The following is a 115,343-nucleotide window of genomic DNA, read 5'->3' on the forward strand; positions in this document are numbered from 1 at the left end:
AGAACTTCACTACTGGTCGAGTTCTACACCTACGAGAGCCCCATGCCCTGGCTTCTGGACATGGACTACCGAATGGTGCGCACCAGGAGCCACAAGTACATCCGCTGGACGCACCATCCGGAGCTCGACGAGATGTACGACCTGACCGCCGATCCCTATGAGTTGGACAACATCGTCGACGATCCCTCCTCGGCCGGCATCCGCGAGAACCTCAAGGCGGAGCTTCGCCGTCTGAGCCTGGAGGCATTGGGACTGAGCTACTGACCGAGGCCCTGATCAGCGACACCGCAGACCGTTGGGGCGTTGCGTGCACAGAATGTCGTCTACCCTCGTGCCCGTTGCGCCGTCATCGTCGGTCACGATCAAGGTGACGAAGTAGTTTCCGGGCGCCAAGAAGGTGTGCTGTGGGTTCTGCAGGCTCGACGCCGTTCCGTCGCCGAAGTCCCAGCTCCACGCCACCACCGTGCCGTCGGGGTCGCTACTCCGATCACTGAACGTGCAGTCGCTCAGTCCGCACTGACGATTGAAGCGAGCGGTCGGCGCCTGGTTGGGCGCCGTCGGGCTCACCGACTGGACCACCGCGTGGGTGGCACCGTCGTCGTCGGTGACCGTGAGGCTCACCGAGTAGGTGCCGGCGCCGGCGTAGGTGTGCGTTGGGTTCTGAGCCGTCGAGGTGCCCCCATCCCCGAAGTCCCACGCCCAGACCACCACGGTGCCATCCACGTCCGTGCTTCCGTCCGTGAACGTGCAATCGAGATCGGTACACGCCGAGGTGAACGCAGCGGTCGGTGCCTGGTTGGGCGCCGTCGGGCTGACCGACTGCACCACCGCGTGCGTGGCGCCGTCGTCGTCAGTGACTGTGAGGCTCACCGAGTAGGTGCCGGCCACGGCGTAGGTGTGCGCCGGGTTCTGGGCCGTCGAGGTGCCCCCATCTCCGAAGTCCCACGCCCAGATCACCACTGCGCCATCCACGTCGACGCTCCCGTCCGTGAACGTGCAGTCCAGAGCCGTGCACCCGAACGTGAACGCAGCGGTCGGCGCCTGGTTCGGCGGCGTCGGGCTGACCGACTGCACCACCGCGTGGCTGGCCCCGTCATCGTCGGTCACCATCAGCGTCACCGAGTAGGTGCCGGCAGCGCCGTACGTGTGGGTCGGACTCTGGGTAGCCGAGGTGCCGCCATCTCCAAAGTCCCAGCTCCACGCGACCACTGTGCCGTCGACGTCCGTGCTGCCGTCCGTGAACGTGCAGTCGAGGTCCGTACAGGCGGACGTGAACGCAGCCGTCGGCGCCTGGTTGGTGGGCGTCGGGCTGACCGACTGCACCACCGCGTGCGTGGCGCCGTCGTCGTCAGTGACTGTGAGGCTCACCGAGTAGGTGCCCGCCGCGGCGTAGGTGTGGCTCGGGTTTTGGACCGTGGCGGTGGCCCCGTCTCCGAACGCCCAGCTCCACGCCACTACGGTGCCGTCCACGTCCGTGCTGCCGTCCGTGAACGTGCAGTCGAGATCGGTACACGCCGAGGTGAACGCGGCTGTCGGCGCTTGGTTGGGTGCCGTCGAGCTGACCGACTGCACCACCGCGTGGGTGGCCCCACCGTCGTCGGTGACCATGAGGCTCACCGAGTAGGTGCCCGCCGCGGCATAGGTGTGGCTCGGGTTTTGGACCGTGGCGGTGGCCCCGTCTCCGAACGCCCAGCTCCACGCCACTACGGTGCCGTCCACGTCCGTGCTTCCGTCCGTGAACGTGCAGTCGAGTGCCGTGCACCCGAACGTGAACGCAGCCGTCGGCGCCTGGTTGGGCGCCGTCGGGCTCACCGACTGGACCACCGCGTGGCTGGCACCGTCGTCGTCGGTGACCGTGAGGCTCACCGAGTAGGTGCCCGCCGCGGCATAGGTGTGGCTGGGGTTTTGGACCGTGGCGGTGGCCCCGTCTCCGAACGCCCAGCTCCACGCCACTACGGTGCCGTCCACATCTGTGCTGCCGTCCGCAAACGTGCAGTCGAGTGCCGTGCACCCGAACGTGAACGCAGCCGTCGGCGCCTGGTTGGGCGCCGTCGGGCTGGCCGACTGGACCACCGTGTGGGTGGCACCGTCGTCGTCGGTGACCGTGAGGCTCACCGAGTAGGTACCCGCCGCGGCGTAGGTGTGGCTCGGGTTTTGGACCGTGGCGGTGGCCCCGTCTCCGAACGCCCAGCTCCACGCCACCACGGTGCCATCCGCGTCCGTGCTTCCGTCCGTGAACGTGCAATCGAGATCGGTACACGCCGAGGTGAACGCAGCGGTCGGCGCCTGGTTCGGCGGCGTCGGGCTGACCGACTGCACCACCGCGTGGGTGGCCCCACCGTCGTCGGTGACCATGAGGCTCACCGAGTAGGTGCCGGCCACGGCGTAGGTGTGCGCCGGGTTCTGGGCCGTCGACGTGCCCCCATCCCCGAAGTCCCACGCCCAGCTCACCACTGCGCCGTCCACGTCCGTGCTGCCGTCCGTGAACGTGCAATCGAGATCGGTGCACGCCGAGGCGAATGCGGCTGTCGGCGCTTGGTTGGGTGCCGTCGGCGTGACCGATTGGACCACCGCGTGGGTGGCCCCGTCATCGTCGGTCACCATCAGCGTCACCGAGTAGGTGCCGGCAGCGCTGTACGTGTGGGTCGGACTCTGGGCGGTGGACGTGCCGCCGTCTCCAAACGTCCAGCTCCACGCGACCACGGTGCCGTCCACATCCGTGCTGCCGTCCGTGAACGTACAGTCGAGGTCCGTACAGGAGGACGTGAACGCCGCCGTCGGCGCCTGGTTCGCGGGCGTCGGGCTGACCGTCTGCACCAGGGTGTGGGTGGCGCCGTCGTCGTCGGTGACTGTGAGGCTCACCGAGTAGGTGCCGGCGGCGGCATACGTGTAGGTCGGGCTCTGGGCGGTCGACGTGCCGCCGTCTCCGAACGCCCAAATCCACGCGACCACGGTGCCGTCCACATCCGTGCTGCCGTCCGTGAACGTGCAGTCGAGGTCCGTACATGCGGATGTGAACGCCGCTGTCGGTGCCTGGTTCGCGGGCGTCGGGCTGACCGTCTGCACCACCGCGTGCGTAGCCCCGTCGTCGTCGGTCACCAGCAGGGTCACGGAGTAGGTGCCTGCTGCGCCATAAGTGTGACTCGGGTTTTGGATCGTGGCGGTGGCCCCGTCTCCGAACGCCCAGCTCCACGCCACCACGGTGCCGTCGACGTCCGTGCTGCCGTCCGTGAACGTGCAGTTGAGCGCCGTGCAGCCGAATGTGAACGCAGCCGTCGGGGCTTGGTTGGGTGCCGTCGGCGTGACCGACTGGACCACCGCGTGCGTGGCCCCGTCATCATCGGTGACTGTGAGGCTCACCGAGTAGGTGCCCGCCGCAGCGTAGATATGCGCCGGGTTCTGGGCGGTCGAGGTGCCCCCATCCCCGAAGTCCCACGCCCACATCACCACTGCGCCATCCACGTCGACGCTCCCGTCCGTGAACGTGCAGTCCAGAGCCGTACAGGCGGATGTGAACGCCGCTGTCGGGGCCTGGTTGGGTGCCGTCGGGCTGACCGATTGTACAACCGCGTGGGTGGCGCCGTCATCGTCGGTCACGGTCAAGGTGACGGAGTAGGTACCGGCCACGGCGTAGGTGTGCGCCGGGTTCTGGGCCGTCGATGTGCCCCCATCCCCGAAGTCCCACGCCCAGCTCACCACTGCGCCGTCCACGTCCGTGCTGCCGTCCGTGAACGTGCAATCGAGATCGGTGCACGCCGAGGTGAACGCAGCGGTCGGCGCTTGGTTGGGTGCCGTCGGCGTGACCGATTGGACCACCGCGTGGGTGGCCCCGTCATCGTCGGTCACCATCAGCGTCACCGAGTAGGCGCCAGCCCCGGGGTAGGTGTGCGTTGGGTTCTGGGCTGTGGCAGTGGCCCCGTCTCCGAACGCCCAGTCCCAGCTCACCACCGTGCCATCCACGTCCGTGCTGCCGTCCGTGAACGTACAGTCCAGGTCCGTACACGCGGATGTGAACGCCGCCGTCGGCGCCTGGTTCGCGGGCGTCGGGCTGACCGTCTGCACCACCGCGTGGGTTGCACCGTCATCGTCGGTCACGGTCAAGGTGACGGAGTAGGTACCGGCGGCCGGGTACGTGTGCGTCGGGTTCTGGGCTGCGGACGTGCCGCCGTCTCCGAACGCCCAGCTCCACGCGACCACGGTGCCGTCGACGTCCGTGCTGCCGTCCGTGAACGTGCAGTCGAGGTCCGTACAGGCGGACGTGAACGCCGCCGTCGGGGCCTGGTTCGCGGGCGTCGGGCTGACCGTCTGCACCACCGCGTGGCTGGCCCCGTCATCGTCGGTGGCCATCAGCGTCACCGAGTAGGTCCCGGCAGCGCCGTACGTGTGGGTCGGACTCTGGGCAGCCGAGGTGCCGCCATCTCCAAAGTCCCAGCTCCACGCGACCACGGTACCGTCGACATCCGTGCTTCCGTCCGTGAACGTACAGTCGAGGTCCGTACAGGCGGATGTGAACGCCGCTGTCGGTGCCTGGTTGGCGGGCGTCGGGCTGACCGACTGCGTCACCGCGTGGGTGGCGCCGTCATCGTCGGTGACCGTGAGGCTCACCGAGTAGGTGCCAGCCCCGGCGTAGGTGTGCGTTGGGTTCTGGGCTGTTGAGGTCCCTCCATCCCCGAACGCCCAGTCCCAGCTCACCACTGTGCCGTCGACGTCCGTGCTGCCGTCCGTGAACGTACAGTCGAGGTCCGTACAGGCGGACGTGAACGCCGCCGTCGGCGCCTGGTTCGCGGGCGTCGGGCTGACCGTCTGCACCACCGCGTCGGTTGCACCGTCGTCGTCGGTGACTGTCAGCGTCACGGAGTAGGTGCCGGCTGCGGCGTAGATATGCGCCGGGCTCTGGGCCGTCGAGGTACCCCCATCGCCGAAGTCCCACGCCCAGCCCACCACCGTGCCGTCCACATCGGTGCTGCCGTCCGCAAAGGCGCAGTCCAGGTCGGTGCAGCCAGAGGTGAAGGATGCGGTTGGCGGTTGGTTGCCGGGCCCCGGAACCACGGTCTTCGTCCACAGACCCACATAGCGCGAATTCAGGTCCTCGTAGTACGCGTACCGACCCGGAGTGTAGACCGTGGGACCCGGGTTCTTGTGTGAAAGCCTCAACCCGAAGTGGGGCGCTTCCAGGAGGGCCTGTGTCCATCCTGTGGACGCGAAGCCACCCTGCCAATCCTGATCGAGGGGCGCGCTCGCGGACCGCAAACGGATGAAGTCAACCTGAACGGTGCTCCCCAGACCCATGATCCGCACGTGGAAGGGACCGTTCCCCACCGGATCGACGAGGTTCTCCCTGCCCACGAGGACCAGGCCGGTGGACCCCACGTCCGCCTGGAACTGGAATACCGGACCGGCCTTCTCATTGGTGATGCTCCACGCGATCAGGTCACGGCCGGGCGGGGGGGACGCCCCCACGTCCGTGCGCAGGGCTGCCGCAAACCCCGAGTAGGGGTGGGCGTTGTTGAGATACTGGTCGTCCTCGTCGGTGTCCGTTCCGAGGATCAGATGTAGCTCGTCCCACCACAGACCAAGACTTCGTGTCTCTTCGTTCAGCCGGACGGTGCCTCGACCATCGGCCCCGTAGCGGTGCAGCTTGAGCACGCCATTCTCGACGACCACATCGCCGACGGCGGTCGATCCGGTCGGATACCCGCTGTTGAAGTCCCAACTGGGATTGCGCCCTCCCACCCAGTACCAGTCGGCCCCGTGACTGCCGCCATAGGTCAGGGGCGAGCCGCCGACCACGTCGGCGACCGTCGACCCGGCCCCTTCGTCGTACGGCCAGTAGTGGTCCACGCCGGCACCGTTGGGATCCAGCCCGGACACCGCCGCCCCCCCCGATGGAAGCGGCCCCCGTGAGCCGTCCCCGAGCGCCACCGTCTGGATGCGCGCCAGCGCAGGAAGGGTGGCCAGCCCCAGGCCCACGTCGTCGCCCACATCCGCCGATACCGTGACCACAGCAGTCGACAGAGGCCCAGCATCGCTGCCCGCTCGGGGCTCCACGACGCTCGCGAGCGTCGCACCGCTGTGGAAATGCGTCAAGCCGAGCCAGGCCGCGGACAGGTTGATGCCCGCATCCAGCACATACCAGTCGCCTGCGACGAAGCTCGCCGCCGCGATGGGCGATGGCGCCACCGTACGATAGCCGCCGCCCAGATCCAGGTAGACGAGCTCGAGCCTCACGTCTCCAGCCCCATCCAACGCGATCTGCAGCGCCGCCTTCGTCGAGGCTCCGTCGGAGGCGACCGCGAGGGTCGAGCGTGCCCCAGGACCCGCCGCAACCACGCTCCGAATGGCCTCGCCATCGAACAGCACGAGCCAGTCCCACTCGGATCGCGCAGCCCAGACGGGGAGTGGGGCCGAAACCGCGTGCCCAGTACCCGTGCGTGAGCGAACCACCTTGGTGCTGTAGGTGCCGGGGATGTGCCGATGCGCCTCCGTCCGAACCAGGAGGGGATCCCGATCGAGACCGGTGGGGCTGACCCACGGGTCGCAGGCCGTCAACGCGGCGGCCAGCGCCACGGCGTACACCCGACGCATGATATTCCTCTTGTCCAACTTGGGGGGAGGCAGTCGACAAGCAGACTGCCAGGGCACCAGATGTTTAGTGCCGCTCAGCTGCGCGCCCTAGATGCTTATAGACTGCGGACGCCTTAGGCGCAACTAGCAGGATCCCGTTGGACAGGAAACAGATGGCGCAACACTCGCAGCTGACCCGCTGATGGTAGGCGCAGGATGTCCGCAGAACCCTATCGCGGCACCCGCGTCAGCGGATCGAGAAACTCCGTCGAGAGACACGGATCGGTCGCGTTGATCCGGAAGATCGCGACGCCGGCAGGTTCGCGGGTCACTTCCAGGAATTGGAGCGCGTCCGGACACGTCCGCTGCACCAGGGCAGCGTCGCGGTTGATCTCGAAGTTCGGATTCCAGAGGAGAAGGAGCGTGACGCCGTCCTCCGCGATCCGGTGCGCAAGGAAGGCGCCGGGCACGTCGAAGTCGGAAGGGCCCACGTCGGGCTCGGCCGGCGTAGCGTTCACGCCCGGAACACCCGTGTAGAGCCAAATCCCTGCCGGCAGCGGTGCCAGGAGTACGTCCTCCGTACCCGCGCGCTCCGCGACCCAGCGGGAGGCAGCTACCAGGTACCGCGTGTTGTCGACGAGGAACTGGGCCGGGTGGAAGTAGAGCTCGCCCTCCGCGCGTTCGCCGAACCGCATCGAGCGAATCTCCATCTGCCGGACACCCACAAGTAGGATCAGGACCGCAGCCAGCCCGTATCCCCAACGCCCACGGTGCACCGTGGGCTGGGCCCACCGCTGCACCGCCGCGGCGGCCAGCAGGCCGAACACCGGCAGCAGGATCAATACGAACCGGTCCTGGGAAAACGGCCAGAGCGCGATGACGACGCTGAGCGCCGCTCCACTCAAGACTACATCCGGATCGCTGCGGAGCCGCCGGGCACCTCCGACGACCGCCAGGAGAACCAAGGCTGCCAGGATTGCTCCACCCAGCACCGGCGGCTCGGCGAAATGGCTCGGAAGAGCCACTACGTAGCGGGTCACCTGCGAACGCAGCACGTCGAGGGTGGTGTGGAGCAGTTCGGAACCGCCGCCCGCGCCCAGCCAGTCGGAATAGGCCTCCTCGTCCGGCTGGGTACTGACGGGCCCGGCAGCGACGCTCAGGCGGTGCCAGAGGCTCCAGCATACCAGCGGCAGCAGCGCGGAGAGCGAAAAAAGCGCGACCGGGCGGCTGCCCGCCCGAACGATCAGCAGCGCCACCAGCAGGGCCGGGACCAACACGACGCCCTGAGTCCGGATGAGGGTCGCAGCGGCCACGGTCAATCCGAGCCCGAGCGCCCATCCCATTCGCGACCGGGGGGTCCCCGCCCGATGGAGGCGACCGAACAGCACCAGCGCGATCACCCAACTCAGGAGGAAGGGGGCTTCGCTGGTAGCGAGGTTCAGGTACTGGACCAGCCCTTCGAGGAAGAAGGGGGACAGCACGAAGAGCCCCGTGCTCAGGCGCGTGAGACCGAAGCGCGCCCGGGCCAGCCACCACAGCAGGCCGGCCGCCACCGCGCTCGCCAGCAGGCTCGCCCCCAACGCCAGCGCATGGACCGTGTCGAGCCCCCTGCCCATCCACCACAGGAGCGCATAGAACGCGGGCAGACCGGGAGGATACTTGAGATGGACGGGTGCTCCCGCCGTGTAGATGGAGTGGTACCCCTCCCCGGAGGCGATCGCCTTGCCTAGCGCCAGGTACACCCCGTCGTCGGAGAACGCACCCGCCGCCAACACGGGGGAGGTGCGCAGCAGCAGGTAGCCGAGCGCGACCACAGCCGCAGCGAGCCCCGCCTCCAGGAACAGCGAAACGGACGGCGGAGGGGAGGGAACGCCGGTGTGCACAGCCTCGTCGGACGACCGGGCCCCGTGCCGGTCATGCGCTATGTCGCTGTCGGCCATCTACGCTCGCCTGCTGCTACCACTCCTCGATCGACGGTGCACGACGGTCTGGCAAGGACCGGGCCTGGCGACGGGTGAGCCTCTGCACCCCACTTCTCAAGCCATGGGAAGCTCGACCGGCGGCAACACGGCTTCGATGCGCGACCGGTGGGGCTCCAGCCAGGGCGGCAATACCAAGGTCTCCCCCAGCCTCTCCGGCGCCTCATCCACAGCGAACCCGGGGCCATCCGTCGCAATCTCGAAGATCGTTCCACCCGGCTCCTGGAAGTACACCGACCGGAACCAGAAGCGGTCGATCACCGGCGTCGGCTGCAGACCCGCGCGCGCGAGGGCATCGCGTACCTGCGCCTGAGTCGCATCATCGGGAACGCGCCAGGCGACATGGTGGATGCTGCCCCGCCCGAGACGCGCCGGAGGCGTGTCCGGCGTCTCCAGGACGTCCACCCACGTGCCGGGGCCGCCGCCGGCAGCGGCGAAGCGGGTCCACCCGTCCTCTTGGCCCGCGTCGGCCAACCCGAGCAGCTCGGTGAGCACAGCGCGCGTGGGCCCGAGGTCCCGGACCCGGATCCGGACTGCGTGCAGACCGCGGACCTGCTCGGAGACGCCAACGCCGCCACCCTCCCAAGGCGTGAAGTCGCGCGACGCAGCGCTCTCCACCAGCACCACCGGCAACCCGTCGGGGTCGCTGAACGCCAGGGACCGCTCGCCGAAGCGCGTGGCCTCCGTCACGTCGGAGACCCCGGCGCGCGTCAGGCGGGCGCGCCACTCGGACAAGGAGCCCACGGGCACGGTCAGCGAGACCTCCGCGATCTCAGCCGACCCACGGCGCGGCGGAGCGATGTGCAGCCAGGGGAAGAAGGTGAGATCCGTGCCCGGCGTCCCCGCGCCGTCCGCGTAGAAGAAATGGTAGGTACCGGGATCGTCCTGGTTCACGCTGCGCTTGACCAGGCGCATGCCCAGCGTGCCGACATAGAAGTCGAGGTTCGCCTGCGGGCGAGAGGCCATGGCGGTGACGTGATGGATGCCGGTCACTGCGGACATGTGCTCCCTCTATGCAGGTCTTGCGGGCTACAGGATTCTCGGCCGCGCGCTCTTCGGTCGGACCGTTAAGCTAGCGCGCCTGTCCAGGCACTCCGTCCGCCGAATGTGCAGATCCCGGCCCGAACAGTCCCCCTCCCGACTGCCGCGCGTAGTCGATGAGAAGGATGACGCTCATCCCATAGCTGCGGATCCCGCCGGGGACTCGGTTGGCCCTCAGGTAGCGGTCGTTGACTGCGGACCCGATGCGCGTACCGACCCCTCGGTAGCGTGCCCAGAACGCAGCGGCGTCCCCGAGATCGCGGCGGACCCCCGGGAGCCAGCGGGCCGTCACCATGTCGAAGCGCTCCCGGTCCGCCTGCGCCAGCACGCCGAGCAGTTGGCGGGCTGCGAACACCGCACAGGAATACCGTAGGAGAGGGTCGAGTGACGCGCTGCCGGCCACGAACCCCAGGAAGCTGGCCTCCGCTTCGTTCGCGACGCCACGCTGATGCGCCTGTTCGTGTGCCATGCTGTGGGCTGCGCTCACGGCGGGGAGGCCGCGGATGAGGTTGGCCTCCGCCGTGAAGGGAAAGAACATCCCCGCGATGCCGAAACGTGCCAGGACACCGCTGCTGAGCGGCCTCTTGGGACGACCGTACACACGATCGAACTGGGGCCCCAGATCCAGTCGGTCGGCCGCGACGACCCACCCCTTCTGCAGGGCGGAGCGCAGCCGCTCGTCGGGCTCGGGGAATGGGGTAGGCACGCCCGCATCGTCGCTGCCGTGCAGCGTCCTGTAGGCGGCGTTGGCCGCTTCGAGGGCCTCGATCGCCAGCGCCTCGACCTCATCCACCTCAGCCCCCTGCCACGCGGGCCACGCCAGTCGCTGCGCCAGGGGCGCGCGCGCGTAGTTGAAACCCCACAGCAGATAGAACCCCGCCGCCAGCACTCCGACGTGAACGAGTGCGCGCCGCATCCCCTCACCCAGCGCGGTGACCAGTCGCTGACGACCGGAGAGGACACCGGACACGCCTCGTGCGCCCATCACCATCAACGCACCGACGTAGAGGGCCGTCAGCCATTCGCCCAGAGCGAAGGGGAGCAGGCCGCTGAGGCGCGAGAGGGGCTCGATGAGCACCGGGCCGATCCCACGGGCGTAGACCCGCTCGGTGAAGCCCGGCGCGGCACGCAGCGCCAGCGAGGCCAGGTAGGCGCTTGCGCCCAATGCGGCGGACCACAGCGCGCGGCGCCACCGCTGCAGGAAATCGCGCGTCGACTCGCTCACGGCTCGAAGGGGAGTTGCGACGGTCTCAGCGGAACATCGCGGTCAGGCCGGAGCGGCTTCGGCCGCCTCTTCCGGCAGGGGGAACCAGCGCAGCGCCTCGAAGTCTGCCGTGCGCTCGCCGTGGACGCGGCCCGGACCGGTCCCGGGCTCCGCCTCCGCAAAGATCCGTCGGGCCTCCGTGAGGTAGGCCGGAAGTTGATCTTCGGTCTCGGTCCTTCGGTGCTGCGGGTACAGAAACCCCTCACCGGTCAGACGAAGGTCGTGCAGGCTGAGGGGTGGCTCCACCACGCCCCCAGCGTGACGCCAGAGCCCGGTGCCGATCTCGAAGTCGTAGTGATCGAGCAGGCGCCAGCCGTCGCGCGCCACCTGGTCCACGGCCTCGAGAACGAAGGCGAACGTCTCCTCGGAGATGAAGTAGTTGAAGTTCACTCGCACCCAGCCGGGCTTGATCCCTTCACAGCCACGGCCGATCTCGCGCTCGAACTCGTGCGAGGTGTCGAGGTCGATGCCCAAGAGACGATGCCCGTAAGGGCCGGCGCACGAGCAGCCACCGCGCGACTGGATGCCGAACAGATCGTTGAGCAGTGCCACCACATAGTTGTGGTGGAGATAGCGAGAGCCGTTCTTGATGATGAACGACACGATGGACAACCGCTCCGCTTCGCAGCTTCCCAGAATCTGGATGTCGGGGTTCTGCTTCCAGCGCTCGATGGCTCGCCGGATGAAAGACTCCTCCCGCTCCCGGATCACGTCGACGCCAACAGCCTCCTTGACCAGGAAGACGAGCCCGGCCCGGATGGACCCGATGATGTCCGGCGTTCCGCCCTCTTCGCGGTGCTCCGGATCCTGCAAGTAGTGGTGCTCCTCCGGGTTGACATACCACACCGTGCCTCCACCCGGCACGGCCGGCACCGTGTTGGTAAGCAGCGCCTTGCGGACAACGAGGATGCCCGGCGTACCCGGGCCTCCGATGAGCTTATGTGGCGAGATGAAGACGGCGTCCTTGTATGCCAAGCCGCTCTCGCCCACGTCCGCGGGTGGTACCATGTCGATGCGGACGTACGGTGCAGCTGCCGCGAAGTCCCAGAATGAAAGGGCGCCGTAGCGGTGGAGCAGCGTGGACACGGCGAAGGTGTTCGACACGATGCCTGTCACGTTCGACGCCGCGCTGAAGCTGCCGATCTTGAGGGGTCGGTCCCGGAAGCGCTGGAGTTGTTCCTCCAGGTGGACGAGGTCGATGCCACCTTTCACATCCTCGCGGATCTCGACCACGTCTGCGATCGACTCGCGCCAGGGGAGCTCGTTGGAGTGGTGCTCGTACGGGCCGATGAGCACCACCGGCCGTTCTTCCGGCGGGATCTGCTCCGTCAGGGCGTAGCGCGCATCGAGGTCATGCGGGATCCGTAGGTTCAGGATCCCGATGAGTCGATCGACGGCTCCAGTCGCCCCGGTCCCGCAGAAGATGACGGCATGCTCGTCGGTGGCCCCCACACAACGACGCACGATCGCGCGGGCGTCCTCGCGGAACCGGGTCGTCTGCAAGCCGGTGCCGGAGCTTTCCGTGTGTGTGTTCGCATACAGCGGGAGCACCGCGTCCCGGATCAGGTCCTCGACGAAGCTCAGCGAGCGTCCCGAGGCCGTGTAATCGGCGTAGGTGACGCGCCGCGGTCCGAACGGGCCCAACACGGCTTCGTCCGCTCCGATCACGGAGCAGCGCAGCAGATCCAGGATGGGGTTGGGTTCGGTCATGGGCGGGTCGGGCTGGCTCCCCTCGGTCGCGGTCGGTCAACCATCATACGGCCGCGGGGGCCTGAACGGCAGTCCGTGCGGGTCCGGCACCCCGGGGACCGTGCATCCCCACGCCAAAGCGCACACATTGTCCGCGCCACCCACTCCAGGAAGACCGGCGATGTCGAACCGTCACCGTAGTTCCCTGTTCGCGCTCCTGCTGGCCACCCTCGTGTGTCCTGGCGCGTTCCTTCCCGCCCAGGAAGTCGGCGGCGGTCCCCTACCGGAGGGAACCCTCTCCGAGTTGCGGTGGCGAATGATCGGTCCCTTCCGGGGCGGTCGCACCAAGGCGGCGGCCGGCGTGCCCAGCCAGCCGGGGCTGTTCTACGTGGGGGTGGTGAACGGCGGCGTGTGGAAGACCACCGACTACGGGCGGACCTGGGTTCCCATCTTCGACGATCAACCGACGGGATCCATCGGGGCGATCGCTGTGGCGCCGTCACGGCCGCAGACCCTCTATGTGGGAAGCGGCGAGGGACTGCAGCGGCCCGACCTCTCGACAGGAGACGGCATCTACAAGTCGACGGACGGCGGGGAGACCTGGAATCACCTCGGCCTGCGCGACGGCCAGCAGATCCCGCAGATCATCGTCGATCCGGACAACCCGGACCGCCTGTTCGTGGCGGTGCTGGGGCATCCCTACGGGCCCAACGAGGAACGCGGCATCTTCCGTTCGCTGGATGGAGGCCGCTCGTTCCAGAGGGTCCTGTACAAGGACCAGAACACGGGGGGCGTGGATGTGGCCTTCGATCCCACGGACGCCAACACCCTCTATGCGGTGCTCTGGGAAGCGCGCGAAGGTCCCTGGGAGAATGGGGTGTTCCGGGGCCCCGGCAGCGGCTTGTTCAAGTCGGCCGACGGGGGCGAGACCTGGCGCCCGCTGACCACAGGGTTGCCCTCCTTCGAGCGGGATGGTCTGTCCCGCATCGGCATCACCGTCGCCCCTTCCGATCCTCGCCGGCTCTACGCCACCGTGGAGTCCCAGGAGAACGGAGGCCTCTATCGGTCCGACGACGCCGGCGAGTCCTGGCGTCGCATCAACAACGACCCCCGTGTCACGCAACGCGGCTCCGACTTCGCCGAGGTGAAGGTCCATCCCACCAATCCCGACATCGTCTTCACCGGCAGCATCGTGGTTTGGAAGTCCACCGACGGCGGGCAGACCTTCGAGGCCATTCGCGGCGCTCCCGGCGGCGACGACTACCATCGGATCTGGATCGACCCGACGCACCCGGACGTCATGCTGATCGCCGCGGATCAGGGGGCCATCATCACCGTCAACGGCGGGGAGACCTGGAGCTCCTGGTACAACCAGCCCACCGCGCAGTTCTATCACGTGACCACCGATAACGCCTTCCCCTACCGCGTGTGCGGCGGCCAGCAGGAGAGCGGGTCGGCGTGCGTGCAGAGCCGCGGCGATGACGGTCAGATCACGTTCCGCGAGTGGCACCCGGTTGGGATCGAGGAATACGGGTACGCCGCCCCCGACCCGCTCGACCCCGATATCGTCTATGGCGGGAAGGTCTCGCGATACGACCGCCGTACCGGGCAGGTGCAGAACGTGGGTCCCCGCCCGCTGCGCGACGGCGACTACCGCGTGGTGCGCACCATGCCGATCCTGTTCTCGCCGGTCGATCCGCATACGCTCTACTTCGCGTCCAACGTGCTTTGGAAGACCACGAACGGCGGAGAGAGTTGGACGCAGATCAGCCCCGATCTCTCACGCCCCTCCTGGGATGCGCCGGCCAACGTGGGCACCTATCGGGGCACTCCGGCGGCCCGGTCCTCCCAGCGGGGTGTCATCTACACGATCGCTCCCTCCCACGTGAACGGCAGCGTGATCTGGGTGGGTACCGACGACGGGCTGATCCACCGCACCACGGATGGTGGCGCCATCTGGGCGGACGTCACACCGCCCGGGGTCGGCCCCTGGGCCAAGATCTCGTTGATGGACGCCTCGCACACGAATGCGGACGCGGCGTACGCGGCCGTCAATACGCTACGGCTGGACGACCTGCGCCCGCACATCTACAGGACGCGGGACGGGGGGCGGACGTGGACTCACATCAGCGAAGGGATCCCAGACGGCGAGACCGTGAACGTGGTGCGTGAGGATCCCGTGCGGCCGGGACTGCTGTTCGCGGGTACCGAGCGCACGGTCTACGTGTCTCTTGACGATGGCGATCACTGGCAGTCGCTGCGCAACAACCTGCCCATCACCTCGATTCGTGATCTCGTGATCAAGGATCAGGACCTGGTGATCGGCACGCATGGAAGGGGCTTCTGGATCCTGGACGACATCACGCCGCTGCGTCAGCTCACGCCCCGCATGTTGGACGCGTTCGACGGGGTGCTGTTGGCGCCCGGAGCGGCGTGGCGGTTCCGCTGGAACAAGAACACGGACACGCCCTTGCCCGCGGACGAGCCGGCCGGGGAGAACCCGCCCGACGGAGCGATCCTGCACTACTACCTGGGGCAAGGTGTGCGCGGCCCGGTGACGCTCGAGATCCTGGACCAGGCGGACCGGGTGGTACGGCGCTATTCGAGCGACGACGCCCCCGAGCCTCCGCTGGAAGGACAGAACGTTCCCGCGTACTGGCCGCGGCCTCCGCAAACCCTTTCAGCGCAGCCGGGCCTGCACCGATTCGTGTGGGATCTCCGCTATCCGCGTCCAGCGGCCTTGTCGTTCTCGTACCCCATTTCGGCCATCCCCCACAATACGCCGGCCGAGCCCCGGGGTCCGCTCGTCCTCCCGGGAACGTACCACGTGCGCCTCAGCGCTGGCGGCGAGAGTTGGCTGCAGCCTCTGGTGGTGCACCTGGATCCCCGGGTCCAGACCGCCCACGCGGAGCTGGAGCGTCAGCACCGTATCGAGATGGACCTCCTGGAGATGATCCGACGCGACCGAACCACCCTGGATGAGGTCCGCGACGCCACCGTGGGGCTCAGTGAGGATGGCGCCCGACGCGCACAGGAGCTGGAGGGCACGTTGACGCGCCTCAACCGCGAGCTGGTGTCGCTGCTCGATGTCGTGAGCGAAGCGGATGTGGGGCCGACCTCACAGGTGGTCGACGCCATCGAGCTGAGGCGACGCGCCCTGGAAACGACGATTGGCGCTTGGGAGACCTTGCGGAGCCGCCGGTAGAGCCCCGCTCCGTGGCGACGATCGGACGTCCTTGCGGCCCCGGGGAAGCTCTGCACTAGCGGCGTACCCCGCGCGCCTTCCCTAGGCGAGTACCTCCACGGGGTCACCCACCCGCACGCGTCCCAGCACCCGTGGGACGGCATTCTGCCCAAAGAGCACTCCGCGCGGGCTGTTGCGGAACGTGTTCAACGTCCGCAAAGGTTCGCCGACTGCGTGCCGCGCTCCCGTGTCGGGGTCGACCGTCGTGAGCACACAGCGGGCGCACGGCTTGACCAACTCGACCTCCACCTCACCGATGCGAAGGCGCTGCCAGATGTCCTCCTCGAACGGAGTGGCGCCCTGGATCACCAGGTTGGGCCGGAAGCGAGCCATCGTCACGGGTTCGGGAAGCCGTTCGTTCAGGTGGGCCAACGACTCCATCGAAGTGATCAGCAGTGGGTAACCATCCGCGAAACCGACCTGGTCCCCCGCGCGGGCGTACGTCGGATCCACCGCACGCGGGCTGGTGTCATCCAGGCGCACCAGCCGACAGGAGAACCCGAGCACGGTGCTGAACCACCGGTCCGCCGCGGTGGAGACCGCCCGCGCATCGACCGTGTCGTTCCAGACCTGCACGCCCACGCGCTCGTCGTCGCCGAAGACGAGGGGCACGTGCAACGCTGGCTGTCCCTCCGCCCGAACCTCCAGCACCCCGTCCCCGATCTCGGAGCGGATCTGCGTCAAACGGGGGTGTTCCCGCCCGGTGAGGAAGCTACCATCCGGCGAGACGACCATCCAACTGCGGTCGAAGCGCAGGCCCGTCCCCACCACGTCCGCCTCCTGCAGCGCGATGCGGTGGGTGGACTTGATAGGGTGGATCTCGATCTCGGCCAGGATCACGAGCGGCGTCGGCTCCATGGAGGGCTGTACGAACCGCCGAGGTGGGCGGACCCTGGACACTACCGCTCAGCGCCCCAGGTGTGCCGTGTCCCTACCGGCAGAGTCCCAGTCGCTCCCAATGGCGTTCCAGGAACCGTCCCAGGCGCGCCGCCGCGAACTCGACCTGATAGCTGGGGAGCGAGCGACCGCGTCCCGCGTCGCTGAACCGCAGGTAGACGCTGCCCGCCACGCCACAGCGCAGGGGCAGCGCGCCTCCGTCTTCACCCTCCCCCACGGCGAAGAGCAGCGATTTCAGGTACAGCCCCTCACCCCGGCGCTCATCCTCCTCCGTCAGCGTACCGGTCTTGGCCAACAGGACGCCTGGAACGCCGAGCTCGCGCCAACGTTCGGCGAGGCCGGCCGCAGTTCCCGTCTCCGCCACGCCCTCCAGTCCATCCAGGAGGGCGTCGTACCACGACTGCCCGGTGAGGCCGAGCGACTCGATCGAATCTGCGCCCGCGGCCGGAACGGCGAGGCCGGTACGGACGCGCCGGTCGGTGGCGATGCGCGCGAAGGCCTCCGTGAGATCAAAGAGGTTCCAGCGATTCTCCCAGGCTCCGAACGCGTATCGGTACAGCAGCGACAACTCCGTCTCCTCCGCGTCGGCGGAGGCCAGCAGCACGGGACGGGACGCGTCCGGCTGCACCTCGTACGGGATGCGGACGGGGCTTCCGTCGTCGAAGCGCAGGGACGTCCAGATCCGGTCGCTCCGCCGGCGTGCGTCGACAATCACCGGATCGGTGGACACTTCGAACAGCTGATCCATTCCTTCCGTCACCGCGCTGCGCAGCAGCGCGGCGCGAGGTACGGTGCGATCCAGGGGCCCCCGGGTCACCGGCTCCGATCCAGCCTCCGCGAACGTCACGGGCCCGCCCGTGAGGGCGGCGGTGAGCAGCGTGGCGGCGTACTCGTTGTTGGAGCAGCGCAGGAAGTAGCGGAGATCGATGCGCCCGGTGCGGGGGGCCGGGCAGTGCAGCTCGGTAGTGAACCCCCTGGAGGCCGGCACAGCCGCAGCGCCAGCCACCCGTGTGACGCGTCCGCTGCGGGCCGGGATCTCCAATCGTCCCAGCTCGGGCCGCCGGGAGAGGATGGCAGCCGCCAGGATGGGCTTGATGGCGGACCCGGGCACCAGGCGTTGGAGCAGGCCGCTACGACCGGGCTCGCTGCGCTCGCCCGTCTCGGCGAGCGCCACGACCGCGCCGTCGGGAATGCGGGTCAACACCACGCCGCCGAACTCCACGCCCACCGGCAGCGCGCGCGCGAAAGCTCCCAACTCTTCCGTGAGCTCGGCGGTCAGCTCAGCATCGACGGAGAGCACCAGGTCCGCACCCAATGCCGCGGGGCGTTCCGGGGAAAGGGGACTCCTCCCTACCGCGGCGAGCAGGTCCAAGGGGGCGATCGTCGAACCGCGCCTCCGCGCACGTCCGTTGATCCACTGCGGCACGGACAACACGCCGTCATCCAGAGTGCCAAAGGTGAGTGGCTCCAAGGGCTCGATCCGTAGAATGGCCCCGGCCTGGAGCCGTAGGGAGTCGTCCGGCTCCAAGCGAACACCATCGATGGCAACCGGCGCCCAACCTGCGACCAGTCGGGGTCGCCCACCCTCCAGCGCCACGTCGCGTAGGACCGCCTGCGCCGTGCGGGCCTCCGACAGGCAGTAAACGCGCGCGTCGCGATCCCCGACCTCGAACTCACAGGCGCGGGACCGCCCGCCGCTCTTCACGCGCAACCGGTGCGACTCGTCCAACGGCACGCGCACGGCCGGGTTGGACAGACCCCAGTCCCGGTCCGCCCGCACGGTGCGCACCGCTCCCTCCCATTCATCATCGAACGGAGACTCCACCCGCCGACTCCAGGCCGCGGCGGTGCGCGTGACACCCAGGGACCCGTCCGGTCGTCGCTCGGGCCGGAAGAGCGAGGGGTTGTAGGGCCGGATGCGCTCGAAGGCGGCCGGATCATCTTTGGCCAGGCGAATCCACTCGCGCTGGAATCGGTTGTAGCGCAGCACTTCTCCATGCAGAAAGCCGCCCGAGCCCAGGGATGGTGGGGCCGAGGCTTCGACGACGAGCGTGTCGTAACGGATACGGCGGCCGGCAATGACCGTGTCGACGCCGACGAAGTGGAGGGGAGCCACCGGTCCCGCCTGGACCAACTCGTCGATGGCGTGGAGCAGCGTTGCGTACTCGAGTCCTTGTGACTCGGGGCGGGCCAGGCCTTGGCGTACCACACCGACGCTCACCGCGAGCAACGCCACCCCCGTGGCTCCGAGTCCGGTCAACACACAGACCGCGAGCAGATTGCCCTTGCCCTTCATCGAGCGCCCTCTTCCGAAAGACCCGCCAGCCCCACGAAGACCGCGGTGCCGATTCCACTCACCAGCACCACGTCGGCCCAGGAATTCAGCCCCAGGAAGGGCATGTTCTGACCCGTGAGCGGCACCAACCCGAGGTTGGAAGCCGCGACGTAGGCAGCGGGCAGCGTGAGCCACAGCGCGCTCCCCACCGTGAGCGCCAGCGCAGCCAGCCCGTCCGGCGATTCACCCACCGTGGCACGCACACGCAACACCCAGAGCGCCACCACCGCGATCAGCGCGAGGTAGAGCAGGAGCACGGCGAGACCGCCGAGCGCCCCGTGCTCTGCCAGCACATAGACCGAGAACGCGTTCTCCGCGTACGACACCACCGTCGGGACACCCCGACCCAGGGCCGTCATCCCCGCGAGTCCCGCCCCGGTCCACCCAGCCGTTGCGTACGCTCGTCCACCCCAGACCTGCTCCAGTGATGGCGCCGCAGCCAGGAGCGCCTCAGAGGGTCCCGCGTACGCCAGTGCCTCCTCCACGAGCGCGGGATCGGAGGCAGCCAGCCCTCGCACCGTGGCACGGGTCACCGGTGTGCCCAGACCCACCCGGCGCAGCGCGTCTACGAAGCCGTTGCCGAGGCCGCCGAACGCTCGCGAGTACTCCGCAACGCTGCCCGCCTCACGCAGATCCCCCAGCGACGGGCGGAGCACGGAGATCGCTGCCAGGCTGACCACCAGCAACACCGCCAGAGACGCCGCGACCAGTGAACGGGGCAAGCGATCGATGCGGGTAGCCAGCAGCACGGTGGCCATCATGGGCAGGAAGAACACCAGGCCCAATCCGAAGTCGAAGACCATGAAGACGAGCAAGACGCCCACCGGAATCACCAGCAGCGCGAGCGCACTCAAGGGGGAATCCCCTTCATCGAGCACGCGCCGGCAGGCCAGACCTGCCCGTACTGCGAGCAGAAACAACAGGAAGACCAGGGCGAAGCGCACCACGGGAGGGATCGTCTGGAAGTTGAGGAAGGTGAGGCCCGCCAAGGTCAGCACCACGCCGATCCAGCCGATTCCCGACAACGCGGAGCGACCCACCTCCAGCAGGCTGCGGTACGCGACCAGCACGCGGCGTTCACCGCCCGCCGGCCCGCGGGCCAGCCACCCGCCCAACCCGATCATCGACGCGGCGAGTAGCACCGTCGGTAGCGTCGCGGTTCCCAGCAACAGCCAGGCACCACCCGGAACCACCAGCGCCACCAGTACGAACAGCGCTCCTGCCCGCTTCGTCGGCGAACCGAATCGGTTCCCTCGCTCCAGGGCGAGGGCCAACAGGAACAGCGCCAAGCCTCCCAGCACCGGAAGCAGAGCCACCACGGGCGCCTGGATGGTGAGCGCCAGCACCATGGCCGAGGTCGCTGCCATCCCGAAGGTCCGCAAGGGACGACTGCCCTGTGCATCCGCAGTCAGGACATCAATGGGCCGCGGTGCCTGCCCGGGCAGCGGCCCCGTGCGTCCGAAGAGGCCGAGCCCCACCCAGGCCAGCACGCCCACCACTGCCGCGACCAGTCCCAAGCCAGCCTCGGGCCGCTGCCACACCAGCGCGGCCGCGCAGACAATGAACACCACCCATGCCAGCACAGAGAGCGGTCTGTTCCTTCCCGAGTCCGCGCCAGTGCCGATCGCTCCGGGCAACTCTCGCCGCGTCGCCTCGCTCACGCCCGGCAGGAGCCGTGCCCGGATCGGACGTTCGAGAACGCGGGCGACGCGCCACACCGTCGGCGTCCAGGCACTCCAACGCCCCAGCAACACCAGCAACGTGGCGAATGCGATCCACAGGCCCACCGCCGTGGCGGCGGCCCGGTCATAGAACGGGGCGGCATAGGCTACCCGCAGGCCCAACGCCAGGCGTACGCCCAGGAAGATCAGGAACAGGTTGAGCAGGGACCACGCCGCCGTGGGGGTAGGTGCGTCGGTTCTCAACTGGCGCGCCAGCGAGGGGTTGCCCAAGAGGACCAACAGGGCCGCCGTGAAGAGCAGATACAGACCCAACACGGTCAGCAGCACGGCGCTCTGCCGTGCGCTCGCGGCCCGATGCACCCGGAGCAACAGGCCGGCGTCTGGGGCACGGGCATCGCGCTTCTCCGCTGACAGCGTCCGCACTTCGCCATAGGGCAGCGGCACGATCTCGTCGGCCGCGACCAGTCGCGCCTGGTCGCGTTCAGTCTCCAGGCGCGCCAGCACCGCGTAGCGTGCCGTATCCAGACCAAAGCCCGAAACGTCGAAGTGCGCTTGTGGTGCTGGAAGTGGCCCGGACGAGAGCAAGCCGCACCGGTTCACGGCGGAGCCGCACGCTTCCGCGGAGGGCAGCGCCCAGCCTGTGGGACGCGGTCCCTGAACGAAGCGCACCGCCAACGGCGGTGAAACCCGGGAAAGACCGGGCACTCGGTCCACGGCGAATGCCCAGGAGCGCCCGCGCGAGCTCACCCACACCGTATCGCCGCGAGCCAGCCCCACACCGTCCGGACCCAGATCGGGATCGCGTCGTGAGACGACGCGATAGGTGGGAAGTCGCACATGGAGCCGCCCGAGACTTCGTTCGGGCCGGACCATGGTGAGCACCAGGTCTTCGCCGACGATGCGATCGGGGAGCGCGCCCCACGCGAGTTCGGCCAAGGGAATGCCGGCCCGCAATCGCTGTTCCAGGATCCGGTCGAGAATCGGATCGGGATGCTCCAGCGAGGCCCGTGCGCCACCCCACTCCAGGTAGCCGCGCCGGCCCTGCGCCTCCAGGCGCAGCACGCTGGAGTCGTTGTTCAACACCAGCGTGAGGGGCGACGTGCGTGTGAGGGTATGCCCGAGCACGGAGCGGCGGCCCCGCGAGCGCAGCAGGCCTCCCGGCCCGCGGCGCACACGGATCATCTCCACTCCCCGAGCCTGGTCGATCACGAACGTCGAGTCGGTGGCGGCGGCGAGGCGAAGGCTCCAGCGATCGAGGTCGCGGATGTCGCCCTCGAGACGGACGTCCAGCCCCGTCACTCCGACCCCTACCTGGAGGGGCGCCGCGGACGGCTCGAACCACACCCCCGGGACCTCGAGACGCTCGCTCCGCTGCCGGTGCGATTCGACGTAGAACAGGAAGAGGTTCGCCAGACACACGCCGGTCAGCGTGAAGAGCGTGACGCCGAACCAGGAGAGCGACAGCGAGCGACGCACCCGCGGCAGACTCAGCACGGCCAGTCCGCCGAGCAGCAAGCCCAGCCACAACGACAACCAGGGCCACTGCGGGCGGGCACGCCCCGCCCAGGCGAGCAAGGCCATCGCCGTCGCCAACCCGAACCAGAAGACGGTCCGGGCCCGACCGGCGACCACGGGTGGGGACTCGTGGGCAGGCATGCGACCCCCTCGGATGGAGAAGCGACGTGGGGGCCCTACGAAAGGCTCACTCCGACGGTTTCCGACCTCAGGCGCGGTCCAGCACGTAGGCCAGCGCCGTCCGTCCTTCTGCGAGCAGGGCAGGATCGTCCGACTCGAGGCCGTACCACGTCACTGCAGCGGCGTGGAAGGCAGCGCGTCGGCGTGCGATGGAGAGCCATTCCTCGGGCACCGCGCCGTAGGCGTCGAAGAAGTCCGCCCGCGCGCCGGGAGGGAAGAACCCGAAGGCGACCATCAAATCGGTGGCGGGACTGCCGAGATGGACGTCTCCCCAGTCGATGACGCCGGTCAGCGTCCGGTCGGTGGCGACGATCAGGTGCCGCGCGTAGAGGTCACCGTGGACGACGGTGCCCCCGCCCGGGGAGCCGGTGGGTTCCGCCCCAGCCTCAAGCAACCCCATCCACGGGCTGGGATTGTCGATGACGCCGGCGCGTGCCAGCACAGTCAGTCGCTCCTCCATCGCCGCCAGGCGGTGGGCAAAGCGGTCTCGCTGCAGCTCATCCGGGGGCAACGGCAACCCATCGGACGGGAGCCCGTGCAGGGCCCGCACGAACCGCCCGAGCCCGGGAGCCGTCTGGCGTCGCTCGGACGGCGTCAGGTGCATCCGGCAGGCCGTCTCGCCCTGCAACAACGCGTATCCGGCGAACGGCCACGGAAACGGGTCCTGGGGCTCGGATACCCAAACGGGTGTGGGGATCCGGAGCGGCAGGTGGGGCTCCAACCTGGGCAGCACGGCGCATTCCGTCCGGAGCAGCGCGGCCGCGCTCTCCTTGCGCGGGAAGCGGAACACCCACGAACCGTCCACCAGGAAGGCCGTGTTGTCCCAGCCGCCCCCGAGAGGACGCACCTCCGCCCCCTGAAAGCGCGGGAAGCGTGTGCCGATCAGGCGCGCGGCCAGGGCCGCGTCCACGCTCCACTCCGCAGTCCAGGGACGGCTCATTGCGGACACCGCTCCTCCACGGACGCACACCGATGCTGCGCGTCCGCGGTCTTCGGCGCCAGTCGCACGCGTCTAGGCGCCGGGTTCCACGCGATTGACGTGACCCAACTTCCGGCCGGGTCTCGGTGCCTTTCCGTAGAGGTGTACGTGCGCACCGGCCTCCGCCAGCATCCCTCGTACATCTCCCACCGCACCGATCAGATTCGTCATCACTGTTCGACCGGTCGGGGCCGTCGAGCCGAGCGGCATCCCGGTGATCGCACGCAAGTGATTCTCGAATTGGGACGTGACCGACCCATCCTGCGTCCAGTGCCCCGAGTTGTGCACGCGCGGGGCAACCTCGTTGGCCAGCAGGGTGTCCCCGATCTGGAAGAGCTCGATCGCGATCACACCGACGTAGTCCAGACGCTCCATCAGGTCCAGAGCATACGAACGGGCTCGTTGCTCGAGGGACGGCGTGAGGTCGGGCGCGGGAGCCACGGTCTCGTGCAGGATCCCCTGCTCATGGCGGTTCTGCACCAGCGGATAGTGGGCGAACTCGCCGTCGAGCCCACGCACCGCCACAATGGACAACTCTCGATCGAAGGGCACGAAGCGCTCGGCGATGCAGCTGCGGCCCTGAACCGCCTCCCAGGCCGGACCCGCGTCGTCTGCGGAGCGCAGCACGAACTGACCCTTCCCGTCATAACCCAAGGTCCGGGTCTTCAGCACGAGGGGCAGCCCCAAGGCGTCCAGCGCAGCACGCAGATCCGCGGTCGAGTCCACGGCGCGATACTCGCTCACCGGGATTCCCACCGCGGCCAGACCCCGGCGCTCCGTCAGGCGATCCTGACCGACCGCCAGCGCAGCCGGGCCCGGCCTGACCGGAAGCCGTTCGGCGAGAAAGTGCGTGGACGCCGCCGGCACGTTCTCGAATTCGTAGGTGACCACGGAAAGCCCGTCTGCGAAGCGCTCCAGCGCGGCCGGATCGTCATAGGGAGCCTGCACGATCTCACCGAGCTCGGCCGCGGGAGGGTTCGCAGCAGGCTCCAGGAACCGGAACGTGAGTCCCAGCGGGCGTCCGGCGAGGGCCAGCATCTGTCCGAGCTGGCCACCGCCGAGAATGCCGACCCTCACGGTGCGGGCTGCGTCGGGTCGGGGTCGGCCAGGACCGCTTCGGTGCGGGCGGCGCGGTAGGCACGCACACGCTCGCGGATCGCGGGGCGGTGGGTTCCGAGGATCTGGGCCGCCAGCAGCGCGGCATTCTGCGCACCAGCCTTCCCGATGGCCAGCGTGCCCACCGGAACGCCGCCCGGCATCTGAACGATGGAGAGCAGTGAATCGAGACCATGCAGCGTACGGCTCTCGACAGGCACACCCAGCACGGGCAGCACGGTCTTCGACGCGGTCATGCCGGGGAGGTGCGCGGCGCCCCCGGCTCCGGCGATGATGACCTCGAGCCCGCGGTCCTCCGCCCGGGCAGCGTACTCGAAGAGGAGGTCGGGCGTGCGATGTGCGGACACGACGCGCACCTCATGCGGAATGCCCAGTTCCTCCAGGAGATCCACAGCATGACGTAGGGTCTCCCAGTCGGACCGGGACCCCATGATCACACCCACCAAAGCCGCATCCTGCATGCGCTGCGCTCGCCGCATCGGGGAACGGGAAAACGTTCAGGTTCGCGCGCGCGGCCGGGCAGGTCAAGCAGCGCTGGGCGGCGCTCGCGATCGCCCCGGGCCAGGTGCTGCGCGCGACTGCGGCCCCGGCACGCGATTCGCTACCTTCGAGGGAGCCATCCACCCGGACCGGACACGGAGTCATGACCCCGTCTACGACGACGCGCCGCGAGCGGCCGGAAGACCCGGCTGCGCTGCAGGCGCTGCTCCCCATCCTGTACGTGGCCTGGTCCGACGGCCACCTGGGGCCCGACGAGCTCTTGGCCGTCCGGGACCGGATCCGCGCCGATGACCGCCTGTTCGGCGGAGATACGGCCTGGGCCGAGGCCTGGTTGGACCCCACGCATCCGCCCACGCCCGACGAACTCGCCGAGATTCGCGACCGGATCCGCGCAGCGAGCGCCGACGGGGACCGAGTGGATTCCCTCGCCGAGCTCGGGCTGAAGACGGCCCGCGCGCTCGGGGCTCAGCTCGCGGACTGGAGCGAGCCCGAAGCGCTGGCCGCCCTGCGCGAGTTGGAGGACCTCCTGGGGGTCGCCGGAGGCGAGGCTGCCCGGGCGTTGGTGTCCTCCCCCGCACGTCCGTCGCTGGCCGAGCCGGGACGGGCCGCAGCGTTCGACAGCGCGGCGCTCAACGAGTTCCTGGACCGGGAGCACCGCCAGCTTCGGCGGACGCTGCTTCATCGCCTCGCGACCCCTGAGTTCAGGAACGACCCGGAAACGCCGCGCGCGGAATACCGCGCGCGTGTTCTGCAACAACTCCGCGTCCTGGCGGCCGAAGGGTACGGGTCACTCTCCTACCCCGAGGAGTTCGGGGGCCGAGGGGACCCCGCCGCCGGCGTTGCCGCGTTCGAGACACTGGCGTTCGGCGATTTCAGCCTGCTGGTCAAGTACGGCGTGCAGTTCGGGCTCTTCGGCGGAAGCATTCTCAACCTGGGCACGCGGCGCCACCACGAGACCTTCCTGCGCTCCGTAGGTGCCCTGGATCTGCCCGGCTGCTACGCCATGTCCGAGACCCGCCACGGTTCCAATGTCCGCGATCTCGAGACCACCGCCACCTACGACCGCAAGACGCAGGAGTTCGTGGTCCACACCCCACATCCGCTGGCCCGTAAGGACTGGATCGGAAACGCGGCGCTGCACGGACGACTCGCCACGGTCTTCGCACAGCTCCTGAGTGGGGGTCGCCACTACGGTGTGCACGCCTTTCTGGTCTGGATCCGCGACGAGGCGGGGCGGCCCCTTCCCGGCGTCACAATCGAGGACTGCGGTCACAAGGTCGGGTTGAACGGCGTTGACAACGGGCGCATCGCCTTTGACCAGGTCCGCATCTCCCGGGACAGCCTGCTCGACCGCTTCGCGCAGATGTCTCCGGAAGGGGTCTACAGCAGCCCCATCGCCAGCGAGGGACGCCGCTTTTTCACCATGCTGGGCACCCTGGTGGCCGGGCGAGTCAGCGTGGCCTGCGCGTCCTTGTCCGCGTCCAAGACGGCGCTCGCGATCGCCATCCGCTACGCGGACCAGCGTCGGCAATTCGGGCCGGAAGGCGGGTCGGAACGCCCGATTCTCGACTACCTCACCCTGCAACGTGCGCTCCTACCCAGACTCGCCACCACCTACGCGTTGCATTTCGCACTGCGTGACCTGCAGAAACGGTTCGGGAGCGCTCGCGAAGAAGAGGGTCCGGAGATCGAGGTGCTGGCCGCCGGTCTCAAAGCCATCGCGTCCACACACAACCTCGAGACCGTGCAGGCCTGCCGAGAGGCCTGCGGCGGCAAGGGCTATCTGGCCGAGAACCGCTTCGGCACGCTGCGAAACGATACCGATGTGTTCACGACGTTCGAAGGCGCCAACCCGGTCCTCCTTCAACTTGTAGCCAAGGGGCTCCTTTCGCGCTACAAGCGTGAGATGGGCGACCTGAACGTCTGGGGGATCGTACGCTATCTGGCCGACCGCGCCGGCACGCGTATGGCGGAGCTGAATCCCGTGGTCACGCGCCGCACCGACCGTGCTCACCTGCTCGACCCGTCGTTCCACGACGCCGCGATCCGCTGGCGGGCCGAACACCTGCTCTCCACGGTGGCGGCCCGATTGAAGTCGCGCATCGACGCGGGCACGGACAGCTTCGAAGCCCTCAACGAATGTCAGGATCACGTGGTCGAGCTGGCCCGCGCTCACGTCGACCTGGTGTTGCTCGAGCGCTTCCAGGAAGCGGTGCGGCAAGCTCCCGCGGGGCTGTCCGAGGTGTTGGAGGAGCTCTGCGCACTCTTCGCACTGGCCACCATGGAGCGCCAGCGCGGGTGGTATCTCGAGAGCGGGTACATGGAATCGGTCAAGACCAAGGCCATTCGCGCCGAGGTCAATCGCCTCTGCCGCTCCCAGCGCGACCGTGCGCTCGCGCTGGTCGACGCTTTCGGCATCCCGGATTCCCTACTGAGCGCGCCCGCGGCCTTCGTGCAGGAGTACCCTGCACCGTAGGAGGTCGGATCTCATATTGGTGGTTGTCCGTCGCCGAAACCTCGAGGACCCCATGACCAGCATCCTGCGCCGTCTGCTACGACTCGTCCTGGACTGGCTGAGGCAGCGTATCTGAGTTCCCGCCGCGGAGGCCCGGCTCGAGAAACAGCACCAGCCCGAAGACCACCAGGAGGTTGGTGACGAGGAAGAAGGTCGCTTCCTCCACGGGGAGGTCCAGCGGATTCCAGCCGAGCGTGAAGCGCTCCGAGATCCGCCACACGCCGTCGCGCAGCGCGATCCGATCCGCAACCCAGAACCAGAGCGTGGGCACTGCCACCCCGGGGAGCACGGCGGCTTTCCATCGCCAGATCAGATCCCCGCGGTAGGCCCAGAGCGCCCCCAGAACCGGGACGGCCCAGACCAGGATCAGCCCCAGGTAGGTGCCCTCCTCCCGCTGGAGGAGCGCCAGACCCAGGAGGAGCCAGACGAGGGCCACCAGCACGCCGGCCAGGCGGACGGTCCTCGCCGGGCGCTCCAGCCGGGGGGCGGGCTCCACGGTGAGGAGGCGCCCCAGGAAGCGGAAGAACACCATACCGGTGAGCACGGGCTGGAGGACGAAGAAAGCGATCTCCTCGAACGGAACCCCCCAGAGGGCCCCCAGGACCCGGTCGGGGCCGTAGCTCCAGACTCCACGACCGATCAGATACGCATCCCAGGGGGTCGTGTACACCAACGCGATCATGGGCACGGCCAGAAGGGCCAAACCTGCGCGGCGGCCCAGCACCTGCGCGCTGCGTCCGACCCCCGTGGCCAGCAGCAAAACCGGCGGCAGAACGAAGAGGACGTGGAACTGTGCGTAGGTCATCGGCCGCCGCTCGGCCTGGGCTCCAGGGCCGGGGGCCGCCCCACTTCGCTTGACCCTCGCCGTGCGCGTGGTGTTATTTGGAGCCGGTTCGCGGGCATCCAACTTCCCTCCGAGGTCGATGCGGGAGACCCATCACCGCGTCGTCCGTCTTTGGCGGCGACGCTCCCTGCAGGTCCTGGCTCTCGCTCTGGCGTGGGCTACCCAGCCCCTGGCGGCGCAGATCCGGGACGACGTGTACCGTCTGGACCGCCCTGACGCCCAGGGGCCAGCGGGCCTCACCGGCGAGCACCTCATCCACCGGGGCTCGTTCGAGATGGGGTACCGGTTCACCAATCTGGGGTTCGATCAGCTGCGTGAGGGTCGGGAGGAACGCGCGGCGGAAGATCTGCTGCGAACCTACACGATCGTACCCGCCACCCGCACGGCGCTGACCCACGAGCTGGATCTGCGCTACGGGGTCGCCAGCGGACTCACCCTGCAAGTCCTGGTTCCCTACCACGACATCGAGACCAGCAGCCTGTTCGGAAGCGAACGCTTCGTCACCCGGTCGTCCGGGCTGGGTGATGTCCTGGTTCAGGGCCTCGTGAGCTTGTTCGGAGAGGGAGCGGCGCGCTCGCACCTGAACCTGGGCCTGAGCATCCCTACCGGCGCCATCGACGCCACCGGTCGCACACCCCTGGCGTTGGGTGGCGCCATCCTGCCCTACGGCTCGCAACTGGGCAGTGGCTCCTTCGAGCTGCGGCCGGGCGGTACCGTCCTCGTGCAGAACGATCAGGGCTCGGTCGGCGCGCAACTGCTGGGCACCTTGCACCTGAACGAGAACGACCGGGGCTACCGCGTCGGCGATCGCATCACCGCCACGGTTTGGCTGGCGCCCCGCATCAACGATTTCATGAGCTTCTCGGCCCGGATCATCTACGAGAACTTTGATCGCGTACACGGGGCCGACGCAGGCCTCGATCGTACGCTGGACCCCACGGCCGACCCCGACTTCCAGGGGGGCGAACGTGTGGAGCTGCCCTTCGGGCTCAGCATCTATCTGCCCGACGGGCCGTTCGCCGGTCACCGGCTCAGCGTTGAGTTCTCGTTCGCGGCCCATCAGGACTACGACGGCATCCAGATGGACCGCAACCGCACCTTCTGGGTGGTCTGGCGCAAGGCGCTCTGAGTACCAAGCGCACCGCATTGCAGGCGCGGGTCCTTCGCTGAAGAACCCCTCAGCGTCGCACGCGAACCAGGTGGTGATTCTTCTTGCCCTTGCGTAGCACCAGGAAGCGGCCCTCGATCGTGTCCTGGTGTGTGACGCCGCGCTCGACCGAATCCACCCGCTCGCCGTTCAGGTAGATGCCACCCGCCTCCAGGGAGCGCCGCGCATCGCCCTTGGAGCTGGCGAGCCCGGTGTGGGCCAGCAGATCGACGACATTGAGGCCCTCCCCCCCGAGCTCCGTTCCCGCGACCTCCGAGGACGGCACATCCGAGAATACATCCGCGATCTCGTCGGCGGAGAGCCCGTCCAACGCACCACCGAACAGCACCTGCGTGGCCCTCAGCGCGCGCGAGAGTCCGTCCTCGTCGTGCACGCGGCGCGTGACATCCTCCGCCAGCGCCCGTTGCGCCGCCCGACCCGCGGGGTTCGCCTTCAGGTCTGCGGCCAGCCCCTCGATCTCGGCGCTCGAGAACAGCGTAAACGCCTTGAGCCAGCGGACGGCGTCGCCGTCGTCGGTGTTGAGCCAGAACTGATAGAAGCGGAACGGCGAGGTACGTGCCGGATCCAGCCACACTGCTCCGGCCTCCGTCTTTCCGAACTTCACGCCCGAGCTCGTGGTCATCAGCGGCCACACCACGCCGAACGCCTTGGCCCCTCGGACACGACGGATCAGGTCGATGCCCGCCGTGATGTTGCCCCACTGGTCGCTTCCACCCATCTGGCCGGTACATCCCAGGCGGTCGTGGAGGGCCAGGAAGTCGTAGGCTTGCAACAGGATGTAGCTGAACTCCGTGTACGAGAGCCCGGTTTCCTCGGACTGCACACGGCGACGGATCGACTCCTTGCCCAGCAAGGCGTTGACGGAGAAGTGCTTGCCAGTGTCGCGCAGGAAGTCGAGCAACGGCAGCGACCCCAACCAGTCGAGGTTGTTGACCATGGTGGCAGGGTTGGTGCGCGCCTCGAAGTCCAGAAAACGTTCGAGCTGGGCGTGGATGCCGAGTGCGTTGCGTTCGACATCTTCACGGGACTGGAGCTTGCGCTCCTCCGCTTTCCCACTGGGATCGCCGATCAGGCCCGTGCCGCCGCCCACCAATGCGATGGGTGAGTGACCCGCGCGCTGCGCGTGCACCAGTCCCATCACCGTGAGCAGGTTCCCCACGTGCAGCGACGATGCCGTGGGGTCGAACCCGATGTAGATGCGACGGGGCTCGGAGCGCAGCATCTCGGCCGCCCCCTCGGTGGCGTCTTGAAGCAGGCCGCGCCAGCGGTATTCCTCGATCAGGTCCATGATCCCTCGTTTCAGGAATCTGCAAAGGAAACAGACGCCTCCAGCTCGATCAAGGGTGGAGCGCTCGCCCGGCGAGCTCACGGGCCGCCGCCCGATCGACCTTGCCGCTCCGGTTCCGAGGAAGTTCCGTGCAGGTGACCCAGGCACGCGGCCGCTGGGCCGCGCGCAGTTGAGCTCGAGCCCACGCCTCGAGGCCCTCGCGGTCCTCACGTCCTGCATTCCATTGGACCACGGCAACGACGCGCTCGCCCCACTCGGGATCGGGCATCCCCACCACACACACATCCTGAACGGATGCGCTCCGTCGGAGCACGCCTTCCACCTCCAGGGGATCTACGTTGACGCCGCCGCTGATGACCCGGTCGCTCGCCCGACCCGTCACGAACAGGTGCCCTTCGTGATCGATGCGCCCGAGATCGCCGGTCCGAAACCAGCCCCCCTCGTCGGGGAGCCGGGCGTTCCCGCCGAGCCGTCCCAAGGCGAGCCCCGGCCCCCGTACCTCGATCTCGCCCTCGTCGGAGATGCGCACCTCGGTTCCCTCCAGCGGGGTGCCCACGGTGCCCGGCTTGGCCTCGACCAGCGTCGGTGGCGCAGTGGCCACCTGCGAGCTGGCTTCCGTCATCCCGTAGGTGAGAAAGACAGGCACGCCCGCCGCCCTGGCCCGTTCGACGAGCGGGCGGGGTGCGGCCGCACCGCCCAGCAGGATGCCGCGCAGCGTAGACGCAACCGGTCGCCCCGCACGGGCTGCCAGCAGCCGCTCCAGCATGATGGGCACCAACGACGCGAAGGTGGCGTGTCCCGCCTCGATGGCTCCATCCAATCCCTCCGCATCGAAGGGGCCGGCCACCCACAGACCGTGCCCCACCACCGCCGCCCGCACCAGCGTGGCCAGCCCACCCACATGCGCCGTCGACAAGGTCAGGGCCCACACGTCCCGCGCGGTCAGCCCCAGACGCTGCGCCGAGGCGACCCCCACGTAGGCGAGGCCGTCGTGGCCCAGGATCACCCCTCGGGGCCGGCCCGCCGTCCCCGAGGTCCAGACCACTGCCGCGGCGCCATCGGGCAGTTCTCGGGCGCCGTGGAGGTCCTCCTCCACCAAAGCGCGCTCGCGCTCTGGGAGATCGGGGTGAAGCGGGACGAGCACACCCCCGAGGCGCCACACCGCCAGCGCCTCGACCACCCAGTCGGCGTCCTGGCGGGCCACGGCCACGTGCGCCCCTCCCGGAGCGAGGCTGGCCGCCAGGGCGGACGCCGCCGCCGCGACCCGCGCCTCCAGCTCCGCCGCGTCCCAATAGAAGCCCGGCCCCCGGACCGGGAATGCTCGGTAGCGCATGAGCGGCCTCCTTCTCCGAGCCCGAGGCGTGGGTGAGTCCGGATTCGCGGCGCCCAATATAGACGAAGGGCCCCTGGGCCGGTCTGCCGGGGGCCCGGGACGCCCGCCGCCACGGGGCCGCCCTGCCTTCCGGCGGGTGGACCGGCCCGTCCGTGGAGGCCAGCTTCCGTCCTGGTCAGGGTCGGGCTACGAGGACGTAGGTAGGGCCCGAGGGACCGACATTCCCATACCGGAGGAACCACAGAATGTCCCGACGTTCCAAGCAGGGCGTGATCGCGGCCGCGTTGGCCGCGCTCGTCGCCACGGCGTGCTCCGGCGGCGACGCCGCCAATTCGGCGGAGGCCGCCCCGGCCGGAGACGCCGCCTCGATGGCGGTGGCCGACAACGTCAGCGGCTCCATGAAGGGGCTCTACGGCATGACGACGGCCGTCCTCAAGGCTACCGCCGAGAAGGTGCCCGAGGACCTCTACGGCTTCCAGCCGACCTCCGAGGTTCGCACCATGGGCCAGATCCTCGCCCACGTGGCGGGAGCCCAGTTCCTTTTCTGCTCGGCCGCGGCCGGTGAGCAGAGCCCCAACTCGGAGAACTTCGAGGAAACGCGTACGTCCAAAGCACAGATCATCGAAGCTCTGAGTATGGGCATCGACTACTGCAACCAGGTCTACGACAACATGTCGGACGCCCGGGGGCAGGAGATGATCCAGTTCTTCGGGAGTGATTGGGCCGTCAACGGCGTGCTCGCGTTCAACGCGGCGCACAACTACGAGCACTACGGCAACCTGGTCACGTACATGCGTATCAACGGCATCGTCCCGCCGTCGTCCGCGGGCGGCATGTAGACCGAAGCGTAGACGGAAGGAACCGAGGCGGGTCGATCCTGGTGGTCGGCCCGCCTCGTCGTTTCGGCGCCGCAGCGAGTGGTTCGCTCGCGCGGGGAGGCCTTCGCTCGCTATCCGCCCGCGATCGCGCCCACCACGAGCAGGGGCTCCCGTCCCTCCACTACCTCACGCGGGAGAGGGGCGTCCGGCGAGCCTTGGGACAGGTCCCGCTTGCAGGCGAAGAACCGCACGAAGTCGCGCCGTCGCCCCGTGGCCGGATCGCGCACGGTACCGCGCAGCGCCGGATAGCGCGCCTCCAGGGCATCGAGGACGGCCCGCGTGGTCACGGTCCCCTGCACATCCACCTCCACGGAACCGTCGATGGAGGCCAGCCGGCGGAGCGGTGAAGGGAGCTCGACGCGGATCATGACAGCGTCTGCACCTCGACCGACAAGACGGAGGGTAGATCGCGCACGATCGCCGTCCAGTGGTCGCCACCATCCGCCGAACCGTAGATCTGCCCTCCCGTGGTGCCGAAGTAGATCCCACACGGATCGAGGTGGTCGATCGCCATCGCGTCCCGCAGCACGTTCACATAGCAGTTTTGTTGCGGAAGGCCCTCGGTCAGGGCCTCCCACTCGTGCCCACCCGATCGACTCCGGTAGACCCGGAGCCTGCCTTCGGGGGGATAGTGCTCGGCGTCGCTCTTGATCGGCACCACGTACACGGTGTCCGGCTCGTGCGCGTGCACCTCGATCGGGAAACCGAAGTCGGAAGGGAGGTTCCCGCTGATCTCGTGCCAGGACTCGCCAGCGTCGTCGCTCCGCATCACGTCCCAGTGCTTCTGCATGAAGAGCACGTCCGGCCGCGCGGGGTGCTGGGCGATGCGATGGACGCAGTGCCCGACCTCCGCCGTAGGGTCCGGGATGTACTGCGACACCAGTCCGCGATTGATCGGCTTCCAGCTGGTTCCCCCGTCGTCGCTACGGAACGCTCCCGCGGCCGAGATCGCCACGAACATACGCCCGGAGTGAGCGGGATCCAGCACGATCGTGTGCAGGCACATGCCCCCGGCGCCCGGTTGCCAGTGCGGCCCCGTGCCATGGCTGCGCAGGCCCGACAGCTCCGACCAGGTCTGTCCACCATCCGCCGAGCGAAACAGCGCCGCGTCTTCGACGCCGGCGAAGACCAGGTCCGGGTCGTCGTGCGAGGGTTCCAGGTGCCAGACCCGCTTGAACTCCCAGGGATGGGGCGTGCCATCATACCACTGATGCGTGCCGGGCACGCCGTCGTACGCGAACTCGTTGCCGACCGTCTCCCAGCTGCGGCCCCCATCGTCCGACCGCTGCATGACCTGCCCAAACCAGCCGCTGCTCTGTGACGCGTAGATCCGGTCGGAGTCCGCACGGGAACCCTTGATATGATAGATCTCCCAACCCGCGAAGTGCGGACCGTCAATCTGCCAGCTGCGGCGGGCGCCATCCGACGTCAACACGAACGCGCCCTTCTTCGTCCCGACCAACACGCGCACACCGCTCATCCCACCCTCCTCTCGAATCGTCCCATTGGTCGCAGAGCGCGGAGGAGGTCTTCCAGCGCAAGCCCCCAGATGCGCTCAGGCGCGTGCCTCCGCGATGACCTCGACCAACCGATCGATCTCCGCGGTGGTGTTGTAGAACGCAGTGGACACGCGGATCGCGTTGTGCCCATCGCGCTGGTGTTCATCGATGTGGGTCCCAGCCCGCTCCTCGATGAGCGGAACCGCCGCCAGGGCATCCAGATCACCCTTGACGAAGATCGTCGAGGCCGGAGCGCTCAACTCTCTAGCGCCGCTGACCAGTGTCAGGCCCGGCACCTCGGCCAGGCGCGCCTTCAGGTGATCGGACAGCACGCGACAGCGCTCCTCGATGCGTCCCAGGCCAAGGGTTCGTACGAAGTCCAAAGAGGCGGCGAGGGCAGCGCGCACCGGGAAGTCGGCTGTCCCCGGAGGATCGTAGGCCGGCGCCTCCAACGTGGCATCGTGCGCGAAGGCGGTGCGGATGCGCGAGCGCGCCTCCTCCCGGACGTACAGAAACCCGGTCCCGGCCGGCCCCAACATCCACTTGTGAAGGCTGGCCGAGTAGGCATCGCAACCCAGCTCGGACAGGTCGATGGGGAACTGACCCACCGCCTGGGCGCCGTCCACGAGGCAGAGGAGATCACGCGCGTGCGCCAGTTCCGCCAATTCCCGCACCGGGTAGCGATGACCACCGCGCGTGACGTGGCAAAACGCGATGGCACGCGTGCGCGGGGTGAAGGCCGCCTCCATGCGCTCCAGGACCTCGCCTGTGCTCGGCAAAGGGCTGGGGATGAACACCTCGCGCACCGCCACTCCATCGCGGCTTTGCCGGAAGGCCCAGGGTCGCGATCCGGCGGGGTGCTCCTGGGTGGTGATCAGCACCTCGTCACCCGGCTCGAGCCGGGCGCCGACCGTCTGCAGGTGCAACGCTTCCGAGGCGTTGCGGGTCAGCGAGAGCTCGTGGGCAGCGACGCCCAGCAGCGCGGCCAGCCCCGGCAGCACCACATCGGCGATCTGCTCCTGCAGCGCGTGCTTTCCGTGCAGCGGCTCTCTGGAGATCGCGGCGTAGCCCGAGTGGACGGCCTCGACCACCTGCGCCGGAGGCATGCCCAGACTGGCGTGGTTCATGTACACCACGCCGGGATCGAGCAGGAACTGCGCGCGCACGTCCGCCCAGGCGGCGTCACTCGTGCCGGCGGGCGCGCGTAGCGGGGGTCGATCCGCTGCGGGGTCGTCCACGCCCGCGCCGCAGGCCCCAAAGGGCGACAGTGCCACCCCCGCCGCGGTCGTGCGCAGAAAGCCCCGCCGGGAAAGCGGGATGGATCGGCGATCGGGCACGGCGGGCCTCGCGGTCGGATGCGTGCCGCAGGCTACAGTGCGGCCCCCGCGAACGCCAGCCCGACCAGGATGCCGAACAGACCGGTTGCACGCGCTGTGAGTGGGAGCGCCGGCAACAGCGCACGCGCGTCTTCTTCCAGGAGCACCAGGCGCAGCGGGCGAGCCAGCGCCGCTACGACCGCGAGGCCCACCAGAACCCAGCGGGGCCACCCGTAGAGCCACACACCGATCGGCAGGGCCAACACCCCAGCGCCGACCATGACGAGGTATTCGGCGCGCCCCGCGCTCCGCCCCAGCAGCACCGGCAGCGTGCGCTTGCCCGCCGTGCGATCGGTGGCGAGATCACGCAGGTTGTTGGCGGCCAGGATGGCCGTGGAGAGCGCACCCACCGCCAGCCCCGCCAACAACAGGTCCCCTCTCCACTCGAGGGCCTGCACCCAATAGGTGCCACCCACCGCCACCGGGCCGAAGAAGATCAGAACGAACAGGTCGCCCAGGCCGTTGTAGGCCAGGGGGAACGGCCCGCCCGTATACGCCCATCCTGAGAGCAAGGACAGCACGCCGATCACGAGGATGGGCAAGCCTCCCACGCCGACGAGATAGATCCCTACCAGCAGCGCCGCTCCGAACGTCAGGAAGGCCGCCCGCCGTACGGCCGCCGGCGGAATGAGCCCCGCCTGCGTGACGCGCTGCGGCCCCACCCGCGCCGACGTGTCACCGCCACGCTCGTGGTCGTAGTAGTCGTTCGCCAGGTTGGTGCCGATCTGGATCAGGATGGCACCGACCAGCGCCGCCAACGCCGGCAGGGGCCGGAACTGGCCCTGCCACAGTGCATAGCCGATCCCGATCCAGACGGGCGCCAAGGCTGCGGTCAGGGTCTTGGGACGGGAGGCCTGGATCCACAGCCCGAGCGAGGGCATCGAAGCGGTCTCAGGGAAGCCAGGGATACTGACGGAAGTCGGGCGGCCGCTTCTCCAGGAACGCGTTCTTCCCTTCCCTGCCCTGTTCGGTCATGTAGAAGAGCAAGGTGGCGTTGCCAGCGAGCTCCTGCAGACCCGCCTGCCCATCCACGTCGGCGTTGAAGGCCGCCTTGAGGCAACGAATGGCGAGCGGGCTCTTGTCCAGGATCTCTTGCGCCCACGCATAGCCCTCATCCTCCAGCTGGTCGACGGCGACCACCTTGTTCACGAGGCCCATGTCCAACGCTTCCTGTGCTCCGTACTGGCGACACAGATACCAGATCTCGCGTGCCTTCTTCTGACCCACGATGCGGGCCAGGTAGGAGGAGCCGAACCCGCCGTCGAAGCTGCCCACCTTGGGACCGGTCTGTCCGAAGACGGCGTTGTCGGCGGCGATCGTCAGGTCACAGACCACATGCAGGACGTGCCCGCCTCCGATGGCGTACCCCGCCACCAGGGCGATGACCGGCTTGGGCATGGTACGGATGAAGCGCTGCAACTCGAGCACGTTGAGGCGCGGCACTCCGTCACGACCCACGTAGCCCGCCTCGCCCCGCACCCGCTGATCGCCCCCCGAGCAGAACGAGTACTTGCCGTCCTGGGCCGGGCCATTCCCCGTCAGCAGTACGACCCCGATGCCCGTGTCCTCGTTGGCATCGCGGAATGCCTCCGACAGCTCGAACAACGTCTCGGGCCGGAACGCATTCCGGACCTCGGGTCGATTGAACGCGATGCGTGCGACGCCGTTGCTCTTGTGATAGGTGATGTCTTCGTAGTCCTTGACCTTCTGCCAATCCGGCTTCGTCATCGTCCTCAGGATGGTTGTTGGGACAGTGCGCGTTCGACCGCGGCCTGGACGGCGGCGGCCACGTCCCGCTGTCTGCGGTCGTTGGCATCGCGGTCGCTTCGAACCTGCAGGATACGGACGCCGCCGGCCGCCAGCGCGTCCTGCACCGCGATCCCCATGGCGTCCGCCCTGACCTCGGAAAAGGGAAGATCGTACAGTGCGGCCGCGTGGCGGAAGTCCAGTCCGTGCGGGGTGGCGAAGTAGCGTGTGAACTCCGGTTCGTGCGTGCGGATGGGCAACCGGTGGAAAATGCCGCCCCCGTCGTTGTGCACCACCACCAGCACCAGTTGAAGATCCTGTTCCCGCGCCGCCAGCAGCCCGTTCATGTCGTGGGCGAAGGCAAGATCACCCAGGAGGGCCGCGCAGGGCCCGCCGGCTTCGCGGGCCACACCCAGGGCGGTGGAGACGATGCCGTCGATGCCACTCGCCCCTCGATTGCCCAGGATGCGGAGCGCGCGCGCCTTCGGCGCCACGAACGCGTCGACGTCGCGGATCGGCATGCTGTTGGAGACGAAGAGCGTAGCGCCCTCCGGCAGGGCCTCTGCCAGGTCGTGAGCGATGCGCCCCTCGAAGGGCTCTTCGGCTAGCGCCTGCGCCAGGACCGCCCCGGCGGCCTGATCGGCTCGCCTCCAGCGCTCGTTCCAGCCCGAGTGCCCCCACCCGCCGCCGAGGGCCCCGGCCAACGCGTCCATAGCCTCCAGCGGATCGGCACGCAGCACCTCGGTGGCCACGGCCATGTGGTCCTTCCAACGCGAGCCGGAGTCGATGACGAGATGCGGCACGTCCAACGACTCGAGCCAGTCGAGGAGGGGCTGTGAAGTGGGGCTGGCGCCGATCCTCACGATCAGATCGGGAGAGAGGGCGCTGCGAACGGCCGGGCTGCGCAGAAACAGGTCGTAGCCGCCGATCACGGTGGGCGCGAGCACGGACGCCCGCCGTGCCCCCGACAACGGGTCGGCAAGCAACGGAAAATCGGTGATGGCGGCTGCACGCTCGGCCGCGGCGCGGCTGCGTGCATCGTCACTGGCCGGCCCTGCCACCAGGAGCCCGCGCGAGGATCGACTGACCGCCGTGGCCAGCGCCTTGAGGCTTTCCTGGTCCAACGCCGGCCGGGCCCGTCGCACCCGGGTGTAGGGCGCCCCACCGTCCCGACCCTGCACGGCCAGCGGCCAGCGCTCCTGCACATCGTCCGGCACGTCTCCCGGTACCGGTGTCGGCTCCAGCGGCTTCGAGAACGGCACGTTGAGATGGACCGGCCCCGGCTCGGGCTGCCCCGAGGCGGCCACCGCGCGCGAGGCCACCTGGCGCAGGTGCTTGAGCGTCCGCTCGGAGGCCCGGGGCTCCGGACATTCCCAGAACCAGCGCGCATAGCCTCCGAAGATCCGCACCTGATCGATGGCCTGGTTGGCGTCGGCACCCCGCAGCACCACGGGCCGATCTGCAGTGACCAGGAGCAGCGGCGTTTCGGATTGCGAAGCCTCCACCACGGCAGGGAGCAGATTGGCCACCGCAGTGCCGGAGGTGGTGATGACCACCGCCGCGACACCGCTCGCCTTGGCCAGCCCCAACGCGAAGAAGCCCGCGGAGCGTTCGTCCAGGTGGACGTGGAGGTGCAGGTCACCGCGGGCGGCCGCAGCGAGTACCAGGGGCGTCGAGCGCGAGCCGGGCGCGACGCAGACGTGGCGCACACCCGCACGGGCGAGCTCGTCCACCAGCACCTGGGCCCAGAGCTGGTTGCGATTCGCCCAACTCATGCGCTTCCCGCCAGCGCGCGCCCCGCCGTCTCCAACTTGAGTTGCGTCTCCTCCCACTCGCGCGTGGGGTCGGAGCCCTCCACGATGCCGGCCCCGGCGAAGAGATGACAGCGGCCTCGCTCCAGCAACGCGCAGCGCAGCGCAGGAGCGGTCACGCCGTTGCCGCGCAGGTCGAGCCATCCCACGGGCGCACCATACCACCCTCGATCGAACCCTTCCTGGTTCTCGATGAACTCGAGCGCAGCATCACGGGGCTGCCCGCACACCGCTGGCGTCGGATGCAGGCGCTCGATCAGATCGAGCACGCTCACCCGCTCCGGTAGGCGGGCGCGGATGCGCGTTTCCAGGTGGTGGATGTTGGGGAGAGTCAGGATGTGCGGCTCGCCATCGGCACTCACGTCCGCTCCGAGCGCCTGCAGGCGCTCGATCATGTCGCGCACCACGAACCCGTGTTCTCGCAGGTCCTTGTCGCTCGCGGACAGGCGCGCGCGCGCTTCACGATCGGCGGTGTCGTCAGCCCCCCGTGCGATCGACCCCGCCACGGCGGTCGCGTGGGCCTCGCCATCGTGCACCCGGGCGAGCGTCTCCGGCGATGCGCCGAGCAGGGCACGACCAGGCTCCGGTTCGAACAGGAAAACGCGCGCCTCGGAGCCGGGCGCGTAGAGGCGCCGGGTCGCGGTGAGCGCGTCGACGCCCCTGTAGGGGTCCACGCTGACGGAACGGGCCAGCACCACCTTGCGGAATCGCCCACCCTGGATCGCCTCCAGCGCCATGCGGACGTTGCGGGTCCAGGCGGCGAAGGAGGCTTGGGTTTCGGGCGCCGCGCTCCAGGCGACCGGCGCGGAGGCGCAGGGAGAAGCGGCAGGCTCGTCTGCGAGCGCGGCCTCCAGCGCGGCGAGTTCATCTCTCAGCCCGGCGCGCACGGGCCGCTCGTCCTGGCCGGCGGTCAGCCGCGCTCGCGCGATGAGCCGATAGGCTTCCCCGTCTGTGCGTAGCTCGACCTGCGGCACCTGGAAGCGCGCGGACGGAAACGCCGACCAGCGGGGATCGCTCGCTCCATGGCGGGAGAAGGAGAAGCCGCCGAACAGTCGCAGGTCCTGGTCACCGACCGGATCGTCGGCCCCGAGCGCGCGCAGCGCCGTCCGGAGTCGTCCGACCCGGGACGGCTCCGCGCAGGTCCAATCCCAGGCGAGACCGCCGTGGGCAACCCATCCGCCCCCTCGTCCCCAAAAGCCCCGGGGCCTCCCGCTGAAGCGGCTGAGCAGCGCCCAGGGCGAGGCGCGCACCACTCGTAGCGACTCGGAAACCAGAATGGGAGTCACGGCCTCGGGCTCTTCGCCCGGGGGTGCCGTGACGAGCAGGGAGGGGTCGAGTTCCGACACAGGGCCAGGTTCGGGTTCCGGAAGGGTGACCCGGCAATATCAGCGCGACGCTGCCGGCCTCCAAGTCCCGGCGACGCCCGTGCCGGACCCCCGCCGGAGAGACCTCCCCTACCTCCCTGTCAACAAAGCAGTTAGGGGCGTCACCCCGAGGCAGGCAGCTCGGTGAAGGCCTCAGCCTGGAAGGTGAGCTCCTCGTCCGCCGTGTTGCGTCGGTAGTCGATGACGATGTTCAGCGGAACGCCGAACTCGGCGTCGTAGGTGACGTCCAACTGATCGGCGTCCCGGTCCAACGCGTCCTCGACGACCGCGAAGAGGCCCTCCACGTCCGGGAACAACTCCGGAAGGCCCGCGAAGGAGCCCGGGGCCTCTCCCACCACCGTCCCGTCATCGACGTAGGTGCGGGAGACGACGACCCCGGAGCGGACCGTCACGCGCACCGCGCGCGTGACGTCGTAGCCGCAGAAGCAAAGCCGCCGGACGTCGAGGCGGTAGTCACCCACGCCGCGGTCCTGCCACAACTCACGGGCCTCCTGCAGGCGATCGCGGTCGGAATCGAAGCCCAGGGTCTCGCAGGCCCCCGCGCCCGCCAGCAGTGCCAGGCCGCACGCTCCCGCAGCCAGCGTCGACATCCCGATTCGCAGCGCTCTCACGACCCCTCCTCTCCGGCTCGCTCACCCGCCCTCGGGAAGGAAACGCTCCAGCGACCCGGTCCCGGACAGCTTCCTGCGGGCCGGACTCGCCCAGCCGGTCCACGGGCAGCCGACCGCTAACGAAGCCGTCGTCCGCTCACGTCCCCAGCCATGCCGCCCATGGTCCACGATCCGTCGTAGGTGTCGCCGTCGAAAACGAGGATCATCTCCATCATGTTCCCCATGGCGCTGGCGAACAGGCGCATCTCCTGACCGTTCCGCTCCACCGCGCTGATCGGGAAGGTGCCCATCCCCAGGTCGGCGTCCGGGGCGATGGTACCACCGTACTCCCCTTGGTCCTCCGTGATCGTGACCTCCCCCGCCACGGTCGTGCCCTGGGCCGACGTGATGAAGCTCCACGTCCCCACCGGGGTCCACACCGGCGCCGCCGGCGCGGCGGTTCCGCCGCCCACGCTGGCGCAGGCCGCCAGAGCTCCCACCAACGCCAAACTCCACGCGCGAGTGCGCATTGCGTCGTCTCCTTCCGAGGTTGCGCCGAGCCTCCCCTGGACGCGGCGCTCCGCTCCCTACGCCACCGGCCCCGCGGAGTTTCGCTGGAACCAAGGATCAGGGGGCGAGTACCGCGTGCCCGCGAAACCACCTTCAGCACACCCGCCGGGAGCGCCCTGCGATGACGGTCGAAGCCCTGTTCTCCGGCCCCTTCGGTCCCCTGCTCATCTTCGGCCTTCGCGTGGTGGACGTCTCGATGGCCACCATGCGGACGCTCCTGATCGTGCGCGGCGCGCGCCGGATCGTCCCCGTCATCGGCTTCTTCGAGGCACTGATCTGGGTGCTGGCGGTGGGGTCGGCCATCCGTCACCTGGACAGCGTCTGGCACATCCTGGGCTACGGGGCTGGGTTCGCGACCGGCAACCTGGTGGGTCTCCTGATCGAGGACCGCATCGCCCTGGGCGTATCCGCCATCCAGGCCATCTCCCCCACCCACGGCGGGGCCATTGCGGATGCCCTGCGCGCCGAGGGTCTGGGCGCCACCCAGATCGGCGGATACGGCTTGCATGGGCCCGTCGGTGTGGTCCAGACCGTCGTACAGCGGCGTCAGGTCCGACACGTGCTCGACGTCCTGCGCCGCATCGACCCTGAGGCGTTCGTCACGGTCGAGGAGCCGCGATCGATCCAGCGCGGGTGGATGTTCCCCTATCGGAGGAAGTAGCGCGCCTACCCGCCGACGCGCGTGGGCTGCGCGCGATTTTGGCGCGTGCCGTCTCCCAGCTGGCCTTCGACATTGAAGCCCCAACAGTGCGTGCGACCCCCGGCTTCCGTCCCGCACGTGTGGGCCCCGCTCGCCTGCACCGAGGTGAAGACCAGCCCACCTTGCGCGGGCACGGGAGAACGGCGGTCTTCGGTGGTGCCGTCACCCAACTGGCCGTAGGTGTTGCGGCCCCAGCAGTGCACGGTTCCCTCCGCATCCAACGCGCAGGTGTGCACGCCGCCCGCAGTGACCGATCTCCAGGGCCCTCCGACCACCGGTGTCGGCGAGGAGCGATTCTCCACGTCGCCGAGGCCGAGCTGGCCGTAGTTGTTCTGCCCCCAGCACGCCAGCGTCCCGTCGGACTCGACCGCACAGGTGTGGGCACTCCCCGCCGCGATATGACGAAAACGGCGCTCCCCGCCGATGGCCCGGGGCTCCATCCGGTCCTCGGTCCCCCCGTCGCCCAGCTGCCCGAACGCATTGCGTCCCCAGCAGTATGCGGTTCCTTCGGAGGCCAGGGCGCAGGAGTGCGTCCACCCGGCGGAGACTTCCTGAAGCGGACGAGACAGACGAATGCGCACGGGGGCGAGGCGATCGCTGCGCGTCCCGTCGCCCAACTGCCCGTTGGCGTTGGAGCCCCAACAGTAGCCTTGGCCCGCGCGGCTCACGGCGCACGTATGCGCAGGGCCGGCGGCGATGGAGCGGAAGCGCACCTCGGTCTGAACCGGAGTCGGATCGGTGTGCGCCGCCGCGTCTCCCGTGCCGAGCTGTCCACTGGCGTTGTCGCCCCAACACAGCGCGATCCCCTCGGGAGTCACCCCGCAGGTGTGTGCGAGTCCGGCCGCGATGGCGCTGAACTCGAATCCAGCTGCGGCCCCGACCGGCACCCGACTCCCGGCTCCGGCGCCCGTACCCAGCTGTCCGGTCTGGTTGCTGCCCCAGCAGCGCACCGCACCCGTCCCGGAGAGCTGACACGTGTGGGTACCGCCCGTCACCACGCCCGCCTGCACACCGAGGCGCGGATACACCAGACTGGCAGCGGCCGTGGCGGCGAGGTCGGGCTGATCGCGGAGCCGCGCGCTCAGCGAGGGCGTCTGCGACGCCTCTCCCAGCGTCCAGAACGCGCGCACCACACCGGCGGAATCGGACTCGGCCGCGTCCGGACTCACGCTGCCGTCACCGGACGCGATCCCGAACTCGACGGTCACCCCCGGAACGGGGTTGCCCTGAGCGTCGTGCACCACCACCACGATGGCTGAGTCGAGTTGGAGGTTGGGCGTCCCGGACTGCCGGTCCCCGGCCAGGATGCGGAGCGCCGCTGCCTGGCCCGCAGTGGCCACGGCCTCGAACGCCACGCCCGCTCCGTCTTCGTACCCTTCCACGCGGGCCACCACGTACTGCCGTTCGGCAGCCCGGCCCAGACGCCAGGTGGTGCGGGCGACTCCCAGGGAATCCGTGCGCGCGAGGATGGGAGAGACGTCCCCCCCGCCGATGGTCGCCTCGAAGAACACCCGCACGCCCGAAACCGGAACGCCCCCGGCATCCTCGACCCGGACCTCGATCGGCTCCGGCAGTCGGGTCCCCGCGGGGCCTCGTTGCCCGTCACCGGCCACCAGCTGCATGCGGGCCGGCTTGGTGCCCGGTGCCGCATCCGACCCGGCGGTGTCGTCCGTAAAGGCCACGATCACTGGGGGCGCCGAGGACTCGGGGAGCGGAGCGATGGCTCCTCCCAGGGGGTCGGTTCCACTGCGCACCCGGACTACCAACGCGATCGTCGAAGCAACAAGGATCACGCCCAGGCCGACCAGCACGGCCGCAGGAGGTCCCCTGCGCCCCGCCCCTTCCTTGTCGAAGCGCAGCGGCTGTTGCTGCCAGTCGGAGATGCCACGTGGGATCTGCGCGCTGGACGCGACGAAGGAGTCCTCCGGGAAGGGTCTCGCGGCCGCGGGAGCAGGCGTGGGCGCGGCGGGGTCCGCGGGGGAGCTCTCATACTCGGACGGGGGAACGCGGCGTCCCAGAAGTTCGAGATCCACCGGCGGAGGCGCGGACGGAGCCGGATAGCCCACGCCGGTCATGGAGGGTCCCGTTACGGGCGGCGCCGACCAACGACCCAACTCGGACGGCCGGGAGTCGGCCCCGGGCGCATCCTCCTCGTCGGCGTCTTCAGGAAGCGGGTCCGCCAGCCACGGAGCCCAGGCGGCCGTGCTGGGGGGCGACTCCAGCGAGCGAGCCAACGCCTCCACCTCCCGCTCGGCGTCGCGCCCGTAGCGACCGATGCGCCGGCGCCGGCGGCTCTGGAGGGCCCCGGTAATCAGCCTGCGGGCCGCGGAGATCAGGCCGAGTCCGACGGCGACCGCCGCCGCCCACCCCCACCAGGGAAGCCGCGACGTGGAACAGCCCCGAGCATCCACGACCTCGCCGGGAGCGGAGTCGGGACACCAGTCCGCGTAGACGGGAACGCCATCGCCATCCGCGTCGGGCTCCACCGCGTAGGGGTCGACGCGTCCGGCCGCGGTGGCCGTATCCTGGACGGGGAGCGAATCGATCACCCCGCTCAGGCCGGCAGCGACCGACGAGTCCGGGACCCTCCCGCCCGTCGAATCCAACGCGGCGGTCGAGTCCAACGCGGACAACGAATCCGTCTGGGCCGCGGAATCCGGGCGCGGCAGCGGCTCCTGGCCCGCGGCCCGGGGGACGGGCCCGGCGGCGGCCAGGAGACACGTCAGGACGGCGCTCCTAAAGGCGCGCCGCCGGATCAGGGTGTGAGGACGGAGACGGTGTTGGATACGATACACCACACGGGAGCACAGGCGGCGACGCGGTAGAAATACACCGTGCGCGAACTCACGGTGACGTCCGACCACGTCGTCGTATTCGGCGGCAGCGTCGCCATCGTCTGCCATCCCGAGCCGGTCAGTCGCTGCACTGCGAACTGCGTCTCGTTGGTGCTGTTGTCCACCCACTGCAGATCCACCTGGCTGCTGGTGGCGCCGGTCACGACGAGATTCGAGGGGGGGCTCGGCGGCATGGTGACCGCTACGCCGACCCAACCCGAGCAGCCGCTCGGGTTGCAGGCCCGGACCTGCCACTCGTGCGGCTCCCCGGGCAGGAGCCCGGAGTCCCGATAACTCTGGGTGTTCGGCGTCAGGTTCGCCACCTGGGTCCAGGGGCCCCCGGCCACACGCCGCTCCACCTCGAATCGGGACTCGTTCGTACTCGCATCCGTCCACCGGAGATCCACTTCCGTCGAGGACACGGGCGTCGCGGTCAGACCCGTGGGCGCGTTGGGCACGTTGGCGGGGGCGGGCGTCGTCACCGTCGCGGTGTTGGAGAAGGCGGAGCAGCCCAGCCCGTTGCAGGCACGGACCCGGTAGAGATAGGTGGCCCCCGCGGTCAGCCCGGAGTCGCCGTAGGTCGTTTGATCGAGCGGCAGCGTGGCAACCGTGCTCCAGCTGGCCCCGCCGTCGTCACTGCGCTCGACCTCCTGGCTCGTCTCGTTGTTGGCGTTGTCGGTCCAGCCCAGCTGCACCTCGGTGCCGCTGGTCGCGCTGGCGACGAGCGCAGACGGGGCCGCGGGCGGCGTGCCGGTGGGCGGCTGTACGGTCAAGGTCACCGCCACGAACCGGGGGCTGTTGGCCGCACTGCCCCGTATCTCGACCGAGGCATCGTAGCGACCGGGCGCCAGTGCAGCCGTCGCTGCGGTGAGCGTCAAGGTGGCCGGTGCGGCCGTCGCGGAGAGCGTGGAGGTCAGCCACCCCGTCGGTTGACCGGGTCCGTAGCTCACGGCCGTTCCCAACCCGGTCAATACGCCGTCCCCGCCATTGCGCACGGAGACGGACGTGGAGGGCGCGCTTCCCTGCCCCTGCACAGCGACCAGGGTCACGGCCGCGGGCGTCACCTCGATCGAGGGCGGCAGCGAGTCGACGACGTAGACCACGTCGAGGATGCGGGTGGCGACCCCGGGCCGGGACGACGATACCAAGACCTCGGCCCGGTAGCTCCCGGGCACCAGCGTCCGCCCGTCCGCCACCAACCCGAGCGAGGTCGGCGCGGTGGGGGAGCTGAGATTGGGGGTGAGCCATCCCGAAGGGCTCCCGCTCGGATAGCGGACGCTGGCAGCCAGTCCATCCAGCACACCGGCGCCGGCGTTGCGTACCTGCACGGAGCCCGTGGCCGTGGGTCGGCCACCCAGGGTCAGCGAGTCGGGGTCGACTCGGATGTCGGGACTGGGCGGCGCCACCGTGAGCGTGACGGCGATGTCCTGACTGGAGCCGCTCCGGTCCGAGCGGACCGTCACGCGCGCTCCGTAGGTCCCCACGGTGAGACCCGCCACGCGCGGTGAGAGCGTGAGCACGGTGGGCGCCGTGCTGGACGCGAGCGTTGCGTCCAGCCAAGCGCTGGCACCGCTTTGGTAGATGACATCGACGACCAGGTCGTTCAGCGTGACCCCGCCCCGGTTGTCCACTCCGATCCGCTCATCGGCTGGATCGGCCCCTCCCTCCACCGCGCTGAACTGGACATCCGCGTCCGAGAGTGCGACCTGCGCGGGAAGTCCGATCGATACCGCCGCGGATCCCGCCACTCCGGATCCGGTCGCCGTGACCGCAACGGTCCCCGGCGCCAACCCGGTCACGCGACCGCTGGCATCCACACTGGCGACGGCCGGATCGCTGGAGCTCCAATTCAGGGCCGGTCCGGACACCGCCGACCCGTCTCCCGAATACGCGGTGGCAGTGAGCTGCACCACCTCGCCAACCGCGATCTCGACGGACCGAGGCGCGATCTCGATCGAACTCACCGGAAGGGTGTTGACCGAAACGTCGTCGCACGCGGAGAAGACGGTGGCCGACACGACGCCCAGCCACGCGAACCGGTAGGAAACCCTGCGAAGCAAACCCCGAAACCCTCCTCAAGACCCGACGCACAGGGAATAGGTACTACCGGGGAAATGCGCAACAGGAAACGAGATCCGGCCATGTGACCCCGCTACGGGGCGGCGCGGATCCGCCAAGTGAGGAGTGGATGCGGCGCTGTTGCGTGGGCGCAGCGGCGCGAAGCGCGTCCGCCGTCAGGGAGTGAAGGTGACGAGCACGGTGACGGGCGCGGCCCCCGGTGTCGTGGATGCGATCACGACATTGGCCGTGTAGGTCGTTCCCGCGGCGAGACCCGCGACGTTCGTGTCGACCGTGAGCGAAAGCGTCGACGGGCTCGTGGTGGACGTCAGACTCGTGGAGAGCCAGCCGGTCGCGCCGCCCCCCGTGTAGCTGATGTTCGCCGACAAGCCGGACAACCCGTTGACTCCGCCCGCCCCGGAGTTGGTGATGTCGATGGTCTGCGTGTGTGAACCTGTGCCGACCGCGTCCGTGAACGTCTTGGAGATGTCGCTCACCGCAATCGTCGGCGGCGGTTCGACCACCATCACCACCTGGACGTCCCTGGGCGTGTTGGTGGCCCCGGCCACCTCGATGAACACCGTGGCCGCGTAGCTACCGGGAGCGAGACTGCCAGACGAGACGTTCAGGGTGAGCGTCGAGGGTGCCGACGTGGACGAAAGCACGGGATTCAGCCAGCCACCTCCTGTGACGTACGTGACGCTGGTGGTGATGCCTGGCATGGGATTGCCGTTCAGCTCCGTGATCGACACCTGGTCTGAGCCGCTCTGGCCCTGTTGCACGGTGATCTGCGAGGCGCCCTTGCTGATCACGATCGTAGGCGGCGGCGTCACGGTGAACGCCACGTTGATGGTGCGGGGGCTGTTGGTGACGCCGGTGGCCGTCGACGCGACCTGCACGGTCGCGTTGTACGTACCCGGCGTGAGCCCGCCCACATCGGCCTTCAACGTCACGGTGGCCGGTGCCGTCGTGGGCGAGATCGACGCGGTCAGCCAAGTTGCACCGCCGCTGACGGACAGCCCGTTGAGCGTGCCGGTTCCACCGTTGGTCACGCTCACGGTCTCATCGGCCGGGTTGCTCCCGCCCTGGATGGCCGCGAACGAGACGCTCGTCCGCGACAGCGCGATCGAAGGCGGCGCGGTCACCGTGTACTGCACCGCCACCGTTTGTGGGCTGTTGCTGGCCCCCGGAGCGGTCACCGAGATGGTGGCGTTGTAAGTACCGGGCGGTAGCGCGTCCGTGCTGGGCTGTACCTGCAGGTCCGCGGGTGCGGTGCTGCTCGTGAGCACGGGAGCCTTCAGCCAGCCGCTCCCCTGCTGGTAGGAGACGCTCGCCGCCAACCCGCTGAGCGTCTGGCCACCGGTATTGGTGATCGACACCGTCTTCTGCGCGGGAATGCCCGTGTTCTGCGGCGTGCTGAACGACAGCGAGCCCGTGCTCAGGCCGATGGCCGGCGGCGGCGGCGACACCACGAACGTGACCGCGATGACCTGCGGGCTGTTGGTCACACCGGGCGCCGTGGAGCTGACGGATACCGTGGCGTTGTAGGTTCCCGCGCTGAGCGCCCCGGTGGTGGCCGAGAGCGTGATGGTAGCGGGCGCCGTCGTGGGCGCGACCGGAGCGGACAGCCATCCGGTGGGCTGGCCGGCACCGTAGCTGACCGACGTGCTCAGTCCGGTGAGTTGCCCGCCCCCACCGTTGGTCACCGCGACGGTCTGCGAGGCTGGACTGGCCCCACCCTCCAACGCCTGGAATTCAAGCGGCGTGCTCGTTGACAGTACGATGCTGGGCGGGTTGGCCACCACGTAGCTCACCGATACCGTCTGAGGGCTGTTGGTCGCCGCGGTTGAACTCACGGTGAAGCTAGCCGTGTATGTTCCTGCAGTGAGTCCCGAGGTGTTCGGCTGCACCGTGATGGTGGTGGGCGCCGTCGTCCCGTTCAGGGTGACGTCCAACCACCCGTTGGCGCCCGACCCGTAATTGACCGTCCCCAGCGTCAGCCCGCTGAGCGGGGTGCTGCCCGGCACGGTGTTGGTCACATTCACGGTCTGCGCCGCCGGTTGTCCGCTGTTCTGCGTATGCGAGAACGTCAGAGAGGAAGGCGACAGCCCGATGGCCGGCGGGGGTTGCGTCACCACGAAGGCCACCGCGATCGCCTGCGGCGAATTGGTCACGCCGGCCGCCGTGGATGCGACGTTGATGGTGGCGTTGTAGGTGCCCGCGGGCAGTGAGCCCAGCGCCGCCGTCACGGTCAGCGTCGCGGGCGCAGCGGTGCCGGAGAGCGATGCCGTGAGCCACCCAGAGGTGCTCGCATAGCTGATGCTCGTGCTCAACCCGTCCAGGGTCGAACCACCCGTGTTGGTGATGCTCACGCTCTGGCTGGGCGGATTGGCGCTGCCCTGGGTCCCGTTGAACGTCAGCGCCGGGAGGCTCACGCCGATGGTCGGCGGCGCCGCCAACGTCAACGTCACGGACACCGAACGCGTGAGCGCCACCGGCGACGTGACGGGAACGGTCGCTGTGTAGGTCCCTGCCGCGAGCCCGGCCGTGTTGGGCGTCAGCGTCAGCGTGGCGGGCGCCGTGGTCCCGGACAAGCTCGCCGCCAGCCATCCGGAAGCACCGCTTCCGTACGTGATCGAGCCCACCGCCAGCCCGGTGAGGGGCTGTCCCCCGCCGTTGGTGACGCTCACCGTTTGCGCCGCCGGATTGGCCAGGCCCGCCACGCCGGCGAACGACACGCTGGTGGGGTTCAGCGAGATCGACGGCGCCGGTGTCAACACGATGAAGGTGACGGTCACCGGCTGCGGCGAGTTGTTCGCGCCGGCGGCGGTCACGTTGACCGTCGCCGTGTAGGTCCCCGCGGGCAGCGAGCCCGTGGCAGCGGAGACCGTCACGGTGGTGGGCGCGCTGGTGCCGCTCAGGGACGCGGACAACCATCCGGTGGGCTGCCCCGGCGTGTAGCTGACGGGAACGCTCAGCCCGCTCAGCGTGCCCGTCCCGGCGTTGCTCACCGACACGGTGCGCGCGGTCGGATTGCCGGCCCCCTGGATGGCGCTGAAGCTCAGTGTGTCCGTCGAGAGCGCGATCAGCGGCCCCGACGTGATGGTGAACCGCACCCGCAGGAACTGGGGAGAGTTGGACGCCACGCCCGCGACGACCTCCACGCTGGCTTCGTAGACGCCAGCCCCCAGGGCGCCCGGCACCACGGAAAGCTGCAGCGTGGTCGGCGCCGCCGCCGATGCCAGGGACGCCACCAACCAACCGGTGGGCTGACCCGGTGCGTAGGAGACCGCGGTCTGCAGCCCCGACAGCGTCCCTCCACCCAGGTTGGTGACCGAGACGTTCTGGGGAGACGGTGTCGAGGTCCCGACTGACCAGGCGAAGGTCACGGAGTCGGCCGACAGGCCGATCTGCGGTGCGCCACCGGCGGTCGTCACCGAGAACGTCACGTCGACGGTTTGTGGCGAATTGGCCGCTCCCGCTGCTTCGACCCGCACGGTGGCCCGGTATGTACCGGCCGCCAGTCCCGACTGGTTCGCTGTAAGGGTCAGCGCCGTCGGCGCGGTCGTCGCGCCCAGGCGCGCGCTGAGCCACCCGGACGGACCCGTCCCGAAGTCGATGGAGGTGGTCAGACCACTCAGGGTGCCCGAGCCTCCATTGGTGACCTGCACGGTCTGCGGCACCGGCACCGCCCCGCCACGCACCGCCTGGAATCCCACTGCAGTGCGATCGAGCTGGATCTGCGTTGCGGAGCCACGCACCGAAAGCGTCACGCGCACACCCGTGGGCGCATACCCGGGAGCCGAGATCTCCACGGACGCGCCATAGTCGCCTGGAGGCAGCGATCCGCCGTTCGCGGTCAACGTGAGGAGCGCCGGTGTGGTGGTGGAGGACAACCCTGCTGTCAGCCACCCCGCCGGCTGCCCGGCGTCGTAACCAACGGCCGCCTGCAGTCCGTTCGCCTGCACAGCCCCCGTGGCCGAGATGACGACTGCTTTGGGTCCGCTGGTCGACCCGCCGACCGCAGCGGTGAACGCAACGGAGGAACTGTCCACCTGGAAGCCGGCAGCGCTGCTTACGGTCACCTGAGCGGATCCCGTCACCCCACCGACGCGAGCCTGGATGGTGGCGGCGCCCACCGCGATGCCGCTCACGGTCCCTGACGCCGATACCGCCGCCACGCCGGGCGCGGTGCTGCTCCAGTCGATGGAGCTGGCCGAGAGAGGGCTGCCGTCCTCGTCACGCACCACCGCCTGCAACTGCCGGCTCTCTCCCACCGCCAGCGTGACGGACGCGGGCACCACCTCCACGGACACCACCAGCGGCGCCTGGACGGTCACCGCGTCGCAGCCCAATGCCAGCGCCGTGACGGCCAGGGCACTCCAGCAACGGGCTCGTGAAGCGAGGGAGGGGATCATTGCCGAATCAGTGCTGCAATCGGAAGAGCTCGATGCGCGTTCCCGTGGGTCCGACCGAGACCGCTGGAACCCCCAGCCTCAGCCCCCCTCCCCCTTCGGTATCCACCGACACCAGGGAGCTCACGTCGCCATTGCGCCGCTTCGCGCCGCGGTAGGCCTCGATGGCGGTAATCACGGTCAGCGCCCCGGCGACTCCCAGCGCGGGAGCCAGATAGGGCCGGGTGCTGGTCTGATCGGCGATGTCGCCCGGGGGACACACGTTGTTCACCGGGATCGAGCGGCACTCGATCACGATGTCGTCGGAGAGCACTCCGAAGGCGACCAACCCACCGACGGCCCCCAGGACCACCGCCCCGATCAGCGGCCTTCCGGTATAGAAGTGACCTCCGCCCGGGAACACCCCCGCGGCCAGGGCGGTGCCCGGGCTGAAGCGAGCCACCGGATTGGCCAGCCGCTCCAGGGCGGCGCGTACGGCGGCCGCGTCTTCCGCCTCGGGAGCGAGCGCCAGGTAGCGTTCGAGGTTGCTGGTGGCCAGGGCGGTCTGCCCCAGCTGCGCGTAGACCAGCCCCCGGTTGTAGTAGGCCTCCGGCCATTCGGGAGCCGCTTCGATCGCAGCGGTGAAGGCCACCTCCGCCCCTTGGGCCCGGCCGAACTGGAAGCTGTTGACTCCGAGGCGGAACTGGCGGATGGCGTCCTCGGAGTAGGCGGCCGCCGGGTCGGGAGCGAGCTCCGCTACGCGGGCCTGCACCTCGGCCGACTCCGCCGACTCGGGCGCCAGGCTCAGATAGCGACAGTACTCCTCGAGCGCGCCCTGGCGGTCGGAGACCTCGTCGCTGGCCCGAGCCAGCAGGTAGGCGACATCTGGGTCCAGAGGGTCGAGCCGGGCCGCACGGCGGAGCAGGGAGCGCGCCTGCTGATGATCCCCGATGATGGCCGCCTGGGTGGCCGAAGTGGTCAGGCGCGCGGCTTCCTGGCGGTCGGCCTCCGTCACGAGACCCGGGTCGGGCGCCTCGATGGCGGGGCAGATGCCGATCGTGCGCTCCGGCACCGCGGTCTTGATGGGGAGCTGCTGCGCCGCGAGGGGTGCGGTGACCGCCAAAGCGAGGCAGGCGCCCAGAAGACTTCGACCAGCCGATCTCAAAACACCTCCAGGGCCCGCGCCACGAGCGAAAACCCCGGACGCAGGCCGCGGACGCCCCGAAGCCTGAGGGGGCGCGCCGGGGAACCGTCCCGGGTCCCGACGCGGTACACGTCAAGGGGGTCCAAGCTAGTTACAATAACCGAACAGCGACAAGTAGATCCGGGCAGCCCTGGTCCGGGCGGCCTGGATCGGTGAGCTTGCGCCTTATCCCAGCAGCGCAGCCCAGACCGGAGACCGGACAACGTGGCCAATCGCATCGCCCGCTTCGACACGACCCTCGGGACCTTCCGCATCGAGCTCTTCGAAGATCGGGCTCCCTTGACCACCGGAAACTTCATCAGCTTGGTGGAGAAGGACTTCTACGACGGCGTCATCTTCCACCGGGTGATCGACGGCTTCATGATCCAGGGCGGCGACCCCACGGGTACGGGTCGAGGTGGCCCGGGGCACACCATCAAGGACGAATTCCACAAGGAGCTGCGCCACGACGACGCAGGGATCCTCTCCATGGCCAACGCCGGGCCCAACAGCGGAGGATCCCAGTTCTTCGTCACCCTGGCCGCCACGCCCTGGCTGGACGGCAAGCATGCCGTCTTCGGGCGGGTCGTCGATGGAATGGACGTGGTGCGGAAGATCGGATCCACGCCCACGGGCGCGGGGGATCGGCCGCGCACCGACGTCGTCATGGAGAAGGTCAGCCTGGAAAGCGCCCCCGAGTGATGCGCCCGGGTCGGGTGCGCCTGCGCCCGACGCACTCCCGAACAGCCTACCCGCGGGCCCCGGGACGCTGGGGCCCGCCCCAGCGTCAGCGGTAGTTCCCGAAGGTCAGCTCGACCCCGTAGTCCTTGCCCTTGAGGAACGCGATCACCTCCTGCAGTGAATCGCGGGAGGGGCTCTGCACGCGAAGCTGATCGCCCTGGATCTGCGCCTGCACCTTCTTCAGCTTCAGATCGCGGATGTCCTTGGCGATCTCCTTGGCGGTATCGGAGGGGATGCCCTGCTTGAGTCGGATGACTTGGCGGGCGCGGCCCAGGGAGCCTGCGTCGACGTTCCCTGGATCGAGGTTCCGCACGGGAACCTGGCGACGCACCATGCGCTCCTTGAGCACGCCCAGCAATGCCTCCAGGCGGTACTCGTCGTCGGCCTCGAGCTTGAGCGCGCCTTCCTTGCGATCGAGCTCGATGGTGCACTGGGTGCCCTTGAAGTCGAAGCGCTGGGCGATTTCCTTGAGGGCCTGGTTGACGGCGTTGTCGACCTCCTGCAGGTCGACTCCGGTCGTCACGTCGAAAGAGTAGGTCTCGGCCATCGATCCATCCGTTCAGGGTGCGAGCCGCCCGCTGGCGGGGACGCACGAAGTGGAACACGGACCCCGAGGACCGGTCAACTGGGTGGGCGGGTACCGTTGGAGATGCGCACACGCCCCGCACCACCGTCCACCGACCCGTGTGTTCCGCCCAGGCCGGTGCGGCTGCACCGCACGCGGACCCGGAGCCGGCTCCGCCTGGCGATCGCCACCCTCCTTTCCGGCACCGCCGCCTGCGGGAACCCCTCCGACCCACCGCCCCTGGAGAGCGGACTGGCCTTGGAGGAGGTGGCCAGGGGCCTCGAGGCACCGGTGTTCCTCACCGGCCTCGCCGGCGATCCCCGCCTGTTCGTGGTGGAGCAGCCCGGGCGCGTCCGCATCGTCCGCGATGGGCAGCTCGAGCCCGGGGCCTTCCTCGACATCGCCGCCCGCGTGGGGTCGGGGGGAGAGCGGGGCCTGCTCTCCATCGCCTTCGCGCCCGACTACTCGACCTCGGGCCACGTGTTCGTCTACTACACGAACACGGCCGGCGACACGCGCGTGGCGCGCTTCGAGCGTGCAGCCGACCCCGATCGCCTGGACCCCGCGTCCGAACGCGTGTACCTGCAACTCGACCAACCGTTCAGCAACCACAACGGAGGCCAACTGGCTTTCGGTCCCGACGGATACCTCTACATCGGTCTGGGAGACGGCGGCAGCGGCGGCGATCCCCTGAACTCGGGACAGGATACCAGCACACTCCTGGGCTCCATTCTGCGCATCGATGTCTCCTCCCCACCGCCCTACCATATTCCGCCAGACAACCCCTTGGTAGGCGAGGCAGGTGCGCGCCCCGAGATCTGGGCCTGGGGGCTCCGCAATCCGTGGCGGTTCTCGTTCGATGCTCCGAGCTCGACGCTGTACATCGGTGACGTAGGCCAGAACCAATGGGAGGAGATCGATGCGCGCCCCGTCTCCGAGGGGGGCTTGAACTACGGGTGGCGCATCCGCGAGGGACTCGAGTGCTTCGCAGCCGCGGGCTGCGCCACCCAGGACCTCGTCGATCCGGTGGTCGTCTACTCCCACTCCGAGGGGTGCTCCGTCACGGGAGGCTACGTCTATCGGGGCGCACGCATCCCCTCCCTCCAGGGACGCTATCTCTACGGGGACTACTGTGGCGGCTGGATTCGCAGCTTCCTGTTGTCCGGGGGCGTGGCCACGGAGCAGCGACAGCTCGACCTGCCTGAGGTCCCCAATCTCTCCTCGTTCGGCATCGACGCCGCCGGCGAGGTCTACGCGCTGAGCTTGAGTGGGCTCGTCTACCGTATCGCTCCGGCACCCTAGTGCCGTCTCCGCGACCTCCTTCGAAACTCCAGCCTCACCGCTCCCGTAGTCGATCTGGAACTCCGATATATCGTGAGGGATAGTATTCGATATATCGGCTCAGGCGACGGCGGCCCTTCGAGGAGGGATCAATGCGGTTCTCGGAGTTCTTCGGGTGCGAGTGGGTGGATCTGGGCGGTGGACGGTTCCGGGGCGGGCTCTTCGACCGCGGGGACCTGAAGTTCATGATCCTCAAGGTGATCGCCGGTCGGCCCATGCACGGATACGAGGTGATGCGGGCCTTGGAGGAGGAGTCCCGAGGCTGCTACCGGGCCAGCCCGGGCTCGGTCTACCCCACCCTGCAGATGCTCGAGGACGAGGGGTTCCTCACCTCGGAGAAGCAGGACGGGAAGCGGGTCTACTCGGTCACCCCCGAGGGGGAGGCGTACCTGGCCGAACACGAGGAGAAGGTCAAGAAGATCGATGAGCGCATCCGCGAAGCCACGGAGAAGTTCTTCGGTCAGGACATGAAGAACCTGGTGGACTCGTTCTCCAAGCTGGCCGAAGAGACCTTCGAGGGAGCATTCAAGTGGACCGAGGACGCGGACTTCATGGGCCACGTCAAGGAGATCCTGGACTCCGCCTCGGAGCGCATCGAGGAAGCGCGCGGCGCCGCCCGGGAAGCGCGCCGCGCTGCGCGTGACGCCAGCCGCGCCGCTCGGGAGGCCGCCCGCGAGGCGGCGCGCGGTGCCAAGGAGGCCGCCTGGGAAGCGGCGCGGGAGGCCCAGCAGGCCGCCCAGCGCGCCCGCGACGCGGCCCGGGAGGCTGCCGAGGCACGACGGGCTGCCGCGAGCGAGCAGGGCACTCCCCCCGAGGAGGAAGGCGCGCCGGCCTGACGCCCTGGCCGCAGACGAACGAGGCCTCGGTCGCCTTCGGGCGGCCGGGGCCTCTCACACAGCGACCGAGGGTACCTCGTCGTCGCCTAGACCCCCACCACCACTTCCGGCCCCTCCCTGCGGGTCGGCCCGGCCGAAGCGCGCGGCCCCGGGCGACGCCACAGCACCCTGAGCGCCATCAGTCCGGCGAACACCAGCGCCGCCACCAGCGGCCAGCGGGTATCGGCCTTCACCTGCCACCAGTAGTGGATCACGACGAGCGGAGCAGCCAGGTATACCAACCGGTGCAGCTTCTGCCAGCGACGTCCCAGTCGCCGCGTCCATCCCTGCGTCGAGGTCACGGCCAACGCCGTGAGGATGAGAAAGGCCGCCGTGCCCACGGTGATGTAGGGGCGCTTGGCGACGTCTTCCAGGATGAATCCCCAGTCGAAGGTCTGGTCGAGCCCCAGGTAGGTCAGCATGTGCAGCGTCGCGTAGAAGAACGAAAACAGACCGAGCGGCCGACGCGCCTTGACCAGGGAGTTGCGCCCGCTGATGCGACGCAGTGGGGTGACCAGCAGGGTCACCAGCAGAAGGATCAGGGCCCAGTGGCCGCTGAACTCGATCAGCGTCTCGATGGGGTTGGCGCCCAGCCCCTCACGGCGTACGCGCAACGCGAGCAGCACGAACGGGAACAACCCCAGGGTCCAGACCAGACCTCGGACCAGACGGGCTTCTCGTTTGGCGTTCATGGGCAAGCGAAACCGGGGCGCGGTCGCCTCAGTAGAGGCGCCGCGCATCCATGCCGGCGTAGAGTTGGCCCACCTGCTCGGCGTACCCGTTGAGCATCAACGTGGGCCGGCGGCGGAGCTCGCCGATGCGGCGCTCCCGAGCCTGACTCCAACGGGGATGGTCGACCTCCGGATTCACGTTGGCGAAGAAGCCGTATTCACGGGCGTTTTGCACCTGCCACGTGTTCAGAGGCTGCTCCGCGACGAGGTCCATCTTCACGATCGACTTCACACCCTTGAACCCGTACTTCCATGGCACCACCAGCCGGAGCGGCGCCCCATTCTGGTTGAGCAGGTCCTCTCCGTAGACCCCGGTCACCATCAGCGTCAACGGATGCATGGCTTCGTCGAGACGAAGTCCCTCCACGTAGGGCCAATCCAGGATCGGGCGGCGCTGCCCCACCATCTCCGACGGACGCACCACAGTCTCGAATCGCACATATCGCGCTGCGGGCGTGGGCTCCACCCGCGCGAGGATGTCCTTCAACGGGACCCCCCTCCAGGGGATCACCATCGACCAGGCCTCCACGCAGCGGTGGCGGTAGATCCGGTCTTCCATCCTGGCCGGCTTGAGGAACTCCTCCAGCCCGTAGGAGCCCGGCTTGGCCACCAGGCCACCGACTTCGAGCGTCCAGGGCTTGGGCTGGAAAGGACCCGCGTTCTTGGCGGGATCGCCCTTGCCGGTGCCGAATTCGTAGAAGTTGTTGTAGCTCGTCACGTCGTCGTACGGCGTGAGCGTATCACCCTGCTCGTCCTTGAACCCTGCGAACGCCCCACGCCCGTTTCGCAGAACCGGCTCTTGGCCTTCGCGGAGGAGAGGAACCCCAATACCGGCCGGCACCTGTTGCGCGGCAAGGGTCTCCGGCCCGACCAGATGTTCGAGCGCACCTGCCGCGACCAGCGCGCCCGCGCCGACCTTCAGGAAGTCGCGGCGGTCGACATAGAGGCCACGGGGAGTGATCTCCGACGAAGGGATTCCCTTGGAGGTCCGGATCAGCATGGGTTCCTGTCCTGGGTTCGGGCTGGCCCCGTTCCGGGGTCCATCGTAGAACGCACCCTCGGATCGCAAGGTTCCCTCCAGCCAGCGAGCGCGCAACCAAGCCGTTTTCGCGCGGCCGGGCCGTTCCATGGAACAAGGGGGACGTTCCGTCGCCGAGCCGCTTGCCTGCTCCCTGCATCGATTCTAGCGTTGGCGTTCCCCCTCCACTCCAGCCCATCGGTGCCATGACGCCTGGATCCTCCGCGCGCTGCCCCTCCCCCTGTCTTGCCTTGGTCCTGCTCGCCGGTCTCGCGGGGTGCGCGTCCGGCACGCCCGCCAATACCGGCCCCGCCCAGCCCTCGGCGCCGACCGCGACGCCGGCGGCGGCCCAGCCCGCGGTGACCGGTGCGAATGCCGGGATCTACACGGCCCGTCAAGCCGACCGCGGCCAGGAGCAGTTCGACGTCTCCTGCTCGGAATGTCACGCCACCTCCGAGTTCCGAGGTCGTCAGTTCATGTTCTCCTGGGGTCGGCGGTCGGTGGGCGACCTCTTTCGCCATATCGTCGACAACATGCCCGAGGACAATCCAGGGAGCCTCACCGCGCAGCAGTATGTCGACGTCGTCGCCTACATCCTGGAGCTGAACGACTTCCCCAAGGGTGACGTGGAGCTCCCGCCCGACGAAGACGTCCTGCGCACGCATCGCATGACGTCGACCAACGATCGCTAGCCCGCCGCCACAAGGAGACTCCGACGTGCCCATCGATCGCCGTGGCTTCCTGAAGGCGGCCGGCGCTGGCGCCGGCCTTACGCTCGCGGGCGCCCGCCCGGAGGCGGTGGAGGCAGCCCCCCGCCGCGCACCCCTGGTCCGCAGTGGACAGGCCTCCGACGTGGTGGTGGTGGGCGCCGGCTCCTTCGGAGCCTGGACCTCGCTCCATCTGCAGCGGATGGGTGCTACGGTCACGCTGGTCGACCAGTACGGCCCCGCCAATTCGCGTTCCACCTCGGGCGGCGAGACTCGCGGTGTGCGCTCGAGCTACGGTGATCGCCCGCAAGGGTTGCAGTGGGGTCAGTGGGCGGTCGAGGCCATGCGCCGCTGGAAGGCCTGGGACGAGGAGCACGCGAGAGATCTGCTGCCGCCGCTGTTCTTCACGACCGGTGACGTGATCCTGCGCGCCGAGATGGAGCCCTTCCTGGAGCAGACGGTCGAGAACTGGAAGGTGATGGGGCACGAGCACGAGATCATCGATGCGGACGAAGTACGGCGCCGCTGGCCCGTGATCGCCACGGACGAGATGCAGGTGGCGATCTACGAGCCCTCGGCCGGAGTCGTGCGGGCCCGCCGCGCCATCGAATCGGTGGCCCAGGTGTTCCAGCGCGAGGGTGGGACCATCAAGATCGGCCGAGCCACCCTGGGTGCCAACCAAAACGGGACGCTGTCGGAGATCGTTCTGGACAGCGGCGAGCGCGTGACGGGGGACACCTTCGTCTTCGCTTTGGGGCCTTGGTTCCCCAAGGTCTTCCCCGAACAGATGGGGCGCCGCATCCGGGCCTCCACGTTGGGCCACGTGCTCTACATCGCCACGCCGCCCGGCGACCATTCGTACGAGTGGCCCAATCTACCCAGCTACAACGTGCCCGGGTGCACCGGTTGGCCGGCTCTGCCTCCGGACTTCCGCGGCTTCCGCATCCGGGTAGGCGGTCATTCCGAGGAGGATCCGGACACGAGCAGCCGCTGGGTGCCCCTGGATGCGCAGGAGCGCCCGCGGGAGATCCTGCGAACCTACTTCCCGGCCCTTGCCGAGCTCCCCATCAACGAGACCCGCGCCTGTCACTACGAGGGCAGCGTCAGCCGCAACTTCATCATCGACCGTCAGCCAGGGTCGGAGAACGTCTGGTTCGCCGGAGGCGGGAACGCCGAGGCCTTCAAGCAGGGTCCTGTGTTGGGCGAGTACATCGCGGGACGCGTCATGGGAACCGAGACCGATCCCGAACTCATCGAAGCGTTCAAGTTCCCCGAGGAGGAGTACGACCTCGAGGAGGAGCGCCGGCGAGAAGAGGCGCGGCGCAGGCGCGGCGAGGACTAGCCGGTCCTGGTTCGACAGGGGCGCCGTGGGTCACGCACCGGTCCGGGTTCGGTCGAACAGGACCATGTCGGTGGAGACGCCGGGTTCACCCAGCTGTCGCAACTGGTGCACCACCTGTCCCCGGTGATAGGTCCCGTGGTTGACCACGTGGCGAAGCAGGCGCCACAACGCGGAGCGGAACGGCTCGCCGCGCGTGTTCTGGTAGTCCAGCTCCGCGTGTAGCGCTTCGTCGTCGAGCTGCTGCAGGAAGCGCTCCCGTCGTTCCTCGACCTCGGCGAAGCGGGTTTGGATGTCAGCCAGGCCAGAGAGGTCCCAGCCGGTATCCAGGGACCGCGGAGAACGCCCGGTCCAGCGCTCCAGCCAGATCCACTCGGCAGCCAGCATATGCGCGAGAGTGTCACGGACGCTTCCAAAGCTGCCACCCAGGTCACGACCCAGAGCCGCCTCGTCCAACTGGACGACCGCGGCAAGGATGCGCTCGTTGGCCCAGCGATTGTACGCGTACAACTCACGGATCTCGTCGATCACGGAACCTCCTGAAGCAAGGAAGCGCTCGCCCTGGCCCCCGGGGACCTGCGGAGGCCCGCCCCACTCCACCCGGTGCCGGGCAGAGCGAACGTATGGTCCTGCGCGTCCCCCACAAGTAGTCTGGTGCGCATGGACCCCCGACGTTGGGCTCACATCCAGGACGTCTTCCACGCCGCTCTGGAGCTACCGCTGGAGCAACGCGACCGCTTCGTGCGCGAGCGCTGTGCCGGCGCACCCGAGGATGCCGAGCAGGTCCTCGAGCTCCTCGCCGAAGACGTTCGCTCGGGCTCGCTTCTGGACCGGGAGATCGGCGTGGTGGCCGACTCCATACTCGACGGGTCCATACCGAAGATGCCCCAGATCGGACCCTACCGGATCCTCCGGGTTCTGGGACAGGGCGGCATGGGCGTGGTGTACCTGGGAGAGCGGCCCGATCTGGGGGCGCGCGCCGCCATCAAGGTGCTCAGGGACGCCGCGCTCTCGCCCCATCGGCGCGAGCGGTTCTTGAGCGAACAACGCACGCTCGCCCAACTCGAGCACCCGCGCATCGCCCGCATCTTCGATGCGGCCGTGCTCCCGGACGGCACACCGTACTTCGTGATGGAGCACGTCGAGGGTCGGCCCCTGGACCGCTATTGCGCCGAGGTCCCACTCCGGATCGACGAGCGTCTGCACCTGTTCCGCGCCATCTGCGAAGGGGTGCGGTTCGCGCATTCCCGCGCGGTCATCCACCGCGATCTCAAGCCGTCGAACGTGCTCGTCACCGAGGACGGTACGCCAAAGCTCCTGGACTTCGGGATCGCCAAGCAGCTCGACTCCCTCGATGGCGTCGGTGACCGGACACGCACGGGGCTGGCACTCATGACCCCGGCCTATGCGGCCCCGGAGCAGATCCTGGGTCAGCCGCTGGGCGTCTACACCGACGTGTACGCGCTGGGCGGGCTCCTCTACCAGATCCTCAGCGGACGTCCGCCCTTCGATCTGCAGTCCCTGACTCCAGCGCAAGCCGAGCGCGCCATCACGGAGACCGGCGCGCCGCCGCCCTCGCGCGTCGCTGACCCAGCATCGGCCCCCGGTCCCACCCGACCGGAATGGGAAGAGCTGGACATCTTGTGTGGAACCGCCATGCATCGCGACCCGCTGCGACGGTACGCGTCCGTGGAGGCCTTGATGCGGGACGTGGACCACTTCCTGGCCGACGAGCCCCTGGAGGCACGACCCGACTCCGCCCTGTACCGACTCGGCAAATTCGCGCGTCGCAACACTCGGGCCCTGACCGGGGTGGCCACGGCGATGGCGGCGCTCGCAGGCACGGTCGGGTTCTACACGTGGCGGCTCGCGGACGCACGCGACCAGGCCTTGGCGGAGGCACAGCGAACGCAGCGGATCCAGGCCTTTACGCAGAGCCTGTTCACGGGTGGCCAGGAGGAGATCGGGCCCTCCGATACTCTGAGAGTGCTGACCCTCCTCGATCGCGGCGTGCAACAGGCGCGTTTGCTGGATGCGGACCCCGCCCAGCAAGCGGACATGTACGTGACGTTGGGCAGCATCTTCACCCAGCTCGGACGGTATGCGAGCGCGGATTCGCTGCTGGGGCTCGCGGTGGCCCTGCGCCAGGCCTTGACGCCGGCCGATCCGCACGCGGTGGCCGAAGCGCTGGTCGCTGAAGGCGAGTTGCGGCTGCAGCAAGGAGAATACGAGGAGGCCGAGGGGATCTTCCAGCGCGCCCTCGAGCTGCAGCGCGCCGAGGGCCCCCCCACCGACCCACGGATCGCCAGCAGTCTCACGGGCCTCGGAAGCGCGCTGGAGGGGAGGGGCGAGTACGAGCGGGCCATCACCCTCCTCGGCGAGGCCGTGCGTGCGCTGGAAGCCCAGCCCGGCCGGGAGGAGGATCTGACCAGTGCCCTGGCAGCGCTGGCCAACACGCAGTTCTATGCGGGGGATCTCGACGCCTCCGACTCGCTGAACCTCCGTGCCCTGGCCATCTACCGGCGACTGCACGGTGAGCGCCATCCCGATGTCGCGGACGGACTGATCAATCTCGCCGTGAACGAGAACCAGCGGGGGCGCTACGACGCCGCTGAGCCGCTACTCCGCCAGGCGCTGTCCATTTTCGAGGGCTACCACGGACCCGAGCACCCCGAGGTGGCCTCCGCCCTGCGCATGCTGGGCAACAACTTGATCTACCAGGGGCGGCTCGACGACGCCGAACCCCTGCTGCGACGCTCGTTGTCGGTCGGCGAGCGCGTGCTGGGACCCAACCACCCCCGACAGGCCAACACCCTGGGGGATCTCGCCTATGTCGAGCTGCAGAAGGGACGCTTCGACGAGGCGATCGAGGCGTACCGGCGGATCGTCACCATCTACGAGGAGGCGAACGGACCTCGGCACTACTTCGTGGGCATCGGCCTTTCCAACCTTGCCAACGCCTACATGGAGGCCGGACGGCTGACGGAATCCGAAGCCATCTTCCGCGACGTCATCGAGCGTTTTGCAGAGGCACGCGGTGCCGAGCACGTAGACACGGGGATCGCCCACATCAAGCTCGGGCGCGTGCTCCTACGCCAGGAGCGCGCCTCCGCGGCCGAGCGAGAGCTCCTCGCCGGATACGACATCGTACGCCCCCAGATGGAGCCGACGGTCAGTTGGCTCAGGGCGGCTCGTACCGACCTGGCGTCCGCCTACGATGCGTTGGGCCGACCGCAGGACGCGGAGCGCTTCCGGCGCGAGCAGGCCGGGGTGGACTCGCTGGCCGCCGCTGAACGCTAGGTCACAACGAACGCGGATCGTCAGGAAGTGACCGATACCGGAAGTCCGCACATCTGCCCGACGTAGCTGTAGGTGGAGCTGGCTGCACCCCCCACCACCGTCGTGGCCGACATCATCTGCACCGAGACCGTGCACTGGCCCGACCGACTTCCGTTCGTCCAGGAGAACGCTCCCGCCCACAGCCCGTCCCAGCTGACCGAGGACGTGGACAGCGTGGCGCCGGTCAGGAGCCGCGCAAGATCGATGTCTCCTGACAAGTCGATCCCGAACGTGAGCCCGGGCGTGGCGTCGAACGTCCAGACGTTGCCCTGGGAGTCGCGCGTGGCACAGCCCTGGTAGCGGGTCTCCACCTCGGTCCGTCCACCCCAGCTGGAGTTGGTGGCGAAGAGCGTGTCGGGATGCGGGTTCAACCGCGTGTCCGTCACGACCCGGATGGAATCCGCGTTCAGGACCAGTACGGCGCCTCCCGCCGGGCAGGCCGCGCTGTTCTGGGTGGTGTCGGCGATGAGGGTGACGGTGGGCACCCGGGCACTCCCATTTCCTCCGGCCTGAACGGGGCTGGGCGTCGAAGGCGACGGCGTGTAGACCGAGAGCAGCATCGACATCACCACCGCTGCCTCCGCCTGGGACAGCGCGTTGTCCGGGCCGGCCCCCTCCGAATCGCCGCCGCAGGCCGCCAAGGTGCTCGCGGCCAGCACACCTGCGAGCCACGTCGTCCACGTGCGTCGTTGGATGTTCCTCCCTCCCCCCTGCTTCATCGCGCCTCCCGCGCTGGGCCGTCTCATCGCCGTCAGGGCCGCCCGGTGATGGGCCCCACCCGCAATACGCGATGTCGGGCTCAGAACCGTCAGGGAGTTCTGGCTGTCGCCGGGGTTGGGGATCGGTCCCGCCTGAGGACGAGGACGCCCGCCGCATCCGTGGTCAGGAGTACCGTCTCACGGCGCTGGACAACGACCGCTGTGTCGAGCTCCAGCGTGCGGGATGGATCGCCATCGACGGTGAAGATCACGTGCAGGTCATGCGGACCCGGATGGAGCGCGATCTCCTCGAACACGTAGATGGGGCTGTCTCCCCGCGCGCCCGAGCCTTCCAGCGTCCGACTCAAGGCCCGCCCCCCGTCCAGTCGCACCTCGAGGTCGTGGGCGGAGGCGCGCGTCTCGCAGATCCGTTGCGGCCGCATATGGGCGGGAAGTCCGGCGACCTCGTCTTCGGTGGGAGGCCGACAGACTTCCGCTGCGGACGACACCACCCTCCAGGAGAGCCGCAGACGACCCTGGTCGTTTCCCCCCGCCCAGGGGATCCGGGAGACGCCGGCGGTGAAGACTCCCGCCACGATCACCAACAATCCCGCAAGCGCGGGCCGGGCGCCGCTCATCGGGGCTCACCGCTCGTGACGGGCGGCTCGCAGCTCTGATCCAACTCCACCGCCTCCTCGGTCACCGGGCGCGCGAGGTCGGCCAGATCACTCTCGAACGCCGCCCGTGCTCGGGCCACGCGGGAGCCCTCGGCAGCGGACGCATACACGACGCGCACGCGTCTACGGTCGACGCGAGCTTTCAGCTCCGCCTCCCGGTCGTGGTAGATGCGCTGATCGAGCCAGCCCGGGCCTTCCCGACTCCAGCAATCGCGCGGCGGACAGGAGACGATCAGAACCCCGGGGACTCCCGATCGCACCAGGATCTCGATGATCGATGTGTGCAGGTTTCCCAGGCAGGAGACCAGCAACCGGTCCCCTGCCGGACTCCGGGGCCCACCGGCGCCGCTGTTGGCGCACCCGATGACCACGGGCCCGCGTTCATCTGGCCCGCGCCTCGCCAGGAAGGCCCGGGCATCGACGAGTTGATCTCGGCCGTCCCGCCCTGGAGGGCCCACCCCCATGGGCGCGCAGGAGCCCGCGCAGATGCCACAGCTCACGCAACGCGCCGGATCGACGCGGGCCACGAGCGTGGCGCGGCCGTCGCCCCGCTCGACCATGGAGATGGCTTCGAAGGGACAATCCACGAAACACTGCTCACAGCCCGTGCAGAAGCGCTCTTCCACCACGCTCGCTGGCAACGCAGCGGACGCCCGTGGCCGCGAAGCCAAGGGAACCAGCAGAACTCCCAGGGGCAGGCCCACCAGGAGCAGCCAACCGGACCAGGGACCAAGCCGCAACTGAATGGGGACCCAGAATCCGTAGAGCAGATCCAACGACAGCGACTCGGGGCGCTGGAATGGATTGGCTGGGCCTTCCAGGGGCGCAGGCCACACGACCGCAAGCACCAAAAGCACCCCAACCACGGTCAGCCACAGGCGCCGGGGAGGCAGCAGCACGGGACGCGATACCCGGGAGACGTGCAGCCACAGCATGCCCGCCATCCCCACCGGGATGGCGATGTGCGCGAAGAGGTTGAGGAAGAAGAACGCCCCCGGGATCGGCTGTTCCCCCACGAAGACGCGAACGAGGGGCTCCGAGAACAGAGGGAGGGCGTCCAGGAGGCGAGCGCCTTCCGTGGCCAGCAACTGGGCCTGTGGATCCCAGACCATGACGTAGCCCGTCCAGCCACAGAGGTACAGCAGTCCGACCAGGAGAACTCCCGAGGTCCACGCCAGGACCCTGGGCCCCCAGCTCCTTCCCTGCAGGAACAGTCGGACGGCGTGCGCCACCGCCGCCAGCACGGCCAGATCGGCGGCATAGCGGTGCAACGCCCGCATCCAGCGGCCCGCCCAGATCTGCGTGGAGATCCGCTCCACCGACGGGTACGGTCCGCCGATCCGGTAGAACAACAGCAGATACAACCCCGTCAGCAGCATGGTCGCGAGTGCCACCACAACCAGCGCCCCGGACTGGTAGAGCGGATTGTAGCGCCAGGTGTACAACCGGTTGACCTGCGCATCCACCACCGCGAGGATCCGCCGCGCAGCACGTGTCAAAGGACCTGCCACCGATGGAATCTCCTCGTACCGATCCGCCCTCGGACGCCGGTACCCTCCGGGGCCGTCGTCACCTGCCCTTGCGAAGTCGCCAATACATCACAATATCATGAAAAATTCAAGAGTCCCCTGCCACCCGAGGGGACGCCCATGAAGCTCTCGCGGACGGCCGAGTATGCGTTGCGGGCAGCCTTGCACATCGCCGAGAACGCCGCCGAGCGGGCCACGTCTGTGGACGTCCTCGCGGACGAGCTGGACGTGCCCCGGAACTACCTGTCCAAGATCCTGCACCGCCTCACCCAAGCCGGAGTCCTCGCCTCCAGCCGGGGACCCAAGGGTGGCTTCCGCTTGGCCCGCCCAGCGGACCAGATCACGCTGGGCGAGGTCGTCGACCCGGTCGATCCGATCGCCACGGACCGTACCTGCCTATTGGGTCGACCGCAGTGCTCCGACACGCATCCCTGCCCCGCCCACGGCCGCTGGCGCGCGCTGGCCGAGGAGCTGCGGGTGTTCTTCCACGAGACGACGCTCGCAACCCTCCTCGCTTCAGAGGCGCCGCCCCCCGCTCGCTGACCGACTCTCCCGACCCGCATCTCCACGCCGGGAGCCGCGCCGAGTGCGCGGCCCCGGCGTTTCTTATTTCCCCGGTTTCCCGACGGAGACACCATGAGCGAACCCGAGGTTGACGCCACGCATCCGCACGAAGACTCCAAGATCCCGCTGGGGCAGCGCCTCTTCGATCGCCCCTTCGTCCTGCTCCTGATCGGTGTGGTGGTGATGTTCGTGTTCTACACCGGATGGGGACTGCTCGAGATCCTCTCGCTCACACCTGCCCCGCTGCCCTGAGAAGGAGGCACGCATGTACCACAGTGGCCTGGACGCCCCCCAAGGCGTCTGGTGGACCAAGGTGCACGGATCGGAAAAGATCTGGGTGAGCATCGCCTTCGTCTGGTGCCTGATCCTCTTCGCGATGATGCCGCTCTGGCACCTGCGTGGTGGCCAGAACCCCTCCGGTATCCGCCACACCGTGGACGCTCCCGCGTTCCAGGAACGCGTCGACCAGTTCATTCGCGACTACCAGGTCGGCAGCGACGGAAACATCCCGGTGGTGGCGCCGCCTCCGGGCAGCGACATCTATCTGCAGGCGTCGATGTGGTCATGGCGACCTGTGCTCCAGCTGCAACAGGGAGCGGAATACACCCTGCACCTGTCGTCCACCGACGTGAACCACGGGTTCAGTCTCTACCCGCTCAACATCAACTTCCAGGTGGTTCCGGGCTTCGACTACGGGCTACGCGTCACGCCGACGATCACCGGTGAGTTTCACATCGTCTGCAACGAGTTCTGTGGAGTCGGCCATCACCTGATGGTGGGCAAGGTGATCGTGGTGCCCACCCAGACCGCCGCTGCACCGGCTCCCTCCTCTGCGAATCCAGGAGGTGGGCGATGAGCGCGACCTTCCGCACCTGCCCAAGCACAGGCCTGAAGGTGCACTCCCAGGCGGACGCCTTGATCAAGGCCAACGCCGTGGTCGCCACGGTCGCGCTGCTGGTGGGCGGCATCGCCGCACTGCTGGTGCTCCTGACGCGCTGGCAGGCCGTGCACCTGCTCGATGCATCCTTGTTCTACCGGATGCTCACCGTGCACGGGATGAACATGCTCATCTTCTTCATCTTGTTCTTCGAGATGGCGGTCCTGTACTTCGCTTCCGCAGTCCTGCTGAACAGCAGGGTGCCGATGCCCTCCTTGGGCTGGGTGGCGTTCGGTCTCATGGTACTCGGCACGCTTCTGGTCGAATGGACCATGTGGACCGGTCGGGCCGACGTCCTCTTCACGTCGTATGTACCGCTGCGCGCCCACCCCGCCTTCTATCTGGGGGTGATCCTCTTCGCCGTGGGCGCCATCCTGGTCGTGAGTCTTTTCTTCGCGACCCTGGTGGTGGCCCGGCGGGAGAAGACGCATACGGGCTCGGTCCCACTCGTGACGTTCGGCGCGCTGACGGCGGCGATCATCGCTGCGATCACCCTCCTGCACGGTGCCATCATCTACATCCCCACGTTCCTGTGGTCGATGGGACTGATGGACATCAATCCACAGATGTACCGGCTGGTATGGTGGGGGCTCGGCCACTCGTCCCAACAGATCAACGTCGCCGCCATGGTCTCGATCTGGTATCTGCTGGGCGCGCTGACGGTGGGTGGCGTGGTGCTGAACGAAAAGGTGAGCCGGTCCGCGTTCGTACTCTACGTCCTGTTCATCTCCATGGCCTCGGCCCACCACCTGCTGGTCGACCCGGGGATGGGACCCTCGTGGAAGGTGTGGAACACGTCCTACTTCATGTACATGGCGGTGCTGGCCAGCATGATCCACGGCTTCACGGTACCGGCCGGCATCGAGATCGGGCAGCGCCTGCGCGGTGTTACGCAGGGGCTCTTCGGATGGTTGAGCCGTGCGCCCTGGGGGGACCCGGGGTTCAGCTCCTTGATGTTCTCTCTCGTGATCTTCGGCTTCGTGGGAGGAATCACCGGAGTGACCTTCGGGACCGAGCAGATCAACATCATCGCTCACAACACGCTGCGGATTCCGGGTCATTTCCACGCGACGGTGGTCTCCGGGACGGCGATGGCCTTCATGGGCGTCACCTACTACGTGATTCCCCTGATCTTCCGCCGGGAGGTGGCGTTCTTCGGCATGGCCCGTCTGCAGCCCTACTTCTTCGCTCTGGGGATGCTGATCTTCTCGATGGCCATGACCTTCGCGGGAACGTTCGGCGTCCCCCGCCGCCACGCGGACATCACGTTCCTGGGCGCTCCGTTCCGGCCCGAGTTCTCGCCCGCGGTGGACCTGGTACTCGGGGTCATGGCATTGGGCGGCATCATCGCCATCGTCGGTGGCGCGATGTACATCGTGATCACCGTGTGGTCGGTGTTTTTCGGCCGGAAGCTGGCGCCGGACGAGGCAGGCCTCGGGAGCGGACGCAGGGGGTTGCCGCCGGGACTGGTCCGTCCTCCCCGTCCCCTGGTCGAAGCGGATGCCGCCAACCTCCAGCCACGTGGCTGGTTGGGTGTGGCACCCGGCACCATGATCCTGGTGCTCGTCTTCCTGCTCGCCTTCGTCACGTACTACTTCGTGAACTGGAAGCTGCTGTCCTTCGTCTGGAAGGTCGGATGACCGAGGCCGATCGGGTCCGGGGGCGCCTCGGCGTCCTCGGACTCGCCCTGTGGTCGGTCATCACGGTGGCGTGGTGGGCGCTGGCGCTTTGGCCCACCGGACCCACACCGGCCGATTGGTTGGTGCGCGCGCGCGCCGTGTGCTTCAACGCAGCGCCGAGCGGACTGCCGTCGGCGTCGGGCTGGCTCCTGTTGATCGGCCAGCCCATCGGCATGCTCGCCGCGCTGATGGTGATCTGGGGAGACTCCGTCCGCCTGGGCTTGCGCGCGCTCGGGAGCCAGCGGATGGGACGCGGTGCGCTGGCACTGCTGGCGCTGCTTCTGCTGGCCGGCATGACAAGCGCAGCCCTGCGGGTGCGGCAGGCGTCCGCCGTGGTCGCCGTCGAGATCGCCGGCGACCTTCCTCCGGCGACCTACCCCCGACTGAACCGCCCCCTTCCCGAGTTCCGGCTCGTCGATCAGGCGGGCGAATCCGTCGACGCGCGGACTCTGGCCGGCCGACCGATGCTGCTGACCTTCGCCTTCGGCCATTGTGAATCCGTGTGCCCAGCCGTCGTCCACCAAGCGGGCGAGGCGGTGCGCGTCCTGAAGGAGCGGCAAGGCGAGCAGGCGCCCACACTGTGGGTAGTCAGCCTGGATCCCTGGCGCGACACGCCCTCGCGGCTGCCGCAGCTTCACGCGCAGTGGATGCTTCCCGAGGGTGCGCGCGCTCTCTCCGGGGATCCGGCGGACGTCAACGCCTTTCTCGACGCGTTGGGTGTCCCCCGCGAGCGCGATCTCACCAGCGGAGACATCGTGCATCCCACCCTGCTGTTCTTGATCGACCGAGCGGGCAGGATCGCCTTCGCTTCGACGGGCAGCATGGCCCAGGTGCTCGCGCTCTCCGAACGGCTGTAGCCGGCCGGCACAACAGGGTCCCCGCCTGCGGTCCTGCCGCGCTGGCCCCGCACGGCGGGAGTCCCTACTCTGCTCAGCGACTGACCGCCGCGCTCGCAGCCCTTCTGGAAGGACGTCCATGTCCCGTTCGCCCCGGCTTCCGCTCGCCTTGCCCCGCCGCAGTTCGCTTCCCTTCCTCGTTCTCGCCGCAGGCCTCGTGGTCCCAGGCTCCGCCCTCGCACAACGGGGGCAGACACGAGCCGCACCTTCTCCCGCGGTCGATCCGGTCTTTCTCGGTGCCTTGACCTATCGAAACGTGGGACCCGCCCGGGGTGGTCGGGTCACTGCCGTAGCCGGCGTCGCGGACGAGCCGTTCACCTTCTACATGGGCAACACCGGAGGGGGCGTCTGGAAGACAGATGACGCCGGTGAGAGCTGGCGCAACATCTCCGATGCCCAGTTCGACGTGGGCGGCGTCGGCGCCATCGCGGTGGCCCCGTCCGATGCGAACGTGATCTACGTTGGCACGGGCTCCGCGGAGCCCCGAGGGAACGTCTCCCCGGGACGGGGACTGTACCGCTCCACCGACGCGGGCAAGACCTGGACGCACATCGGGCTGCGAGCCGCCGGCCAGATCGGACGCATCCAGGTCCACCCCAGCGACCCCGACCGCCTTTGGGTCGCTGCGTTGGGAAGCGTCTTCGGCAACAACGAGGAACGCGGCGTCTACCGCTCGCACGATGGCGGGTCCACCTGGGACAAGGTGCTGTTCGTCAACGACTCGACGGGTTTCGTCGACCTGGCGGTCAGCCCTGCCAACCCGCGCATCCTGTTCGCCACCGCCTGGCGCGCGCTGCGCACCCCCTGGACCATGATCTCCGGGTCGAGCGAAGGGGGGCTCTACCGCAGCAAGGACGGCGGGGAAACCTGGGAGAGATTGTCGCGCGGCCTTCCCAGCGGCTTGTTCGGCAAGGCAGGCGTCACGGTCTCTCCATCCAACCCCAACCGTGTGTGGGCGGTCGTCGAGGCGGGCGACGAGCAGGGCGGCGTGTATCGCTCCGACGACGGCGGCGACTCCTGGCGACGCCTGACGGCCGAGAAACAGCTCTACCATCGGCCCTGGTACTACATGCGCATCACGGCCGACCCGCAGGACGAGAACACGGTCTGGATCAACAACGTGTTGTTGTACAAGTCGGTCGATGGCGGGCGCACCTTCGTGCCGACGCCCAGCGTGCCGCACGGGGACAGCCACGCGCTCTGGATCAACCCCCACAACACCAACATCATGATCGAAGGGGACGACGGCGGCGCCACCGTCACACTGAACGGTGGGCGTACCTGGAGCACACAGCGCAATCAGCCGACGGCCGAGCTCTACCGCGTCGCGGTTGACGATCAGTTCCCCTACCGGATCTATGGTGCGCAGCAGGACAACAGCACCGTGTCGGTTCCCAGCCGGGTGTCGCCTGTGATAATCAGCGACTTCGAGCAGGAGTATCAGGTCGGTGGCTGCGAGAGCGGTCACGTGGCTGTGGATCCACGCGACCCCGACATCGTCTACGCCGGTTGCTTCGGAGGGAGCATCACGCGCTTCGACCGGAAGACGGGTCAACAGCGTGAGATCCTCGCCTACCCGCAGCTGCAGATGGCACAGGAGATCGAGACCCTCAGGTACCGCTTCCAGTGGAATGCACCGATCCGGATCTCGCCCAACGACCCCAACGTGCTCTATCACGCCTCACAACATGTCCATCGCAGCACCAACGGCGGGCAATCCTGGGAGGTCATCAGTCCCGACCTGACCACCGACAATCCCGAGCACCAGGGCTTCGCCGGCGGTCCGATCACATCGGACGGCACGGGCGTGGAAGTGTTCGGCACCATCTTCGCCCTGGAGGAGAGCCCCAGCGAGCGTGGTGTGCTCTGGGCGGGCAGCGACGACGGGCGAGTCCACGTCACGCGGGACAACGGCGCTACCTGGGCGGACGTCACGCCACCGGGCCTGCCCGCCAACGCCACGATCAACGCCATCGACATCTCGGCGCACGCGCCCGGACGCGTGCACGTGGCCGCCTACCGCTACCGGATCGACTCCGACAACCGTCCCTTCCTGTACCAGACGAACGACTACGGGCAGAGCTGGCGGTTGCTGACCGACGGCACCAACGGCATCCCCGCCGATCACTTCACGCGGGTGGTACGCGAGGATCCGGACCGCCGCGGACTGCTCTACGCAGGCACCGAGTTCGGGCTCTATGTTTCGTTCGACGACGGCGCCCGCTGGCAGTCGTTCCAGCGGAACCTGCCCGTCACTCCGGTCACGGACATCCAGATCCACGAGCAGGACATGGTGCTGTCCACGCAGGGTCGCTCGTTCTGGGTGATGGACGACCTCACGCCGCTGCACAGTCTGAGCGCGTCTGTGACGGCCGAGTCGGCACACCTGTACCCAGTCCGCCCCGCGGTCCGCGCCTTCTTCGGCGGCGGCGCACCCGGTGCCGGACCCACGGGCCGGAGGGCCCAGAATCCACCGGACGGCGCCTTCATCCACTACTCGCTGGCCGGGGACGTGGAGGGACCCATCACGATCACGATCACCGATGCCAGCGGCGATACGGCGAAGACCTTCTCCAGCGAGCAATCGCAGGGCCCCGACCTGGGCGCGTTCGCAGCCCTGGCCGAGCTCTTCGGGTTCTCGGGTGGCGGGGACCTCCTCCCCAAGACCCGCGGACTGCACCGAATCGCCTGGAACCTGCAGTATCCACAGCCGCGGCTGCCGGAGGGCACGGTGCTGTTCGGGAGCATCGCCCAGCCCTATGCCCCCCCCGGTCAATACACGGTGACGCTGGCGATGGGTGACCAGATCCAACGGCAAACGCTGACGGTGTTGCCGGATCCGCGGGGCGCGGTCGCGCAGGCCGACTTCGTCGCCCAACACGAGTTCCTGCGGGACGTGGGCGCCATGATCGAGCGCATGGCGGACCGCATGGACGACCTCCGTTCCGTGCGCGAACAGGTCACGGCCTTGAACGCGCTCACCACCGAGGCGGGTCTGGCCGAGGCCGACCGCCAGCGTGTCCAGGACGTGGCGGACAGCCTGAACGCAAAGCTGGGGGTGGTCGAGAGTGACATGCAGCAGACGCGGTCCCGGTCCTTCTACGATCCACTGGACTACCCAGGGAAGCTCACCGCGCAACTGGCCTACCTGTACAACACCGTGTCCGGAGCCTTCGGCGCGGTGGATGCCCGCCCCACCGATCAGGCCGTGGAGCGACGCGACGAGCTGCGCACCGAGGTGGACGGGCTGCTCGCGCGACTCCAGTCCATCTTCGAGCAAGATCTGGCGGCCTTCAACGAGCTGATCCGCTCCCTGGGGATGGATCCCGTGGTCGTGGAGGGCGCGCGCCGGCGCGTGATCAGTTGAGTATGTCAGGGGGGTCGGCGTTCGCCCCGCCGACCCCCCGACCGGCGCAGTCGCGTCGGTGCCAGCGACCGGATGACCGCGCCCCCCGCGGAGGTCAGCCATGCTGAAGTGGACGCTGCTCTTGCTTCCCCTCGTGGGTGCCGGTTTGGCGTTTCGTGGCCAACGGCGTTTCTACGTGACGCAGTACTTGTTCTTCATCCGCTTCCAGATCCTGGAGGCGCTGGCGCTGGCCGCCTTCCCCTTGGTGGCTCCCCGGGCGGCCCCGGAGATGCTCGCCAACCTGTTCGTGGTCGAGCCGATCGGCATGGTGGTGGCCACCATGGTGGGAACGCTCTGCGCCTGGTCCATCGTCTACACGGCGCGCCTCACCTGGCGCTCGACCCCGTTCCGGGCGGGGCTGCCCTTCCGTCGCGTGGGCAGCGAGGATGCGAATGAGCACGCTCCCCGTCCGTCTGCTCGCGAGCAAGGCGAGCGCGAGTTCGCCGATGCGCGCTGGAGCCCGGAGCGCTGGGGGTGGCTCCTGGCTTCGCTGCTCTTGGTGCTTCCGTTGTTCGTACAGTTGATCCGGGAGAGCGACGCTGGAGTCGGGGCGCTCACGGTGGCGGGGCTCGGCGGAGTCCTCCTCGCGGCACTCATCCGGCAGCTCTCGCTGCGCCGATCCGACCGCCCCGCCCGCATGCTTCGTTGGCTGGGCGCGCACCTGGAGCGTCTACCCCTGCTGGGGCGCCTCATCCACGTCGTGGCAGCCGCGTACCGGGACGCACCAGCCGCGCACGCGGAGACCTATCGCTCCCTTCACGAGCGCGCGTTTCTCTTCGGCGCCACCGCCGGGGCCACGTACGTGGGAATCGGACTCACCAGCCTCGGGATCGGTACCGACTGGGTCCCCGCCCTCGTCTATGTGCTGGCGTGGTTCCTGGTGGTCGTGTGGATCCTGGGCTTCCTGGCCTTCCAGTTCGACAAGACGCGCATTCCTGGCGTACCCCTGGCCGCTGCCGGCGTCCTTATCTGGCAAGGATTGATTCCGTCGCACTACGAATATCGCGTGCTGGAGCAGCCGCTCCCCGACGTCGACGCCACCGAGGCGCTGCATGCCCGGCAACATGCGTCGGGCTCCATGGTCCTGTTCGCCGCCCACGGAGGCGGGATCAAGGCCTCGCTCTGGACGGCACAGGTGGCGCAGGGTCTTGAGTCGGAGATTCCGGGCTTCAGTGACCGGGTGGGGCTGGTCAGCGGCGTCTCAGGTGGTGCGGTCGGAGCCACGTACTACGTCGATGCCTTCGAGCCGGGTGCGATCGACTCGGTGCGCCTGGCGGGCGTTCGCGACGCCGCGGCCACCTCGAGCCTGGCCGCCACCACCTGGGGCCTCGTCTATCTCGACTTCCTGCGATTGGCGGTGGGAAGCGGCCTGAACCCTCGCGATCGGGGATGGGCGCTCGAGCGCCGCTGGGCTGAGCATCTCCAGTCGGGTGAGCGCACCCTGGGGGAATGGACCGAGGGGGTGCGCGCGGGATGGCGCCCGGTGATGATCTACAACGTGACGCTCCAGGAAACCGGTAGCCGTCTACTGCTGGCGCCCGTGCGTGTCTCGCCCGACCTGCGGGGTACCCGCCGCGATCTGTTCCAATATCTCCCGGGCCGTGATCTGCGAGTGGTGACCGCGGCCCGGCTCTCGGCCACGTTCCCTTGGGTATCGCCACAAAGCCGCCCAGCCTTGGGGGCGGACACGCTGATCCCCCGCCTCCACAGCGCCGACGGAGGCTACTTCGACAACTCCGGCGTGCTCAGCGCCCTGGAGGTGGCCGGTCGCTGGCTGGCCACCGACACCGCGCGCGGCGTCACCCGGGTGGCCCTCGTGGAGGCGCAAGCCAGCGGGGCGCGGGTGGCCGTCGAACAGGCCACCGCAGACCGCGGTGATCTGGTCAACGCCCTGATCGGACCCATCCGTACCTTGTACAACGTTCGCACCACCTCGCAGTTGGCGCGGCGGGAATCCGATGCGGGTCTGGTTGCGCGTCTGTGGCAGGACGCGTACGGGGTGGAGCTCTGTCGTTTCGTATTCGCGCTGACCGAAGGACTGCCCCTCTCCTGGCATCTGACGGCGCAGGAACGCCGTCGCATCGAGGCCCACTGGCCAGCGTCTGCGGATACGCTCGCGCCCACGGACACCTCCACCGCTCGCGTTCGAGCGGAGAACCGTGCCCAGATCGAAGCGTTGCGATCGTACCTGACGGGGGAGCCCTGTCCCGCCAGCGACACGACCGGGGACGGAGGAGGTTGAGCCTCGCAAACGCTTGGCGCGACGGGAGATCTTCCCGCCCCCCGCGGCCCGGCCCGCAGCTTCAGCGCAGCGCGCGGTACACGCGGTAGCGCCCATCGTCGGCCAGGACCTCATGAGCGCCGAAGGCAACATCCAGGAGTCGGGGTACCGGCAGGAACCGGTTGCAGACGAGATTGAGGCTTCCTCCTGGAGGTAGGCGCCGGGCCGCCCCATCGATCAACGTCTCGGTCACGCGATGGTCGGTCTCGACCCCGTGATGGAACGGAGGATTGGAAACGAGCGTCCGGAAGTCGCCCTTCTCCGGCAGCACATCCGCGGCCCCTACATCCCCGTCGATCCCGTTGAGCGTGAGCGTGCGGCGGCCCGCCTCGACCGCGAGTGCGTCGGCGTCCACCAGGTGCACCGGGATCCCCTGACGAGTCCCGTACCAGGCACCGATGACTCCCGCTCCACACCCCACGTCGAGGAGGGGCGGGTCCACGCTACGCACGGTGTCGAGCAGCAGTGCGGTGCCGTCGTCCAGCCGCCGGTGACTGAACACTCCGGGGAACGTGGCGATGCGCAGCGCCTGGCCTCCGTGCTGCAGCGCCCACTCCTCCTCGAACTCGTCGAGGCACGCGGTGACGCCGGGGCGGACGCGCGCCATCCAGAGCCGGGCGTGACGTCCAGACTGCCCATGCAGCGCTTCCGCCACGACGTCGAGGTCGGGCGCGGCCGAGTCGATGCCGGCACGGCGCGCTCCGACCAACCAAAGGGGCGCACCGGGCGGAAGGGCAGACGCAACCATGGTCAGCATCATGCGCGTGCGCTCGCGCGCCTTCGACAGGAAGACCAGGCCGGCCCCCGCACCCTGCCCTTCGGTCCAGGGGCCGAACGACGCGGAATGACCTCGCTCCTGCAGGGCGCGAAAGGTAGGCCAGTGGGTGCAGAACCAGTGCAGGGGCCCGACCCGCCCGGCGGTCAGCCGTTCCGCCTCGTCCGCACCCGGCACGTCCACCACCAATAGTGGCGCATCGCCCAGCTCATTCAGCCGACGCGCGCACAGCGCCACCGGATCAGCCTTGGGCGGCGGCACCGACAACCTCCCGGACCTCTGCCTCGCGTTCCGGGCACGGGAGCCCCCAACCTGCGTAGGCGTCTGCGACTTCCCGCTCGCTCAGGCGCCGCACGGGAAGCCCCTGCAGGTCTTCCAGGGTGAACCCGGCGAACCCGGTGCGCCGCAGCGCGGAGACCCGACCGCCCAGCGCGGCGAAGATCCGCTTGACCTCGTGGTACTTCCCCTCGGTCAGCGTGAGCGTCCACTGCTCTGGCCCCAGCCGCTCCAGCGCCAGCACGGGAGGCCGATGCCCGTCCTTCAACTCGAGCGCACCCTCGCGCAGCAGGGCTAGACGCTCCGGGTCGGGCTCCCCGACGACGGTGACCACATAGGTTCGGGGCACGGCCCGCTTGGGGTGGCCCAGGTGTTGGATGAGCCCACCGTCTCCCACGAAGATCAGCAGACCGGTGGTGTCCCGATCCAGGCGGCCCACCGGCTCGACGCGCGCTTGCAGGGCCGGGTCGAGTGCGTCGAAGACGCGCGCTCCACTGCCCTCTCGCGCTCGGGACGTCACAACCCCTGGCGCCTTGTCCATGAGCACGACCGGAGGGAAGGCCGCCCTGGCCTCGATGGCGCACCCCTGCAGACGAAACCAGCGCCAGGTTCCGTCCAACCTGACCCGCTCTCCGAGGGGAATCGACCCGCCGTGCGTCTCGACGCGACCCTGCAGGCGCCGGAGCTCGCGGCGCGACCAGCGTCCGGGGTGGGTGAAGAGGTCGCGCGCCTCCACGCCAACGGTCGCGTTCGGCTCCCCGGTCGTCGGTCCGGCACCCTCAGACACGCTGTGCCACCGCGCCCTTGCCGCTGTCGGTCGCGGATGGCAGGTCCATATCCCTCCTCAGATGCGGGGCTCCGAGCCCGGGCCCCTCATGCCGCCTCTGCGAGCCTGGGGTCCCATCTCGCGAGTCTAGTGGAAGCGGCGGTTCGCCTTCAAGCGTCAGCGGACGTTGCCGGGTCCAGGTCTCCCCGACATAGTGGGGCGCGCGCCGGACACGCCGTCCGTCGCCGCACCAGCCCAGGACGCGACCATGAAGGCTCTACTGCTCGCCACTCTGCTCGCCCTCCCCCAGGATACGCTGCCCGTACCGCACGCCTATCTCGACGCGTTGGCGGCGGGCACCCGCGACCGGTCCGGCGCCCCCGGCCCCCGCTATTGGACCAACTCGCTGGACTACGTGATCGAGACGGGAATCGACCCGACGGAGGCGCGTGTGTGGGGGCGGGAGCAGATCACGGTGCACAACCGCTCGCCCCACACGCTGGAAGCGGTGGCGCTCAACCTCAATCAGAATGTCTTCGCTCCAGGGAATCCCCGGAACCGCAGCGTTCCAGTCACCGGCGGCTTCCAGCTGGGTCGTGTCGTCGTGCAAGGCACTCCGGTGACGCACATGCCCTACGGCGCCTCCATCGGCACCACCAACGTGCTGCTGCCCTTGAGCGAGTCGGTGCCGCCGGGAGCGTCGTTCGCCGTGGAGGTCGATTGGAGCTTCGAGGTGCCAGAGGGGACGTTTCGTATGGGACGCGAGGGCACGGACGTCTTCTACCTGGCCCAGTGGTACCCGCAGGTGGCCGTCTTCGACGACCTGAACGGGTGGAAGCGAGACCCCTACCTGGGAGATGGCGAGTTCTACGTGGATTACGGCAACTACGACGTGCGGATCTCGGCTCCCCAGGGATGGCTGGTGAGTGCCAGCGGCGTCTTGCAGAACTCCGCCGACGTGCTCACGGAGACCGCCCACCAACGCCTGGCCGCTCTGGAACCGCAACGTGTGACCGCCGTGGTCAGCCGAGAGGACCGGGATGCCGGACGGATGACCGCCACCAGTGCCTCTGGCGTCCTGACCTGGCATTTCGTCGCGGAGAACGTCCGTGACTTCGCATGGGGCACGTCCAAGGGCTACGTCTGGGATGCCACGGTGGCCGCTTACCCCGATGGAAGCGGCGGAGAGCGGACTGCGCTCATCCACTCCTTCTACCGGCCGGAGCAGCCCAATTGGAGCGAGTCGGCTCGCTACGCCAAGCACGCCATCGAGAACCACTCTGTGTGGTATCCGTATCCGTATCCGCAGATGACCGTCAACGAAGGCGTCATCGGCGGCGGCATGGAATACCCGATGATCACGATCATCGGGGGTGGTCGCACGCCGGAAGCTCTCTACGGTGTCATCGCGCACGAGCTCGGCCACATGTGGTGGCCCATCGTCGTGGGCTCGAACGAAAAGGCGCATGCGTGGATGGACGAGGGTCTCGCCTCCTTCGCCGAGGACCTCACCATGCCCATGCTGTTCCCGAACGAGAACGCGGGTCTCAACACCATGAACGGCTACCTCCGCCTCGCCGGACAGGACGCCGAGACCGAGTCCATGCGTCCGGCCGACCAGTACGGACCGTTCGGCAATCGGGGGCTGGCCAGCTACGGCAAGCCGGCCACGGGACTGCGCATGCTCAGGGCCATCCTGGGCGGGGAGACGTTCGATCGTGCGCTCAAGGAGTACACCCGTCGCTGGGCGTTCAAACACCCCCACGCACTCGACCTGTTCTGGACCTTCGAAGACGTTAGCGGACAGGACCTGGATTGGTTCTTCTACCCGTGGATGTACACGACCCGCGTCATCGACCAGGCGGTGGCCTCCGTCGAGTTGATCGACGGCGGCCGCCGCGCTCGCATCGTGGTGGAGGACCGCGGCGAGATCCGCCTTCCTGTGCACCTGGTCCTCGAGGTGGAGGGGCAGCCTCCCGTGGTCGTCGATGCAGGACGGGAGCAGTGGCAGGGTAGGCGCATGGAGCTGACGGCGTCACTGCCCGGAGCGTTCCGACGCGCGGTGCTCGACCCGGACCAGATGCTGGCCGACGTCGATCGCAGCAACAACGTGGCGACGCGGCGCTGAGGCTCGCCCTCGCCGGTCCCGAGACCGGCGTCGCTCAGGCGCGGCCCAACTCCCGGCGCACCCGCGGCGCGACGCGCGTGCCGAGTAGCTCGATGGCGTGCAAGACCCGCTCGTGCGGCATCGGTCCGACCGTGAGCTGAATCAGGAAGCGGTCGTGTCCGAACAGTCGGTGCTGATAGAGGATCTTCTCCACCACCGTATCAGGGTCTCCCACGAACAACGCACCGGGTAGCGTGCACTCGGCCTCGAAGTGCGAGCGCGTGATGGGCGGCCACCCCCGCTCCCGACCGATCCGGCTCATGGTCTCGGCGAACGGCGGGAACGCCAACGAGCGCGCCTCCTCGGTGCTGTCCGCCAGGAAGCCGTGGGAATTGATGGCCACCGCCAGAGTGGTGGGATCGTGCCCCGCGCGCAGGCCCGCGTCGCGATAGAGCTGGACGAACGGCACGAAGCGCTCTGCCGCGCCTCCAATGATGGCGAGCGCCAGGGGCAGCCCCAGCGTTCCGGCGCGCACCACGGACCGGGGTGTGCCCCCTACCGCGATCCAGACCGGCAGCGGGTTCTGCTGCGGTCGCGGATAGACTGCCCGATCCTCGATGGCCGCGCGATGCTGCCCGTTCCAGCGCACTCTCGTGTGGTCACGCAGCGTCAGGAGCAGATCCAGCTTCTCGCTGAACAGCTCGTCGTAGTCGGCCAGATCCTGACCGAAGAGCGGAAAGGACTCGGTGAAGGACCCCCGCCCCACCATGATCTCGGCCCGGCCTTCGGACAGCAGATCCAGGGTGGCGTAGTCCTGGAACACCCGAACCGGGTCGTCGGAGCTCAGCACGGATACCGCTGGCGTCAACCGGATCCGCCGGGTGCGGGCCGCGGCCGCCGCGAGCACCACGGCCGGAGAAGAAACCGTGTAGTCGGCGCGATGATGTTCCCCGACGCCGAAGACGTCCAATCCGACGCGATCGGCGACTTCGATCTCCTCGACGAGGTGGCGCAACCGCAGTCCGGCATCGCCGGGTTCGCCGGTCTCCGGGCCCAGCGCGACCTCACCGAAGCTGTAGACGCCGATCTCCACCGACTCCCCCTCTTTCCGACGTGCTTCCCAGGAGCGGACCGCGGGGCCTCAGGCTCCCTGGGCCCCCCGCGCCAGCAGTGCGTCGATCTCGGCGCTGGAAACGCCGCCCAACCCCGAGAAGTCGCCCTGCTCGAAGATGGCGCGGGCCGCGTCCCGGATCACGCGCTGCGTCGCGCGGGCCAGGGCCGATCCGAGGCTGATGCGCGCCACCCCCGCGGCGGCGAAGGCCGCCCGGGAGACGGACGTGTAGGGACCGGCCGCCAGCGCGTTGACGGGCTTGGTGGTGGCTCGACACACCGCAGCCACTCCCTCCAGATCCGGCGGCAGCGGCACGTACAGGCAATCCGCCCCGGCCTCATCGAAAGCCCGGACCCGGCGCAGCCCTTCATCCATGCCGTAGGAGCCCGTCAGCACTCCGTCGGCGCGGGCCACCAACACGAAATCGCGATCCAACCCACGGGCCGCACTCGCCGCAGCCCGGATGCGCTCCACCGCCAACTCGAAGGGATAGGCCGTGTCACCCGGGAGCTCCGTGTCTTCGATGGACGCCCCCGCCAGACCGGCCTCAGCCGCCAGGCGAATGGTCTCGGCGACGCCCTCGGGTGCCACGGCGAATCCGTCTTCGAGGTCGGCCGAGACCGGCAGCGCCGTGGCGCGCACCAGTTCGGCGGCGTGGCTCAGCACCTCGTCGCGAGTCAGATGCCCGCCGTCGGGGCGCCCCAACGTGAACGCATGCGCGGCGGACGACGTGCCGATCGCCTGTGCGCCCAGGGCCGCCAGCATGCGGGCGGTGCCGGTGTCCCAGGCGTTGGCGAGCACGAAAGGGTCTCCCGGACGGTGAAGGGCCCGAAAGGCAGGACCTGGGTCGTGGCGCGGCATGGACCAAGGGCGTGGAAGGTGAGGACAACGGAAGCAGCACGATGCCTGCACTCTGCCTGGGGTTCAAGGGGCCGCGCGACGGCACCCACCTGAGGGCCCGCGCTCCGGTCGCTGCCTTTGCACGGCGCCGCCCCGGCCCGTGACCGTCAGGGCGCCTCGATCAGCTCCCGACGACGCCTCGGCCCCTGCAGGGAGGTGGGCTGCGGGTCCGGCTCGCGAATCCGGTCGCGCTCGGCGAGCTCGCGCCTCAGCGCCTGCAGCTCGTGACGAATGGCCTCGAGCTCGCGCTCCTGTTCGTCCTCCCCGGGCGCGATGAGCCAGGACGCGAGGAAGGCCGTGTAGATCCCGAACAGGCCGATGCCCGCCACCATGAGCATCATCGCCAGAATGCGGCCGACATGCGTGATCGGCACGACGTCTCCGTACCCGACCGAGGTTGCCGTCACGATGCTCCACCAGATGGCGTCCGAGGCCGTGCGGATGCTGCCGCCGGCCGCGCGCTCCACGTGGAGCACGCCGACACTGGCCAGCGTCAGCACCAGGATCGCGATGAGGATGGATGCGAGCAGCGCGGTCTCCGCCCGACGGGCGTGCGTGGCGAAGCGCACGACCTTGCGCAGAGAGCGCACTCCCCGCAGCAACCGAAGGACGCGGGCCATGCGCGCCGCGCGACCCCACTGGAGTACGCCCAGCGTGGGCACGCTCGAGATCAGGTCGAGCCACCCCCAGGTGTAGAGGTAGCGCAGCCGGTTGGGCGCCTTCCATACGCTGAGCAGGAAGTCGAGCAGGAAGAACGCACACACGAACAGGTCCACACGCAGGAGGATGGCGTGCTCCTCGGAGGTCAACGGGATCGCATGCTCGACGGCCAACATGAACAGCACCAGGCAGCAGAGCCCCAGCATGAAGACCTGGTAGGGGGTCGCTTCCGGTTGTTCCGCCGGTCCCTCGCGGGGGGGCGCTAGCGCTGAGCGGGCCTGCCGCATGCGTGTCTCACCGAGGTGTCGGGGGATACTCCTCCGCTCCTTGAGAATCGGTCGGCAGGGCTCCGGGATTGAGGCCGGGGTCCCCGGCCTGCGGAGACGGCGTCGGAGCCGCGGACCCGAGGATGCCGGCGAGCTTGTCCGGGTTTCGGACCACGAAGACCTGCTCGATACGGCCCTCTCGGAGGTCCACGGTCAACGCCGACACCACGACACCCTCCTGGAGGAGGAGATAACCGGGCACACCATTGATCTCCTTCTCGAGGACCTGCACGGGAGCGAAACGGCCGGGGCGGTTGAGCCCGAGGAAGAAGCGGGCGATGCGGTCCGGGCCCACGACGGGATTGCGCGCGGCCAACGCCTTGCCGCCGCCGTCACTGAGCAACACGGCGTCCTCCGTGAAGAGGGTGATCAGCTCCTCGAGGCTCTGCGCCGCCAGCGCCTCACGGAACCGCTCCAGCATCTGCTGCTGCGCGCGCGGCGAGACCGTGAAGCGAGGTCGCGTCTCCTGGATCCGGCGCCGAGCCCGCGACGCGATCTGACGGACCGCCGCTTCCGACTTCTCGAGCGCCTCGGCGATCTCACGGTACGGGGCTCCGAACACGTCGTGCAGCAGGAAAGCGGCGCGCTCCTCGACGCCCAACCGCTCCAGCACCAGGAGGAAGGCGAGAGAGAGGTCATCGGCGAGTTCCAATGCGCGCTCGACGGTCGGAGGTGGAGCCTCGGAAACGAGCGGCTCGGGTAGCCAAGGGCCCACATAGTGCTCCCGCGCCACCTTCTCTCGCCGCAAGCGGTCGATCGCCCGCCGGGTGGTGGCGGTCGTCAGCCAGGCCGGGGGCCTCTCGATCTCGGTCACGGGTGCAGCCTGCCACCGGAGCCAGACGTCCTGTACGACATCCTCGGCTGCGGCGCGCGAACCGAGCATGCGGTACGCCAACCCGATCAGCCGTTCACGCTCCGCCTCGAAGATCTCCACTCCGTCCGACTCCATCACCAGACCACCTCCCTCCCTTCGACGCTCTCTCCCCCGACGGTGAGCCGCTCGCAAGCCTGCGCATGACCCAGGACCCGCTTGAGCGAGGGATACACTCGCGCGCCGCTGATCGTGAACGCCAGGGTCACCAGTCCTTCCGGCCCGAAGCGCCGCCGCACCTCGTCTCGCAAGCTGTCAGCTGGCTCTCGCTTCAGACACGCCTCCGCGAAGCGGAGCGCCAGAGCCGCGTCCGGGGGCAATCGCTCGAAGTTCCTGGCGACGATGGCCTGCAGCGTCGCGTCGGGCACGCCCGCGGCGCGCGCCATGTCGATGGTGAGCTGCGCGCAGGGACCGCAGTCCTCCGACCGGGTCGCCGCGATCCGAGCGGCGGCCATCGCCGCGGGCGGCACGCCGGCGTGCTGTCGGTCCATCACGCCGAAGCAGAGGAAGCGGAGCGCCGCCCCCAGCGAGACATCGGTCACCTCGTGCAGGTAGGCGGCATCGTAGCCGAATTCCCGCTCCAGCTTCCCGATCGAACGGTGGATCATGCGCTTGAGCACGCCGCCTCCTGGTGGCCGGCCCCTCGGCGCCCGGTCGGACGACCGCCGCGCCGGGAGGGCTCCCTACCCCACCTGACGCCGCGGGAGCGGCGGCTGTGACTGCCCGGGGGCTGGAATCCCCTTTCATGGCTTTGCTCCGCCGTTCCCTCACCGTCTGTCGGTGCCGCTGGGGAGGCCTCCACCGCTCGGTCGAGGCAGGCATGAGGGTGGCCGCGCCGGAACGGCGCACTCCTGGGTGCGGGACACGACCCTCAGGGAGCTACGACCATGACGACACTGCCTCGGACCCCGAAGACGCGCCTGGGACGGCCCCGGGTGATCGCGCTGGCGCTGGGGGCGTTCGCGCTTTCCGCCTGTGCCGACAGTCTCACCGATCCCCTGCCCGCTCCGGGGGACTCCGGTGTGCAGCCGCCCGCCGACACCACGACTCCCCCTCCCCCACCGCCGCCCACCACGGGCGCGGGTGAAGGCGAAGGGAGCTACACGGCCGGCCAGCTCAAGGCCACGGGCAAGGTCGTCGACACCCCCAATGGCTATACCGTCGACGGAGCGCTCGAGATGGCACTACCTGCGGGCAACTCCGTCACCTTCGAGAAGGCCAACCTGAACGTCGCTGTGAACGCAGCAGGGAAGGTGACGAACATCAGCGGCACGGCTGTCATCCCCTCCCCACACGAGCGCATCGAGTTCGCGGATCCCGTCGAGGCCGATATCGGGTTGTTCTCGGGCAGGTACCTGAACCAGACCCGCGAGTTCGACATCCTTCTCAAAGACGACACCGACTACTTCGTCTTCCACATCAAGACCGCGTTCGAGATGCGGGTCGCCACGGGTGAGACGGGCGCGAACGCGGTCAAGCCCATCAAGATCGCCGCGCCCATCGGCTACGAGATCTTGATGATCATGGACTACACCGATCCGATGTATTTCGTGTACGGATCGCACGATCTGATCGGGGACGCCGGGATCGGCTGGTCCCTGCATGGCCGCATCCCCTTCGTGCCGACGCATCCGGTCGCAGAGGTCGGATCCCGCATCAACTTCGACGGGAAGAACATCCGCACGGGCACCTTCCCGCTCTATGGGGCGGTGAGCGTCCACGGCGTGTTGGTGGACAATCAGGTCAACGAGGCGCATCTGTCGGCGGAAGATCCCTTCGCCAGCTCGCTGACCGTGGGCTACCAGGCCGGAATCAACGGTGAGATGTCGCTGGGGCTGGGACTCAAGCTGAGCAAGAAGCCCAACAGTCCCTTGAACGAGATCTTCGGGTTCGAGATCCCCCTGGCCAGCGCGTCCGCCGGTGTCCTGGCGGAAGCGGGCACCAGGAGCGGCCTGGTCGGGCATGCGTACATCCACGGAGAGACGGCGGGCTACTCCTGGTGGCCCACCTTCATCCCCTTTACGCCGGCCGCCGCCATGGTGGCCGAAGGCGTGATCTCGAGCGACGGCGACTTCCGGATCGAGTTGGCAGGTCAGATGGGGATCGACGTCGTGGGCGAGTTCTACGGCATGACGGCTCAGGTTCAGATGCTGCCGGACGCGCTCACCATCCGCGGGGCGGTCGAGGCCGGTCGCACCACGCCCTTGGCCATCACCGGAACCGTGACCGCCGAGACCACGACCATCGCCTTGAATCCACCGGTCGAGATCTACGACGCCATGTTCGACGCGGTGCAGGCGGAGGTGGGAGCGGCCATCGCAGACGCCCAGAAGGCGTACGACGACGTGGTCCAGGCCACCAAGGACTACGAGTTCGAGTGGAGCCTACGTGGCTTCCGTCAGGCCATTCCCCCGGCCATGGATCAGGCCAAGGTCACGATCGATCAGGTGATCACGAGCCGGCTCAACGCCCACAAGGGGACGGTCTACTACTCGAGCCTCTCGAGCGCCCTGCGCTCCTTCCAGTCCGGCTTGAACCGGCAGCTCGACGCGCTGAAGGCCCAGGCGCTGCAGATCCAGGACAACGACGCCACGCGCCGCCTGCTCGAGCAGTACCTGCGCACCATCGCCAACCTGCGCAACGTGAGCTACACATACCGCTACAAGGTCCTGGGCGTGACGATCAAGACCGTAACGGTCAACGTGACCACCATGAGCGCCACGGCGCAGCAGGCGCTGCTGACCGCCGCCGACAACGTCAAGAACATCAAGGCGACCTCGGACATCAAGATCAAGGCCGAGACGATCTACAATCAGATCCCTTCCAAGGCCCTGTTCGAGAGCCTGAAGGACCAGATCGTCGACGGCGTCATCCCCGTGCCGCGGCTCACCGAGATTGGCCTGATCATGGGGAATCTCACGCCTACCTATGAGGTCTACGCGGTGTTGGACGGCAGCTGGACGTCGCTGGGCAAGATCAACCTCTTCGACATCCCCGCGCTCGCGGCGGACCTGGCTCGAAAGGCGGTCGAAGCGGTGCTGAGCGTGTAGAGGTGCGAGCGGAAGCAGCGAAGCGAGCACCCATGAGGGGGGCGGCCGGGATCCCGCCCCCCTCGCTTCTTGCTCCGGTCCGAGGGACGCGTCGTCGATCCCCGACTTGCCGACGTAGCGCCGGCGCAGTACGCGTTGTGCACCTTTCCCCGGACCGGAGCACCCGATGCCCCACCCGACCCCATGGTTGCGCCCCTCCTGGCCGGCCGTCCTGGCCACGCTGACCGTAGCCGCCCTGGCCGGCTGTGCCCCCGCCGAGAGCGGAACCGCCACCGACGCCACCGTCTTCGAGGGGGCACGCGTCGTCGTGGGGGATGGCAGCGCTCCCATCGATGACGCGGTGTTCGTGGTGCAGGACGGACGATTCACACAGGTGGGCGTCCGCGGCGAGGTGGAGATCCCGGGCCGCGCTACCCACGTGGACCTCACAGGGAAGACCGTGATCCCCGCTCTCGTGAATGCGCACGTGCACCTGAGCGTGGACCGGCCCTCCCGTACGCTCGACCTCCAGCACATGGCCTACTACGGCACCGGCACCGCACTGAGCCTCGGTCTCGACAGCGGCAGCGTCGCCTTCGCGATGCGCGACGAACGCGTTCCGGACGGGTCACGCGCCCTCTCGGCGGGTCGCGGCATCACTTCGCCTGAACCGGGTCGGACGGAGGTCCCCTACTGGGTCACCACCGAAGCGGAAGCGCGAGCGGCTGTGCAGGAGCTGGCGGCGCAGCAGGTGGATTTCGTCAAGATCTGGGTGGACGACCGCGGAGGTCAGTACGAGCGTCTGTCTCCTCCGCTCTACGGAGCGGTGATCGACGAAGCACACCGCCACGGCCTTCCGGTAACGGCCCACATCTTCCGTTTGGAAGACGCCAAGGGCCTGATCCGGGCCGGCGTGGATGCGTTCGCCCACGGCGTGCGGGACCAGGAGATCGACGACGAGCTCGTCACGCTCTGGCAAGCCCACCCGAACGTGGTGCTGGTCCCCAACCTACCGGATCCGGGGGTTGCCCAGGATCTCTCGTGGCTGAGCGGTACCGTGCCGCCGGACGAGTTGGCGCGGATGCAGGACGCCTCGGTCGATCGCCCCGCGGCCCAAGCCTCCTTTGCAGTGCAGGCCCGCAACCTGGCGCGCTTGAGTGAATCCGGGATCCGCATCGCGTTCGGCACCGACGGCAACACCCCCTGGGCGGTCCATCAGGAGATGGAGGACATGGTGCGGTCCGGCATGACACCGGCTGCAGTGCTCGCCGCCGCCACCGGGACATCGGCAGCGCTGCTGGGATTGGAGGATGTGGGTACGATCGGGGTGGGAACGTCCGCCGACTTCGTGGTGCTGAACGGGAATCCGCTTACAGACATCACGCGTACGCGCGCCATCGACCGGGTCTACCTGCGTGGTGTCGTCATCGATCGCGCCGCCCTGAGCGCGCGACTCCTGGGGTCGGCGGCACCGTAGCGGGGGGCGCAGGGGCGTCGCAGGGTTGATGCATCGTCTCCCCCGAACGCGGGCAGCCCCTACGCGCGGGGCACCCCACGTGTGCAGGCTTCCCTAGCGGCTCGGAACCCCCACGGCCGCCCCGCTTCCGCGTGGATCGGCGATCCCGATCATGCCTCCGCTATGCGCGTCGTAGCGGATGGCGGATACGTTGGCGACACTCTCGCCCAACCGATTGCGGATCTCGTAGCCGAACGCCTGCAGCTGCGCCTGCAGATCCTGGGGCCAATCGGCTTCCAGGTACAGCACATCGGGCTCCGCCGGCTCAACGTGCAGTCGGGGCGCCGCCATGGCCTCCTCGAAGCCGGTACCGTGGTCGATGGTCCGTGACAGGACCTGGACGATGGCCGAGAGGATGCGCCGCGACCCCGATGCGCCGATGACCATCTCCAACGTTCCCTCCGGCCCCACGACCAGCGAGGGGGACTGTCGGGACGAGGCGCGGTCACCGGGGCCCAGGGCCCGAATCCCCGACGAGGCAGCCGTCCCGGTCAGGTAGCCCATGGTGGCCGAATACGCGAAGCCGAGCCCCGGCGCCGCCACCCGGGAGCCCATGGTGGGCCCGAGCGACTGGGTCAGGGAGACCGCCCGACCTTCGCGGTCCACGACGGACAGGTGGGTGGTGTGACCGTCCGGGAAGACCCCCACCCGTTCCGGTACTCGAGGGGCCGCAGCCGTCTCCCGGGGAACGCGGATGGCCGCCGCCCGCTGGTCGAGTCGGGCAGGATCGAGCAGCCAGGCCAGACGATCGGGGCGAGGGAAGGTTTCGGCGGGCCCCATGTTGGCGAGATCGACGAGCCGGTCCTCGAACCCGAAGAGCAGCGCCTGGGCGACCACCGCCGCCCACGGGAAGCCCTCGGCCAGGGGCTCCGGCGACGCACGCTCCATCATCTGCATCTGCGCCTGCACGTTGGCTCCGCCGGCGGGAAGGTACGTGCCCACCAGGGTGTGGCCACGGTATTCGCTCTGCGCCACCAGCGCGTCGCGCACCGAGTAGGCCTCCAGATCGGCGCGCGTCACGTAGCCACCGTGTGCGGCCATGTCCTCCGCGATCCGGTCCGCGATCCAGCCGCGATAGAAGACGTCCGCGCCCTCCTGCCCGATCGCACGCAGAGTAGCCGCCAGATCGGACTGGACGAAGCGCTCCCCGGCTTGATACGGACGTCCGTCCGGCTTCAGGAAATACTGACGCGATCCTTCGTAGAGCCGCAGGTCCTCCGCGACGCGTGCCAGGGCTTCCGCCTGGTCGCCGCTCAAGGGGAACCCCTGCTCCGCCAGGGTCACCGCCGGTGCGATCACCGTGGCCAGGGGCAGTGAGCCGTGCCGCTCGAGCGCGGCGGTCAAGGCGGCCACCGTCCCGGGAATGCCGATCATGCCGTAGCCGGACGTGAGGTCGGGACCTACGACCGTGTCCGCCGGATAGGCGGCCGGCACCTGGTTGGTCCCATCCAGCGCGGCCACCTGCCCGTCCGGATGGCGGATCAGCACCTGTGTGCGACCACCCAGCCCTGAATTGCCGGGCTCGACCACCGTGAGCGCGAACGCCGTGGCGACCGCCGCGTCGACCGCATTGCCGCCCATCGCCAGGATGTGCGCACCTGCTTGGGCGGCGAAGGGCGCCTGGCTGACCACCATCCCCGCGTTCGAGCGCGCGACCTGGGACGCCGGCGGATCGCCGATCTGGAACGCGGGCATCGCCGCGGAGCCCCCGCTGAAGGTCGCGTCGTCCGAGGCAGGACCGCAGGCGACGGACCAGGCGAGCGCGGCAACGGCAAACGTACGCGTGGCAGACATGGTGCAGACCTCCGAGCTGGGCGGCTCCCGCCTCGTGGCGAGGCCGAGGGCTGACTTCTATTCTGCCCCGGTGTCAACGGCAAGTCGACAAGCCCCCTGGGACGTGCTGGTCGTGGGGGGAGGGAATGCGGCGCTCTGCGCCGCCCTGAGCGCGCGGGCCTCCGGTGCGCGCGTCTTGATGCTGGAAGCCGCCCCCAAGGTCTTCCGGGGTGGGAACAGCCGGCACACACGCAATCTGCGCTACGTGCACGATGCCCCCACCCAGGTGCTCAGCGGACCCTACACCGAGTCCGAGTTCCTCGACGACCTGCTCCGCGTTACCGGCGGCCGGACGGATGAGACGCTGGCGCGTTTGACACTGTCCCGTTCCCGTGACCTCGGAGTTTGGATGGAGCGGCACGGTGCACGCTTCCAGGCGCCGCTCAAGGGGTCGCTCCAGCTTTCCCGGACCAACGCCTTCTTCCTGGGCGGCGGAAAGGCTCTCCTGAACGCGTACTACCACACGGCCACCGCCATGGGCGTGCAGGTCCGCTATGAAGCCGAGGTGACCGGGCTGGAGGTCGAGGACGGACGGTTTCGGGCGGCGCTGACCAGCGGTGCGAACGGGACTGAGCGCATCGAGGCGCACACGCTGGTCGCGGCCTCAGGAGGCTTCCAAGCGAATGAAGAGTGGTTGCGACGCGCTTGGGGACCCGCCGCGGACAACTTCGTGATCCGCGGGAGCCCCTACGACCGGGGCCGGGTGCTCGAAGCCCTGTTGGACCACGGAGCAGCGACCATCGGCGATCCCACGCAGTGCCACGCCGTGGCCGTCGATGCCCGTGCGCCGCGCTTCGACGGCGGCATCGTGACGCGCCTGGACTGCGTACCCTTCGGCATCGCCGTGAACCGCGAGGGCAGACGCTTCTACGACGAAGGCGAGGATGTCTGGCCGAAGCGCTACGCGATCTGGGGGCGCCTGGTCGCACAGCAACCCGACCAGATCGCCTACGGCATCATCGACGACCAGACGCGAGGCCTGACCATGCCTTCCGCGTTCCCCCCGATCGAAGCCGCCACCATCCCCGACCTGGCGGCCGCGCTCGGCCTGCCCGTCGATCGCTTGCAGCAGACGGTGGCGGCGTACAATCGTGCGATCGTGCCCGGTACGTTCGACCCCTCGAAGCTCGACGACTGCCGCACCGAGGCGCTCGACCCGCCCAAGAGCCACTGGGCACTCCCACTGGACCGGCCCCCCTTCCGTGCCTGGCCGCTGCGTCCCGGCATCACCTTCACCTACATGGGGGTCAGGGTGGGCGCGGACGCCCGAGTGATCCTGGAAGACGGGCACGCACTGCCCAACGTCTTCGCTGCGGGAGAGATCATGTCGGGCAACGTGCTGGGTCAGGGCTACCTGGCAGGCTTCGGCATGACCCTGGGAACGGTCTTCGGCCGCATCGCGGGAGAGGAGGCGGCGCGCCATGTCCGAGGCTGAGACGCTGACTGAAGCCCGGCGCGTGATGACGCTCTGCAATGCCTGCCGCTATTGCGAGGGCTTCTGCGCCGTGTTCCCGGCCATGGAGTTGCGCACAGCGTTCACCGACGACGACCTGCGCTATCTGTCCAACCTCTGCCACGACTGCCGCGGCTGCTACTACGCCTGTCAGTACGCACCACCGCACGCGTTCGATGTCAACGTTCCGCGCGTGTTCGCAGAGCTGCGCCTCCACAGCTACACCCGCTTCGCACGCCCCCGCTGGCTGGGACGCTGGCTGCGCCGCCCCGTGGTCGGCGCGTGGCTCGCGGGCGCGCTCGCGTTCGTGGGGATCCTGGCCGTGGTCGGACTGGGCCCCGGTCTCCGTGCGTTGACCGTCCCGCACGTCGGAGCGGGCGCCTTCTACGCAGTGGTGCCCTATTCGGCCCTGGTAGGGAGCGCCGGCCTCCTCCTGCTGGCCGTCGCGATGGCTTGGTTGGCCGCCACCCGGGCCGCGGGATGGCTTTCCCGCTCGGGCGGGTCCGCAGGCCTCCTCCGGGCCGCGATCGACGCGGCCCGGCTCACCTACCTGGGCGGCGGAGGGGAGGGCTGCCCCTATCCGGAAGAGCGGCCCTCCGCGCGGCGTCGCCTCTTCCATCAGCTCGTGGTTTGGGGCTTCCTGCTGGATCTGGCAGCGACTTCGGTGGCTGCGCTCTACCACCACGTCTTGCACCGCGAAGCGCCGTATGCGCTCACCAGCCTTCCGGTGCTTCTGGGCTCGCTGGGCGGGGCCGGCCTGATGGTGGGTTGCTTGGGCCTGCTTGCACTTCGCCGACATGCGGACCGGGACCCTGCCTTCCCCGCGGCCCGCCGGCTCGACGCGCAGCTCCTGTGGCTCCTGCTGCTCACCGTCGCTAGCGGCTTCGGGGTGCTGTTCCTGCGCGAGACCGCGGCCCTGGGCCCGAGCCTGGTCCTCCATCTCACGTGCGTCGGGGCCCTGTTCCTCACCACGCCTTACGGGAAGCTGATCCACGCGCTGCATCGCTTCGCCGCGCTGGCCCGCTGGGCCGGAGAGCGCGCTCGGCACACAGCGCACTGCGACGCCCCCTGACGCCACTGGGACCGTGCGCGTCCCACCCGTGGTCCCCCCCCAAGGGGGCCGCGTTGGTCGCTCTGCGCCCAGAGCGCTGTCGTACAAGCAGTTGCGCACATCGTCCCTGGAGCGGCACGTCGAATGCCCAAGGGAAGCGCAGTCGCTCCGATGGTCGGTCGCGACGCTCTCGCTCTGGTTGGAGTCTGGTCATGCGCACGCGGCTTCCTGCACTGCTCGCTTCCCTCACGCTTGGGCTCGCAGGCGTCGCCTGCGACATCCCCACGGCTCCTGAATCCACGGCAGACCCGGTCGCGGCCACCCCCGGCGATCCCTCGTCGAACGGGGGCACGCCGATCTCCGGCGAGGTCCGCGTCACCCTCAGCGCCGACGCCGCCTTTCCTGCCGCATCTGGAAAGGCGAAGTACAAGAACATCGGCGGGGAGCGTGAGCTGCAGATCGAGCTGGAGAACGGGCCGCGCAACACCAGTGTCTCCTTCCTGGTGGGCGGGACGGTGGTGGCCGACGGGGTGACGGACGGACTCGGAAATGCCTCCATCAACCGCAACTCGGACGTTGGACAGTCCGTGCCCGACGTGACGACCGGGATGACGATCGAGGTACGCATCGGCGGACAGGTGTTGCTCTCCGGGCACTTCTAGCCGGATCGTGCGGGCGCCTGCGGAGGCGCCCCGGGAACGTCACGAGGGGTGGCCGGCGCCGCGCCGTGCCACCCCTCGTGCGTTCGGACAAACCGTCAGCTCGTCAGGCGCCGCCACCGCCCCCCGTACTCGGAGCCACCCCCTCTCCCCCCGGTGCGGCCCGGTGCGCCCGGTAGCGCTCGATCTCCGGTTGCGCGTACTTCAGCGCCCACACCAGGACGGCCACGTCGTCGGCGAGCCCCAACGCACCCAGGTAGCGTTCGGGAAGCAGATCCACCGGGCTTACGAGGTAGGCCAGCGCGCCCACCGCCGCGTACTTGACCTCCTTCTTCATGTCGAAGGTCTCGTCGAAGGCCATCTCGTAGATCGTGCGCACATCCTGCCAGGAGTCCCCCAACCTGTCCTTGACCTTCTCCAGGGCAGGGCCGAATCCCGCGCGGATGCTCTCGAGGGTCTCCTTGCTCTCCACCCGCGCCTTCATCTCGGCGCTCTCGAGCATGTCCTTGATCTGGTCCATCGACGGCAGTGGCACGTCAGCCTCCCATCACGTTGAATTGCCGAGTGAACTTGAGGATCAGCGAACGGCCCAGGGGCCCGCTGAGGTCGTCGATTCCCTGAACGTCGTTGTAGACGATGAAGAGGCCCGTGCCCGCGGTGTTGAGCCAACCGAACCGGACGTTCGTGGACCAGCGGTCGGCCTGGTCGCTGTACTGAAGCAGAGACTGCACGTAGATCCGGGGCGTGAAGAAGTACCCGACATTCATACCGCCCAGGCGTGTCTTGAACCGCCCCTCGGCCAGATCGAGGTCGTTCTCCGCGTACCGGAACGACGTGGTCAGCGCCTCACCCTGCCTCAGGGTCACGGCCATGTTCCAGCCGTGGCGGGTGCCGGAGAGGAATGTGCCCCAGTCGATTCCGGCGTCCAGCACCACTCGCGCGGATCGGTTGGTGTTGAATCGCCAGGCGGCTTCCCATCCCTCGTAGACCCCGGGCTGCACCACCACGCTGTCCGCGATCTGGAAGGGCTCGTAGAGCCCCTCTCGCGACCAGTTCATGGCTGGACTGAACATCATGCCGCTCGCCCACTCGAAGTGGGAGTCGACGTGCAGGCGTGACGTCTCCTCGAAGCCACGTTCGATTCCGTCTTTCCGGCTGCGGTAGGTGAAGTACGAGACGTGCGGGCGCAACTCGCGGAAGATCCGGCGGGGGCGGACGTAGTGCATCGCGAACGCCTGGTAGTAGCGGTGTCCCACGCGGGAGGCGAAACCGACGCCAGGATCGAAGTTCTCGCCGAACTCCTGGGCCTGCAGGCTGCCCGTCCAGCTCCGGCTGCTCCAGCCCGCATTCAGGTTCCAGGCTTGCTCCGCGTCCAGATCCTCCGGCGTGTCGGTGCGCGCCGCCCAACCGCTCAAGGTGAGCGCCTGTCCGATCCCCACCTGCGCGTCCAGCGCGTAGGTGCGGTTGTCGTCTCCGTCGAAGTCGCTGTTGCGATCCGCGAACAGGCCGCCGATCCGAGATCGATTCGGCAGCTCCCGCGCCAGGCGCGCCACCGAATAGGCGGTGGCCGGTTGCACGTCCTCGAGCCCGTCGGTCTGGATGTGCAACAGCCCGACGTTCAGTCCCGCCGTCTTCCCCGACAAACGAGCGCCGCCCAGGATGGGCACGGGCTGTCCGCTGGAGATTCCGATGCGACGGCTGAAGAACAGATCGGCGCCGCCGCCTCCGACGGTGAAGAAGCCGGCATTCTCCAGAAAGAACGGGCGTTTCTCGGGAAACAGGAGCGAGAACCGCGTCAGGTTGACCTGTTGGTCGTCCACCTCGACCTGGGCGAAGTCCGTGTTGGCCGTGAGGTCCAGCGTCAGGCCCTGTGTCACCTGGACCTTGGCTTCACCGCCCCACTCGTACCCGGACCCGAACTCCGTATCGCCGGCTTCGTAGTCCTTCGCGGTGGAGCCCAGCACGTACGGCGTTACGCTGGCCAGGCGGCGGAAGGGAGGCTCCAACCCCTGCAGCTCACCGGCGTAGTTGAGCCGGTACAGGTTGAACTCGCGCGGTACCCGCGTCCAAAAAGCCTCCTCGTTCTTGCGACGGATCCGTCGCATCACGTTGAAGCCCCAGCTCGGTGCCTCGGACCCGTAGCGCAGGGTCGAAAAGGGAATCCGGAACTCCGCATACCACCCCTGTGCGTCCGTGGAGGTGGCCACGGTCCAGCTCCCATCCCAGTTCTTGTTGAACCCGCCTCCCGCTCCGGCCTGGAAGCGGCGCTGGTTGTTGCCCGCGCCACCTCCGAGGAAGAACCCGCCGCCCTGACCTTCGTTGGCGACCTGCCCGTCGTATTCGATCCCGGAGGGCGTGGTCCCAAACACGAAACCGTTGACCTGGTCCCGGAACGTGTCCAGAACCAACACAACGGCATCGCTCTCTTCGAGCTCGTAGTCGCGAATCCGATCCCCGGGCACGATCCCCTCGGGGCGCGAGTCGAACGCCCAGACACCGACGTAGAGCGCCTCGTCGTCGTAGAGGATGCGCACCTCGGTGCGCTCACTCGACGCCTCCCCATCCCGCGGCTCGCGCTGCACGAAATCCGTGAGCGGAAGCGCATCGGCCCAAGGCGCGTCACCCAGTCTGCCGTCGATGACCGGAGCGACCTGGGTGGCGGAGGCCTGGGCCACGAAGCCAGCGCCGGCCGAGCGGCTGGTCGCGGCATTCCCGCCCGTGCTGTTCTGCGCGGCAGCGGCACGCGCCCCGGCGATGGAGAGGGCACCAGCGAGGAAGATCGAGACAAGGCTACGATTCACGGCGGATCCGGTCTGAAGGTGGCGGGAACGGATTCTCAAAGATGCCCCACGGCCCCCCTGCTCCGCCACCTGGGCTCCCGAACCCGCGCCCCCGCCCAGGGGGAACCGTGAAGTCGGGGCAAGGAACAGCGGCGCCGTCTCGCTCCGCTGCTCAGCGAGGGACCGCGCGATAGATGGCCTCGCCTTCCAGGAGGGTGAGCACCACCTGCGCACGGTGGATCTCCTCTGGAGGGGTCTCGAACAAATCGCGATCCAGCACGATCAGATCGGCGAGCTTCCCGACCTCCAGCGACCCACTCCGGTCGTCCTCGAAATTGACGAACGCCGACCCCACCGTGTACGCGTCCAGGATGGTGGCCAGATCGACGCGCTGCTCCGGGTTCCAGACCGCCTCGTCCGGGGCCGCCTCCAGGCTTCGGTGCGTGACAGCCACCTGGATCGCGTCCAGCGGGTTCAACGACGACACAGACCAATCGCTTCCGGCGGCGACCCTGGCGCCGCTCTCCACCACGGAGCGGATGGGATACTGCCAGCGCGAGCGCTCCGGGCCCAGCCGGGGCTCGGTCAACTCCGTCATGTACGAGTCCGCGAACGACCAGAGGGGCTGGAAGTTCGCGACGGCACCCAGCTGGGCGAAGCGGGGAAGGTCCTCGGGCGCGAACAGCTGGATGTGGGCGAGATGGTGGCGGCTGTCGCGCACGCCGTTCACGCGCCGCGCCGACTCCAGCGCGTCCAGCCCCATGCGGATGGCCCGGTCACCGATCGCGTGCATGTGTACCTGCATGCCGGCACCATCCAGGCGCGTGACAATGCTGTCCAGTCGAGCCTGGGAATAGTTGGGGATTCCGCGGCCGTCCGGACCGGAGCGGCCGGGATCTTCTCCTGGGAGGGGGAGGTAGGGATCGAGTAGCGCGCCGGTGGCTCCTTCGATGACCCCGTCCACGAAGATCTTGGCCGAGCCCGCCTCGAGACGCCGGCCCCGGTAGCGTTGCCGACGCTCCAGCATCTCCTCCACCTGCTCGGCACCGCGCGTACGATCCACATGCTGGGCGGCCCGGACGCGCGCGCTGAGCCACCCGTCGCGATCGGCGGTCGCGTACGCCTCGAGCAGGGCCTCGGATGCGCTGGCCTCCTGGAAGGACACGATGCCGAAGCGCGCCATGCGCTCCAGCGCCCGCCGCAAGCCACGCTGGTATTCCTCCTGCGAGGTGGGGGGAAGGTGCCGGGAGACCAGGTCCGACGCGTCCTCCCGCAGCGTGCCCACGGGCTGGCCCGCACGGTCACGCACGATCACGCCCGCCTCGGGATCCGGGGTCTCCGCAGTCACGCCGGCAACCTCCAGTGCAGCCGAGTTGACCCAGGACGTGTGCCCATCCGCGGAGGACAGGAAGGTGGGGACGCTCCCCGTCAACGAGTCGAGGGTCTCACGCCGCGGCGCACCGCCTGGAAACAACCCCAAATCGAACCCCCCGCCCGTGATCCAGCCGGCGGCACCGCTGCGTGTTGCGCAGCCTGCGATGCTGTCGCGCACGGCCTCCAGCGTGGTGAGCTCATTCAGGTCGCACTGACCCAGCTCCACTCCGGCCGTGATTGCGTGCACGTGCGCGTCGCGAAAGGCGGGAAGGGCCATCCGGCCCTCCAGCTCGACGATCTCCGTATGCCCGTCCACCCACGCTTGGGCGCCAGCGGCGCTGCCGACGAATACGATCTTGTCACCACGGATCGCCAGCGCTTCCGCCCGGCTCCGGGTGGCGTCTGCCGTGTAGATGTGCCCCCCGCGCAGGACCAGATCGGCGGAGGGGGGACCACAGGCCGCAGTCAGTAGGACACCGAACACCACAAAGCGCCGGCGCTCCGCGTCCCACGCTTCAGGCCACATAGACGGTCTTGATGTTGACGAACTCCCGGATTCCGAACTCGGACAGCTCGCGGCCGTACCCCGAGGTCTTGATCCCCCCGAAGGGTAGGCGTGGATCGGACTTCACGAAGGCATTGACGAAGCAGGAGCCCGCTTCGAGGCGATGTCGGGCGATGTGCTCCCCACGCTCCAGGTCGCGAGTGAAGACCGCCGCGCCCAACCCGAACTCACTTCGGTTGGCGAGGTCGATGGCCTCGGCCTCGTTCCCGGCGGGAACGATGGCCGCTACCGGCCCGAACAGCTCCTCGTCGAACGCGGGCATCCCCGGGTGCACTCCCGCCAGTACGGTCGGCGGGTAGAACGCTCCCTCGCCGTCCGGGACCCGGCCACCAAGCAGAAGACGTGCGCCCGCCTCGACGCTCCGGAGGACCTGAGCGTGCAATTCGTCGCGCAGATCGGTGCGAGCCAGGGGACCGATGTCCGTTCCAGCGAGCATGGGATCGCCGACAGTGCGCGCCGCCATCTGTTCGACGCACAGGCGCTCGAAGTCCGCGAGCAGTGGTTCGACCACGATGAAGCGCTTGGCGGCGATGCAACTCTGCCCGTTGTTGATCAGTCGACTGGTCACACAGGTCGCCACGGCCTGATCGAGGTCCGCGTCGGCGAGCACCACGTAAGGATCGCTCCCGCCCAGCTCGAGTACGGTCTTCTTGAGCATCTCCCCGGCCTTGGCGGCCACGCTCTTCCCTGCCGGAGTGCTGCCCGTCAGGGTGACCGCGGCCACGCCCGGGTGTTCGATGACCCTTGTCACCGCGCTCCCCGGGATCAGGAGGCTCCGGAACAGGTCCTCCGGGAATCCGGCGTCCCGGAACAGGTCCTCGATCGCGAGCGCACATCCCATCACGTTGGAGGCGTGTTTGAGGATGCCGGCGTTGCCCGCCATCAGGGCAGGGGCCGCGAAGCGGAGCACCTGCCAGAAGGGGAAGTTCCAGGGCATCACCGCCAGGACCACCCCAAGGGGCTCGAACGCCACGAAGCTTCGACGCGCATCGGTCTGAACCGGCTGGGCTGCCAGGAAGCGCTCCCCGTGCTCGGCGTAGTATTCGCAGACCCAGGCGCACTTCTCCAACTCGGAACGCGCGCCCGTGATGGGTTTTCCCATCTCGCGGGTCATCAGCTCCGCCAACTCCTCCTGCCGCTCCCTCAGCAGCTCGGCTACCCGACGCATCGGGGCGGCCCGGCGCTCGAACGAGGTCGCGCGCCAGCCCCGGTGCGCGGCTTGCGCGCGTTCCACGATCGCCGCGACCACTTCGTCCGACATCGTCTCGAAGGCGCGCAGGGTCTTCCCGGTGGCCGGGTCGACGCTGATCAGTGCCATGTGGCTTTCTCCAAATCCCAGGCCCGGATGATCCCCACGACGGTGTGGCTCCCTGGACGCTCCCTTCCCTGAGCCTCTATTGTGGCCCTCGCTGACCCTTCTTGGAAACTCCCACCCCTCCCGTTGCGGCGAGCCGTTCATGGAACCAGTGACCCAGCGTCCCACCGAGGCCCCGGGCGCGCCGCGAGCGCTCCATCATTTCGTGGCGGGAGCGCTCCGAGCGGGGACGTCGGGGCGCACTTCGCCGGTCTACGACCCTGCCCGCGGTGTACAGACCGGTCTGGTTCCGCTGGCCGGTGTCCACGAGGTCGACGAGGCAGTCGCCAATGCTCAGGCCGCCTTCGAAGAGTGGCGGCACGTGAGCATCGCCCGTCGTACGAAGTTGATGTTCCGCTTTCGGGATCTCGTGGAGCGCAACGCCGGCGAGATCGCTCGGCGCCTGACGGCCGAGCACGGCAAGGTACTGGCGGACGCACAGGGCGAGGTGGCGCGCGGACTGGAAAACATCGAGTACGCCTGCGGGCTGGCCGAGCTCCTGAAAGGCACCTACAGCGAACAGGCCTCCACGGGCATCGACGTGTACTCCGTCCGACGCCCCCTGGGAGTCGTTGCCGGCATCACTCCCTTCAACTTTCCGGCGATGGTGCCGCTGTGGATGCTTCCCAACGCCATCGCCTGCGGGAACACCTTCGTTCTGAAGCCGTCCGAGCGCGACCCGTCCGCACCCTCGTTTCTGGCGGAGCTGTTCCATGAGGCCGGCTTCCCGGCAGGCGTCCTCAACGTCGTGCACGGCGACCGTGTGGCGGTCGACCGCCTGCTCGTCCACCCCGACGTGAAGGCCGTGAGCTTCGTGGGCTCCACCCCGGTCGCGCGCCACGTGTACCAGACGGCCACGGCCCACGGCAAGCGCGTCCAGGCTCTGGCCGGAGCCAAGAACCATATGGTCGTGCTCCCCGACGCCGACGTGGATCTCGCGGCCGACTCTGCCGTGTCCGCCGCGTACGGTTCGGCGGGCGAACGCTGCATGGCCATCTCGGTCGTGGTCACGGTGGGGAAGGTCGCCGACCCGCTGGTCACCGCCATCGCGGACCGCCTGCCCCGGCTCCGCGTCGGATCCGGATTCGATCCGGATTCCGAGATGGGTCCACTGATCACGCGGGAGCACCGGGACCGGGTGGCACGCTACCTGGACGAAGGGGCGCGCGACGGTGCCCAGGTCATCGTGGATGGTCGCAAGACGGCCTTCGAAGGCGACGGCTTCTTCCTGGGAGCCTCGCTGCTCGACCGGGTGCGCCCGGGGATGAGCGTGTACGAGGACGAAATCTTCGGACCCGTGCTGTGCGTCCTGCGCGTCGACACCTACCAGGAAGCGGTCGACCTGATCGCAAGGAATCCCTGGGGCAACGGCGCGGCGATCTTCACGCGCGACGGAGGCGCGGCCCGGCGCTTCCAGGAGGATGCCGACGCCGGCATGGTGGGGATCAACGTCCCCATCCCCGTTCCGGTGGGCTACCACTCGTTCGGCGGCTGGAAAGAGTCGGCCTTCGGAGATCACACGATCTACGGTCCGGAGGGCGTGCACTTCTACACGAAGCCCAAGGTCCTCACCGTGCGTTGGCCCGACCCCTCGGGCAGTCGTGTCGACCTGGGCTTTCCCACCAACCGCTGACGCCGCGCGGGGCATCCCACGGGGAACGGCCTTCTCAGGGAACCGTGCCGACGAAGAGCGTCACCGGCACGCCGCCATTCGTGGTGCGCAGCTGCGCCTCCAGGTCCAGCTGCAACCGGCCCACCAGGGATCGGTCGGTGCCGAGCACAGCGACCTGCCACCCTCGGAAATCGCCTCGCAGCACCTGACCGAACCGATCGTACAGATCGCGCAGGTCCTTGCCGCCCCGCACCCGCAGCCCGTAGGGCGGATTGGTGAGGACCAGCCCCACGCCCGGGGGAGCTCTGAGGTCGGAGACCGGGCTCCGTTCCAGGACTACATCCCCGAGAACGCCGGCGCGTTCTGCATTGGCGCGCGCGGCCGCCACTGCACCCTCATCGCGATCCGGGCCGCGGATGGGTGCCGGTGCACGCGGAAGTACGGCAGCGGCCACCTGGCGTCGCACCTGCTCCAGCACGGCGCCGTCCGCCCAGGGCCAACGCTCCAACGCAAAGCCGCGGCCAGCCCCCGGAGCCATCTGGCGGGCGAGAAGCGCGCCTTCGATGGCGACCGTGCCCGAGCCGCAGAACGGATCCACCAGCGGCCGACCGCCGTCCCATCCGCACGCCAGTAGGAGCGCCGCGGCCAGCGTCTCCCGCAGCGGCGCCTTCGCAGTGGCCAGGCGATATCCCCGGCGATGCAGCAGCTCCCCCGAGCTGTCGATGGAGAGGGTGCACTGGTCGCGGTGGATGCGCACGACGACCAACGCCGCGAGGCCGTCGTCGTCGGGAACAGCTCCCTCTGCGCCGAGCACGCCCCGCAACCGCTCCTCCACCGCCCGCTGATGGTAGAGCCGCGACTTGCTGCAGGTCACCCGGAAGCGCACTGCTGAGCCGGGCTCGATCCAGCGCTGCCAGTCGACGACCGTGGCCCCTTTGACGAGCTCGTCGAAATGGGCTGCGCGGAAACGGGCGATCCGGACCAACACGCGACTCGCCGTACGCGAACAGAGGTTGACCCTGCAAAGACCCGCGAGGTCGGTCCGAAACTCCACGCCCTCCGGGGCGACCCGGCCCGCGGCCACGCCCAGGCCCGCCAGCTCGGCCGCGAGCACGGGCGCCAGTCCGGGTGCGGCCACCGCGAACGCATCGAGGTGTTCGGGAGTCCCCATCCGCACAATCTGCCGCCGCGGCTGGCCAGGGCACAGCGGGGGCCGTCGCCCCTTGCCGGGGACCGTTCGCCGGGGAACCTTGGACCCCACCTACCGGAGTCACCCCAGGAGGCCTCATGTCCCTGTCCCGCGTGGCGCTGATGGTCGGCGCCCTTCTCACGACGTTTCCCAACGGCGGCGCCTTCGCTCAGACCCAGAGTGGAGAGGAAGGTTGGACGGCGGCGCTGCAGATGCGCTACCGCAGCGTGTCCGGCACCACGCTATCTCCGGACGGGGCCTGGGTGGCGTACGTCGTGCGAGAACCGCTCATGGAAGGCGAGAAGTCCGAGTACGTCAGCCAGATCTGGCTGGCCTCCACGGACGGCGCCACGGTGCTCCAGTACACCCGCGGAGAGAAGTCCTCGGACGCTCCGGCCTTCAGCCCGGACGGCCGCACACTGGCGTTCACGTCGTCCCGATCCGGCAAGAACCAGGTGTGGTTGATCCCGATCGGCGGCGGCGAGGCGCAGCAGCTGACGGACGCTGAGACCGGTGTGGGGAGCTTTGCCTGGTCGCCGGACGGGTCGCGGATCGCCTTCCTGGCGGCGGACCCCGAGACCGAGGCGGAGAAGGAAGCCAAGCGTGAGAAGCGCGACGTCATCCTCTTCGATCAGGACTTCAAGTACGCACACCTCTATGTGGTCGAGGTCGCGGCCGCCTCCGCCGGGGAGCCGGCGTCGGCCACGCGCCTGACCGAGGGAGCCTTCCACCTCACCTCATTCGACTGGTCGCCCGACGGATCCCGCATCGTCTTCGCGTCACAGCCCGATCCGCGGATCAACACCGGCATGATCGCGGGCGACATCCAGGCGGTCGCTGCCAATGGCGGCGCGCCGACGCCTCTGGTGATGGGGGCGGGCGCCGAGGGATCCCCGCACTGGTCCCCCGATGGCCGCTGGATCGCCTACGTCTCCAGTGGCGACCAGCCAGAACCGATCGGCCTGGGAGACGTCTACGTGGTCTCGGCGGATGGCGGCGCACCCCGACGACTGGCCGAGACCCACGACCGCTCCGCCAACCTCGTAGGCTGGTCGCGCGACGCGCGTTCGGTCTATGTCGCCGAGTCCGTCCGCACCACCACCCAGATCTTCGCGCTTCCGGTCGATGGCTCCGCCCCCCGCCCGCTCACCAACGGCGAGGGCGTGCACGGTGCCCCGGCCTTCTCGGCGGCAGCCGATCGCATGGCGTTCACGTGGCAGACCTCCGACATGCCTCCGGACGTGTATGTCTCGGCGATCGACCGCTACCAACCCCGCAAGCTGACGGACATCCATGCGGGCGTGCCGCGGCCCCCGCTCGGGCGCACCGTGGTGTTGAACTGGACGTCCAAGGACGGTACGCCGGTGGAGGGTCTTCTGACCTATCCCATCGGCTACCAGGAGGGGCGCCGCGTGCCGCTGATCTTGAACGTGCACGGCGGACCCGCAGGCGTGTTCTCGCAGTCGTTCACAGGCAGCCCGGGCATCTACATGCTGCAGACCTTCGCGCAACAGGGCTACGCGATCCTGAGGCCCAACCCGCGCGGAAGCACCGGCTACGGCAAGGACTTCCGGTACGCCAACTTCATGGATTGGGGCTATGGCGACTTCGAGGACTTGATGACGGGCGTGGACCGGGCCATCGAGATGGGCGTGGCCCATGCGGACTCACTGCTGCTCATGGGCTGGAGCTACGGCGGCTACATGACCTCGTTCGCGGTGACCCGCACAGATCGCTTCCGAGCCGCCAGCATGGGGGCGGGGCTCCCCAACCTCATCAGCATGGTGACCACGACGGACATCCAGGACTACCTGGCCGGCCATATGGGTGGTGAGTTCTGGGACGACTACGAGACCTACGAGAAGCACTCCGCCATGTATCGGATCAAAGAGGTGGTGACCCCGACGCAGGTCATCCACGGAGCGGAGGACGAGCGGGTGCCCTTCACACAGGGACAGGAGTTCTACCGCGCCTTGAATCGACGCGGAGTACCCACGGAGTTCATCGTCTACCCGCGCACGCCGCATGGGCCTCGTGAGCCGAAGCTGTTGATGGACGTGACGGGCCGCATCCTGTCGTGGTTCGATGTGCACCTGCGTGGCCCCCGTGCCCGAGCGGATGCTGATGTGAGTCCTTGATCGCCTGGCTCGAGAGGGCCTCGCCGCATGAACACACCCCCGGATGTCACACGGCTCTTGCAGCGCATGTCGGACGGTGACGTGCGTGCCGTCGATCGCCTGCTCCCCGTGGTATACGACGAGCTACGAGAGCTTGCGCGCAAGGAGCTGCGACGGGAGCGCAGCGACCATACGCTGAACGCCACGGCGCTGGTCAACGAAGCCTATCTGCGCCTCGCCCAGCTCGACCGCATCGACTGGCGGGGACGAGCGCATTTCTTCGGCGCGGCCGCCCAATCCATGCGCCGCATCCTCATCGACTACGCCCGCCGCCGCACGGCCGAGAAACGCGGCGAAGGCGCGGAGCACGTCTCCATCGATTCGGTGGTGGTGGCCGCCCGTGAACGGCCCGCCGATCTGCTGGCCCTGGACGAGGCACTGGCGCGACTGGAGGAGCTGGATCCCCGGCAGGCCCGCGTGGTCGAATGCCGGTTCTTCGCCGGCATGGAGGTCAAGGAGACGGCGGAGGCTCTGGGGATCTCACCGGCGACCGTGAAACGCGATTGGGTGCTCGCCCGGGCCTGGCTGAACCGGGAAATGGATTCGTGAGGTCTCCGGAACAAGAACGGTTCCGGAAGGCACAGGACCTCCTCTCCCAGGCGCTCGACCTGCCCGCCGAGGAGCGGCAGGACTTCCTCACGACGCGGACCGGCGACGATCCAGCGCTGCGTGCCGAGGTGCTGTCCCTGCTGGACGCGGTCGGGCGTCCCAGTCTGATGGACGACGCCGTGAGCGAGGACGGTGCCCTCCCGCCGTCGAACGCCCCGGAGGCGAAGCCCCCCACGCTGGATGAGCCCCTGGAGACGATCGGGCCCTACCGTTTGCGCCGCCTTCTGGGGCGGGGAGGCATGGGCGAAGTGTATCTGGCCGATCGGGTGGGCGAGGACTACGAACAACGCGTAGCCCTCAAGCTCATTCGCGCTGGGTATTTCGATCGTCGTCTCGAGGAACGCTTCCGCGAGGAGCGACGCATCCTGGCGCTGCTTCGGCACCCGGGCATCGCCCAGCTTCTGGACGGCGGTCTCACCGGCGAGGGACGGCCCTACTTCGCCCTGGAATACGTCGAGGGCGTCCCGATCCTGGACCACTGCGCCCGTCGTGAACTGTCGCTGGAAGACCGGTTGACTCTCTTTCTGGAGATCTGCGAACCGGTCCGCTACGCCCACAGCCAACTGGTCATCCACCGGGACCTCAAGCCAGCCAACATCCTGGTGACCCGGGATGGCCACGTAAAGCTCCTGGACTTCGGCGTGGCCAAGCTCCTACAGGGTCCGGAGACCGATGGAGCGTTGACGCGGACCTTCCCCTGGTTGACACCGGCCTACGCCGCGCCGGAGCAGATCCGGGGCGAATCGGCGGGGACCGCCGTGGACATCTATGCCCTCGGCGTGATCCTCTACGAGCTGTTGACCGGAGCGCGCCCGTATGCGGTCGACTCCTCGCTGCCGCCCTCCGAGGTGGAGCGGATCGTTTGCCACGTGGAGCCCACCCGTCCCAGCCGGGCCGTCACCCAGACCCACGAAGTCGCGCCCACGCGCGGAACCACGCGCACCACGCGCCTGAGTCGCCAGCTCGCCGGTGACCTCGACACCATCGTGCTCAAAGCCCTCGCGAAGGATCCCACTCGCCGCTACGCGTCGGTGGGAGAGCTCGCCGAGGACGTGCAGCGTCACCTGGACGGACGACCCGTCCTGGCTCGGCCCGACACGGTGGACTACCGACTCCGAAAGTTCGTCCGGCGCCACCGTACCGCCGTCGCGGCCGGGGTGGTGGTGGCGCTGACGACCGTCACTGGAGTGACGGGCATCGTGATCTCGGCGCAGCGCGCGCGGGTTCAACGCGATCTCGCTCAGGAGCAGGCCCGACGGGCGGATCAGGTCGCGGCGCTGATGCTCGAGATCTTCCAGCTTTCCGATCCGGCCCGCTCCCTCGGCGACACGGTCACCGCTCGTGAGATCCTCGACCGGGGGACGGCTCGCATCCAGAGCGAGTTCGCGGATCAGCCGCTCACGCAGGCCGAGTTGCTGAGTCAGGTAGCGCGCGTCTATCGGGGCCTGGGCATGGTCGAGCGGGCGGAGGCCTTGGCGCGGTCCGCGCTCGCCATCCGCGAGACGGAGCTCGGAGCGGACGACCCGGTCACGGCCGCGAGCCTGGGCCAGGTCGGCGCGCTCCTCGTGGACCGTGGGCTGCACGCCGAGGCCATTCCCATCCTGGAGCGCGCGGTCGCGCTGCGCGAAGCCGCGGCACTGCCGCTGGACACCGTGCTGGCGACGGCGGAGGCGGACCTGGCCGCGCGACTGCGCGCCCAGGGGGAGCACGCACGGGCCCGGGAGCTTTGGCAGCGGTCCCTGGAGACTCGCATCACCGCGCTCGGGAACGACCACCCCCTGGTGGCGGAGAGCCGCGTGGGATTGGCGGCTTCCCTGCACGAGAGCGGCGAGTTCGGCGACGCCCAGACCGTTCTGCGCGAGATCATCGAGGCCGGTCGCGACATCCCTTCCCAGGCGACCACCGTGGCGGACGCCGTCATCACGCTCGGCTCACTTCTGGCCATCCAGGAGCGCTACGTGGAAGCGGAAGCTGCCCTGGGCGAGGCCTTGCGCATCCGCGAGGCACTCTACGAACCCACCCACCCCGACAACATCGAGGCCCGCCAGAACTACGTGTCGGTGCTGTCCGGGATGGGTCGCTATCAAGAGGCGGTAGAGATGGGTCAGGCGGCGCTCCGCGATACGGGCCCCACCTGGGGTGGACGACACCCGATCGCCACCAGTCTACGCGCCAACCTCGCCGGAGTCCTGGAGCTGCTCGGCGACTTCGATCAGGCGCTGGCGCTACGAGACACGTTGTTGTCGCACAAGCTCGACTACTACGGGGGCGACCACAACGATCTCGTGTTCAACTATCTCTTCGGAGCGGACGCTGCCGTGGAGGGGGGGCGCCTCGATCTGGCGCGCCGTTGGCTGGATGCGGCCGTGGCCATGCGCGCGCGACTCGCTGGAGGCACCGAGCAGGAGCCCGGCATCACCCATCTGCTGGAAGCGTCCGTTCGCGCCCGCGTCGCAGCAGCAGACGGCGACGCCGCACAGGCCGAGCGGCACTTCGATCGCGGTGTCGCGATCGCGCAGACCCTGCTCCGTCCCAGCCACCGCTACCGGGTCCGGGTGGAGCGGGAGCGCGCCGCGTTCTGGATCGACCAGGGCCGCGCCGCCGACGCACTCCCCGAGCTCGAGGCCATCGCCCGTGAGGAGCGGGCGCTGCTGACCGACGGGTCGGAGCGCATCCATCCCGCGCTGGGCAGCACGTTGAAGCAACTGGCGCGGGCACAGTTGGCGCTGGGCCGCGACGAGGAGGCCCGGACATCCCTGCGCCAGGCGCTGCGACAGTTCGCAGGTCTCCCAGCCGACCATCCGGCCGTGGTGGATGCGAACCGCTTGCTCTCCGGCGTCTCCTGAGCCCGGATCTCGTCCGCTCGCATCCCCCGGTGGCACCCCTCCCCGACGGCGCACGAGGTCTCCGAGTCCGGGCCTACGTCACCAGGGTCTCTCACCTACGTCAGAGCACCCCGTTCGGCGGACACCCCTCGGGGGCATCATAGATCGTCACCTGGGTTCCAAAGGGGGAGATTCCCATGATGATCCGTCGATCCGTTCGCGCCCGTGGCGCAATACAATCCCCGATACACTCCGCGGGCCGTCGCCTCCTGCTCGTGGCCGCCATGGCCGCGGCTGGCTCGACGCCGGATCTTTCGGCGCAGGCCGCCTCGCCGCTGGCCCACTTGTTCGCCCGAGCTGCGGCGCAGCCGCCGCCACTTCTTGTCCGGCCCGCTGCGACCGGCGTCGACCCGACCGACCCGGCACCGAGAGCCGGCGCCGTGTTGGGAGCTGCCGCATCGTGCGCGCTGATGGGGGGGATCGGGCTATCGGCAGTCGGAATGGCCGTCGGCCTGCTCACGAACAGCTACGCGCTGTTCCTGGGGGGGTTGACGTACGGCCCCCCGATCGGCGCCACGCTGGGTGCCGGACTATGCGCATTTGCTGCGGTGGGCGACGGCTCGGATGCCGACGCCCGTCGACCCGCACGGGTCCCGTAGGACGTGGCCCCACCGGGATTTCCACCGGCTCTAGGTCAAATCGGAGTCGGTGCCGACCCGAGCCGGCCGTCCAGGCAGGCTCCTCGCCAGCATCCACCCACTCACCACTGCCAGAGCTGCCGCCAGGAAGAAAGCGGCGCCGGGCAGATGGACGCGAGCATCCGCGGCGCTGAAGCGGCTCAAGGCCTGCGTCATGACCAACGGCCCGATGATGGTGGCCAGGCTGTACAGACTGGCGATCCCGCCCTGCAACTCGCCCTGCTGGTCCTCGGAAACCCGTCGTGAAAGCAGCGCGTTCATCGATGGATAGACGAGCCCCTGCAGTGCCGCGAACAGGATGATGCCGTAGAGCATCCAGGACCGCATGGCCAGGCCGTACGCCACGAAGGCCAAGGTGCCCACCGTGAGGCCCAGGAACGCTGCCCGCCGCTCCCCCCAGCGGCCCACCAACCTGCCGGTCAGTCCTCCCTGCACCACGGCCATGGTGACGCCGACGAGCGCCAGTGACGCCCCGATCTCCGCTTCGCTCCAGCCGAAGCGGATCTTGGTGAAGAACGACCAGGTGGACGGGTAAACCTGGTGGGCGAGCTGCCAAAGGAACATGGCCGCGGCCAGGCCGAGCACCCCGCCGCGGCGCGCCAGCGACGCGAACGTGCCGAACGGGTTGGCTCTCCTCAGGACAAAGGGACGTCGGCGCTCCGGAGGCAACGTCTCGGGCAACACCAGGAAGGCGTAGATCAGGTTGAGGAACGCGAGGAGCGCCGATGCGAAGAACGGCGCCCGCGGCCCCAACTCCCCCAGCAGACCTCCCATCGCCGGCCCCAGAATGAAGCCGAGTCCGAACATGGCGCCCACCAGCCCGAAGCTCTTGGCCCGATCCCCGGCCGGTGTGATGTCGGCGATGAACGCATTGGCCGCCGCGTAGACCGCGCCAGACATGCCGGCCACCGCCCGACCTACGAACAGCCAGGCCAGCGTCGGCGCCAACGCCATCACCAGATAGTCGGTGCCGAACGCGGCCAGCGAGGCCAGGATCACGACACGGCGGCCGAACCGATCACTCAGGCTACCCATCACTGGACCGAAGAAGAACTGCATCACGGCGTAGGTCACGAGCAGGTAGCCGCCGTCACGCGTGGCCAGCGCCAGGGAGTCTCCGGTCAGCTCCACGATGAGCTGGGGCAGAACCGGGATGACGATCCCGAACCCGATCGTATCGATGAGCACGGTCAGGAGCACGGCCGCCAATGCGTTTCTGCTCGCCCCCACCGGCCGTGGTGCCCCTCCCTCCGAAGCGACGTGCCTCATCAGGTGTCCGACCGGCCCCACAGGTGGCGCAGGAACCGCTCCGGACTCGCGAGGAAGTCCCTCATAAGAGTGACGTGCGTCAACTGGTCGAAGGCCACCTGCCGTGGAGGTCGCTCATCGAAGCTGACGATCACCGCGCCAGGAATCGCCATCAGGATGGGAGAGTGCGTTGCCATCACGAACTGGCCTCCGTTCTCGATGGCTTCGTGCACCATGGCGATGAAGGCCAACTGGCTCTGCGGCGACAGCGCGGCCTCGGGTTCGTCCAGCAAGTAGAGCCCTCCCGGCACCAGGCGGGAGCGGAGCAGGGCGAGGAAGCTCTCCCCGTGCGAGTGATGGTCGAGGTCCTGTCCGTAGCGACGCTCCATCTCACGCAGGGAGCCGGCCGCCGGGCCTCTGGCCAAGCCCTTGACATAGTCGGATGCACCGACGAATTCCTCGTCGATCTCCTGGAGACGTGCCTCCAGAACGGCACGATCCGCACGCAGGCGTGCAGCGAATCCGAAGAAATCCTCGGCACGCAGGAAGAATCCGCGATGGGTGCGAGTTCGACTCCACGCGAGCCGCAGGTGCTCGGCGAGGGCCCGCTGGGCGGACAGCGTCTCGTCGCTGGCCGGGTCGCGTCGACCCACCGCCGGAAGTCGCGACGCCACCGCCAGGGCCTCCAGCAACGTCGACTTGCCCGACCCGTTCTCGCCGACGAAGAAGGTGACCGGCACCGCCAGCTCGAGGGGCTCCAGCGCGGCGATCGACGGTACAGCGAAGGGAAAGCACGCCGCGGCCTCTCCCTCCGGCCAGCGCTTGCGCGCGACGCTCAGGAGCTGGGCGGCCACACTACCCGTCCTCCGACCACCGTCATGCGTGGTTGCAGGTCTTCCAGACGCTCGGGCTCGACCGCGAACGGGTCCTCGTCCAGCACGATCAGGTCGGCCCAGCGCCCGGGCTGGAGTGTTCCCCGCTGGCTCTCGCTGAAGGTGAGGGCCGCGTAGCCTTCGGTCGCGGCCCGCCACACTTCGGCGACCGGGACTCGTTGATCGGCGCCCATCACACCGCCGCTGATCGTGCCCCGTGTCACGAAGTGGTAGAGCGTCCAGAACGGCGGATAGGGCACCACTGGCGAGTCGGTGCCGGTCGAGACCGGGATCCCGGCATCCAGGTAGGCCTTGAGCGGTGTGGTCCACTCCGCCCGCTCCCTCCCCCAGTACGACACCAGGCTGGGCGCCGCCAGGTAGAGGTGATCCTGCGCGGTGACGTGCAGGCCCAGGGCGCGCATGCGCTCGAAGTGCTCGGGCCGGGGGATGAAGCCGTGCTCGATCACCCAGCGCTTGCCGACGATGGACGCATCGGCGTTGGCCGCTTCGTACGCGTCCAGCACCAGATCGATGGCGGCGTCGCCGACCGCGTGCGTGGCCACCCGCCAGCCGCGCGCGTTCAGCGCGCGCACCACCTCGGTGAAGGCATCGCGCTCCATGGTCTGCAGCCCGAAGTAGGTGCCGTCCTCGCCCCAGGGCTCCTCGTAGGGGTCGCGCATCCACCCGCCTTCGAAGCCACCGTCGACGCCGAGCTTCACCCCGCCCACCTGCAACCACTCGTCTCCCTGGTCGGGAGTGGGCCACTCCGCCAGCACGGCATCCACGTCTTGGACGCCGGCATTGCGAGGCCAACGGAACAGGTACTCGACCCGGGCAGTCAGCTCGCCGCGATCGCGCAGAGCGGCAAAGGCGTCGTACTCGGCGCGGGAGCCGCCGGGCACGCGGATGGCGACCAGGCCCAGGCGATTGAGCTCGACCAGCGCGGTCTTCCAAGCAGCCACCGGATCGACGGATTCCTCGGCCGGCAAGCGCACCGGCTCCTTGGCCCGGTCCACCAGCTCTCCGTTGAGCCGGCCGTCCGCATAGCGGCCGATCCGGCCACCCGGCGGGTCCCGGTCCTGCTCGCCGATTCCGAACCGCTTCAACGCGGCACTGTTCAGGATGTACTCGTGACCCCCACGCACCACCACGACGGGATGATCGCGCACAGCACGGTCGAGCTCGTCCCGCAGCGGGAGCCGCTGCTCCTCGAGCTGCCCTTCGTGCCAGTCCGAGTTGGTGACAATCAGCTCCCCCGATGGCGTCGCTGCGGCACGCGCAGCCAGCGCGTCGTAGATCTCTCGCAGGGAACGGGCCCGAGAGAGGTCGACGCCGGGACCGCCCCCGATCGAGTGCAGGTGATTGTCGGCGAGGCCGGGGAGAACCGTGGCGCCTGCCAGCGGCACCTCACGCGTCGCCGCTCCGACCCAGCGCCCGATCTCCTCGTCGCTGCCCACCGCCACGACCCGACCGCCGCGGATGGCGAGCGCCTGAGCGAACGGCCCGGTCGTGCTGGTGATGACTCGCCCTCCCACCAACACCAGGTCCGCGGGCTCCTCCCTCGCACACGCCGACATCCACGCGCACGCCACCACAGTGCAGCGACCTCCCCAGCGGAGGCCGTTTCTGAGACGGCTCACCGGGACGCCGCCTCGACCAACAGGGACGGAAAGCCCTCGGGCGGATGCCGGTGCTGTGTGCCCTGCTCGTAGGCGTAGGCTAGGCGGAACAACGTTCCTTCGTCGAACATCCGTCCGAGCAGCTGCAGCCCGGCCGGCAAATCTCCGTAGGTGTACCCCATGGGAACCGTGGCCGCCGGCAGGCCCGTGGCCGGAGCGACGAGCTGGCTGTTGTCGCCCTTGTATTCCTCTTCGGCGTTGTCCAGATGCGCGGGAGGGTTGCGCCAGGTCGGGTACACCACCGCCTGCAGGTCCGCCGCGTCCATGGCCGCGACCACGGCATCGCGATAGGCCAGCCGCGCCGGGTGCGCTGCGTAGTCCGGGCAGGGAGGATCCCACTCGGGGGGAGGCACGTCCGTGCGCGCATCCTTGTTGGCGGCCAGGCGCTCCTCGATGTACGGAGAGAACTTCCCCTGCTCGTACGCTTCCATCACGTCGTGGATGGGCGGATCGTCCAGCGTTTCCAGGTAGCGCGCCACATCATAGCGGAACCGCGAACAACCAGTGCGGGCCCTCAGGTGCTCCTCGAACCCCGGCACCTCGAAGGGGTCGACCAGCACGGCCCCCAGGCGCACCAGATCCTGCAGCGCGGCTTCGAACACACGCACCACGGCGCTATCCGCGTCCGCCCGATCCACGAGCGCCCGGAGCACACCGATGCGAGCCCCCTGCAGTCCGTTGGGATCGAGGAACGTGGTATAGTCCGGAACGTCATACTCGCGCGCCGCCTCCGTGTACGGGTCCTTGGGATCGTAGCCAGCCACCACGGTGAAGATACGCGCTGCATCCGCGACGGTGCGTGCCATCGGACCTGCGATGTCCCGGTCGAACGCGAGCGGGATCACGCCGTCGCGGCTGGTGAGCCCGATCGTGGAGCGGATGCCGAACAGCGCCAGATGCGAGGAAGGCCCTCGGATGGAGTTGCCGGTGTCGCTGCCGAGCCCCGCCACCCCGAAGCTGGCCGCCACCCCGGACGCGGTGCCTCCGCTCGAACCCGCCGGTACGCGATCGAGCGCGTAGGCGTTCGCCGTGGTCCCGTAGGACGAGCTCACCGTCTGGCGCGGGCTGAAGGCCCACTCCGCCATGTTCGTCTTGGCGATCACGATGGCGCCGGCGCGCTTGACCCGCTCCACCATGGTCGCATCGTCCGGCGGGATCGATCCGGCGAGCGCGGCCGACCCGCCCGTGGTCGGCAGGTCGTGCGTGTCGAAGTTGTCCTTGACCAGCAGGGGCGCGCAGAACAGCGGCCCCAACGCTTCGCCCTCGTCCACGGCGGTATCGATGGAGTCGGCCACCGCCAGCGCGCGCGGGTTCAACTCCGTGATGGCGTGGAGTCCGGTGGAGACATCGTACCGTTCGATGCGATCGAGGTAGGCCTGGACCACCAACCGGCACGTGGTTCGTCCTTCGCGGATGGCGGACTGCAGATCCGAGAGCGTCGCTTCCACCACCTCGATGGGCTCGGGCTGCTGACAGCCCTGCCCCGCGAGGACCGCGCAGGCCACGACCAGACTCCGTCCCGTTCCGGATCTCACTCGGGCTTCCTCCCACTCCGCTGTTCGATGTGCTCCTCCATTTCCTCCAACGTGCGCGGCCAGTCCTTCCCCAACAAGCGGGAGAGGGCGCGGTCGGCGAGCAGCTTGCCGCCCGTCTGGCAGGTAGGGCAGTAGTTGGTCTCCCGGTCGGCATAGCGGATGCGCTGGATAGGCGAGCCGCACTGCGGGCACGGTTGTCCATACTTGCCGTGCGCGACCATCTCCGGGTGGAAGGCCGTGACCTTGGTCGGGAAACGGTCTCCCCACTCCTCGCGGAGCAGCGTGGTCCAGCGCGTCAGGGAGTCCCTCGTCTCCTGGTAGAGCCGTTCCACTTCCGCGTCGCTGAGGTTCTGGGTCAGCTGGACCGGGGAGAGGCGAGCCCCCAGCAGGATCTCGTCCGAGTGGGCGTTGCCCACGCCGCTCACCAGCCGGGGATCGGTGAGCGCCCGCTTGAGCGTGCGGTTCTCTCGTCGCAATGCCTCCGCGAACTCCGCCAGTGACGCCTCCAAGGGCTCGACGCCGCCCCTGTGGAACTCGGCCAAGGCGGCCGCGCCCTGGACCACGTGCAGCGAAGCCCGCTTGCGCGTGGCCTGCTCCGTGAGAAGTAGCGACCCATCCGCAAAATCGAAGGCCGCGTGGCCCGTTTTGCGCGGCACGGTGGCTCCCGGCTTCTGCCACTGGAAGCGCCCCGTGATCATGAGGTGCACCACCGCGAACAGCGGCTCCTCAGCGGCACTCGGCTCGAACTCCAACACGATGCGCTTCTGGAGGCGCCCGACTGCCCGCACAGTGCGCCCCACCAAAGCCGAGGCAGGCGGATCGAAGGTGCGCAGGAGCGAGGGCGAACGGATGCGGAGGCCCTCGAGCGGTTGTCCCACCAGCCGGCGCTCGAGCGCCCCGACGTAGAGCGCGACCTCGGGGAGCTCCGGCACCGCGAGCGCGCTACCGGATCTCGACGGGAGCGACCAGCTCCAGCCGGTCCCAGCGAATGGTCAGCTCGCCCTTGCTGCCC

83 protein-coding genes (2 of these 83 running past the window's edge) are annotated in these 115,343 nt (G+C 68.8%); 30 read left to right on the plus strand and 53 right to left on the minus strand.

From position 1 onward, the window contains the following. Nucleotides 1–264: the 3' end of a sulfatase-like hydrolase/transferase gene (locus R3E10_17650; protein MEZ4417584.1), read on the plus strand. Its footprint begins 1,233 nt before the window's first position; only the last 264 of its 1,497 coding nucleotides appear in the window; its start codon lies beyond the left edge, outside the window; the stop codon is at nt 262–264. A 12-nt stretch (nt 265–276) separates the two neighbouring features. Here the strand turns inward: R3E10_17650 and R3E10_17655 are convergent, their stop codons facing one another. The 5 genes from R3E10_17655 to R3E10_17675 all read right to left on the minus strand — a co-directional run bounded on the left by R3E10_17655 (nt 277) and on the right by R3E10_17675 (nt 12,558). Further along, on the minus strand, nt 277–6,585 hold the full coding sequence (locus R3E10_17655; protein MEZ4417585.1) for a PKD domain-containing protein: 6,309 nt from the start codon (nt 6,583–6,585) through the stop codon (nt 277–279). 209 nt (nt 6,586–6,794) lie between these two features. Continuing rightward, nucleotides 6,795–8,504: a glycosyltransferase family 39 protein gene (locus tag R3E10_17660; GenBank protein MEZ4417586.1), complete on the minus strand. Its 1,710-nt coding sequence runs from the start codon at nt 8,502–8,504 to the stop codon at nt 6,795–6,797. A 96-nt stretch (nt 8,505–8,600) separates the two neighbouring features. Next, nucleotides 8,601–9,545, minus strand: a complete 945-nt coding sequence (locus R3E10_17665; GenBank protein ID MEZ4417587.1) for a ring-cleaving dioxygenase — start codon at nt 9,543–9,545, stop codon at nt 8,601–8,603. Nucleotides 9,546–9,615: 70 nt separating this feature from the next. Then, entirely contained in the window at nt 9,616–10,809 is a 1,194-nt protein-coding gene (locus R3E10_17670; GenBank protein ID MEZ4417588.1) for a DUF3810 domain-containing protein, read from the minus strand. Between the two features lie 42 nt (nt 10,810–10,851). Beyond that, complete coding sequence (locus tag R3E10_17675) at nt 10,852–12,558, minus strand: aminotransferase class V-fold PLP-dependent enzyme (GenBank protein ID MEZ4417589.1); 1,707 nt, start codon at nt 12,556–12,558, stop codon at nt 10,852–10,854. A 160-nt stretch (nt 12,559–12,718) separates the two neighbouring features. Between R3E10_17675 and R3E10_17680 the strand changes: the two genes are divergently transcribed. Continuing rightward, nucleotides 12,719–15,742, plus strand: coding sequence for a glycoside hydrolase (locus tag R3E10_17680; protein ID MEZ4417590.1), 3,024 nt, complete (start codon nt 12,719–12,721; stop codon nt 15,740–15,742). An 81-nt stretch (nt 15,743–15,823) separates the two neighbouring features. On the opposite strand, the gene R3E10_17685 is transcribed toward R3E10_17680, so the two are convergent. From R3E10_17685 to purE, 6 genes are all read right to left on the minus strand, one after another. Further along, the gene (locus R3E10_17685; protein MEZ4417591.1) at nt 15,824–16,639 is read right to left on the minus strand and encodes an MOSC domain-containing protein; all 816 of its coding nucleotides are present in this window, start codon (nt 16,637–16,639) and stop codon (nt 15,824–15,826) included. Between the two features lie 73 nt (nt 16,640–16,712). After that, on the minus strand, nt 16,713–18,974 hold the full coding sequence (locus tag R3E10_17690) for a hypothetical protein (protein MEZ4417592.1): 2,262 nt from the start codon (nt 18,972–18,974) through the stop codon (nt 16,713–16,715). Then, nucleotides 18,971–22,351: a hypothetical protein gene (locus R3E10_17695; GenBank protein ID MEZ4417593.1), complete on the minus strand. Its 3,381-nt coding sequence runs from the start codon at nt 22,349–22,351 to the stop codon at nt 18,971–18,973. The genes R3E10_17690 and R3E10_17695 overlap by 4 nt, the downstream gene beginning before the upstream one ends. Nucleotides 22,352–22,418: 67 nt before the next feature. Further along, nucleotides 22,419–23,330, minus strand: coding sequence for a phosphotransferase (locus tag R3E10_17700; protein ID MEZ4417594.1), 912 nt, complete (start codon nt 23,328–23,330; stop codon nt 22,419–22,421). A 72-nt stretch (nt 23,331–23,402) separates the two neighbouring features. Continuing rightward, complete coding sequence (locus tag R3E10_17705) at nt 23,403–24,446, minus strand: 5-(carboxyamino)imidazole ribonucleotide synthase (GenBank protein MEZ4417595.1); 1,044 nt, start codon at nt 24,444–24,446, stop codon at nt 23,403–23,405. Then, on the minus strand, nt 24,443–24,964 hold the full coding sequence (gene purE, locus R3E10_17710) for a 5-(carboxyamino)imidazole ribonucleotide mutase (protein MEZ4417596.1): 522 nt from the start codon (nt 24,962–24,964) through the stop codon (nt 24,443–24,445). Before purE ends, R3E10_17705 begins: the two co-directional genes overlap by 4 nt. A gap of 164 nt (nt 24,965–25,128) precedes the next feature. Between purE and R3E10_17715 the strand changes: the two genes are divergently transcribed. After that, nucleotides 25,129–27,462, plus strand: coding sequence for an acyl-CoA dehydrogenase (locus tag R3E10_17715; protein ID MEZ4417597.1), 2,334 nt, complete (start codon nt 25,129–25,131; stop codon nt 27,460–27,462). Nucleotides 27,463–27,538: 76 nt separating this feature from the next. Here the strand turns inward: R3E10_17715 and R3E10_17720 are convergent, their stop codons facing one another. Continuing rightward, entirely contained in the window at nt 27,539–28,306 is a 768-nt protein-coding gene (locus R3E10_17720) for a lycopene cyclase domain-containing protein (protein MEZ4417598.1), read from the minus strand. 118 nt (nt 28,307–28,424) lie between these two features. Here R3E10_17720 and R3E10_17725 point away from each other — a divergent pair, with 118 nt between their 5' ends. Then, nucleotides 28,425–29,474 (plus strand): hypothetical protein, encoded by a 1,050-nt coding sequence (locus R3E10_17725; GenBank protein ID MEZ4417599.1) that lies wholly within the window; start codon nt 28,425–28,427, stop codon nt 29,472–29,474. 49 nt (nt 29,475–29,523) lie between these two features. Here the strand turns inward: R3E10_17725 and tyrS are convergent, their stop codons facing one another. Together tyrS and R3E10_17735 are read right to left on the minus strand one after the other, a co-directional pair. Beyond that, the gene (tyrS, locus tag R3E10_17730) at nt 29,524–30,801 is read right to left on the minus strand and encodes a tyrosine--tRNA ligase (protein MEZ4417600.1); all 1,278 of its coding nucleotides are present in this window, start codon (nt 30,799–30,801) and stop codon (nt 29,524–29,526) included. Nucleotides 30,802–30,850: 49 nt separating this feature from the next. Then, the gene (locus tag R3E10_17735; GenBank protein ID MEZ4417601.1) at nt 30,851–32,134 is read right to left on the minus strand and encodes an AMP-binding protein; all 1,284 of its coding nucleotides are present in this window, start codon (nt 32,132–32,134) and stop codon (nt 30,851–30,853) included. A gap of 245 nt (nt 32,135–32,379) precedes the next feature. On the opposite strand from R3E10_17735, the gene R3E10_17740 reads away from it, so the two are divergent. After that, nucleotides 32,380–32,973, plus strand: coding sequence for a DinB family protein (locus tag R3E10_17740; GenBank protein ID MEZ4417602.1), 594 nt, complete (start codon nt 32,380–32,382; stop codon nt 32,971–32,973). Between the two features lie 110 nt (nt 32,974–33,083). Here R3E10_17740 and R3E10_17745 read toward each other — a convergent pair whose 3' ends face one another. The 9 genes from R3E10_17745 to R3E10_17785 form a co-directional block, all read right to left on the minus strand. Further along, complete coding sequence (locus R3E10_17745; GenBank protein ID MEZ4417603.1) at nt 33,084–33,380, minus strand: MoaD/ThiS family protein; 297 nt, start codon at nt 33,378–33,380, stop codon at nt 33,084–33,086. Beyond that, nucleotides 33,377–34,492 (minus strand): sialidase family protein, encoded by a 1,116-nt coding sequence (locus tag R3E10_17750; protein ID MEZ4417604.1) that lies wholly within the window; start codon nt 34,490–34,492, stop codon nt 33,377–33,379. The genes R3E10_17745 and R3E10_17750 overlap by 4 nt, the downstream gene beginning before the upstream one ends. Before the next feature lie 75 nt (nt 34,493–34,567). Next, the gene (locus tag R3E10_17755; GenBank protein MEZ4417605.1) at nt 34,568–35,848 is read right to left on the minus strand and encodes an aminotransferase class V-fold PLP-dependent enzyme; all 1,281 of its coding nucleotides are present in this window, start codon (nt 35,846–35,848) and stop codon (nt 34,568–34,570) included. Between the two features lie 32 nt (nt 35,849–35,880). Then, nucleotides 35,881–36,768, minus strand: a complete 888-nt coding sequence (locus R3E10_17760) for a 1,4-dihydroxy-2-naphthoate polyprenyltransferase (GenBank protein ID MEZ4417606.1) — start codon at nt 36,766–36,768, stop codon at nt 35,881–35,883. 10 nt (nt 36,769–36,778) lie between these two features. Next, a complete protein-coding gene (menB, locus tag R3E10_17765; GenBank protein ID MEZ4417607.1) occupies nt 36,779–37,615 on the minus strand; it encodes a 1,4-dihydroxy-2-naphthoyl-CoA synthase in 837 nt (278 codons plus the stop codon). Nucleotides 37,616–37,620: 5 nt separating this feature from the next. Then, nucleotides 37,621–39,408, minus strand: a complete 1,788-nt coding sequence (gene menD / locus R3E10_17770) for a 2-succinyl-5-enolpyruvyl-6-hydroxy-3-cyclohexene-1-carboxylic-acid synthase (GenBank protein MEZ4417608.1) — start codon at nt 39,406–39,408, stop codon at nt 37,621–37,623. Further along, a complete protein-coding gene (locus R3E10_17775; protein MEZ4417609.1) occupies nt 39,405–40,790 on the minus strand; it encodes an isochorismate synthase in 1,386 nt (461 codons plus the stop codon). Before R3E10_17775 ends, menD begins: the two co-directional genes overlap by 4 nt. A gap of 140 nt (nt 40,791–40,930) precedes the next feature. Then, nucleotides 40,931–41,440: a DUF6174 domain-containing protein gene (locus R3E10_17780; protein MEZ4417610.1), complete on the minus strand. Its 510-nt coding sequence runs from the start codon at nt 41,438–41,440 to the stop codon at nt 40,931–40,933. 116 nt (nt 41,441–41,556) lie between these two features. After that, nucleotides 41,557–41,949 (minus strand): hypothetical protein, encoded by a 393-nt coding sequence (locus tag R3E10_17785; protein ID MEZ4417611.1) that lies wholly within the window; start codon nt 41,947–41,949, stop codon nt 41,557–41,559. A 161-nt stretch (nt 41,950–42,110) separates the two neighbouring features. Here R3E10_17785 and R3E10_17790 point away from each other — a divergent pair, with 161 nt between their 5' ends. After that, complete coding sequence (locus R3E10_17790; GenBank protein MEZ4417612.1) at nt 42,111–42,650, plus strand: DUF5698 domain-containing protein; 540 nt, start codon at nt 42,111–42,113, stop codon at nt 42,648–42,650. Nucleotides 42,651–42,655: 5 nt separating this feature from the next. Here R3E10_17790 and R3E10_17795 read toward each other — a convergent pair whose 3' ends face one another. The 4 genes from R3E10_17795 to R3E10_17810 form a co-directional block, all read right to left on the minus strand. Next, the gene (locus R3E10_17795) at nt 42,656–45,322 is read right to left on the minus strand and encodes a hypothetical protein (GenBank protein MEZ4417613.1); all 2,667 of its coding nucleotides are present in this window, start codon (nt 45,320–45,322) and stop codon (nt 42,656–42,658) included. 122 nt (nt 45,323–45,444) lie between these two features. Beyond that, nucleotides 45,445–47,583, minus strand: a complete 2,139-nt coding sequence (locus R3E10_17800) for a fibronectin type III domain-containing protein (GenBank protein MEZ4417614.1) — start codon at nt 47,581–47,583, stop codon at nt 45,445–45,447. A gap of 174 nt (nt 47,584–47,757) precedes the next feature. Beyond that, on the minus strand, nt 47,758–51,999 hold the full coding sequence (locus R3E10_17805; GenBank protein MEZ4417615.1) for a choice-of-anchor D domain-containing protein: 4,242 nt from the start codon (nt 51,997–51,999) through the stop codon (nt 47,758–47,760). Nucleotides 52,000–52,006: 7 nt separating this feature from the next. Then, nucleotides 52,007–53,140: a tetratricopeptide repeat protein gene (locus R3E10_17810; GenBank protein MEZ4417616.1), complete on the minus strand. Its 1,134-nt coding sequence runs from the start codon at nt 53,138–53,140 to the stop codon at nt 52,007–52,009. Nucleotides 53,141–53,383: 243 nt separating this feature from the next. On the opposite strand from R3E10_17810, the gene R3E10_17815 reads away from it, so the two are divergent. Then, the gene (locus R3E10_17815) at nt 53,384–53,860 is read left to right on the plus strand and encodes a peptidylprolyl isomerase (protein MEZ4417617.1); all 477 of its coding nucleotides are present in this window, start codon (nt 53,384–53,386) and stop codon (nt 53,858–53,860) included. Between the two features lie 85 nt (nt 53,861–53,945). On the opposite strand, the gene R3E10_17820 is transcribed toward R3E10_17815, so the two are convergent. Beyond that, nucleotides 53,946–54,446 carry a YajQ family cyclic di-GMP-binding protein gene (locus tag R3E10_17820; protein ID MEZ4417618.1) on the minus strand — a complete coding sequence of 167 codons (501 nt, stop codon included), beginning with the start codon at nt 54,444–54,446 and terminating at the stop codon, nt 53,946–53,948. A gap of 156 nt (nt 54,447–54,602) precedes the next feature. Here R3E10_17820 and R3E10_17825 point away from each other — a divergent pair, with 156 nt between their 5' ends. Together R3E10_17825 and R3E10_17830 are read left to right on the plus strand one after the other, a co-directional pair. Beyond that, on the plus strand, nt 54,603–55,766 hold the full coding sequence (locus R3E10_17825) for a PQQ-dependent sugar dehydrogenase (GenBank protein ID MEZ4417619.1): 1,164 nt from the start codon (nt 54,603–54,605) through the stop codon (nt 55,764–55,766). Nucleotides 55,767–55,897: 131 nt separating this feature from the next. Beyond that, nucleotides 55,898–56,641, plus strand: coding sequence for a PadR family transcriptional regulator (locus R3E10_17830; protein MEZ4417620.1), 744 nt, complete (start codon nt 55,898–55,900; stop codon nt 56,639–56,641). Between the two features lie 86 nt (nt 56,642–56,727). On the opposite strand, the gene R3E10_17835 is transcribed toward R3E10_17830, so the two are convergent. Beyond that, nucleotides 56,728–57,372 carry a protein-methionine-sulfoxide reductase heme-binding subunit MsrQ gene (locus R3E10_17835; GenBank protein MEZ4417621.1) on the minus strand — a complete coding sequence of 215 codons (645 nt, stop codon included), beginning with the start codon at nt 57,370–57,372 and terminating at the stop codon, nt 56,728–56,730. Between the two features lie 28 nt (nt 57,373–57,400). Continuing rightward, entirely contained in the window at nt 57,401–58,411 is a 1,011-nt protein-coding gene (gene msrP, locus R3E10_17840; protein MEZ4417622.1) for a protein-methionine-sulfoxide reductase catalytic subunit MsrP, read from the minus strand. Between the two features lie 224 nt (nt 58,412–58,635). On the opposite strand from msrP, the gene R3E10_17845 reads away from it, so the two are divergent. After that, a complete protein-coding gene (locus tag R3E10_17845) occupies nt 58,636–59,121 on the plus strand; it encodes a cytochrome c (GenBank protein ID MEZ4417623.1) in 486 nt (161 codons plus the stop codon). Between the two features lie 25 nt (nt 59,122–59,146). Beyond that, nucleotides 59,147–60,478 carry an FAD-dependent oxidoreductase gene (locus tag R3E10_17850; GenBank protein MEZ4417624.1) on the plus strand — a complete coding sequence of 444 codons (1,332 nt, stop codon included), beginning with the start codon at nt 59,147–59,149 and terminating at the stop codon, nt 60,476–60,478. A gap of 30 nt (nt 60,479–60,508) precedes the next feature. Here R3E10_17850 and R3E10_17855 read toward each other — a convergent pair whose 3' ends face one another. Then, nucleotides 60,509–61,006, minus strand: a complete 498-nt coding sequence (locus R3E10_17855; GenBank protein MEZ4417625.1) for a DinB family protein — start codon at nt 61,004–61,006, stop codon at nt 60,509–60,511. A 129-nt stretch (nt 61,007–61,135) separates the two neighbouring features. Between R3E10_17855 and R3E10_17860 the strand changes: the two genes are divergently transcribed. Then, entirely contained in the window at nt 61,136–63,775 is a 2,640-nt protein-coding gene (locus R3E10_17860) for a serine/threonine-protein kinase (protein ID MEZ4417626.1), read from the plus strand. 20 nt (nt 63,776–63,795) lie between these two features. Here R3E10_17860 and R3E10_17865 read toward each other — a convergent pair whose 3' ends face one another. From R3E10_17865 to R3E10_17875, 3 genes are all read right to left on the minus strand, one after another. Then, nucleotides 63,796–64,533 carry a hypothetical protein gene (locus R3E10_17865; GenBank protein MEZ4417627.1) on the minus strand — a complete coding sequence of 246 codons (738 nt, stop codon included), beginning with the start codon at nt 64,531–64,533 and terminating at the stop codon, nt 63,796–63,798. A gap of 89 nt (nt 64,534–64,622) precedes the next feature. Next, a complete protein-coding gene (locus R3E10_17870) occupies nt 64,623–65,150 on the minus strand; it encodes a hypothetical protein (GenBank protein ID MEZ4417628.1) in 528 nt (175 codons plus the stop codon). Continuing rightward, complete coding sequence (locus R3E10_17875) at nt 65,147–66,700, minus strand: cytochrome b N-terminal domain-containing protein (protein MEZ4417629.1); 1,554 nt, start codon at nt 66,698–66,700, stop codon at nt 65,147–65,149. Before R3E10_17875 ends, R3E10_17870 begins: the two co-directional genes overlap by 4 nt. 138 nt (nt 66,701–66,838) lie before the next feature. Here R3E10_17875 and R3E10_17880 point away from each other — a divergent pair, with 138 nt between their 5' ends. The 7 genes from R3E10_17880 to R3E10_17910 all read left to right on the plus strand — a co-directional run bounded on the left by R3E10_17880 (nt 66,839) and on the right by R3E10_17910 (nt 76,442). Beyond that, the gene (locus R3E10_17880) at nt 66,839–67,261 is read left to right on the plus strand and encodes an Rrf2 family transcriptional regulator (GenBank protein ID MEZ4417630.1); all 423 of its coding nucleotides are present in this window, start codon (nt 66,839–66,841) and stop codon (nt 67,259–67,261) included. Nucleotides 67,262–67,354: 93 nt separating this feature from the next. Beyond that, complete coding sequence (locus R3E10_17885) at nt 67,355–67,534, plus strand: hypothetical protein (GenBank protein ID MEZ4417631.1); 180 nt, start codon at nt 67,355–67,357, stop codon at nt 67,532–67,534. Nucleotides 67,535–67,547: 13 nt separating this feature from the next. Beyond that, nucleotides 67,548–68,138, plus strand: coding sequence for a cytochrome C oxidase subunit II (locus tag R3E10_17890; protein ID MEZ4417632.1), 591 nt, complete (start codon nt 67,548–67,550; stop codon nt 68,136–68,138). Further along, nucleotides 68,135–69,859 (plus strand): cbb3-type cytochrome c oxidase subunit I, encoded by a 1,725-nt coding sequence (locus R3E10_17895; protein ID MEZ4417633.1) that lies wholly within the window; start codon nt 68,135–68,137, stop codon nt 69,857–69,859. The genes R3E10_17890 and R3E10_17895 overlap by 4 nt, the downstream gene beginning before the upstream one ends. Then, nucleotides 69,856–70,755, plus strand: coding sequence for an SCO family protein (locus tag R3E10_17900; protein MEZ4417634.1), 900 nt, complete (start codon nt 69,856–69,858; stop codon nt 70,753–70,755). Before R3E10_17895 ends, R3E10_17900 begins: the two co-directional genes overlap by 4 nt. Nucleotides 70,756–70,873: 118 nt before the next feature. Next, nucleotides 70,874–74,161: a glycosyl hydrolase gene (locus R3E10_17905; GenBank protein ID MEZ4417635.1), complete on the plus strand. Its 3,288-nt coding sequence runs from the start codon at nt 70,874–70,876 to the stop codon at nt 74,159–74,161. Nucleotides 74,162–74,261: 100 nt separating this feature from the next. Next, entirely contained in the window at nt 74,262–76,442 is a 2,181-nt protein-coding gene (locus tag R3E10_17910; GenBank protein MEZ4417636.1) for a patatin-like phospholipase family protein, read from the plus strand. 61 nt (nt 76,443–76,503) lie between these two features. On the opposite strand, the gene R3E10_17915 is transcribed toward R3E10_17910, so the two are convergent. Beyond that, entirely contained in the window at nt 76,504–77,517 is a 1,014-nt protein-coding gene (locus R3E10_17915) for a class I SAM-dependent methyltransferase (protein MEZ4417637.1), read from the minus strand. Beyond that, nucleotides 77,498–78,319: a pseudouridine synthase gene (locus R3E10_17920; protein MEZ4417638.1), complete on the minus strand. Its 822-nt coding sequence runs from the start codon at nt 78,317–78,319 to the stop codon at nt 77,498–77,500. The genes R3E10_17915 and R3E10_17920 overlap by 20 nt, the downstream gene beginning before the upstream one ends. Before the next feature lie 247 nt (nt 78,320–78,566). Here R3E10_17920 and R3E10_17925 point away from each other — a divergent pair, with 247 nt between their 5' ends. After that, nucleotides 78,567–80,426, plus strand: coding sequence for a M1 family metallopeptidase (locus R3E10_17925; GenBank protein MEZ4417639.1), 1,860 nt, complete (start codon nt 78,567–78,569; stop codon nt 80,424–80,426). A 34-nt stretch (nt 80,427–80,460) separates the two neighbouring features. On the opposite strand, the gene R3E10_17930 is transcribed toward R3E10_17925, so the two are convergent. The 5 genes from R3E10_17930 to R3E10_17950 form a co-directional block, all read right to left on the minus strand. Further along, entirely contained in the window at nt 80,461–81,498 is a 1,038-nt protein-coding gene (locus R3E10_17930; GenBank protein MEZ4417640.1) for an LLM class flavin-dependent oxidoreductase, read from the minus strand. Nucleotides 81,499–81,546: 48 nt separating this feature from the next. Then, nucleotides 81,547–82,377 (minus strand): isocitrate lyase/phosphoenolpyruvate mutase family protein, encoded by an 831-nt coding sequence (locus R3E10_17935; GenBank protein MEZ4417641.1) that lies wholly within the window; start codon nt 82,375–82,377, stop codon nt 81,547–81,549. Between the two features lie 146 nt (nt 82,378–82,523). Beyond that, on the minus strand, nt 82,524–83,363 hold the full coding sequence (locus R3E10_17940) for an ion transporter (protein ID MEZ4417642.1): 840 nt from the start codon (nt 83,361–83,363) through the stop codon (nt 82,524–82,526). Nucleotides 83,364–83,370: 7 nt separating this feature from the next. Next, the gene (sigJ, locus tag R3E10_17945; GenBank protein MEZ4417643.1) at nt 83,371–84,351 is read right to left on the minus strand and encodes an RNA polymerase sigma factor SigJ; all 981 of its coding nucleotides are present in this window, start codon (nt 84,349–84,351) and stop codon (nt 83,371–83,373) included. Beyond that, nucleotides 84,351–84,893, minus strand: a complete 543-nt coding sequence (locus R3E10_17950) for a hypothetical protein (GenBank protein ID MEZ4417644.1) — start codon at nt 84,891–84,893, stop codon at nt 84,351–84,353. The genes sigJ and R3E10_17950 overlap by 1 nt, the downstream gene beginning before the upstream one ends. Nucleotides 84,894–85,160: 267 nt before the next feature. Between R3E10_17950 and R3E10_17955 the strand changes: the two genes are divergently transcribed. Both R3E10_17955 and R3E10_17960 read left to right on the plus strand, forming a co-directional pair. Then, nucleotides 85,161–87,323: a hypothetical protein gene (locus tag R3E10_17955; GenBank protein MEZ4417645.1), complete on the plus strand. Its 2,163-nt coding sequence runs from the start codon at nt 85,161–85,163 to the stop codon at nt 87,321–87,323. Nucleotides 87,324–87,489: 166 nt separating this feature from the next. Next, complete coding sequence (locus R3E10_17960) at nt 87,490–88,779, plus strand: amidohydrolase family protein (protein ID MEZ4417646.1); 1,290 nt, start codon at nt 87,490–87,492, stop codon at nt 88,777–88,779. A 93-nt stretch (nt 88,780–88,872) separates the two neighbouring features. Here the strand turns inward: R3E10_17960 and R3E10_17965 are convergent, their stop codons facing one another. Continuing rightward, a complete protein-coding gene (locus tag R3E10_17965; GenBank protein ID MEZ4417647.1) occupies nt 88,873–90,612 on the minus strand; it encodes a gamma-glutamyltransferase in 1,740 nt (579 codons plus the stop codon). Between the two features lie 103 nt (nt 90,613–90,715). On the opposite strand from R3E10_17965, the gene tcuA reads away from it, so the two are divergent. From tcuA to R3E10_17980, 3 genes are all read left to right on the plus strand, one after another. Beyond that, a complete protein-coding gene (tcuA, locus tag R3E10_17970) occupies nt 90,716–92,086 on the plus strand; it encodes an FAD-dependent tricarballylate dehydrogenase TcuA (protein MEZ4417648.1) in 1,371 nt (456 codons plus the stop codon). Continuing rightward, nucleotides 92,073–93,176, plus strand: coding sequence for a tricarballylate utilization 4Fe-4S protein TcuB (gene tcuB / locus R3E10_17975; GenBank protein ID MEZ4417649.1), 1,104 nt, complete (start codon nt 92,073–92,075; stop codon nt 93,174–93,176). Before tcuA ends, tcuB begins: the two co-directional genes overlap by 14 nt. 191 nt (nt 93,177–93,367) lie before the next feature. Then, nucleotides 93,368–93,817 (plus strand): hypothetical protein, encoded by a 450-nt coding sequence (locus R3E10_17980; protein ID MEZ4417650.1) that lies wholly within the window; start codon nt 93,368–93,370, stop codon nt 93,815–93,817. Between the two features lie 103 nt (nt 93,818–93,920). Here R3E10_17980 and R3E10_17985 read toward each other — a convergent pair whose 3' ends face one another. From R3E10_17985 to R3E10_18000, 4 genes are all read right to left on the minus strand, one after another. After that, nucleotides 93,921–94,349 carry a YkvA family protein gene (locus R3E10_17985; GenBank protein MEZ4417651.1) on the minus strand — a complete coding sequence of 143 codons (429 nt, stop codon included), beginning with the start codon at nt 94,347–94,349 and terminating at the stop codon, nt 93,921–93,923. 1 nt (nt 94,350) lies between these two features. Then, nucleotides 94,351–96,615, minus strand: a complete 2,265-nt coding sequence (locus tag R3E10_17990) for a DUF5916 domain-containing protein (protein ID MEZ4417652.1) — start codon at nt 96,613–96,615, stop codon at nt 94,351–94,353. Between the two features lie 151 nt (nt 96,616–96,766). Continuing rightward, nucleotides 96,767–98,494, minus strand: coding sequence for an amidohydrolase (locus R3E10_17995; GenBank protein MEZ4417653.1), 1,728 nt, complete (start codon nt 98,492–98,494; stop codon nt 96,767–96,769). Beyond that, complete coding sequence (locus R3E10_18000; GenBank protein ID MEZ4417654.1) at nt 98,484–99,851, minus strand: NAD-dependent succinate-semialdehyde dehydrogenase; 1,368 nt, start codon at nt 99,849–99,851, stop codon at nt 98,484–98,486. Before R3E10_18000 ends, R3E10_17995 begins: the two co-directional genes overlap by 11 nt. Before the next feature lie 139 nt (nt 99,852–99,990). Between R3E10_18000 and R3E10_18005 the strand changes: the two genes are divergently transcribed. After that, nucleotides 99,991–101,520 carry a CoA-acylating methylmalonate-semialdehyde dehydrogenase gene (locus R3E10_18005; protein ID MEZ4417655.1) on the plus strand — a complete coding sequence of 510 codons (1,530 nt, stop codon included), beginning with the start codon at nt 99,991–99,993 and terminating at the stop codon, nt 101,518–101,520. Between the two features lie 34 nt (nt 101,521–101,554). On the opposite strand, the gene R3E10_18010 is transcribed toward R3E10_18005, so the two are convergent. Further along, the gene (locus tag R3E10_18010) at nt 101,555–102,670 is read right to left on the minus strand and encodes a THUMP domain-containing protein (protein MEZ4417656.1); all 1,116 of its coding nucleotides are present in this window, start codon (nt 102,668–102,670) and stop codon (nt 101,555–101,557) included. Between the two features lie 116 nt (nt 102,671–102,786). Between R3E10_18010 and R3E10_18015 the strand changes: the two genes are divergently transcribed. The 4 genes from R3E10_18015 to R3E10_18030 all read left to right on the plus strand — a co-directional run bounded on the left by R3E10_18015 (nt 102,787) and on the right by R3E10_18030 (nt 108,958). Further along, on the plus strand, nt 102,787–104,826 hold the full coding sequence (locus R3E10_18015; GenBank protein MEZ4417657.1) for a S9 family peptidase: 2,040 nt from the start codon (nt 102,787–102,789) through the stop codon (nt 104,824–104,826). Nucleotides 104,827–104,853: 27 nt separating this feature from the next. Continuing rightward, nucleotides 104,854–105,414, plus strand: coding sequence for a sigma-70 family RNA polymerase sigma factor (locus R3E10_18020; protein ID MEZ4417658.1), 561 nt, complete (start codon nt 104,854–104,856; stop codon nt 105,412–105,414). After that, nucleotides 105,411–108,320 carry a serine/threonine-protein kinase gene (locus R3E10_18025; GenBank protein MEZ4417659.1) on the plus strand — a complete coding sequence of 970 codons (2,910 nt, stop codon included), beginning with the start codon at nt 105,411–105,413 and terminating at the stop codon, nt 108,318–108,320. Before R3E10_18020 ends, R3E10_18025 begins: the two co-directional genes overlap by 4 nt. Before the next feature lie 176 nt (nt 108,321–108,496). Beyond that, entirely contained in the window at nt 108,497–108,958 is a 462-nt protein-coding gene (locus tag R3E10_18030; protein MEZ4417660.1) for a hypothetical protein, read from the plus strand. Between the two features lie 30 nt (nt 108,959–108,988). On the opposite strand, the gene R3E10_18035 is transcribed toward R3E10_18030, so the two are convergent. The 6 genes in view from R3E10_18035 to R3E10_18060 are tightly spaced (at most 10 nt apart) and all read right to left on the minus strand, a layout consistent with a single transcriptional unit that may run on beyond the window. Continuing rightward, nucleotides 108,989–110,266: a TCR/Tet family MFS transporter gene (locus R3E10_18035; GenBank protein MEZ4417661.1), complete on the minus strand. Its 1,278-nt coding sequence runs from the start codon at nt 110,264–110,266 to the stop codon at nt 108,989–108,991. Beyond that, nucleotides 110,266–111,099 (minus strand): AAA family ATPase, encoded by an 834-nt coding sequence (locus R3E10_18040; GenBank protein MEZ4417662.1) that lies wholly within the window; start codon nt 111,097–111,099, stop codon nt 110,266–110,268. The genes R3E10_18035 and R3E10_18040 overlap by 1 nt, the downstream gene beginning before the upstream one ends. Further along, nucleotides 111,081–112,757, minus strand: a complete 1,677-nt coding sequence (locus R3E10_18045) for an amidohydrolase (GenBank protein ID MEZ4417663.1) — start codon at nt 112,755–112,757, stop codon at nt 111,081–111,083. Before R3E10_18045 ends, R3E10_18040 begins: the two co-directional genes overlap by 19 nt. After that, nucleotides 112,754–114,331: an amidase gene (locus tag R3E10_18050; GenBank protein ID MEZ4417664.1), complete on the minus strand. Its 1,578-nt coding sequence runs from the start codon at nt 114,329–114,331 to the stop codon at nt 112,754–112,756. Before R3E10_18050 ends, R3E10_18045 begins: the two co-directional genes overlap by 4 nt. Beyond that, complete coding sequence (locus R3E10_18055) at nt 114,328–115,263, minus strand: DNA-formamidopyrimidine glycosylase family protein (GenBank protein MEZ4417665.1); 936 nt, start codon at nt 115,261–115,263, stop codon at nt 114,328–114,330. Before R3E10_18055 ends, R3E10_18050 begins: the two co-directional genes overlap by 4 nt. A gap of 10 nt (nt 115,264–115,273) precedes the next feature. Continuing rightward, nucleotides 115,274–115,343, minus strand: partial view of a DUF2911 domain-containing protein gene (locus tag R3E10_18060; protein ID MEZ4417666.1) — the 3' portion only. Its footprint extends 1,112 nt past the window's final position; the window shows 70 of its 1,182 coding nt (coding positions 1,113–1,182); its start codon lies beyond the right edge, outside the window — the gene reads right to left on this strand; it ends in the stop codon at nt 115,274–115,276.

It is taken from the genome of Gemmatimonadota bacterium, assembly GCA_041390105.1.
Classification (GTDB): domain Bacteria; phylum Gemmatimonadota; class Gemmatimonadetes; order Longimicrobiales; family Gaopeijiaceae; genus JAGQIF01.

Excerpts from the sequence above, each read along its gene's own strand:
- R3E10_17685 (MEZ4417591.1), bottom strand. The coding sequence starts at position 16,639 with ATGGAGCCGACGCCGCTCGTGATCCTGGCCGAGATCGAGATCCACCCT.
- R3E10_17735 (MEZ4417601.1), bottom strand. The coding sequence starts at position 32,134 with ATGCGCTACCGAGCATTCCCGGTCCGGGGGCCGGGCTTCTATTGGGAC.
- menB (MEZ4417607.1), bottom strand. The coding sequence starts at position 37,615 with ATGACGAAGCCGGATTGGCAGAAGGTCAAGGACTACGAAGACATCACC.
- R3E10_17695 (MEZ4417593.1), bottom strand. The coding sequence starts at position 22,351 with ATGCCTGCCCACGAGTCCCCACCCGTGGTCGCCGGTCGGGCCCGGACC.
- R3E10_17660 (MEZ4417586.1), bottom strand. The coding sequence starts at position 8,504 with ATGGCCGACAGCGACATAGCGCATGACCGGCACGGGGCCCGGTCGTCC.
- tyrS (MEZ4417600.1), bottom strand. The coding sequence starts at position 30,801 with ATGGACCTGATCGAGGAATACCGCTGGCGCGGCCTGCTTCAAGACGCC.
- R3E10_18015 (MEZ4417657.1), top strand. The coding sequence starts at position 102,787 with ATGTCCCTGTCCCGCGTGGCGCTGATGGTCGGCGCCCTTCTCACGACG.
- R3E10_17870 (MEZ4417628.1), bottom strand. The coding sequence starts at position 65,150 with ATGAGCGGCGCCCGGCCCGCGCTTGCGGGATTGTTGGTGATCGTGGCG.
- R3E10_17830 (MEZ4417620.1), top strand. The coding sequence starts at position 55,898 with ATGCGGTTCTCGGAGTTCTTCGGGTGCGAGTGGGTGGATCTGGGCGGT.
- R3E10_17750 (MEZ4417604.1), bottom strand. The coding sequence starts at position 34,492 with ATGAGCGGTGTGCGCGTGTTGGTCGGGACGAAGAAGGGCGCGTTCGTG.
- R3E10_17790 (MEZ4417612.1), top strand. The coding sequence starts at position 42,111 with ATGACGGTCGAAGCCCTGTTCTCCGGCCCCTTCGGTCCCCTGCTCATC.
- R3E10_18000 (MEZ4417654.1), bottom strand. The coding sequence starts at position 99,851 with ATGGCACTGATCAGCGTCGACCCGGCCACCGGGAAGACCCTGCGCGCC.
- R3E10_17700 (MEZ4417594.1), bottom strand. The coding sequence starts at position 23,330 with ATGAGCCGTCCCTGGACTGCGGAGTGGAGCGTGGACGCGGCCCTGGCC.
- R3E10_17925 (MEZ4417639.1), top strand. The coding sequence starts at position 78,567 with ATGAAGGCTCTACTGCTCGCCACTCTGCTCGCCCTCCCCCAGGATACG.
- R3E10_17885 (MEZ4417631.1), top strand. The coding sequence starts at position 67,355 with ATGAGCGAACCCGAGGTTGACGCCACGCATCCGCACGAAGACTCCAAG.
- R3E10_18020 (MEZ4417658.1), top strand. The coding sequence starts at position 104,854 with ATGAACACACCCCCGGATGTCACACGGCTCTTGCAGCGCATGTCGGAC.
- R3E10_17940 (MEZ4417642.1), bottom strand. The coding sequence starts at position 83,363 with ATGCGGCAGGCCCGCTCAGCGCTAGCGCCCCCCCGCGAGGGACCGGCG.
- R3E10_17865 (MEZ4417627.1), bottom strand. The coding sequence starts at position 64,533 with ATGAAGCAGGGGGGAGGGAGGAACATCCAACGACGCACGTGGACGACG.
- R3E10_17935 (MEZ4417641.1), bottom strand. The coding sequence starts at position 82,377 with ATGCCGCGCCACGACCCAGGTCCTGCCTTTCGGGCCCTTCACCGTCCG.
- R3E10_17965 (MEZ4417647.1), bottom strand. The coding sequence starts at position 90,612 with ATGTCTGCCACGCGTACGTTTGCCGTTGCCGCGCTCGCCTGGTCCGTC.
- R3E10_17845 (MEZ4417623.1), top strand. The coding sequence starts at position 58,636 with ATGACGCCTGGATCCTCCGCGCGCTGCCCCTCCCCCTGTCTTGCCTTG.
- R3E10_17720 (MEZ4417598.1), bottom strand. The coding sequence starts at position 28,306 with ATGACCTACGCACAGTTCCACGTCCTCTTCGTTCTGCCGCCGGTTTTG.
- tcuB (MEZ4417649.1), top strand. The coding sequence starts at position 92,073 with ATGTCCGAGGCTGAGACGCTGACTGAAGCCCGGCGCGTGATGACGCTC.
- purE (MEZ4417596.1), bottom strand. The coding sequence starts at position 24,964 with ATGCGGCGAGCGCAGCGCATGCAGGATGCGGCTTTGGTGGGTGTGATC.
- R3E10_17980 (MEZ4417650.1), top strand. The coding sequence starts at position 93,368 with ATGCGCACGCGGCTTCCTGCACTGCTCGCTTCCCTCACGCTTGGGCTC.
- R3E10_17745 (MEZ4417603.1), bottom strand. The coding sequence starts at position 33,380 with ATGATCCGCGTCGAGCTCCCTTCACCGCTCCGCCGGCTGGCCTCCATC.
- R3E10_17715 (MEZ4417597.1), top strand. The coding sequence starts at position 25,129 with ATGACCCCGTCTACGACGACGCGCCGCGAGCGGCCGGAAGACCCGGCT.
- R3E10_17835 (MEZ4417621.1), bottom strand. The coding sequence starts at position 57,372 with ATGAACGCCAAACGAGAAGCCCGTCTGGTCCGAGGTCTGGTCTGGACC.
- R3E10_17655 (MEZ4417585.1), bottom strand. The coding sequence starts at position 6,585 with ATGCGTCGGGTGTACGCCGTGGCGCTGGCCGCCGCGTTGACGGCCTGC.
- R3E10_18005 (MEZ4417655.1), top strand. The coding sequence starts at position 99,991 with ATGGAACCAGTGACCCAGCGTCCCACCGAGGCCCCGGGCGCGCCGCGA.
- R3E10_18030 (MEZ4417660.1), top strand. The coding sequence starts at position 108,497 with ATGATGATCCGTCGATCCGTTCGCGCCCGTGGCGCAATACAATCCCCG.
- R3E10_17895 (MEZ4417633.1), top strand. The coding sequence starts at position 68,135 with ATGAGCGCGACCTTCCGCACCTGCCCAAGCACAGGCCTGAAGGTGCAC.
- R3E10_17785 (MEZ4417611.1), bottom strand. The coding sequence starts at position 41,949 with ATGCGCACTCGCGCGTGGAGTTTGGCGTTGGTGGGAGCTCTGGCGGCC.
- sigJ (MEZ4417643.1), bottom strand. The coding sequence starts at position 84,351 with ATGGAGTCGGACGGAGTGGAGATCTTCGAGGCGGAGCGTGAACGGCTG.
- R3E10_17740 (MEZ4417602.1), top strand. The coding sequence starts at position 32,380 with ATGTCCCGACGTTCCAAGCAGGGCGTGATCGCGGCCGCGTTGGCCGCG.
- R3E10_17880 (MEZ4417630.1), top strand. The coding sequence starts at position 66,839 with ATGAAGCTCTCGCGGACGGCCGAGTATGCGTTGCGGGCAGCCTTGCAC.
- R3E10_17860 (MEZ4417626.1), top strand. The coding sequence starts at position 61,136 with ATGGACCCCCGACGTTGGGCTCACATCCAGGACGTCTTCCACGCCGCT.
- menD (MEZ4417608.1), bottom strand. The coding sequence starts at position 39,408 with ATGAGTTGGGCGAATCGCAACCAGCTCTGGGCCCAGGTGCTGGTGGAC.
- R3E10_17960 (MEZ4417646.1), top strand. The coding sequence starts at position 87,490 with ATGCCCCACCCGACCCCATGGTTGCGCCCCTCCTGGCCGGCCGTCCTG.
- R3E10_17995 (MEZ4417653.1), bottom strand. The coding sequence starts at position 98,494 with ATGTGGCCTGAAGCGTGGGACGCGGAGCGCCGGCGCTTTGTGGTGTTC.
- R3E10_17690 (MEZ4417592.1), bottom strand. The coding sequence starts at position 18,974 with ATGAAGGGCAAGGGCAATCTGCTCGCGGTCTGTGTGTTGACCGGACTC.
- R3E10_17680 (MEZ4417590.1), top strand. The coding sequence starts at position 12,719 with ATGTCGAACCGTCACCGTAGTTCCCTGTTCGCGCTCCTGCTGGCCACC.
- R3E10_17725 (MEZ4417599.1), top strand. The coding sequence starts at position 28,425 with ATGCGGGAGACCCATCACCGCGTCGTCCGTCTTTGGCGGCGACGCTCC.
- R3E10_17820 (MEZ4417618.1), bottom strand. The coding sequence starts at position 54,446 with ATGGCCGAGACCTACTCTTTCGACGTGACGACCGGAGTCGACCTGCAG.
- R3E10_17805 (MEZ4417615.1), bottom strand. The coding sequence starts at position 51,999 with ATGATCCCCTCCCTCGCTTCACGAGCCCGTTGCTGGAGTGCCCTGGCC.
- R3E10_18010 (MEZ4417656.1), bottom strand. The coding sequence starts at position 102,670 with ATGGGGACTCCCGAACACCTCGATGCGTTCGCGGTGGCCGCACCCGGA.
- R3E10_17900 (MEZ4417634.1), top strand. The coding sequence starts at position 69,856 with ATGACCGAGGCCGATCGGGTCCGGGGGCGCCTCGGCGTCCTCGGACTC.
- R3E10_17910 (MEZ4417636.1), top strand. The coding sequence starts at position 74,262 with ATGCTGAAGTGGACGCTGCTCTTGCTTCCCCTCGTGGGTGCCGGTTTG.
- R3E10_17905 (MEZ4417635.1), top strand. The coding sequence starts at position 70,874 with ATGTCCCGTTCGCCCCGGCTTCCGCTCGCCTTGCCCCGCCGCAGTTCG.
- R3E10_17665 (MEZ4417587.1), bottom strand. The coding sequence starts at position 9,545 with ATGTCCGCAGTGACCGGCATCCATCACGTCACCGCCATGGCCTCTCGC.
- R3E10_18035 (MEZ4417661.1), bottom strand. The coding sequence starts at position 110,266 with ATGAGGCACGTCGCTTCGGAGGGAGGGGCACCACGGCCGGTGGGGGCG.
- R3E10_17760 (MEZ4417606.1), bottom strand. The coding sequence starts at position 36,768 with ATGCCCTCGCTCGGGCTGTGGATCCAGGCCTCCCGTCCCAAGACCCTG.
- R3E10_17675 (MEZ4417589.1), bottom strand. The coding sequence starts at position 12,558 with ATGACCGAACCCAACCCCATCCTGGATCTGCTGCGCTGCTCCGTGATC.
- msrP (MEZ4417622.1), bottom strand. The coding sequence starts at position 58,411 with ATGCTGATCCGGACCTCCAAGGGAATCCCTTCGTCGGAGATCACTCCC.
- R3E10_17955 (MEZ4417645.1), top strand. The coding sequence starts at position 85,161 with ATGACGACACTGCCTCGGACCCCGAAGACGCGCCTGGGACGGCCCCGG.
- R3E10_17890 (MEZ4417632.1), top strand. The coding sequence starts at position 67,548 with ATGTACCACAGTGGCCTGGACGCCCCCCAAGGCGTCTGGTGGACCAAG.